102 protein-coding genes and 11 tRNA genes (2 of these 113 only partly in view) are annotated in these 114,180 nt (G+C 66.0%); 86 read left to right on the top strand and 27 right to left on the bottom strand.

The annotated features are described in order from the left end of the window. The 15 genes from A0W70_RS08005 to A0W70_RS07935 all read left to right on the top strand — a co-directional run. A protein-coding gene (locus A0W70_RS08005; protein WP_070988789.1) for an NADH-quinone oxidoreductase subunit J crosses the window boundary here: on the top strand, positions 1-271 show its final stretch. It extends 344 nt beyond the left edge of the window; only the last 271 of its 615 coding nucleotides appear in the window; the start codon falls outside the window, past its left edge; it ends in the stop codon at positions 269-271. A gap of 136 nt (positions 272-407) precedes the next feature. Then, entirely contained in the window at positions 408-713 is a 306-nt protein-coding gene (gene nuoK, locus A0W70_RS08000) for an NADH-quinone oxidoreductase subunit NuoK (protein ID WP_070988787.1), read from the top strand. Positions 714-717: 4 nt separating this feature from the next. Beyond that, positions 718-2,673, top strand: a complete 1,956-nt coding sequence (gene nuoL, locus A0W70_RS07995; protein ID WP_070988785.1) for an NADH-quinone oxidoreductase subunit L — start codon at positions 718-720, stop codon at positions 2,671-2,673. 37 nt (positions 2,674-2,710) lie between these two features. Continuing rightward, positions 2,711-4,216: an NADH-quinone oxidoreductase subunit M gene (locus A0W70_RS07990; protein ID WP_070988783.1), complete on the top strand. Its 1,506-nt coding sequence runs from the start codon at positions 2,711-2,713 to the stop codon at positions 4,214-4,216. A gap of 17 nt (positions 4,217-4,233) precedes the next feature. After that, entirely contained in the window at positions 4,234-5,664 is a 1,431-nt protein-coding gene (gene nuoN, locus A0W70_RS07985) for an NADH-quinone oxidoreductase subunit NuoN (protein ID WP_070988781.1), read from the top strand. Positions 5,665-5,759: 95 nt separating this feature from the next. After that, a tRNA-Met gene (locus A0W70_RS07980) sits at positions 5,760-5,836 on the top strand. 89 nt (positions 5,837-5,925) lie between these two features. Then, entirely contained in the window at positions 5,926-6,387 is a 462-nt protein-coding gene (locus tag A0W70_RS07975) for a ribosome maturation factor RimP (RefSeq protein WP_070988779.1), read from the top strand. A gap of 39 nt (positions 6,388-6,426) precedes the next feature. After that, entirely contained in the window at positions 6,427-7,950 is a 1,524-nt protein-coding gene (gene nusA, locus A0W70_RS07970; protein WP_070988777.1) for a transcription termination factor NusA, read from the top strand. 94 nt (positions 7,951-8,044) lie between these two features. Beyond that, complete coding sequence (infB, locus tag A0W70_RS07965; protein WP_070988775.1) at positions 8,045-10,642, top strand: translation initiation factor IF-2; 2,598 nt, start codon at positions 8,045-8,047, stop codon at positions 10,640-10,642. Between the two features lie 5 nt (positions 10,643-10,647). Beyond that, the gene (gene rbfA, locus A0W70_RS07960) at positions 10,648-11,007 is read left to right on the top strand and encodes a 30S ribosome-binding factor RbfA (RefSeq protein ID WP_070988773.1); all 360 of its coding nucleotides are present in this window, start codon (positions 10,648-10,650) and stop codon (positions 11,005-11,007) included. A 15-nt stretch (positions 11,008-11,022) separates the two neighbouring features. After that, on the top strand, positions 11,023-11,946 hold the full coding sequence (truB, locus tag A0W70_RS07955) for a tRNA pseudouridine(55) synthase TruB (protein WP_070988771.1): 924 nt from the start codon (positions 11,023-11,025) through the stop codon (positions 11,944-11,946). An 87-nt stretch (positions 11,947-12,033) separates the two neighbouring features. Further along, on the top strand, positions 12,034-12,306 hold the full coding sequence (gene rpsO / locus A0W70_RS07950; protein ID WP_070988769.1) for a 30S ribosomal protein S15: 273 nt from the start codon (positions 12,034-12,036) through the stop codon (positions 12,304-12,306). Positions 12,307-12,338: 32 nt separating this feature from the next. Continuing rightward, complete coding sequence (pnp, locus tag A0W70_RS07945) at positions 12,339-14,420, top strand: polyribonucleotide nucleotidyltransferase (protein WP_070988766.1); 2,082 nt, start codon at positions 12,339-12,341, stop codon at positions 14,418-14,420. Positions 14,421-14,647: 227 nt separating this feature from the next. After that, entirely contained in the window at positions 14,648-15,118 is a 471-nt protein-coding gene (gene tadA, locus A0W70_RS07940) for a tRNA adenosine(34) deaminase TadA (protein ID WP_281182037.1), read from the top strand. Further along, entirely contained in the window at positions 15,115-15,804 is a 690-nt protein-coding gene (locus A0W70_RS07935) for an HAD family hydrolase (protein WP_070988764.1), read from the top strand. Before tadA ends, A0W70_RS07935 begins: the two co-directional genes overlap by 4 nt. Positions 15,805-16,054: 250 nt before the next feature. Here A0W70_RS07935 and A0W70_RS07930 read toward each other — a convergent pair whose 3' ends face one another. Next, positions 16,055-16,684, bottom strand: coding sequence for an arylesterase (locus A0W70_RS07930; protein ID WP_070988762.1), 630 nt, complete (start codon positions 16,682-16,684; stop codon positions 16,055-16,057). Here A0W70_RS07930 and A0W70_RS07925 point away from each other — a divergent pair. The 7 genes from A0W70_RS07925 (at position 16,683) to A0W70_RS07895 (ending at position 26,731) form a co-directional block, all read left to right on the top strand. After that, positions 16,683-17,372 carry an ABC transporter ATP-binding protein gene (locus A0W70_RS07925; protein WP_070988760.1) on the top strand — a complete coding sequence of 230 codons (690 nt, stop codon included), beginning with the start codon at positions 16,683-16,685 and terminating at the stop codon, positions 17,370-17,372. The genes A0W70_RS07930 and A0W70_RS07925 overlap by 2 nt on opposite strands. Beyond that, the gene (locus A0W70_RS07920) at positions 17,369-19,861 is read left to right on the top strand and encodes an ABC transporter permease (RefSeq protein WP_070988759.1); all 2,493 of its coding nucleotides are present in this window, start codon (positions 17,369-17,371) and stop codon (positions 19,859-19,861) included. Before A0W70_RS07925 ends, A0W70_RS07920 begins: the two co-directional genes overlap by 4 nt. Before the next feature lie 94 nt (positions 19,862-19,955). After that, complete coding sequence (locus A0W70_RS07915; protein ID WP_070988757.1) at positions 19,956-22,097, top strand: RelA/SpoT family protein; 2,142 nt, start codon at positions 19,956-19,958, stop codon at positions 22,095-22,097. Then, positions 22,094-22,846 carry a VIT1/CCC1 transporter family protein gene (locus A0W70_RS07910; RefSeq protein WP_070988755.1) on the top strand — a complete coding sequence of 251 codons (753 nt, stop codon included), beginning with the start codon at positions 22,094-22,096 and terminating at the stop codon, positions 22,844-22,846. Before A0W70_RS07915 ends, A0W70_RS07910 begins: the two co-directional genes overlap by 4 nt. 50 nt (positions 22,847-22,896) lie before the next feature. Beyond that, positions 22,897-24,009: a chorismate synthase gene (gene aroC, locus A0W70_RS07905; protein WP_070988753.1), complete on the top strand. Its 1,113-nt coding sequence runs from the start codon at positions 22,897-22,899 to the stop codon at positions 24,007-24,009. A 4-nt stretch (positions 24,010-24,013) separates the two neighbouring features. Then, positions 24,014-25,207, top strand: coding sequence for an MFS transporter (locus tag A0W70_RS07900; protein WP_245675832.1), 1,194 nt, complete (start codon positions 24,014-24,016; stop codon positions 25,205-25,207). Positions 25,208-25,354: 147 nt separating this feature from the next. Further along, entirely contained in the window at positions 25,355-26,731 is a 1,377-nt protein-coding gene (locus A0W70_RS07895) for a DUF4139 domain-containing protein (RefSeq protein ID WP_139150792.1), read from the top strand. Between the two features lie 241 nt (positions 26,732-26,972). Here the strand turns inward: A0W70_RS07895 and A0W70_RS07890 are convergent, their stop codons facing one another. Then, positions 26,973-27,731: a UDP-2,3-diacylglucosamine diphosphatase gene (locus tag A0W70_RS07890; protein WP_070988748.1), complete on the bottom strand. Its 759-nt coding sequence runs from the start codon at positions 27,729-27,731 to the stop codon at positions 26,973-26,975. Between the two features lie 262 nt (positions 27,732-27,993). On the opposite strand from A0W70_RS07890, the gene gltX reads away from it, so the two are divergent. The 14 genes from gltX to A0W70_RS07820 all read left to right on the top strand — a co-directional run bounded on the left by gltX (position 27,994) and on the right by A0W70_RS07820 (position 39,265). Continuing rightward, positions 27,994-29,418: a glutamate--tRNA ligase gene (gene gltX, locus A0W70_RS07885; RefSeq protein ID WP_070988745.1), complete on the top strand. Its 1,425-nt coding sequence runs from the start codon at positions 27,994-27,996 to the stop codon at positions 29,416-29,418. A gap of 83 nt (positions 29,419-29,501) precedes the next feature. Then, positions 29,502-29,578, top strand: a tRNA-Pro gene (locus A0W70_RS07880). Positions 29,579-29,626: 48 nt separating this feature from the next. Next, positions 29,627-29,703: transfer RNA gene (locus A0W70_RS07875), tRNA-Arg, on the top strand. Positions 29,704-29,718: 15 nt separating this feature from the next. Continuing rightward, positions 29,719-29,794 (top strand) — tRNA-His (locus tag A0W70_RS07870). 288 nt (positions 29,795-30,082) lie between these two features. After that, positions 30,083-30,158, top strand: a tRNA-Lys gene (locus tag A0W70_RS07865). 90 nt (positions 30,159-30,248) lie between these two features. Then, positions 30,249-30,338 (top strand) — tRNA-Leu (locus A0W70_RS07860). A gap of 88 nt (positions 30,339-30,426) precedes the next feature. Beyond that, on the top strand, positions 30,427-31,731 hold the full coding sequence (gene tig / locus A0W70_RS07855; protein ID WP_070988742.1) for a trigger factor: 1,305 nt from the start codon (positions 30,427-30,429) through the stop codon (positions 31,729-31,731). A 38-nt stretch (positions 31,732-31,769) separates the two neighbouring features. Then, positions 31,770-32,369: an ATP-dependent Clp endopeptidase proteolytic subunit ClpP gene (gene clpP / locus A0W70_RS07850; RefSeq protein ID WP_070988942.1), complete on the top strand. Its 600-nt coding sequence runs from the start codon at positions 31,770-31,772 to the stop codon at positions 32,367-32,369. Between the two features lie 130 nt (positions 32,370-32,499). After that, a complete protein-coding gene (gene clpX, locus A0W70_RS07845; protein WP_070988739.1) occupies positions 32,500-33,807 on the top strand; it encodes an ATP-dependent Clp protease ATP-binding subunit ClpX in 1,308 nt (435 codons plus the stop codon). 286 nt (positions 33,808-34,093) lie between these two features. Next, positions 34,094-36,475, top strand: a complete 2,382-nt coding sequence (lon, locus tag A0W70_RS07840) for an endopeptidase La (protein ID WP_075109852.1) — start codon at positions 34,094-34,096, stop codon at positions 36,473-36,475. Positions 36,476-36,781: 306 nt separating this feature from the next. Continuing rightward, positions 36,782-37,072, top strand: coding sequence for an HU family DNA-binding protein (locus A0W70_RS07835; protein ID WP_281182038.1), 291 nt, complete (start codon positions 36,782-36,784; stop codon positions 37,070-37,072). Positions 37,073-37,088: 16 nt separating this feature from the next. Then, positions 37,089-37,164 (top strand) — tRNA-Val (locus A0W70_RS07830). 6 nt (positions 37,165-37,170) lie between these two features. Continuing rightward, positions 37,171-37,247, top strand: a tRNA-Asp gene (locus A0W70_RS07825). A gap of 95 nt (positions 37,248-37,342) precedes the next feature. After that, on the top strand, positions 37,343-39,265 hold the full coding sequence (locus A0W70_RS07820; protein WP_070988734.1) for a SurA N-terminal domain-containing protein: 1,923 nt from the start codon (positions 37,343-37,345) through the stop codon (positions 39,263-39,265). A gap of 167 nt (positions 39,266-39,432) precedes the next feature. Here the strand turns inward: A0W70_RS07820 and A0W70_RS07815 are convergent, their stop codons facing one another. After that, entirely contained in the window at positions 39,433-40,212 is a 780-nt protein-coding gene (locus A0W70_RS07815; protein WP_070988732.1) for an enoyl-ACP reductase FabI, read from the bottom strand. Positions 40,213-40,353: 141 nt separating this feature from the next. Beyond that, positions 40,354-42,576 carry a CHASE2 domain-containing protein gene (locus tag A0W70_RS07810; protein ID WP_070988729.1) on the bottom strand — a complete coding sequence of 741 codons (2,223 nt, stop codon included), beginning with the start codon at positions 42,574-42,576 and terminating at the stop codon, positions 40,354-40,356. Positions 42,577-42,712: 136 nt separating this feature from the next. On the opposite strand from A0W70_RS07810, the gene pdxJ reads away from it, so the two are divergent. Beyond that, positions 42,713-43,471 (top strand): pyridoxine 5'-phosphate synthase, encoded by a 759-nt coding sequence (gene pdxJ, locus A0W70_RS07805; RefSeq protein ID WP_070988726.1) that lies wholly within the window; start codon positions 42,713-42,715, stop codon positions 43,469-43,471. 43 nt (positions 43,472-43,514) lie between these two features. Here the strand turns inward: pdxJ and A0W70_RS17245 are convergent, their stop codons facing one another. The 5 genes from A0W70_RS17245 to A0W70_RS07785 form a co-directional block, all read right to left on the bottom strand. Next, positions 43,515-43,640 (bottom strand): hypothetical protein, encoded by a 126-nt coding sequence (locus tag A0W70_RS17245; RefSeq protein ID WP_281182036.1) that lies wholly within the window; start codon positions 43,638-43,640, stop codon positions 43,515-43,517. A 6-nt stretch (positions 43,641-43,646) separates the two neighbouring features. Next, positions 43,647-46,406 (bottom strand): response regulator, encoded by a 2,760-nt coding sequence (locus tag A0W70_RS07800; protein ID WP_070988724.1) that lies wholly within the window; start codon positions 46,404-46,406, stop codon positions 43,647-43,649. Between the two features lie 125 nt (positions 46,407-46,531). Beyond that, on the bottom strand, positions 46,532-47,248 hold the full coding sequence (locus tag A0W70_RS07795; protein WP_070988722.1) for an FHA domain-containing protein: 717 nt from the start codon (positions 47,246-47,248) through the stop codon (positions 46,532-46,534). A gap of 75 nt (positions 47,249-47,323) precedes the next feature. Continuing rightward, positions 47,324-48,130 (bottom strand): Stp1/IreP family PP2C-type Ser/Thr phosphatase, encoded by an 807-nt coding sequence (locus tag A0W70_RS07790; protein WP_139150791.1) that lies wholly within the window; start codon positions 48,128-48,130, stop codon positions 47,324-47,326. 35 nt (positions 48,131-48,165) lie between these two features. Further along, positions 48,166-50,742: a CHASE2 domain-containing serine/threonine-protein kinase gene (locus tag A0W70_RS07785; RefSeq protein ID WP_070988720.1), complete on the bottom strand. Its 2,577-nt coding sequence runs from the start codon at positions 50,740-50,742 to the stop codon at positions 48,166-48,168. A gap of 163 nt (positions 50,743-50,905) precedes the next feature. On the opposite strand from A0W70_RS07785, the gene A0W70_RS07780 reads away from it, so the two are divergent. Beyond that, on the top strand, positions 50,906-52,510 hold the full coding sequence (locus tag A0W70_RS07780; RefSeq protein ID WP_070988718.1) for an HD-GYP domain-containing protein: 1,605 nt from the start codon (positions 50,906-50,908) through the stop codon (positions 52,508-52,510). Positions 52,511-52,530: 20 nt separating this feature from the next. Here the strand turns inward: A0W70_RS07780 and A0W70_RS07775 are convergent, their stop codons facing one another. Further along, entirely contained in the window at positions 52,531-53,604 is a 1,074-nt protein-coding gene (locus A0W70_RS07775) for a cyclic nucleotide-binding domain-containing protein (RefSeq protein WP_070988716.1), read from the bottom strand. A gap of 172 nt (positions 53,605-53,776) precedes the next feature. On the opposite strand from A0W70_RS07775, the gene A0W70_RS07770 reads away from it, so the two are divergent. Genes A0W70_RS07770 through dnaQ form a run of 3 tightly spaced genes read left to right on the top strand, consistent with a single transcriptional unit; the run spans position 53,777 to position 55,697 of the window. Further along, positions 53,777-54,532: a methyltransferase domain-containing protein gene (locus tag A0W70_RS07770; protein WP_070988714.1), complete on the top strand. Its 756-nt coding sequence runs from the start codon at positions 53,777-53,779 to the stop codon at positions 54,530-54,532. Then, a complete protein-coding gene (gene rnhA / locus A0W70_RS07765) occupies positions 54,532-54,978 on the top strand; it encodes a ribonuclease HI (protein WP_175443081.1) in 447 nt (148 codons plus the stop codon). The genes A0W70_RS07770 and rnhA overlap by 1 nt, the downstream gene beginning before the upstream one ends. Next, positions 54,978-55,697: a DNA polymerase III subunit epsilon gene (dnaQ, locus tag A0W70_RS07760; protein WP_070988710.1), complete on the top strand. Its 720-nt coding sequence runs from the start codon at positions 54,978-54,980 to the stop codon at positions 55,695-55,697. The genes rnhA and dnaQ overlap by 1 nt, the downstream gene beginning before the upstream one ends. A 20-nt stretch (positions 55,698-55,717) precedes the next feature. Here dnaQ and smpB read toward each other — a convergent pair whose 3' ends face one another. After that, positions 55,718-56,200, bottom strand: a complete 483-nt coding sequence (gene smpB / locus A0W70_RS07755; RefSeq protein WP_070988709.1) for an SsrA-binding protein SmpB — start codon at positions 56,198-56,200, stop codon at positions 55,718-55,720. A gap of 190 nt (positions 56,201-56,390) precedes the next feature. On the opposite strand from smpB, the gene A0W70_RS07750 reads away from it, so the two are divergent. Continuing rightward, positions 56,391-56,828, top strand: a complete 438-nt coding sequence (locus A0W70_RS07750; protein WP_139150790.1) for a type II toxin-antitoxin system RatA family toxin — start codon at positions 56,391-56,393, stop codon at positions 56,826-56,828. A gap of 1 nt (position 56,829) precedes the next feature. Next, positions 56,830-57,099 carry an RnfH family protein gene (locus A0W70_RS07745; RefSeq protein ID WP_070988707.1) on the top strand — a complete coding sequence of 90 codons (270 nt, stop codon included), beginning with the start codon at positions 56,830-56,832 and terminating at the stop codon, positions 57,097-57,099. 17 nt (positions 57,100-57,116) lie between these two features. Here A0W70_RS07745 and A0W70_RS07740 read toward each other — a convergent pair whose 3' ends face one another. Further along, positions 57,117-57,560 (bottom strand): outer membrane protein assembly factor BamE, encoded by a 444-nt coding sequence (locus A0W70_RS07740; protein WP_070988705.1) that lies wholly within the window; start codon positions 57,558-57,560, stop codon positions 57,117-57,119. A gap of 76 nt (positions 57,561-57,636) precedes the next feature. Between A0W70_RS07740 and fur the strand changes: the two genes are divergently transcribed. Continuing rightward, complete coding sequence (gene fur / locus A0W70_RS07735; RefSeq protein WP_070988703.1) at positions 57,637-58,077, top strand: ferric iron uptake transcriptional regulator; 441 nt, start codon at positions 57,637-57,639, stop codon at positions 58,075-58,077. Between the two features lie 32 nt (positions 58,078-58,109). Here the strand turns inward: fur and recN are convergent, their stop codons facing one another. From recN to mutS, 3 genes are all read right to left on the bottom strand, one after another. Further along, positions 58,110-59,774, bottom strand: coding sequence for a DNA repair protein RecN (gene recN, locus A0W70_RS07730; RefSeq protein WP_070988701.1), 1,665 nt, complete (start codon positions 59,772-59,774; stop codon positions 58,110-58,112). 262 nt (positions 59,775-60,036) lie between these two features. Continuing rightward, positions 60,037-60,900 (bottom strand): NAD(+) kinase, encoded by an 864-nt coding sequence (locus A0W70_RS07725; RefSeq protein ID WP_070988700.1) that lies wholly within the window; start codon positions 60,898-60,900, stop codon positions 60,037-60,039. 338 nt (positions 60,901-61,238) lie between these two features. Continuing rightward, positions 61,239-63,866: a DNA mismatch repair protein MutS gene (gene mutS / locus A0W70_RS07720; RefSeq protein ID WP_070988698.1), complete on the bottom strand. Its 2,628-nt coding sequence runs from the start codon at positions 63,864-63,866 to the stop codon at positions 61,239-61,241. A 202-nt stretch (positions 63,867-64,068) separates the two neighbouring features. Between mutS and A0W70_RS07715 the strand changes: the two genes are divergently transcribed. Together A0W70_RS07715 and A0W70_RS07710 are read left to right on the top strand one after the other, a co-directional pair. Next, a complete protein-coding gene (locus A0W70_RS07715; RefSeq protein WP_070988696.1) occupies positions 64,069-64,569 on the top strand; it encodes a CinA family protein in 501 nt (166 codons plus the stop codon). After that, complete coding sequence (locus A0W70_RS07710) at positions 64,566-64,874, top strand: hypothetical protein (RefSeq protein ID WP_070988694.1); 309 nt, start codon at positions 64,566-64,568, stop codon at positions 64,872-64,874. Before A0W70_RS07715 ends, A0W70_RS07710 begins: the two co-directional genes overlap by 4 nt. Before the next feature lie 28 nt (positions 64,875-64,902). Here the strand turns inward: A0W70_RS07710 and A0W70_RS07705 are convergent, their stop codons facing one another. From A0W70_RS07705 to A0W70_RS07685, 5 genes are all read right to left on the bottom strand, one after another. Continuing rightward, the gene (locus tag A0W70_RS07705; protein WP_070988692.1) at positions 64,903-65,883 is read right to left on the bottom strand and encodes a CsiV family protein; all 981 of its coding nucleotides are present in this window, start codon (positions 65,881-65,883) and stop codon (positions 64,903-64,905) included. 11 nt (positions 65,884-65,894) lie between these two features. Then, the gene (gene mfd / locus A0W70_RS07700) at positions 65,895-69,383 is read right to left on the bottom strand and encodes a transcription-repair coupling factor (RefSeq protein ID WP_083330859.1); all 3,489 of its coding nucleotides are present in this window, start codon (positions 69,381-69,383) and stop codon (positions 65,895-65,897) included. Positions 69,384-69,450: 67 nt separating this feature from the next. After that, entirely contained in the window at positions 69,451-70,302 is an 852-nt protein-coding gene (locus A0W70_RS07695; protein WP_070988691.1) for a carbon-nitrogen hydrolase, read from the bottom strand. Positions 70,303-70,319: 17 nt separating this feature from the next. Continuing rightward, entirely contained in the window at positions 70,320-71,375 is a 1,056-nt protein-coding gene (locus A0W70_RS07690) for an agmatine deiminase family protein (protein ID WP_070988689.1), read from the bottom strand. A 13-nt stretch (positions 71,376-71,388) separates the two neighbouring features. After that, the gene (locus tag A0W70_RS07685) at positions 71,389-71,679 is read right to left on the bottom strand and encodes a hypothetical protein (RefSeq protein WP_070988687.1); all 291 of its coding nucleotides are present in this window, start codon (positions 71,677-71,679) and stop codon (positions 71,389-71,391) included. 404 nt (positions 71,680-72,083) lie between these two features. Here A0W70_RS07685 and A0W70_RS07680 point away from each other — a divergent pair, with 404 nt between their 5' ends. Together A0W70_RS07680 and lolD are read left to right on the top strand one after the other, a co-directional pair. Then, entirely contained in the window at positions 72,084-73,334 is a 1,251-nt protein-coding gene (locus tag A0W70_RS07680; RefSeq protein WP_070988684.1) for a lipoprotein-releasing ABC transporter permease subunit, read from the top strand. Next, entirely contained in the window at positions 73,327-74,034 is a 708-nt protein-coding gene (gene lolD, locus A0W70_RS07675; RefSeq protein ID WP_070988682.1) for a lipoprotein-releasing ABC transporter ATP-binding protein LolD, read from the top strand. The genes A0W70_RS07680 and lolD overlap by 8 nt, the downstream gene beginning before the upstream one ends. A gap of 10 nt (positions 74,035-74,044) precedes the next feature. Here the strand turns inward: lolD and A0W70_RS07670 are convergent, their stop codons facing one another. Continuing rightward, entirely contained in the window at positions 74,045-74,659 is a 615-nt protein-coding gene (locus tag A0W70_RS07670) for a DUF2062 domain-containing protein (RefSeq protein WP_245675831.1), read from the bottom strand. Between A0W70_RS07670 and A0W70_RS07665 the strand changes: the two genes are divergently transcribed. From A0W70_RS07665 to A0W70_RS07630, 8 genes are read left to right on the top strand one after another with little or no spacing between them, the layout of a single operon-like run. Continuing rightward, positions 74,658-77,012, top strand: coding sequence for a DNA internalization-related competence protein ComEC/Rec2 (locus tag A0W70_RS07665; RefSeq protein WP_070988680.1), 2,355 nt, complete (start codon positions 74,658-74,660; stop codon positions 77,010-77,012). The genes A0W70_RS07670 and A0W70_RS07665 overlap by 2 nt on opposite strands. A 3-nt stretch (positions 77,013-77,015) precedes the next feature. Beyond that, positions 77,016-77,654, top strand: coding sequence for a MotA/TolQ/ExbB proton channel family protein (locus tag A0W70_RS07660; protein WP_070988678.1), 639 nt, complete (start codon positions 77,016-77,018; stop codon positions 77,652-77,654). Beyond that, positions 77,651-78,073, top strand: coding sequence for an ExbD/TolR family protein (locus tag A0W70_RS07655; RefSeq protein ID WP_070988675.1), 423 nt, complete (start codon positions 77,651-77,653; stop codon positions 78,071-78,073). Before A0W70_RS07660 ends, A0W70_RS07655 begins: the two co-directional genes overlap by 4 nt. An 18-nt stretch (positions 78,074-78,091) precedes the next feature. Next, entirely contained in the window at positions 78,092-79,861 is a 1,770-nt protein-coding gene (gene msbA, locus A0W70_RS07650) for a lipid A export permease/ATP-binding protein MsbA (RefSeq protein WP_070988673.1), read from the top strand. 1 nt (position 79,862) lies between these two features. Beyond that, a complete protein-coding gene (gene lpxK, locus A0W70_RS07645) occupies positions 79,863-80,858 on the top strand; it encodes a tetraacyldisaccharide 4'-kinase (RefSeq protein WP_070988672.1) in 996 nt (331 codons plus the stop codon). 2 nt (positions 80,859-80,860) lie between these two features. Then, the gene (locus A0W70_RS07640; protein WP_070988670.1) at positions 80,861-81,058 is read left to right on the top strand and encodes a Trm112 family protein; all 198 of its coding nucleotides are present in this window, start codon (positions 80,861-80,863) and stop codon (positions 81,056-81,058) included. 10 nt (positions 81,059-81,068) lie between these two features. Next, positions 81,069-81,821 carry a 3-deoxy-manno-octulosonate cytidylyltransferase gene (kdsB, locus tag A0W70_RS07635; RefSeq protein ID WP_070988668.1) on the top strand — a complete coding sequence of 251 codons (753 nt, stop codon included), beginning with the start codon at positions 81,069-81,071 and terminating at the stop codon, positions 81,819-81,821. After that, positions 81,772-82,419: an NUDIX domain-containing protein gene (locus tag A0W70_RS07630; protein ID WP_070988666.1), complete on the top strand. Its 648-nt coding sequence runs from the start codon at positions 81,772-81,774 to the stop codon at positions 82,417-82,419. The genes kdsB and A0W70_RS07630 overlap by 50 nt, the downstream gene beginning before the upstream one ends. Positions 82,420-82,642: 223 nt before the next feature. Here A0W70_RS07630 and A0W70_RS07625 read toward each other — a convergent pair whose 3' ends face one another. Both A0W70_RS07625 and purB read right to left on the bottom strand, forming a co-directional pair. Continuing rightward, on the bottom strand, positions 82,643-83,173 hold the full coding sequence (locus tag A0W70_RS07625; RefSeq protein WP_070988664.1) for a DUF7931 domain-containing protein: 531 nt from the start codon (positions 83,171-83,173) through the stop codon (positions 82,643-82,645). Positions 83,174-83,181: 8 nt separating this feature from the next. Next, positions 83,182-84,552: an adenylosuccinate lyase gene (purB, locus tag A0W70_RS07620; protein ID WP_070988662.1), complete on the bottom strand. Its 1,371-nt coding sequence runs from the start codon at positions 84,550-84,552 to the stop codon at positions 83,182-83,184. Positions 84,553-84,672: 120 nt separating this feature from the next. On the opposite strand from purB, the gene A0W70_RS07615 reads away from it, so the two are divergent. Both A0W70_RS07615 and A0W70_RS07610 read left to right on the top strand, forming a co-directional pair. Then, complete coding sequence (locus A0W70_RS07615) at positions 84,673-86,061, top strand: class II fumarate hydratase (protein WP_070988660.1); 1,389 nt, start codon at positions 84,673-84,675, stop codon at positions 86,059-86,061. A gap of 28 nt (positions 86,062-86,089) precedes the next feature. Continuing rightward, on the top strand, positions 86,090-86,698 hold the full coding sequence (locus tag A0W70_RS07610; RefSeq protein ID WP_075109845.1) for a DUF924 family protein: 609 nt from the start codon (positions 86,090-86,092) through the stop codon (positions 86,696-86,698). A gap of 20 nt (positions 86,699-86,718) precedes the next feature. Here A0W70_RS07610 and rlmM read toward each other — a convergent pair whose 3' ends face one another. Further along, positions 86,719-87,792 (bottom strand): 23S rRNA (cytidine(2498)-2'-O)-methyltransferase RlmM, encoded by a 1,074-nt coding sequence (gene rlmM / locus A0W70_RS07605; protein WP_070988658.1) that lies wholly within the window; start codon positions 87,790-87,792, stop codon positions 86,719-86,721. Positions 87,793-88,153: 361 nt separating this feature from the next. On the opposite strand from rlmM, the gene A0W70_RS07600 reads away from it, so the two are divergent. Both A0W70_RS07600 and thiD read left to right on the top strand, forming a co-directional pair. After that, a complete protein-coding gene (locus tag A0W70_RS07600) occupies positions 88,154-88,480 on the top strand; it encodes a DUF4156 domain-containing protein (protein WP_070988656.1) in 327 nt (108 codons plus the stop codon). Between the two features lie 6 nt (positions 88,481-88,486). Further along, the gene (gene thiD, locus A0W70_RS07595) at positions 88,487-89,356 is read left to right on the top strand and encodes a bifunctional hydroxymethylpyrimidine kinase/phosphomethylpyrimidine kinase (RefSeq protein WP_070988654.1); all 870 of its coding nucleotides are present in this window, start codon (positions 88,487-88,489) and stop codon (positions 89,354-89,356) included. Positions 89,357-89,393: 37 nt separating this feature from the next. On the opposite strand, the gene A0W70_RS07590 is transcribed toward thiD, so the two are convergent. Further along, complete coding sequence (locus A0W70_RS07590) at positions 89,394-89,948, bottom strand: 2'-5' RNA ligase family protein (RefSeq protein WP_070988652.1); 555 nt, start codon at positions 89,946-89,948, stop codon at positions 89,394-89,396. Positions 89,949-90,095: 147 nt separating this feature from the next. Here A0W70_RS07590 and A0W70_RS07585 point away from each other — a divergent pair, with 147 nt between their 5' ends. The 4 genes from A0W70_RS07585 (at position 90,096) to A0W70_RS07570 (ending at position 96,500) form a co-directional block, all read left to right on the top strand. Beyond that, entirely contained in the window at positions 90,096-92,345 is a 2,250-nt protein-coding gene (locus tag A0W70_RS07585) for a glycoside hydrolase family 15 protein (RefSeq protein ID WP_070988650.1), read from the top strand. Then, complete coding sequence (locus tag A0W70_RS07580; protein WP_070988648.1) at positions 92,342-93,619, top strand: glycosyltransferase; 1,278 nt, start codon at positions 92,342-92,344, stop codon at positions 93,617-93,619. The genes A0W70_RS07585 and A0W70_RS07580 overlap by 4 nt, the downstream gene beginning before the upstream one ends. A gap of 311 nt (positions 93,620-93,930) precedes the next feature. Further along, entirely contained in the window at positions 93,931-94,989 is a 1,059-nt protein-coding gene (locus A0W70_RS07575) for an EAL domain-containing protein (RefSeq protein WP_070988646.1), read from the top strand. A 71-nt stretch (positions 94,990-95,060) separates the two neighbouring features. Continuing rightward, complete coding sequence (locus tag A0W70_RS07570) at positions 95,061-96,500, top strand: acyl-CoA dehydrogenase family protein (RefSeq protein ID WP_083330855.1); 1,440 nt, start codon at positions 95,061-95,063, stop codon at positions 96,498-96,500. Positions 96,501-96,504: 4 nt separating this feature from the next. Here A0W70_RS07570 and A0W70_RS07565 read toward each other — a convergent pair whose 3' ends face one another. Next, positions 96,505-97,251 (bottom strand): hypothetical protein, encoded by a 747-nt coding sequence (locus tag A0W70_RS07565; RefSeq protein WP_070988644.1) that lies wholly within the window; start codon positions 97,249-97,251, stop codon positions 96,505-96,507. Positions 97,252-97,321: 70 nt separating this feature from the next. Here A0W70_RS07565 and nrdR point away from each other — a divergent pair, with 70 nt between their 5' ends. The 9 genes from nrdR to A0W70_RS07520 all read left to right on the top strand — a co-directional run bounded on the left by nrdR (position 97,322) and on the right by A0W70_RS07520 (position 104,106). Continuing rightward, entirely contained in the window at positions 97,322-97,837 is a 516-nt protein-coding gene (gene nrdR, locus A0W70_RS07560) for a transcriptional regulator NrdR (RefSeq protein WP_070988642.1), read from the top strand. Continuing rightward, complete coding sequence (gene ribD / locus A0W70_RS07555; protein WP_245675830.1) at positions 97,830-98,966, top strand: bifunctional diaminohydroxyphosphoribosylaminopyrimidine deaminase/5-amino-6-(5-phosphoribosylamino)uracil reductase RibD; 1,137 nt, start codon at positions 97,830-97,832, stop codon at positions 98,964-98,966. The genes nrdR and ribD overlap by 8 nt, the downstream gene beginning before the upstream one ends. Positions 98,967-98,971: 5 nt before the next feature. After that, entirely contained in the window at positions 98,972-99,568 is a 597-nt protein-coding gene (locus A0W70_RS07550; protein ID WP_070988638.1) for an Ntn hydrolase family protein, read from the top strand. A 3-nt stretch (positions 99,569-99,571) separates the two neighbouring features. Then, positions 99,572-100,246 carry a riboflavin synthase gene (locus A0W70_RS07545; RefSeq protein ID WP_070988636.1) on the top strand — a complete coding sequence of 225 codons (675 nt, stop codon included), beginning with the start codon at positions 99,572-99,574 and terminating at the stop codon, positions 100,244-100,246. Positions 100,247-100,374: 128 nt separating this feature from the next. Then, a complete protein-coding gene (gene ribBA / locus A0W70_RS07540; protein ID WP_070988634.1) occupies positions 100,375-101,487 on the top strand; it encodes a bifunctional 3,4-dihydroxy-2-butanone-4-phosphate synthase/GTP cyclohydrolase II in 1,113 nt (370 codons plus the stop codon). A gap of 50 nt (positions 101,488-101,537) precedes the next feature. Further along, positions 101,538-102,008 carry a 6,7-dimethyl-8-ribityllumazine synthase gene (gene ribH, locus A0W70_RS07535; protein WP_070988632.1) on the top strand — a complete coding sequence of 157 codons (471 nt, stop codon included), beginning with the start codon at positions 101,538-101,540 and terminating at the stop codon, positions 102,006-102,008. A 5-nt stretch (positions 102,009-102,013) separates the two neighbouring features. Further along, positions 102,014-102,463 carry a transcription antitermination factor NusB gene (gene nusB / locus A0W70_RS07530; protein ID WP_070988630.1) on the top strand — a complete coding sequence of 150 codons (450 nt, stop codon included), beginning with the start codon at positions 102,014-102,016 and terminating at the stop codon, positions 102,461-102,463. Between the two features lie 29 nt (positions 102,464-102,492). Then, on the top strand, positions 102,493-103,452 hold the full coding sequence (gene thiL / locus A0W70_RS07525) for a thiamine-phosphate kinase (protein WP_070988628.1): 960 nt from the start codon (positions 102,493-102,495) through the stop codon (positions 103,450-103,452). Positions 103,453-103,620: 168 nt separating this feature from the next. Beyond that, on the top strand, positions 103,621-104,106 hold the full coding sequence (locus tag A0W70_RS07520; RefSeq protein ID WP_070988626.1) for a phosphatidylglycerophosphatase A family protein: 486 nt from the start codon (positions 103,621-103,623) through the stop codon (positions 104,104-104,106). 23 nt (positions 104,107-104,129) lie between these two features. On the opposite strand, the gene A0W70_RS07515 is transcribed toward A0W70_RS07520, so the two are convergent. Further along, a complete protein-coding gene (locus tag A0W70_RS07515; RefSeq protein WP_070988624.1) occupies positions 104,130-104,714 on the bottom strand; it encodes a Maf family protein in 585 nt (194 codons plus the stop codon). A 199-nt stretch (positions 104,715-104,913) separates the two neighbouring features. Here A0W70_RS07515 and A0W70_RS07510 point away from each other — a divergent pair, with 199 nt between their 5' ends. From A0W70_RS07510 to A0W70_RS07450, 13 genes are all read left to right on the top strand, one after another. Beyond that, on the top strand, positions 104,914-105,447 hold the full coding sequence (locus A0W70_RS07510; protein ID WP_070988622.1) for a YceD family protein: 534 nt from the start codon (positions 104,914-104,916) through the stop codon (positions 105,445-105,447). Positions 105,448-105,472: 25 nt separating this feature from the next. After that, on the top strand, positions 105,473-105,667 hold the full coding sequence (rpmF, locus tag A0W70_RS07505) for a 50S ribosomal protein L32 (protein WP_070988618.1): 195 nt from the start codon (positions 105,473-105,475) through the stop codon (positions 105,665-105,667). Between the two features lie 45 nt (positions 105,668-105,712). Continuing rightward, on the top strand, positions 105,713-106,747 hold the full coding sequence (gene plsX / locus A0W70_RS07500; RefSeq protein ID WP_070988617.1) for a phosphate acyltransferase PlsX: 1,035 nt from the start codon (positions 105,713-105,715) through the stop codon (positions 106,745-106,747). After that, positions 106,744-107,712 (top strand): beta-ketoacyl-ACP synthase III, encoded by a 969-nt coding sequence (locus A0W70_RS07495; protein WP_070988616.1) that lies wholly within the window; start codon positions 106,744-106,746, stop codon positions 107,710-107,712. The genes plsX and A0W70_RS07495 overlap by 4 nt, the downstream gene beginning before the upstream one ends. 177 nt (positions 107,713-107,889) lie before the next feature. Next, positions 107,890-108,537: a response regulator gene (locus tag A0W70_RS07490; RefSeq protein WP_070988614.1), complete on the top strand. Its 648-nt coding sequence runs from the start codon at positions 107,890-107,892 to the stop codon at positions 108,535-108,537. Continuing rightward, positions 108,534-109,187, top strand: coding sequence for a uracil-DNA glycosylase (locus A0W70_RS07485; RefSeq protein ID WP_070988611.1), 654 nt, complete (start codon positions 108,534-108,536; stop codon positions 109,185-109,187). Before A0W70_RS07490 ends, A0W70_RS07485 begins: the two co-directional genes overlap by 4 nt. A 75-nt stretch (positions 109,188-109,262) precedes the next feature. After that, the gene (gene uvrC / locus A0W70_RS07480; protein ID WP_070988609.1) at positions 109,263-111,119 is read left to right on the top strand and encodes an excinuclease ABC subunit UvrC; all 1,857 of its coding nucleotides are present in this window, start codon (positions 109,263-109,265) and stop codon (positions 111,117-111,119) included. Further along, the gene (pgsA, locus tag A0W70_RS07475; RefSeq protein ID WP_070988607.1) at positions 111,120-111,698 is read left to right on the top strand and encodes a CDP-diacylglycerol--glycerol-3-phosphate 3-phosphatidyltransferase; all 579 of its coding nucleotides are present in this window, start codon (positions 111,120-111,122) and stop codon (positions 111,696-111,698) included. Positions 111,699-111,734: 36 nt separating this feature from the next. Then, positions 111,735-111,809 (top strand) — tRNA-Gly (locus A0W70_RS07470). 104 nt (positions 111,810-111,913) lie between these two features. Beyond that, positions 111,914-111,988 (top strand) — tRNA-Cys (locus A0W70_RS07465). A 45-nt stretch (positions 111,989-112,033) separates the two neighbouring features. Beyond that, positions 112,034-112,120, top strand: a tRNA-Leu gene (locus tag A0W70_RS07460). Between the two features lie 194 nt (positions 112,121-112,314). After that, complete coding sequence (locus A0W70_RS07455) at positions 112,315-113,487, top strand: tyrosine-type recombinase/integrase (RefSeq protein WP_070988605.1); 1,173 nt, start codon at positions 112,315-112,317, stop codon at positions 113,485-113,487. A gap of 513 nt (positions 113,488-114,000) precedes the next feature. Continuing rightward, positions 114,001-114,180, top strand: partial view of a hypothetical protein gene (locus A0W70_RS07450; RefSeq protein WP_070988603.1) — the beginning only. It continues 366 nt past the right edge of the window; the window shows 180 of its 546 coding nt (coding positions 1-180); the start codon lies at positions 114,001-114,003; its stop codon lies off the right edge, out of view.

Below are 114,180 nucleotides of genomic sequence, written 5' to 3'. Positions count from 1 at the left end.
TGGCAGCGACCGCTACGCGGCGCCGCCCGCCGCGCCCGCGGATTACAGCAACACCGAAGCGCTCGGGCGCCTGCTGTATACCGAGTATCTCTACCAGTTCGAAATCGCGGCATTCATATTGCTGGTCGCGATTATCGCCGCGATCACGCTGACCATGCGCAAGCGGCCCGAGACGACGAAATACCAGACGCCGGGTAATCAGGTCCGGGCCGGCAAGGGCGATCGCCTGCGTGTGGTGCAGATGGACAGCGAGCGGCGCGAACGCCCATAACAGCCGCCGTCCCCGCGCATCGGGCCGGGGCATGGCGAGAGCGCGACGGCTCCGGGCGCCCGGGGCCCGTCGCGCCGCATAATCACAATAATCCCCGGACGCGCGGATGCGCGCCACTCGGGAGGGAGCAGGCGAGATGATCCCGCTTTCACATTATCTGATCCTCGGCGCCGTGCTGTTCGGTATCAGCATGGCCGGGATATTCATCAACCGGAAAAACGTCATCATCCTGCTGATGTCGATCGAGTTGATGCTGCTCGCCGTCAACATGAACTTCGTGGCGTTCTCGCATTTCCTCGAGGACCTCTCGGGCCAGATCTTCGTGTTCTTTATCCTGACGGTCGCCGCCGCGGAGGCGGCGATCGGGCTCGCCATTCTGGTGGTGCTGTTCCGCAACCGGGGCACGATCAACGTGGCCGACCTCGACACGATGAAGGGCTGAAGCGATGGAATCCGTCTATCTCGCCATCCCGCTGTTCCCGCTCGCGGGCGCGATCATCGCCGGTCTCTTCGGCCGGCAGATCGGTCGGGTGGGTGCGCATACGGTCACGATCGGGGCCGTGGCCATCTCGTTCGTTCTGTCGGTCATCGCCTTCTGGCATATCGTGTTCGGGGGCGGGGCCGTCTACAACGAGTCGGTCTACACCTGGATGGTGAGCGACGGGATCACCTTCGAGATCGGGTTTCTCATCGATCGCCTGACCGTGCTCATGATGACAACGGTCACGAGCGTCTCGCTGATGGTGCATATCTACACCATCGGCTACATGCACGACGATCCGGGCTACCAGCGCTTTTTCAGCTATATCTCGCTGTTCACTTTCTCGATGCTGATGCTCGTGATGGCGAACAACTTCCTGCAGCTGTTTTTCGGCTGGGAGGCGGTCGGGGTGGTCTCGTACCTCCTGATCGGGTTCTGGTATACGCGGGAATCCGCGATTTTCGCGAACCTCAAGGCGTTCCTCGTCAATCGCGTCGGTGACTTCGGGTTCATCCTCGGGATCGGCGCGATCCTCGCCTGGACGGGGACACTGGATTACGCGGCCGTATTCGCGCAGGCGGGGGATCTCGCCAACGCCCGGATCGAACTCTTCGATGGTGCCCCGTGGTCGGTGGCCACCGTGGCCTGTCTGCTGCTGTTCGTCGGCGCGATGGGCAAATCGGCTCAGGTCCCGCTGCACGTCTGGCTGCCGGACTCGATGGAGGGTCCGACGCCGATCTCCGCGCTGATCCATGCCGCTACCATGGTGACGGCGGGCATCTTCATGCTGGCGCGGATGTCGCCACTGTTCGAGATGTCGGAGACCGCGCTGTCTTTCGTGCTCGTGATCGGTGCGATCACCGCGCTGGCGATGGGCCTGGTCGGAATCGTGCAGCACGATATCAAGCGGGTGGTCGCGTATTCGACGCTTTCCCAGCTCGGCTACATGACCGTGGCGCTGGGTGCGTCGGCCTACTCGGCGGCGATTTTCCACCTGATGACCCACGCCTTCTTCAAGGCGCTGCTGTTCCTCGGTGCCGGCTCGGTGATCATCGCCATGCATCACGAGCAGGACATGCGCCGGATGGGCGGGCTGCGGCGCTACATGCCGGTGACCTACATCACCGCGGTGATCGGGTCGCTCGCCCTGATCGGGTTCCCGGGGTTTTCGGGATTCTTCTCCAAGGACGCGATCATCGAGGGGGTGCATTATTCGACCACCCCCGGGGCGGGTTTCGCGTACTGGTGCGTCCTGATCGGCGTGTTCGTGACCGCGCTGTATACGTTCCGGATGCTGTTCCTGACCTTCCATGGCGAGCCGCGCATGGATGAGCACACGCGTGAGCATCTCCATGAGACGCCGCTCGTCGTAACCGTGCCGCTGGTGCTGCTCGCGATCCCGTCGGTGATCATCGGCGCCTGGACGATCGGGCCGCTGCTGTTCGGCGGCTGGTTCGGTTCGTCGATCCTCGTGCTACCGCAGCACGACGTGATGGCGAAACTCGGGGAGGGTTTCCATGGCTGGTGGGGCTTCATCCTCCATGGTTTCCAGGGGCCGGCCGTGTATCTGGCGCTCGCCGGCGTCGTCGTCGCCTGGTTTGTCTGGATCCGGCGACCCGAGCTGGCCGACCGGGCGGCCGAGCGGCTGCGTCCGGTGCACCGTATGCTCGAGAAGAAATACGGCTTCGACGAGCTGTACCAGGCCGTGTTCGCGGAGGGAGGACGACGCCTTGGCGGTTTCCTGTCGCGGGTCGGCGACCAGCGGGTCATCGACGGCTGGATCGTCAATGGCGCCGCCCGCGTGGTCGGGCAGTGCTCCGGCCTGATGCGCCACCTCCAGAGCGGCTATCTGTATCACTACGCCTTCGCGATGATCCTCGGCGTGCTCGTCGCGCTCAGCTGGGTCGTACTGAGCGCGTGATGCCTGACAAGAATACGACGAACGGGACAACCGCGTGATGTTTGCCGACTGGCCACTGCTGAGCCTCTCCATCTGGCTGCCCATCCTCGGGGGCGTGATCGTACTCATGTCCGGCGAACAGGGTGCGCGTCGGCTCGCGTTGCTGTTCGCGATCGCCACGTTCGGTGTGACGATCCCGCTCTACACCGGGTTCGATACCACCACGCAGGCGATGCAGTTCCGTGAGTTCCTGCCGTGGTTGCCGAGTTTCAATATCAATTATCACCTGGGCATCGACGGGATCTCGCTGCCACTGATCCTGTTGACGAGTTTCGTCACGGTACTGGTCGTGATCGCGGGCTGGGGCTCGATCGAGAAGCGCGTGTCGCAGTATATGGCCTCGTTCCTGATCCTCGAGGGCGTGATGATCGGGGTGTTCGCGGCACTGGACGCGGTCCTGTTCTACGTCTTCTTCGAGGCCCAGTTGATCCCGATGTTCCTGATCATCGGGGCATGGGGCGGGCCGAATCGCGTGTACGCGACCCTGAAGTTCTTCCTGTACACGTTCCTCGGCTCGGTGTTGATGCTGGTGGCGCTGGTCTACCTCTACTACCAGTCGGGCACGTTCGATCTGCAGGAGCTGCATCTGCTGCGGCTGTCGATGCCGGAACAGATCTGGATCTTCGTGGCGCTGTTCCTGGCGTTCGCGGTCAAGATTCCGATGTGGCCCGTGCATACCTGGCTGCCCGATGCGCACGTCGAGGCGCCGACCGGGGGGTCCGTGATCCTGGCCGCCATCATGCTGAAGATGGGGGGGTACGGGTTCCTCCGCCTGAGCCTCCCGATCGCCCCGGATGCGGGGCACGAGCTCGCCGGGGTGATGATCGCCCTGTCGCTGATCGCGGTGGTCTACATCGGTTTCGTGGCGCTGGCGCAGAAGGATCTGAAGAAGCTGATCGCGTATTCCTCGATCTCGCACATGGGCTTCGTCACGCTGGGCACCTTCATCGTATTCCTGCTGGTGGCCGACTCGCCGGAAGCGGCCGGGGCGCGCCTGGGCGTCGAAGGCGCGATCGTGCAGATGGTCTCGCACGGTCTGATATCGGCCGCGCTCTTCCTCTGTGTCGGCGTGCTTTATGACCGCATGCACACGCGGATGATCGCGGACTATGGCGGCGTCGTGAATGCCATGCCGGTGTTCGCGTCCTTCCTGGTCCTGTTCGCCCTCAGCAACGCCGGACTGCCGGGGACTTCAGGGTTCGTCGGGGAGTTCATGGTGATCCTCGCCACGTTCCATGCGAACTTCTGGCTGGCCGCACTGGCGGCACTGACCCTGATTCTCGGTGCGGCTTACACGCTGTGGATGGTCAAGCGGGTGGTGTTCGGGCCGGTCGCTAACGAGAATGTCGGCGCGCTCCGGGATATCGGCCCGCGAGAGTTCGCTGTGCTCGCGCTGCTGGCCGTGACGGTCCTGGCGCTGGGCCTGTGGCCGGCACCGCTGGTCGAGGTCATGCACCCGGCCGTAGACAAGCTTATTGCGCAGGTCGCGCAATCCAAACTCTGAACGGGAACGGCATCGCGATGACAAGTCAGTTTCTGCCGCTGCTACCCGAGATCACGCTGGCCATCGGCGCGTGTGTCGTGCTCGTCGTCGATCTCTTCGTTCCCCCCGAACGCCGGGACACGACATTCGTGTTCGCGCTCGCGGCATTGGTGGCGACGCTCGTCGCCACGGTGGTGGGTCAGCCGGATGGGGTGCGTATCCTCTTCGGCGGGTCGTATATCGCCGATCCGATGAGCCTCCTGCTGAAACTGACCGTGATCGTGCTCACGTTCTTCGTGTTCGTCTATTCGCGGCCGTATCTCGCTGCGCGGGGGCTGTATAACGGCGAGTATTTCGCGCTCGGGCTGTTCGGTCTGCTCGGCATGCTGATCATGATCTCCGGCTACAGCATGCTGACGATCTATCTCGGGCTGGAGCTGCTGTCGCTTTGCCAATACGCCCTGGTTGCATTCAACCGGGACTCGCCGCGGGCGAGCGAGGCGGCGATGAAGTATTTCGTGCTCGGTGCGTTCGCCTCGGGGATGCTGCTGTACGGGATGTCGCTGATCTACGGGCTCACCGGTTCGCTCGAGGTCATCGAGATCCACAACTACCTGATCCGTCATGGCGTCGACCAGATCGGGGCGCTGCTCGGGTTGATCTTCATCATCGTCGGTCTGTCGTTCAAGCTCGGGGCCGTGCCGTTTCACGCGTGGGTTCCGGACGTGTACGAGGGCGCGCCGACGGCCGTGGCACTGTATATCGCCTCCGCGCCGAAAGTGGCGGCGTTCGCGCTGTTCATGCGCATGCTGGCGGAGGGCCTGGGTGTGCTGCAGGCCGACTGGCAGGTCATGCTGGCCGTCCTCGCCGTGCTCTCGCTGGTGCTGGGTAATGTCGTGGCCATCGCCCAGACGAACCTCAAGCGCATGCTGGCGTACTCCACGATCTCCCATGTCGGCTTCATTCTGCTGGGCCTCCTCGCCGGTACGGCCCAGGGTTATTCGGCGGCGATGTTCTACGTGATCTTCTATGCGCTGGTGACCGCCGGGGCGTTTGGCATGATCATCCTCCTGAGCCGCCGGGGCCTCGAGGCCGAGCAGCTCGATGATTTCCGGGGGCTCAATGCGCGCAGCCCGTGGTTCGCCCTGATGATGCTTTTCATTATGTTCTCGATGGCGGGGGTGCCGCCGTTTGCCGGCTTCTACGCGAAGCTGTCGGTGCTCCGGGCGGTCGTCCAGGTCGACGAGATCTGGTTGGCGATCGTAGCCGTCGTCTTCTCGGTCGTCGGGGCGTTCTACTACCTGCGGGTCGTCAAGCTGATGTATTTCGACGAGCCGGAGGAGACCGGGGGCTTCCAGGAGGGGACCGGATTGCGCGCGGCGCTGTCCGTCAATGGCCTGTCCATGCTGGCCCTCGGCCTGTACCCGGCGGCACTCATGTCGTGGTGCCTCGCCGCGGTCTCCTGGTAAGCCGTCGGCAAGGGGCGTGACCCGATTTCGCCGGGCGTGTTTGCGGAAAGGGGTTGCGTTGTCCCCGTTCGATAACTAGAATCCGCTCTTGCGGTTGCGGGGTGGAGCAGTCTGGCAGCTCGTCGGGCTCATAACCCGAAGGTCGCAGGTTCGAATCCTGCCCCCGCTACCAAGATTTCGGGATTCTCAAGAGGCCCCTTTTCAGGGGCCTTTTTATTCCCGGCGGAAAAATTTTCGGCGTGTCTTGAACGGGGTGTCGTAATGCGGCGTGCCTCCAGCGCGATTCTCGGCTGTGTCGAGCCGGTCGTACGTGGCATGGGCTACGAACTCGTCGGCGTGGAATACGGCGGCGGCTCCGGTAACGGCCTCCTGCGCGTGTACATCGATGCCGCGGACGGGATCGATGTCGACGACTGCGCGGCGGTCAGCGAACGGGTCTCGGCCGCGCTCGACGTGGATGAGCCGATCCGGGATGCCTACACGCTGGAGGTGTCCTCGCCGGGGATCAATCGGCCGCTGTTCGAGGCGGCCGATTTCGAACGTTTCTCGGGGCAGCAGGCGTTCGTTCGGATCGCCGCCGGCGCCATCCCCGAGGGTCGCAAGCGCTTCAAGGGCGTGCTCGGTGGCGTCGAGGGGGTGTCGCTCCTGATCGAGGTCGATGACGAAACGTGGCGGTTACCGCTGGACGCCGTCGAAGAGGCGCACCTGGTCGTTGAACTCTGACGCGCCCATTTCGCAATTCGCTGTTTGAGTGGCAAGGGTATGAACAAAGACATCCTGCTGGTGGTCGACACCGTTTCCAACGAGAAGGCGGTCGACAAGGAAGTAATCTTCGAGGCGCTCGAATCGGCGCTGGCATCCGCCACCCGTAAGAAACACGGGGGCGATATCGACGCGCGGGTGGCGATCGACCGGGAGACGGGCGATTACGAGGCGTTCCGGCTCTGGGAGGTCGTCGAGGACGACTATGAGCAGGACGCGCCGACTCGCCAGATCTCGCTCTCTGCGGCCCGTGCCGACGAACCGGAGAAAGAGGTCGGGGAATTCGTCGAAGAGCCGATGGAACCGGTCGAGTTCGGGCGCATCGCCGCGCAGACCGCCAAGCAGGTGATCGTGCAGAAGGTGCGCGAGGCCGAGCGTGAGCGCGTCGCCGAGGCCTATCGCGAGCGCGTGGGCGAGCTCCTGATGGGTATCGTCAAACGGGTCGAGCGCTCGGGGATGTATCTGGACCTCGGCAACAATGCCGAGGCGTTCGTGCCGCGTGAGGAGATGATCCCGCGTGAGGCCGTGCGGCCGGGCGACCGCGTCCGCGGTTTCCTCAAGGACGTACGCAACGAGCCGCGTGGGCCGCAGCTCTTCGTCAGCCGCACCGCGCCGGAACTGCTGATCGAGCTGTTCAAGCTCGAAGTGCCGGAAGTCGGGCAGGGCCTGATCGAGATCAAGGGAGCCGCGCGTGATCCCGGACTGCGGGCCAAGATCGCCGTGTTGTCCAAGGATGCCCGGCTTGATCCCGTCGGCGCCTGCGTGGGTATGCGCGGTTCGCGCGTGCAGACGGTCTCCAACGAGCTGGCCGGCGAGCGGGTGGATATCATCCTCTGGGACGAGAATCCGGCGCAGTTCGTGATCAATGCGATGTCCCCGGCCGATGTGACTTCGATCGTGGTCGACGAAGACAAGAACACGATGGATCTGGTGATCGAGTCGGAGAAGCTCTCCCTGGCGATCGGCCGCAATGGCCAGAATGTCCGCCTCGCGAGCGAGCTGACCGGCTGGACCCTGAATGTCATGGATGAACAGCAGGCGGAGGAGAAAACGGAGCAGGAGTCGCAGACGACGCGGCAGATGTTCCAGGAGCAGCTCACGGTCGACGAGGAAGTCGCGAGCATTCTGGTGCAGGAGGGCTTCACGAGCACCGAGGAAGTGGCCTATGTGCCGGAATCGGAACTCCTCGAGATCGAGGAATTCGACGAGGACATCGTCGCGGAACTGCGCAACCGTGCACGCGACGCGCTGCTGACCCGGGCGATCGCGAGCGAAGAGGCGCTGGGCGATCAAGAGCCGAGCGCGGAACTGCTGGGCATGGAGGGCATGGATCCCACGATTGCGTGGAAGCTCGCAGCGCAGGGCATTACGACCCTGGACGATCTCGCGGAACAGGCCGTGGACGATCTCCTCGAGATCGAGGGGATCGAACAGGACTGGGCCGCGCGCATGATCATGAAGGCACGCGAACCCTGGTTTGCCGAAGAGCAGACCGAAGAGGCCACCACCGGGCAACCGGGGTGAGCCGCCTGCCGGCGTATGGCCGGCGGAAGTGACGGGGCGCCCGCATCGGCGGGGCCGATCGGGTGACATCCCGGTGGTATGAAGGGGTAAATGCATGGCAGAGGTGACCGTCAAGCAATTGGCAGGTGTGGTCGGCACGCCGGTCGAGCGTCTGCTCGAGCAGCTGGGCGAAGCGGGCGTCGGCAAATCAAGTGCCGAGGACACGGTCAATGACGAAGAGAAAATGAAGCTGCTTGAGTACCTGCGCCAGTCGCATGGTCGCGTGGGTACGGCAGGCTCTTCGGAGGAGAGCGATTCGAGCCGGATCACCCTCCGTCGCAAGCGCACCAGCGAGCTCAAGGTCGGTGGCGCGGGCGGTCGCAAGGCGGTCAACGTGGAAGTCCGCGGCAAGCGCACGTACGTCAAGCGCAGCGTGGCAACGGGGGCCGACCAGGAGCGCCGCGAACAGGCCGAGGCCGAGCGCCAGCGCAAGGAAGAGGAGCTTCGCGAGCAGGAGGAGAAACGGCTCGCGGCGGAAGAGGCGAAGCGCGCCGAGGAAGAACGCCAGCGCCAGGAGCGTGAAGAGGCGCAGCGACGCGCGCAGGAAGAGGAAGAGCGCCAGAAGCGCGAAGCCGAAGAGCAGGCACGGCGCGAGGCCGAAGAGAAAGAGCGGCAGGAGCGCGAGCGCACCGCCGCCGCGGCTCAGCCCGAGCCGGCTCCGGCCGCGCCTGCGCCCGAGAGCGCCGGCAAGTCCGAACGCGGGCGTGACGATCGCCGGCGCGGCGGCAAGCGCCGCGGTGCCCGCGGCGACGACGACCGCGCGAAGGGGCCCGATGAGCTGCATGTCGCCAAGGGCAAGTCGGGCAAGCGGCGTGACAAGAAACAGAAGACCTCCCGCGCGGCGCCGGTGCATACCGGGTCGAAACATGGTTTCGAGAAACCAACCGCGCCGGTCAAGCGTGAGGTGTCCGTCCCGGAAACGATTACCGTCGGCGATCTGGCCAACCAGATGGCCGTCAAGGCGCCGCAACTGATCAAGGCGTTGATGGGCATGGGCGTCATGGCGACCATCAACCAGACGCTCGATCAGGAAACCGCTTTGTTGCTGGTCGAGGAGATGGGGCATACCCCGATCCCGCAGTCCGACAGCGACGTCGAGGAGGCCCTGACCCAGGACGTGGTTCCGGAGCAGACCGCGGAGCCGGTTACGCGGCCGCCGGTGATTACGGTCATGGGCCACGTCGACCACGGCAAGACCTCGTTGCTCGACTATATCCGCCGCACCAAGGTGACCGCGGGCGAGGCCGGTGGCATCACGCAGCATATTGGCGCCTATCACGTCGAGACGCCGAACGGCACCGTAACGTTCCTCGACACGCCCGGGCACGCCGCGTTCACGGCGATGCGTGCCCGCGGGGCCCAGGCGACCGATATCGTGGTCCTGGTGGTCGCGGCCGACGACGGTGTGAAACCGCAGACGATCGAGGCCATTCAGCACGCGCGGGCCGCCGAGGTACCGCTGGTCGTGGCCGTTAACAAGATCGACAAGGAAGGGGCCGATCTGGATCGCGTCCGCAACGAGCTGTCACAGCATGAGGTGATCTCGGAGGAGTGGGGTGGAGATACGATCTTCGCCAACGTCTCGGCGCTCAAGGGTGAGGGGATCGACGGTCTGATCGATTCGATCCTGCTGCAGGCCGAAGTGCTCGAACTGAAGGCGCCGCCGGAAGGACCGGCGCGCGGCGTGGTGGTCGAGGCGACGGTCGAGAAGGGCCGCGGCCCGGTCGCGACGGTTCTCGTCCAGAGCGGCCGCCTGCACCGTGGCGACATCGTGCTGTGTGGCAGCGAGTACGGCCGTGTCCGCGCGATGTTCGACGAAGCCGGCAAGAAAATCGATTCGGCCGGTCCATCGATGCCGGCGGTGCTCCTGGGGCTGTCGAACGCACCCGGGGCGGGCGACGATATGGCGGTCGTGGCCGATGAGCGCAAGGCGCGCGAACTGGCCGAGTTCCGGCGCGAACGCTCGCGCGACCAGCGCCTGGCCCAGCGCCAGGCGACCTCGGCGGAGGATATCTTCTCCCAGATCAGGGAAGACGAGACCAAGGTCATCAACTGCGTGGTCAAGGCGGACGTGCAGGGCAGTTACGAGGCGCTGCGCGACTCGCTGGAGAAGCTGTCCGGCGACGAGGTCAAGGTCAAGGTGATCGGCGGTGGTGTCGGCGGGATCAACGAGTCCGACGTCAATCTGGCCATTGCCTCGAATGCCGTTCTGGTCGGCTTCAACACCCGGACCGATTCGGCGGCCCGGAAGCTGGTCGATGAACACGATATCGAGGTGCGCTATCACAGCGTGATCTACGACGTGATCGATGTCGTCAAGTCACAGATCAGCGGCATGCTGGAACCGGAGATCCGCGAACAGATCATCGGCCTCGCGGAAGTGAAGGACGTATTCAAGTCACCGAAGTTCGGCCAGATTGCCGGCTGCCTGGTGGTCGATGGCGTGGTCCGCAAGAGCGCCCCGATCCGTGTCCTGCGCGACAATGTCGTGATCTACGAAGGCGAGCTCGAGTCCCTGCGACGGTTCAAGGATGACGTCAGCGAGGTCCGCATGGGTACCGAGTGTGGTATCGGCGTGCGCAACTACACCGACGTGCGTGCCGGCGACCAGATCGAGGTCTTCGAGCGGACCGAGGTCGCCCGGACGGTCTGACGCCGATGCCACGTGATTATCCGCGCCGGTACCGTGTCGCTGACCAGATCCAGCGCGAGCTCGGTGGCCTGATCAGGACGGTCAAGGATCCGCGCATGGTCGGGATGGTGACGGTATCGAGCGTGGACGTAAGCCCCGACCTCGGGCATGCGAAGGTGTTCGTGACCGTGCTGGAAACGGACGAACCGGAAACGACCGTCGCGGCGCTCAACCGGGCTTCCGGTTTTCTTCGCGGCCGGCTCGGCGGGCGGCTTGAATTGCGCTCGGTCCCACGCCTCGTCTTCCAGTACGACGCGACCCTGGACCGGGTTGATCGCGTTGAGCGGCTGTTGCGCGAGGAGCGCGACAGGCGTGACGACGACTGACCCGGGGTCCAGGCGTTGGGGCGACGCAATAAGCGCGGGCGCGCGGTACATGGCATCCTGCTGCTGGATAAGCCCGGTGGTATGTCCTCCAATCGGGCACTGCAGCGCGTCAAGCGACTGTTCGACGCGTCGCGGGCGGGCCACACCGGGAGCCTGGATCCCCTCGCGACCGGCCTGCTCCCGATCTGCCTGGGCGAAGCGACGAAAGTGTCGGCCTTCCTGCTGGAGGCGGACAAGCGGTACCGGTTCACGGCCCGGTTCGGGGAAACCACTGACAGCGGCGACGCCGACGGTGAATTGCTTGCGACCAGTCCGGTAGAGGCGGTCGACAGCGATCGTATCGAGACCGCGCTGGAAGGGCTGCGGGGGGAAATCCTGCAGTTGCCCCCCATGCACTCGGCGCTCAAGCACGCGGGTCGGCCCCTGTATGAATATGCGCGCAGGGGGATCGACATCGAGCGCAGCCCGCGCGCGACCGTGATTCACCGTCTTGATCTGCTGGCCTTTGACGGTCGTGATGCACAGTTCGAGGTCCACTGCGCGAAGGGCACGTACGTGCGCACGCTGGCGGAAGACCTCGGGGCGGCGCTCGGCTGCGGCGCGCACGTGACCGCGCTGCGGCGCACCGGCGCGGGCCCGTTCGCCGACGATGCACTGATCACCCTGGAAGAACTCGAGTCGGAAGCTGCGGGTGAACCAGGGGGCGCGCAGCAACTCGATCGGCATCTGCTGCCGATCGACAGCGCATTGCAGGCCTGGCCGCGGGTGGATCTCGGGCCGGATCTGGCGGGTTTTATCCGGCAGGGGCAGGCGGTTCAGGTGCCGCGGGCCCCGACCGCGGGTCTGGTGCGGCTGTATGGCCGCGATGACGGGTTTCTGGGCATGGGGCGTATCGCCAGCGATGGCCGGGTGGCGCCCAAGCGCCTGATGAACCTGTGAAATTAAGCGTATTCCCTGTCTTGTGCGGCCCCCCGCGGCTGTTACAATAGGGGTTTGTCTGGAGTTGGTTTGAGGAGCAACTGAGCGATGTCCTGTCTGAGTGCCGAAGAGAAGGCCAAGATCGTCGAGAAACACGGGCGTGAGGAAGGCGACACCGGGTCGCCCGAGGTGCAGGTAGCCCTGCTGTCCGCGCGCATTTCCCATCTGACCGAGCATTTCGGTACCCACAAGCACGATCACCATTCGCGCCGCGGGTTGCTGAAGATGGTCAGCCAGCGCCGCAAGATGCTGGACTATCTCAAACGCAATGATCGCCAGCGTTATCAGGATCTGATTCAGCAACTTGGTCTGCGTCGCTGATCCCGCCTTCGATCCGGAGAACAACATTGTCAGTGCATCGTAAAGAGTTTCAGTACGGCGACCAGACGGTACGCCTCGAGACCGGCAAGGTAGCGCGGCAGGCGTCCGGTGCGGTCTGGGTGAACATGTCGGATACGGTGGTGCTCGTGACCGCCGTGGGCCGGCGTGAGGCGGATCCGGGTAAACCGTTCTTTCCTCTGACCATCAACTACCAGGAACGGACGTATGCCGCCGGCAAAGTGCCTGGCGGCTTCTTCAAGCGCGAAGGCCGTCCGACCGAAAAGGAAACGCTCACCTCCCGCCTCATCGATCGCCCGATCCGCCCGCTGTTCCCCAAAGGATTCACCAACGAGGTCCAGGTCATTGCGACGGTCATGTCGATGAACCCGGAGGTCGATCCGGACATCCCGGCGATGATCGGTGCCTCGGCCGCGCTGGCGCTGTCGGGTATGCCCTTCGCGGGCCCGATCGGCGGTGCGCGCGTGGGCTACCGCGACGGCGAGTACATGCTCAACCCGTCGCGCAGCGCGCTGGCCGAGTCGGATCTCGATCTGGTCGTCGCCGGCACCGACAACGCCGTGCTGATGGTCGAGTCCGAAGCGCAGATGCTGTCCGAGGAGACCATGCTCGGGGCCGTGACCTACGGCCATGAGCAGATGCAGGTAGCGATCAACGCCATCAACGAACTGGTTGCCGAGGCCGGAGCGCCCAAGTGGGACTGGCAGGCGAAGGAACGGGATCCCGCTCTCGACCGAGCCGTCGCCGATGCCTGCGAAAACGCGCTGGGCGAGGCCTATGGGGTTTCCGACAAGCTGGAACGCCAGGAACGCGTGGGCGAACTGCGCAATTCCGTGGTCGAGCAGCTGTCCGGTGCCGAAGACGCCCAGTGGTCGGCCGACGAGGTGAAAGAGGCCTTCGGCGCGCTCGAGAAGAAGCTGGTGCGTGGCCGGATCATCGAGGGCCAGCCACGGATCGACGGGCGCGACAACCGCAGCATCCGACCGATCGAGGTCGAGACGAGCTGCCTGCCGCGTACCCATGGCTCATCGATCTTCACGCGCGGCGAGACCCAGGCGGTCGTGGTGGCGACGCTGGGCACGGGTCGGGATGCGCAGTTCGTGGATGCCCTTGAGGGCGAATACCGCGAACCGTTCATGCTCCACTACAACTTCCCGCCGTACTGCGTCGGCGAGACCGGTTTCATGGCCGGCCCGAAGCGTCGTGAGATCGGTCACGGCAAACTCGCGAAGCGCGGGATCTCCGGCGTCATGCCGAGCGATGATGATTTCCCGTACACCATTCGCGTGGTCTCGGAGATCACGGAATCGAACGGCTCCAGTTCGATGGCCAGCGTCTGTGGCACGAGCCTTGCGCTGATGGACGCCGGTGTACCGATCAAGGCCCCGGTCGCGGGTATCGCGATGGGCCTGATCAAGGAGGACGACGGGTTCGCCGTGCTGTCCGACATCCTGGGCGACGAGGACCATCTCGGCGACATGGATTTCAAGGTCGCGGGCACCGAGCAGGGCGTCACGGCGCTGCAGATGGACATCAAGATCGACGGGATCACCCGTGAGATCATGGAACAGGCGCTGGCGCAGGCGCGCGAGGGCCGGCTGCATATCCTCGGCATCATGAATCAGGAGATCGGTGCCGCGCGTGCCGAACTCTCCGAGTATGCGCCGCGTTTCATCACGGTGAAGATCGATCCGGAAAAGATCGCTTCGGTGATCGGCAAGGGTGGCTCCGTCATCCGGTCCATGACTGAAGAGACCGGTGCGACGATCGATATCGGCGACGATGGTCTGATCAAGATCGCGTCCGCCGACAAGGCGGCGGCCGAAGAGGCCAAGCGGCGGATCGAGCAGTTGACCGCGGATGTCGAGGTCGGGAGCGTATACGAAGGCCGTGTCGCCAAGATCATGGACTTCGGTGCCTTCGTGAACATCCTGCCTGGCAAGGACGGACTCGTTCATATCTCCCAGATTTCGGACGAACGCGTGCAGAGCGTGACCGACAAGCTCGCCGAAGGTGATACCGTCCGGGTGAAGGTGCTGGAAGTGGACAAGCAGGGACGGATCCGGTTGTCGATGAAAGCGGTCGACGCCGCCTGACGCGGAATGGATCCGCGGAAGGAGAAAAGGGGCCCCTCGGGCCCCTTTTTTTATGCCCGGGGGTCGACGGTTGACGGGGTATCCCGAATCGACTCGGCTTGCCCGTACGAACGATTGCCGGGTTCGGGCCTGGGTGACCGCTTGAGGTTGCGCGGCGCTGCCCCGATATTGACAGACACGGGGCCCAATGCCCGCTGGTGGAACGACGACAGGATGGAGAGACCGCCGTGGATGAGTCGGTGGACCGGGACTGGATGGAAATAGCGCTCGCGGAGGCCCGCCGCGCGGGTGCCAACGGTGAGGTGCCGGTGGGCGCGGTTCTTGTCCGCGATGGCGAAATCCTTGGCCGTGGATGCAATGGTCCGGTTGCGGCGCACGACCCGACGGCCCACGCGGAGATCATGGCCCTGCGCGAGGCCGCGGCCGCGGTCGGCAATTACCGCCTGCCGGGTACGACCCTGTACGTCACGCTCGAGCCGTGCCCGATGTGCATCGGCGCGATCGTGCACGCACGGGTCGCTCGGCTCGTGTTCGGGGCGACGGATCCGAAAACGGGGGCGGCCGGGTCGGTCTTCAATCTCGCCGCCGCGCCGGCCCATAATCACCGCGTGCGGGTAGACGGCGGTGTGCTCGGAGACGCCTGTGGCGACGAACTGCGATCGTTTTTCCGCGCGCGGCGTCGGACCGTAACGCAATGAAGAGCGTGCCGCGGGCGATCTCGTTCGATCTCGACGATACGCTGTGGGCGTGTGACGACGTGATCGGGCGCGCGGAGGAGGCGGTGTATGACTGGCTGCGGAAGCACTGTCCGCGCATCACGGCCGAGTACGATCTGGAGGCCATGCGCGAGGTGCGGATGGAGACGGCGGCGGTGCGACCCGATCTGCAGGCGGACCTGACCCGCCTTCGGCACGAAACGCTGGTATGGCATACGCGCAGGGCCGGTTACGATGCCGGCCTCGCCGACGCGGCGGTCGAGGTCTTCCTCGATGAGCGCCATCGGGTCGAGTTGTACCCGGACGTCTATCCGGTACTGGAACGCCTGGCGGGCCGGTTCCGCCTGATCGCCCTGACGAACGGCAACGCCGATGTGCATCGGGCGGGTATTGGCGACTGGTTCGAGGTGGCGCTGTCGGCCGCGGATGTGGGCGCACCGAAACCGGATCCGGCCATGTTCGAGCGGGCTTGCGGGGAGCTGGGCATCCGGCCGGGAGAACTGCTGCATGTCGGTGATGACCCGTTGCGCGATGTCCATGCAGCGCGCCGCTTCGGCGCACGCGCATTCTGGATCAACCGTGAGGGGCGGGAGTGGCCGGCGGACCTGCGCCGGGCCCACCACGAGGACGAGACGCTCAGTCGGCTGCCGGATCTGTTCGCGGAATGAGCCGCGAGAATATGGGGCCTGGTCCGGAGCCCCTCGGCCGTAGGCCGGCTTCTGCCGTCAGGCAACACCCGGCATGCCGTTGTTCGAGGCCGAATCGAGGTCAGCCGGCTGGCTCCTGCCGCGTCGCCTTCGGCGCCTCGCAGCGATACCTTAGGTCGCAAGCCGGCCTGCGCGGGTCTCATGCCGGCGTTGAACGACAGGAATGGGGGAGGATCATCAAAAGCCGGTGCAGGGATACTTTTACCGTTCCTCAGGTTGCTCCGCTGGTCGCCTTCAGCAGTGGCAGCAGGGTGGGCCAGACGTTGTCGAGGATGACTTCATGCCCATCCGCGTTCGGATGAATGCCGTCGTCCTGCATGAACTCACGGCGTTCGCCGACGCCGTCCAGCACACGGGGAACGAGAGCGACTCCGGTATCCTCGGCGAGTGCCTCGTAGACACCGATGAACCGGTCGATATACGCACGGCCGTAATTGGGCGGCAGGCGTATCCCGAGGAGCAGGACACGTGCGCCGGCACCGCGGGCCGCCTCGATCATCGCCCGCAGGTTGGCTCGCATGGCCTCCAGCGGTTGCCCGCGCAGGCCATCGTTGCCACCGAGTTCGATCACCACGATCGCAGGCTCGTGGCGATCGAGGGCATCGGGGAGGCGCGCGCGACCGCCACTGGTCGTATCGCCGGTGATGCTCGCGTTGACCACACGGTGCGGGTAATCCTTCGCGTCGAGGCGCGAGCTGAGGCGACCGACCCAGCCGTCGTCCACGGCGACGCCGTAACCGGCACTGATACTGTCGCCGACCACCAGGATGGTCGGCCGATCCTCTTTCGCGCTCAGCGGCAGCGACGACAGCAGCAGAACAAGCACAAGGACCAGACGCATGGGCAATGACTCCGGAAAGATTCTGCAAGCGAGTAACCTGACGCGGCGTGTGGGCGGCCCCGACGCCGGCCTGACCATTCTGGACGGAATCGCGCTTGAAGTCCCGCGAGGGGAGGCCGTGGCGGTGCTCGGCCCCTCGGGTTCCGGAAAATCGACCCTGCTGGGGCTGTTGGCGGGCCTCGACGCGCCGAGCGAGGGCGATGTGGCGCTGTTCGGTCAGTCGCTTTCGGCGCTCGACGAAGATGGCCGGGCGGCGCTGCGCGCCGGACGCGTCGGGTTCGTGTTCCAGTCATTCCAGCTCGTGCCGGGACTGAGCGCGCTGGAGAACGTGATGCTGCCACTCGAACTCGCCGATCGGTCCGATGTTGCCGAGACGGCGCGGGCCGCGCTGGAGCAGGTCGGGCTCGGGGCGCGGCTGCGTCACCGCCCGAATGAGCTGTCGGGCGGCGAACAGCAGCGGGTGGCCCTGGCGCGCGCGTTCGCTCCCGATCCGCAGCTGCTGTTCGCGGATGAACCGACCGGGAACCTGGATGGGCGCACCGGGGCGGCCGTGATCGACCGGTTGTTCGAACTGCGCGCCGAACGCGGCACGACCCTCGTGCTCGTGACCCATGACGAAGCCGTGGCACAGCGCTGCGACCGGCGCCTGCGCATGGAAGACGGTCATCTGATGGAGGCCGTGGCGTGAAGGCCATCGGTTTCGCGCTCCGCGCGCTTCCGCGGGATCTGCGCAGCCGCGAAATGCGGGTCCTCGCGATGGCCCTGGCGGTCGCCGTCGGTGCACTCACCGCGGTCGGTTTTTTCACCGACCGGGTCGACCAGGCGATGGGCCAGCGTGCGACCACGTTGATCGGCGCCGATCTGGTACTGGAGTCCGACGATCCGATCCCGGAGACCTGGCGCGAGCGCGCGCGAGCCGAAGGACTGAATACCAGTGGGTTCGTGACCTTTCCGACGGTGGTCGTAACGGACGCGGGCAGCGAACTGACATCGGTCAAGGCGGTCGGACCGGGTTACCCGTTGCGCGGCGAAGTGCTGCTCTCTGACCGGGCGTATGGCGAAGAACGTCCGGCCGAGGGGGTACCCGAGCCGGGGACGGTCTGGCTCGATCCACGCCTTTTCGCCCGCCTGGGTGTGGCGGTCGGTGATCGCATCCAGGTCGGCGAACGCGAGTTGCGGGTCGCCGCCTCGATCGCGCAGGAACCCGATCGCTCGGGCTCGCTGTTCCAGCTTGCGCCGCGGTTGATGTTCAACCGCGCGGATCTGGACTCGACCGGCCTGATCTCGGAGGCGAGTCGCTTCGATGCCCATCTGCTGGTCGCGGGGGCGCCGGAAGCGCTTGGGCGTTTCCGCGCCTGGATCGACGCGAATGCTCCGCCGGGCGTCGAGGTACAGGGCGTGGAGAACGCGCGTCCCGAGATGCGTGCCGCACTGGAGCGGGCGCGCGCATTCCTCGGCCTTGCCGCGATCATGGCGGTGGTCCTCGCCGGCGCGGCAGTGGCCGTGGCCGCGCATTCCCTCGCCGGCCGCGAGGCGGATGCCAGTGCTCTGCTGCGCTGTTTCGGCGCCCGCCAGCGGCTCGTGCTCACCACGCTGCTCCTGCGTCTCGGTGTGGTCGGGCTGGCGGCGAGCGCGGTCGGGATCGGCGTCGGATGGCTGGCCCAGAATGGCCTCGTGTCCCTGGTCGGGGCGTGGTTCGGGGATTCCCTGCCGCCGCCCTCGCTGCGCCCGGTGGGTGTTGGCCTGGCGGCGGGTCTGATCACGCTGGTCGGTTTCGGTCTGGTGCCCGTGCTCCGTATCCGCCGCGTACCGGTCATGCGGGTCCTGCAGCGCTCGGCGACGACCCCGGAACCGTCCGTGCTCGCCGCCCTGGGCCTCGCGATCGCGGCGCTGGCCGTGCTCGTGTTTTATCAGGCGGGCGACCCGGCGCTCGCGCGCTGGATTCTGCTGGGGACACTCGGGATGCTGCTGGTGCTCGGACTGGCCGCCGCCGGTCTGGTGCGGCTGGTCGGGCGTCTGCGGGGACGGGCGGTCAGCGGCTGGCGCTTCGGTCTCGCCAACCTGGCGCGGCGGCCGCGGACCAGTACGGTCCAGATGGTCGGATTCGGCCTGGGTCTGCTGGCCCTGTTGCTGCTGGCCGTGGTCCGTGTCGATGTCCTCGAGGCCTGGCGTAATGACGTGCCGCCCGATGCCCCGAACCAGTTCATGGTCAACGTGCAGCCGGATGATGTCGATGCCGTGAAGAACCGTCTGCGCGATGCCGGAATCGAACCGGCCGGCTTTTATCCGATGATCCGCGGTCGGTTACGGGCCATCAACGATAATCCGGTGGAGCCGGAGTCCTTCGCGGAAGGTCGTGCACGGCGCCTGGTGGAGCGCGAATTCAATCTCTCCTGGGCCGAACGTCATCGGCCGGAGAACGAGATCGTCGCCGGGGAGTGGTGGTCGAACCCCGGCGCGCGCGAACGCCCGGCGCTGTCGGTCGAGGAGGGTATCGCGGATGTGCTGGGCGTCGAGACCGGTGACCGGCTGACGTTCAATGTCGCCGGCCAGGAGGTGACCGGAGAGGTGACCAACCTGCGCCGGGTGCAGTGGGACAGCTTCAAGGTGAACTTCTTCGTGCTCACGACGCCCGGCATGCTGGACGGGGCACCGGCGACCTGGATTACGAGTTATTACGCCCCACCCGAGAGCCGGGGCGCGGTCGATGCCCTGGTACGCGAGTTCCCCGGGGTCACGGTGCTGAACGTCGAACAGATCCTGGAGCAGGTCCGTTCGATCATCCGTCAGGGTACGCGCGCGGTGGAGTATGTCTTTGTATTCACCGTGCTCGCAGGCATTGTGGTGCTGGTGGCCGCGGTACAGGCCAGCCGCGACGAACGTCGGGTCGAGATCGCGTTGCTGCGCACCCTCGGTGCGAGTCGACGTCGGGTGCGCAGCATACTCGGCGCCGAGTTCGTCGCGCTGGGGGCGCTGGCCGGATTGATCGCGTCGAGCGGTGCGGCCTTGACCGGCTGGGCGGTCACGGACCGCGTGCTCAATCTGCCCTACCATTTCAATCCGTGGCTGTTCCTGCTCGGGGTCGGTGGCGGCGGAATCGGGATTGCCCTCGCGGGGCTGATCGCGACGCGGTCCCTGCTGACCGAGCGGCCACTGGCGGTGCTGCGGCGGGAGTGAGCGGGGTTGCCGTTGCGCGCGACTCGGGCCGGGCGTAGGCTCGCGCACCGATCGAACTGCCCGTATGGCCCACGGGGCCCGGATTCGAGTCACGATGAACGATGCAGTCCAACCAGGCGGGACGCCGGTCGTGGGGGTGACGGCCTTCGCGGCGCGTCATCCGGAGGCGGCGGACCGAATCGAGCGTGCGGGGGCGGCGATGGCCGCCAACCCCCCAGCGGGCCGCTGGCCGACCGGCCTCGAGGTCGCGGAGCTGCTGGAAGAACTCGGCGTCGATTCCGATACGCTCGTCGCCGCACTGCTCAGCCCGCCCGAGGTGGCGACCACCGCGCCGGATGATGGCCTGGAAACGGAGTACGGTGCGACGGTCGCGCGCCTGGCGCGCAATGCACGCTGGCTGAACGCCTTCCGCGAGTTCACGCCCACCACCGGCGAGCGGGAACCTGCAGAGCGCCTGCGGCGCATGATCCTGGCGCTCGCCGAGGACGTGCGCGCGGTCCTGATCCGGCTGGCGTATCGCACCTGCCGTTTGCGCAACCTGGGTGGTGAGGGGCGCGAGGAACGTCGCCGCGTCGCCCGTGAGACCCTGGAACTCTACGCGCCACTGGCCAATCGCCTCGGCGTCTCTCGCCTGAAATGGGAGATGGAGGACCTCGCATTCCGCTATCTCGATCCGGAGGCCTACAAGCGTATCGCGAACGGCCTGGCGGAACGGCGGGCGGATCGTGAGCGGTTCATCGAGACCTTCATGGAACAGCTTCGCGTCGCGCTCGAGGAAGATGGGCTGCGGGACTTCACGGTCAAGGGGCGCCCCAAGCACATCTACAGCATCTGGCGGAAGATGGAGCGCAAGCACGTCGATCTCGATGAGCTGTTCGACGTGCACGCCGTACGGGTGTTCGTGGATCGGGTCCAGGACTGTTACACCGCGCTCGGCACCGTCCATGGACGCTGGGCCCATATCCCGAAGGAATTCGACGATTACATCGCCAATCCGAAGGAAAACGGGTACCAGTCACTGCACACGGCGGTCATCGGCCCGGATGGAAAACCGGTCGAGGTGCAGATCCGCACATGGGCCATGGATGCACATGCCGAGCGCGGAGTGGCGGCCCACTGGCTGTACAAGGAAGGCAGTACCGAGGACGAGCGCCTGCAGCAGAGCGTGAATGCGTTGCGGTCGTTGCTCGAGGCGGGCGGTGGCGACGATGCGTTCGGAGAGACCTTCGGGCGCGAACTGTTCGCCGACCGCGTATTCGTGTTTACCCCGAAGGGCGAGGTGATCGACCTGCCGCAGGGCGCCACGGCCCTGGACTTCGCCTTCAGCGTGCACACGCAGATCGGCTACCGCTGCCGCGGTGCGCGCGTCAATGGCCGGATCGTGCCGCTGACGTACCAGCTGCGCAACGGCGATCACGTCGAGGTCCTGACCACGCGTGAGGCACGCCCGAGCCGGGACTGGCTCAATCAGGATCTCGGGTATCTGCGTACGAGCCGTGCCCGGGCCAAGGTGCGGGCGTGGTTCAATCAAAGAGATCACGCCCAGCATGTCGAGGACGGGCGGGCGCTGCTGGAGCGCGAACTCAAGCGCCTGCATGCCCGGGACCTGTCGCAGGATCGACTGGCGCGGGAACTGGGCTACGATCGCTGCAACGATCTGCTGGCGGCTCTCGGGCGCAATGAGGTGAGTTCGTCACGGGTCGCCGGTGCCGTGCAGACGCTGATGCGGCCGCGCACGGAGGACGAAACTGCGATCACGCATCGCCCCGCGCGTACGGCCAACGAATCCGAAGCGCTGCGCGTCAGCGGCATGGGCGATCTCATGACGCGCACCGCGAACTGCTGCAAGCCGGTCCCGGGCGACGAGGTGATCGGTTACATCACCCGCGGTCGAGGGGTTACCGTTCATCGACGCGATTGCCACAACATCCTCCGCATCGAAGGTGAGGAGCGCGACCGGCTGATCGAGGTGGAGTGGGGGGCCGCGGAGCCACAGGGTCGCTGGAGCGTCGATATCGTCGTCGACGCGTTTGATCGTCCCGGCCTGCTGCGGGATGCTACCCGTGTGCTGGCGGAGGATGACGTCAATGTCACCCGCGCGGAGATGCACATGAAGCGCCCGCCCGCCGCACGGATCGAACTGACCGTGCAGATCCGCGATATGGCCCAGCTGGACCGGGCACTTCAGCGTCTGCAGCAACTGCCCAACGTCTTCGACGCGGTGCGTAACGGATGAGCGATCACGCCGCCACGAACGAGCAGCATCGCCCCGATGTGATCCGGCGTCGCCTGGCCGGGGGCAGTCGTCATGATTACCTGGCCGATGCCGTGCTCGGTGCGATCGATGGCTGCGTGACGACCTTCGCCGTCGTCGCGGGGGCGACCGGCGGGGCACTGTCACCGCTGGTCGTGATCATACTCGGCTTTGCCAACCTGCTCGCCGACGGCTTCTCCATGGCGGTGAGCAACTATCACGGGACCCGCAGCGAACGCGATCGGGTCGAACAGACGCGGCGTACCGAAGAGCGTCATATCGAGCAGGTCCCCGAAGGCGAACGCGAGGAGATCCGCCAGATCTTCGCCGCGAAGGGATTCGAGGGCGATGTGCTCGAACGCATCGTCGAGACCATTACCGGCAATCGGCGGCTCTGGGTGAATACGATGCTCACCGAGGAGCATGGGCTGCAGCTCGAAGGCGCCGATCCGGTGCGGGCCGGCGCCGTTACGTTCGCGGCGTTTGTCGGGGTCGGTCTGGTACCGCTGTTGCCGTACCTCGTCCCGGGCATCGCGGATGGTGCCGCGTTTGCGGCCAGTGGCGTGATGGCGGCCGTCGCCTTCTGGGGCATCGGCTGGGTGAAAGGGCAGCGACTGGAACTGCCGCGCCTGCGCTCCGCATGGCAGACACTCTGGACCGGGGCCGCAGCCGCAGGGCTGGCCTATGGTGCGGGCTGGGCACTCCAGACGCTGTTCGGCGCTGGACACTGAGGCGATGGAGTAGAGTCAGGCGCCCGCGTTTCGAGTACAATCCCGCCCCTATGTCCGGCAATACCTTCGGCAAACTGTTCACGGTCACGAGCTTTGGCGAGAGTCACGGCGCGGCCCTCGGCTGCGTGGTCGACGGCTGTCCGCCCGGGCTCGAACTCGACGAGGCGGACCTGCAGTATCAGCTCGACCGGCGGCGCCCGGGCCAGAGCAAATACACCACCCAGCGGCGCGAGCCTGATCAGGTCCGGATCCTTTCCGGCGTCTTCGAAGGCCGTACGACCGGAACGCCGATCGGTCTGTTGATCGAGAACGTCGATCAGAAGTCCAAGGACTACAGCGAGATCGCGCGGACGTTCCGTCCTGGGCATGCCGATTACACCTATCAACAGAAATACGGCTTCCGCGATTACCGCGGTGGCGGCCGTTCTTCGGCGCGCGAAACGGCACTGCGCGTGGCGGCCGGGGCCATCGCCAGGAAATGGCTCGATCAGCGCTTCGGTATTCGGATCCAGGGGCATCTCAGTCAGCTCGGCGAGATCGAGCTCGATCGCTCCCGCTTCGAATGGGATGCGGTCGATGCCAACCCGTTTTTCTGGCCGAACCCGGATCAGATCGAAGACCTCGAGGCCTTCATGCATCGGCTGCGCAAGTCCGGCGATTCGGCCGGCGCGCGCGTCGAGGTGATGGCCTCCGGGCTGCCGCCGGGGTGGGGCGAGCCCGTGTTCGATCGCATCGACGCGGACATCGCGAAGGCCCTGATGAGCATCAACGCGGTCAAGGGCGTCGAACTCGGCGCCGGGTTCGCGGCGGTCGCGCAGAAAGGCACCGCGCACCGCGACGAGATCACGCCGGATGGCTTCCTCTCGAACCATGCCGGCGGCGTGCTGGGCGGCATCTCCACCGGGCAGGATATCCGCGCCTCGCTGGCCCTGAAGCCGACTTCCAGCATCCATTTGAGCGGACGCAGCGTGGACGTCGATGGCGAGGCCGTCGATGTGCGCACCAAGGGGCGTCACGATCCCTGTGTCGGGATCCGCGCGACGCCGATCGCCGAGGCCATGCTTGCGCTCGTACTGATCGACCACGCCCTGCGCCACCGCGCCCAGAACGCCGACGTCGAGTCGGTCACCCCGATCATCCCGGCCGGCCACTCCGGGTCCTGATCCGGTGACGCCGGTCACGGCGCCCGGCGGCGCGATAGTGCCGTACTGGCGACTGTCCGCCTTCTACCTGTTCTTCTTCGCGGCCCTGGGCGCGCTCCTGCCGTACTGGGGCGTCTACCTGCGCGACCTCGGGTACAGCCCGGGCGAGATCGGTTCGCTCATGGCGATCATCGCGGCGACCAAGATCGTGGCCCCGAATATCTGGGGCTGGGTGGCGGATCGGCGTGGCGAGCGTCTGCCCATCGTACGGCTGGGGTCGGGCCTGGCGTTCGTGCTGTTCCTCGGCGTGTTCTTCGCCCAGGGGTTCTGGTGGCTCGCCGCGACGATGGCGCTGTTTTCCTTCTTCTGGAACGCGGCGCTGCCGCAGTTCGAGGCCAACACGTTCAACTGGCTGGGCGCCGAGCGCGAGCGTTACAGCCGGATCCGGCTGTGGGGATCGGTCGGGTTTATCGCCACGGCCGCCAGCATCGGCCCACTGCTCGACCGTTTCGGGGAGACGACGCTTCCGTGGTTCGTCGCGGCGGTGTTCTTCGGGCTGTGGATCGCGAGCCTCGCCGCGCCGCCGGCGCCCGGCGGGCGCACGGCGCATGGCGACCATGGCTCCATCGGCGAGGTCCTGCGGCGGCCGCATGTATGGTCGCTGCTGCTGGTCTGTTTTCTGATGCAGGCCAGTCACGGGCCGTATTACGCGTTTTTCAGCATCCATCTCCAGGATTACGGTTACAGCGGTTTCTCGATCGGTGGCCTGTGGGCGCTCGGCGTGATCGCCGAGATCGGCGTGTTTCTGGCGATGCACCGACTGCTGCCGCGTCACGGTACGCTGACACTGCTGCTCGCGAGCCTCGGTCTGACGGCGCTGCGCTGGCTGCTCGTGGCGGGCTTTGTCGATCGGCCCTCGGTACTGATCGCCGCCCAGACGCTGCATGCGGCCAGCTTCGGCCTGTACCACGCGGTCGCGATCTCGCTGGTCGACCGGTTCTTCACCGGTCCGCATCAGGGCCGGGGCCAGGCGTTCTATTCGAGTCTGAGTTTCGGGGCGGGCCAGGCGGTCGGGACGTTCGTCGCGGGGCTGATGTGGACTGTGGCCGGCGGGACGATCACCTTCGCCGGCGCGGCGGCGGTGGCGGCAGCCGCCTTCGTCGTCGCCGGTTTTGGGCTTCGCGGCGTCCCCGACCGGGAGTCCGCCCGCAAGACCTGAGCGGTGGCTGCCGTCCGAAAGGTACCTTCGCCGATTGCCGCCCTTCGGCGGGACCCAGTACTGTATGCGGTCAGGTAGTCGGTGTGCACTGCTCGTGCCGCGCGGGATCATGCCGACCTGAACTACCCCTGATCGGGAGAGAGAGCCGTGCCTGTACGATCGCTGCGCTGGTACCTGCCGCTATTGTTCTTGCCGCTTGCCGCGAGTGCGGCAGAGCCCGTCCCTGCACCCGCGGAGCGGGAACTCGATTTGACCGTGTATCGACCGGGGGTCGCGCTCGTGCGCGATCGGCGGCCGATTGATCTGGAGGCGGGAAACCATCGTCTCGTTTGGCCAAACGTCGCCGATACCCTCCAGTGGGACAGCGTGCGCCTTGCCGGCGAAGCGCCGGAACTGCGCGCATACCGCCGGAGCGGGGAACGCCTGACGCTGCAGCGACTGGTCGAGGGTTATGTGGGCCGCGAGGTCCGCTTCACCGCGGCCAATGGCGATAACGGTGGCGTCGGTGAGATCGTTTCAGCGGATCCGCTACTGGTCCGCACGGACGCCGGTGTAAGGCCGCTCACGCCGGAGCGGCTGGTATTTCCCGGCGGCGTGCCCGATGCCCTCATGAGTTCGCCCGGGCTCGCGCTCGATATCGCCACCGATCGCCGCTGGCGACAACCGTTGCGCCTCGATTATCTCGCCGAGGGCTTTGCCTGGTCACTGGACTACGTCGCTAGGCTGTCGGCCGATGGCTCCCGGCTGCGGCTGGAGGCGCGGGCGTCGATTGCGAACGCCAGCGGCATGGCGGTGCGCGATGCCCGGGTGGAGTTGATCGCCGGAGAACCCGCGATCCCGCGCGGCGATCGCGGCAACGGGGCCGAAATGATGCAGGCGCGAAGCATGAGTGACGCGGCGGCGCCGCCCGAGGCGGCCGGTGATTATTATCACCTGGCACTGCCGCGTCCCGTGACACTGGAAGCGGGTGAACGTACGTCGGTGGCGGTGTTCGACCGCCCCTCGATCCCGGTCGAGCGTCAGTACGTACTCCGTTCGGACGCGCGGATCACGGGTACGAAAGGACCCGCCCCCGGTTGGCGCAGCGTTCCCCTGACGACCACGCTGGCGTGGACGGTCGGTGACCGGCCGCAGCCCGCCGGCACGCTGCGGGTGTATGAGCCGCGCCCCGGCGACGAGGGGGTACGCCTGGTCGGTGGCGATCGCCTTGGCGACCGGGCCGCCGGTGAACAGGTGGAGGTCGCGCTCGGCCGCCCATTCGATATCGTCGCGGAGCGGCGGCGCACGGATTGGCAACGCGGCCCGGATGAGCGGACCGAAACCGTCACCCGTGAGATTCGTGTCCGCAATGCGGGGCAGCGCGAGGCATCGATCCGGATCGAGGAATCGATCCCGGGCGAATGGGAGATGCTCGAGGCGAGCGACGAATGGGAGCGCGCTTCGGCGGACCTGGCGGTGTGGCGATTCGAGATCGAGGGCGGCGGCGAACGGCTGTTGCGTTATCGGGTCCGAATCAAGCGCTGACAGGTCCGCATCCGATGGAGCCGATCCGGGCTGCGTACGGGAATTCGAACCTGCACCTCCATGGAAACATTTCCGCGAGCCTGTAGGCCGGCCTTTCCCGGCGCCCCCGCTATCGGCATATGCACTACCCGCAACCGCCGGGGAATGCCGGCATTGCGCGGTCGAATGCCCCCGGCCGGTATCGAAATCCATGGACCGCACAAGGCCGGCCTACGCACCATGAGCCCTGGCAAGCCGGGTTTCAGTCAGACAGGTCGACGGCCTCGATTTCGCCCTCCCGCGCGCGCAGCATCGATCCGGCCGTGAACCAGTCGGCCAGCACCCAGCGCTCGACCGTCGTGCCGTCAACCCTCCATTGGTCGCGAGTCGGTCGATGGGTGTGGCCGTGGATCACGCGCTCGACCGACTGCTCGCGGCAGACCGCACGCAGGGCTTCGGCATTGACGTCCATCTCGACGGAACTTTTGCCGGACATCGCATCGCCGCTGTCGTCGCGCAGACCCGCCGCGATCTGGCGTCGTTCGGCCAGGGGACGGGCAAGGAAATCCCGTTGCCAATCCGGGCTGCGGACCTGGCGCCGGAACGTCTGGTAGGCGGTGTCATCGGTACACAGCGTATCGCCATGACAGAGCAGGGTACGGCGATCGCCAAGCGTGATCACCTCGATGTCGTCCAGCCGCACCATGCCGGTGCGCGCGAGCAGCCGGTCGCCGACGAGAAAATCACGGTTTCCGGGCATGAAGTGGACCGCCACGCCGTGTGCGGAGAGCCTGCCGATCGCATCGATGACCCGGTCCCAGACCGGGTCGTCGTCATCGTCACCGATCCACACCTCGAACAGATCGCCCAGGATGTAGACGGCCCTCGCCGTGCGTGCAGGCCCCTCGCAGAAGGCGCGGAACGCGTCGATCATCAGTGGGCGGGCCGGATCGAGGTGGAGATCCGCGATGAACAATACGGTCGCGGCATCCGACCACTGTGCCCCGGGTGCGTCGGCCATGGTTCGGGTCCTTTCGTCGAGTCCGGATCATACTGTGTGGCGGTGGCTGTCAGCTACCGGCTGGACATGGAGGGCCGGATCGTGGATGAGCGTGGGGTCGATGGCAGGCGGCAGGCGGCAGGCGGCAGGCGGCAGGCGAAGGGCGAAGGGCGAAGGGCGAAGGGCGAAGGGCGAAGGGCGAAGGGCGAAGGGCGACCGAAAGCTGCGTCAATCGGATGTCGGATGACGAATCGGCGGTCACGCTCTGCTACCATCGCGCGCCATGTCCGATGACCCGATCCGAACACGTTTCGCGCCGAGCCCGACCGGGGCACTCCACCTGGGCAACGTCCGCACGGCGTTGTTCAACTGGCTGTATGCGCGCGGTCACGGTGGCCGGTTTATTCTGCGCAGCGAGGACACCGACGCCGAGCGCAGCGCGGACGCCTCGCTTACCGCGCTGACCGATGCCCTCGGGTGGCTTGGACTGACGGTAGACGAAGGCCCGGAGGAGGGCGGTCCGCATGGGCCGTACCGGCAGTCGGAGCGTTCCCGCCTGTATGACGACGCACTCGCCCGCCTGCAGGACAGTGGGCACGCCTATCGCTGCTACTGCACGCGGGAAGAACTCGCGGAGGCGCGACGGCGTCAGCTCGCGGCGGGCCGACCGCCGCGCTATCCGGGCACCTGCCGGGATCTGAGCGCGGAAGAGCGTGCCGAGCGCGAGGCCGCCGGGCGCGTACCGACGATCCGCTTCCGGGTCCCGGATGAGGGTTCCATCACGTTCAGTGATCTGGTGCTGGGCTCCCAGACGGCCCGCCTGCGCGAAATCGGTGATTTCATCATCGCGCGTTCGGACGGCTCCCCGGCTTTTTTCCTCGCCAACGCCGTCGACGATGCCGAGATGGCGGTCACGCACGTTTTGCGTGGCGAGGACCATCTCACCAACACCCCGCGTCAGCTGCTGCTGCTGAACGCGTTGGGCTACGGGCAGCAACCGCGCTATGGCCACTTTGGCCTCATCCTGGACATGGATGGCCGCCCGTTGTCGAAGCGCCGGGGCGGCGCGATGCTCGATGAACTGCGCGCGCGCGGCTATCGCCCGGAAGCGCTGATCAACCATCTCGTGCGGATCGGATTTGCGCCGCCCGCCGACGGCATCATGGACCTCGATGCGCTGGCGGCGGCCTTCGACCCGGCGCGGGTTGCCCATGGTGGCGCCCGCCACGATGGAGCCGCTCTGGACGGCTGGCAGCGCCAGGCCCTGGATCGCCTGGATGCGGATGCGCTCTGGGAATGGATGGCTGCCGGTGCGCCGGAGGACGCGGTCGCACTGCCGGTTGATGGCCCCGTGTTCGCGGCGGCGGTCCGCCCGAACATCCTGTTCCCGGAGGATGGCTGGGCCTGGGCGCGGCGCCTGTTCGACCCCGAGGCGGAGCCCGACAGCGACGCGCGCGCCGAGATCGCGGCCGCGGGCCCGGGACTGTTCCGCGCCGCCCTGGCCGTGCAGGATCCTGCGCCGACGGAGGACTTCGGTGCCTGGGCGAAAGCCACGGGGAGGGCGGCCGGCGCCAAGGGCCGTGGGCTGTACCGGCCGCTGCGCGCCGCGCTCACCAACGCGGTGGAAGGGCCGGAACTGGGCGCGGTGGTCCCGTTGATGCCGCCAGAGCTGGTGGCCGCACGCCTGCGGGCCTGCGCCGCCGATTGACCGATCGGCGATTGACGCTCCCCGGGGCTTCCCCTAAACTTCCGCGCCTGCGCCCGAACGCGATCACTGATACGTTTCGGCGTCGGGGCATAGCGCAGTCTGGTAGCGCATCGGCTTTGGGAGCCGAGGGTCGGGGGTTCAAATCCCTCTGCCCCGACCACATGACGGTCACCCGCGCAAACGGACGGCGGGTGCGCCCGAGCGTTCCGCGCCCGTAGCTCATGTGGATAGAGCATCGGCCTTCTAAGCCGAGGGTAGCAGGTTCGAGTCCTGCCGGGCGCGCCAGTTCAGCAAGCGATGGTGACCGTAGCTCAGTAGGTAGAGCCCCGGATTGTGATTCCGGTTGTCGTGGGTTCGAGTCCCATCGGTCACCCCAGTTTCAGTACGCCCATACGGGGCCGCGTCGCGCGTGAGCGTGGCGGTGCCGGGCAGGACGCCCGATCACCGACGAAACCGCGGGCCAGGAGGCCCGCCGCGCATCAGCGCGGAGCGAATGCGGGACCGCGTCCCGCGTGAGCGTGGAGGTGCCGGGCAGGACGCCCCGGTCACCGACGAGACCGCGGGCCAGGAGGCCCGCCGCGCATCAGCGCGGAGCGAATGCGGGACCGCGTCCCGCGTGAGCGTGGAGGTGCCGGGCAGGACGCCCGGTCACCGACGAAAATACGGGCCGTTAGCTCAATTGGTAGAGCAGTTGACTCTTAATCAATTGGTTGGAGGTTCGAGTCCTCCACGGCCCACCATCCATCGCGGGGATCCACGTGATCCGCGCGGGTGCCGATCCGCATCCAGGAGCAGGTGCGGTACAATATGGTGGTCGCCACGGCGACCGCGCGAAAGTGGCGGAACCGGTAGACGCGCTGGGTTTAGGTCCCAGTGGGGGCCAACCCCCCGTGAGAGTTCGAGTCTCTCCTTTCGCACCATGACAAGGAGCCCGCGGCTCATGTTGCCGGCGGGCTTTGCTGTTTGAGCGGCCGGTGTCCCGGCCGGATCAGTCCGGAGTAATCCCGAATGCAGGTGTCGGTCGAACGTCAGGAAGGCCTGGAGCGCACGCTCAAGGTCGAAATCCCGAGTGATCGGATTGAAGGCGCCGTTGAAGAGCGGCTCAACCGGCTGCAGAAGCAGGTGCGGCTGGACGGGTTCCGCCCCGGCAAGGTGCCGATGCGCGTGGTCCGTACCCGCTATGGGGGGCAGGTGCGTCAGGAAGTGGTCGGCGAGCTCATTCAGTCGACGCTCCAGGAGGCGGTCACGCAGGTCGAGATGCAGCCGGCCGGTTCCCCCCGGATCGACTCGGCCGATGAGCAGCCCGACGAGGGCGGGATGGCCTACACGGCCACGTTCGAGGTCTACCCGGAGATCGAGCTCGGGGAGATCTCGGATCTCGCGGTCGAGAAGCCGGTGGCGGAGGTCACGGAGGCCGACGTCGACGGCATGATCGAGACGCTGCAGAAGCAGCGCCAGGAGTTCGAGGAGGTCGACCGGCCCGCCGAGCAGGGTGATCGGGTCGTGATCGATTTCGTCGGCCGGATCGACGGCGAGGCGTTCGAGGGCGGCTCCGGCGAGGATACGCCGGTCGATCTCGGCGCCGGGCGCATGATCGATGGCTTCGAGGACCAGCTCGAGGGAATCCGCCCGAGCGAAGAACGCGAACTCGAGGTCAAGTTCCCGGAAGAATACGGTTCCAGCGAACTCGCCGGGCGCGATGCGACGTTCTCCGTGACCTGCAAGTCGGTCCAGGCCGGACGGCTGCCGGAAGTGGACGAAGAGTTCGCCCGCCAGTTCGGGATCGAGAGCGGCTCGGTCGATGAGCTGCGCGACGGACTGCGGCGGAACATGGAGCGCGAGCTGAAACAGGCGCTCGAGGCCCAGGTGAAGCGTCAGGTGATGGACGCGCTGGTTCAGCGTCATCCGATCGACGTGCCCGATGCGCTGGTGAGCGAGGAGATCGGTCGCCTGCGCGAGCAGATGAAGCAGCGCCTGGGCGGTCAGATGGGCGATGAGCAGCTGCCCGACGATCTGTTCCGGGAAGAGGCGCTGCGCCGGGTCCGGCTTGGGCTCCTGCTCTCGGAGCTGGTCCAGAACAACGGTATCCAGGCGGACGACGAAGCCGTGCGCGAGAAGGTCGAGGAGATGGCCTCCGCCTACGATGACCCGCAGCAGGTTGTGCAGCATTACTATGAAAATCAGCAGATGCTGCAGGGCGTCCAGGCCATGGTGGTCGAGGACCGCGTGGTCGACTGGATTCTCGAACGGGCGAACGTTACCGAGAAGCAGACGAACTTCGACGAAGTCATGCAGCAACAGAATGGCCAGTAGGCTTTAGGAGCAATCCGTTGAGCGATAACGAGTACGCGATGAATCTGGTGCCGATGGTTGTCGAGCAGACGCCACGGGGCGAGCGCTCGTACGACATCTTTTCGCGCCTGTTGAAGGAACGGGTCGTGTTCCTGGTCGGCCCGGTCGAGGACCAGGTCGCGAACCTCGTGGTCGCGCAGCTGCTGTATCTGGAATCGGAGAATCCGGACAAGGATATCTCGCTGTATATCAACTCGCCCGGTGGCGCGGTCACGGCGGGGCTGTCGATTTACGACACGATCCAGTTCATCAAGCCGCACGTGAATACCCTGTGCGTGGGCCAGGCCGCGAGTATGGGGGCGCTCCTGCTCGCTGCCGGGACCGCCGGGAAACGGCATATCCTGCCGCACTCCCGGGTGATGATTCACCAGCCGCTCGGGGGTTACCAGGGCCAGGCGACGGATATCGATATCCACGCCCGCGAGATCCTCAATACCCGGGATCGGCTGAACGGGATCCTCGCGCACCATACCGGCCAGCCGCTGGAAAAGGTCCGCGAGGATACCGAGCGGGATTACTTCATGAGTGCCGACGCGGCCGTGGAATACGGCCTCGTCGATCGGGTCGTGGCCAACCGCGACCAGGAAGGCGGGGCCTGATCGGGCCCCGTCCAAACCCTCTTCACACGGGCCGCAACGGCGTCTGGAGCCCTCTGCCGAGCTTGCAAAACCCCCCTGAAATCGGCATTGTGAATCCGTCTCCACGCGAGCCCGCGGGGCGCGATTTCCCATGACCGACCAGCACGACGACAAGCAGGAATCCGGCAAGCTGCTGTATTGCTCTTTCTGCGGCAAAAGCCAGCACGAAGTGCGCAAACTGATCGCCGGACCCTCGGTGTTCATCTGCGACGAGTGCGTCGATCTCTGCAACGACATCATCCGCGAGGAGATGCAGGACGCCAATCGCGCGTCCACGACGCGGCTGCCCAGGCCCACCGAGATCAACACGACCCTTGATGAATACGTCATCGGTCAGGGACGGGCGAAGAAAATCCTGTCGGTAGCGGTGTACAACCACTACAAGCGACTGGAATTCCGCCAGACCCGGGATGAGATCGAGCTCGCCAAGAGCAATATCCTGATGATCGGCCCAACCGGGTCGGGGAAGACGCTGCTGGCCGAGACCCTGGCGCGGATGCTGAACGTCCCGTTCACGATCGCCGATGCGACGACGCTCACCGAGGCCGGTTACGTGGGCGAGGATGTCGAGAACATCATCCAGAAGCTCCTGCAGAAGTGCGACTACGACGTCGAGAAGGCGCAGAACGGCATCGTCTATATCGATGAGATCGACAAGATCTCGCGCAAGTCGGACAACCCCTCGATCACGCGTGACGTATCCGGGGAGGGCGTGCAGCAGGCGCTGCTGAAGCTCATGGAGGGCACGGTAGCCTCCGTGCCGCCGCAGGGCGGGCGCAAGCACCCGCAGCAGGAGTTCCTGCAGGTCGATACCTCGAACATGCTGTTCATCGTCGGGGGCGCGTTCGCGGGCCTGGAGAAGGTCATCCGGGACCGCTCCGAACAGGGCGGGGTCGGCTTCTCGGCCGAGGTAAAAACACGCGACGAGCGGGCCAATGTGGGTGAGGTTCTGCAGGGCGTCGAACCCGAAGACCTGATTTCCTATGGCCTGATCCCAGAATTCGTGGGCCGGCTCCCGGTTGTCGCGACACTCGAGGAACTCGACGCGGACGCGCTGGTCCGGATTCTGACGGAGCCGAAGAACGCGATCATCAAACAGTACGCCAAGCTCTTCGAGATGGAGGGCTGCGAACTCGAGATGCGCGAATCCGCCCTGTACGCCGTGGCCCAACGGGCCATGGAGCGCAATACGGGCGCGCGGGGCCTGCGCACCATTATCGAGGGGGTGCTGCTGGACACGATGTACGACCTCCCGTCACTCGAGAACGTCAGCCGCGTGGTGATCGATGAGGCGGTGGTGCGGGGCGAAGCGAGCCCGTACCTCGTCTTCGAGGGGCATGAGGAGGAACCCGCCCGGCTCGAGGATACGCCCTACAAGCGGGCCGCGTCGGACGAGTGATCCGGTTTTTTCCCGCCGCGCTGCGTACGCCCCGACGACCCGGTTGCCGTCGGCACGCGCGCGGCGGCCGGTCCAGTGTCCCTCTCACAGGCCCGCGCGCCCCTTGAAAGCGCCAGCCCATTCCCCCAAGTAGCACCGAGGGACGCCCGCGGCGTCCAATCCAGTTTTCCAGAATTTTCAGGAGTTCCCGGTGGAACACGACGAACAGAATACGCCGAATACCGTCCCCGAGACGGGCCACAGTGTGGCGGTCCTGCCGTTGCGCGATGTGGTGGTCTATCCGCACATGGTGATCCCGCTGTTCGTGGGCCGGGAGAAATCCATCCGGGCCCTCGATGCGGCCATGAGCGGGTCCCGGGAGATCATGCTGGTGGCCCAGCGCAGCGCGGACGTGGACGAACCCGGAATCGCGGATCTCTACGACATCGGCACGCGCGCCACCATCCTCCAGTTGCTGAAGCTGCCGGACGGGACCATCAAGGTGCTTGTCGAGGGCGGCCAGCGTGCGCGCCTGACGCAGATCACGCCGACTGACGAAGAGTTCTTCACCGCGGTCCCGGAGACGCTGGAAGAGACGGCGCCCGGAGAGGACCGTGAGGAACAGGTCCTCCTGCGTTCGGTGATGAACGTTTTCGAGCAGTACGTGAAACTCAACAAGAAGGTGCCGGAAGAGGTCCTCAATTCACTCTCCGGAATCGAGGATGCATCGCGGCTCGCGGATACCATCGCGGCGCACATGTCGCTCAAGCTCGAGGAGAAACAGAATCTTCTCGAGATGCCGGATGTGCACGAGCGCCTTGAACGTCTGATGGCGCTCATCGAGGGTGAGATCGATCTGCTCCAGATCGAGAAACGGCTTCGTGGGCGCGTCAAGCAGCAGATGGAGAAGAGCCAGCGCGAGTACTACCTCAACGAGCAGATGAAGGCCATCCAGAAGGAGATGGGTGAGCTCGACGAGGCGGGCAACGAGGCCGAAGAACTCGCGGAGAAAATCCGCAAGGCCAAAATGCCGAAGGAGGCGCGGGAAAAGACCGAGACGGAACTCGGCAAGCTGCGCATGATGTCACCGATGTCGGCCGAAGCGTCCGTCGTGCGGAACTACATCGAGACGATGGTCGCCGTTCCGTGGAACAAGCGTTCCCGGGTCAAGCATGATCTGCAGCGTGCCGGAGAGATTCTCGAGGAAGATCACTACGGACTTGAGAAAGTCAAGGAACGCATCCTCGAATACCTCGCCGTCCAGCAGCGCGTGAAACGTCTCAAGGGGCCGATTCTGTGCCTGGTCGGGCCGCCCGGTGTTGGCAAGACGTCGATCGGGCAGTCGATCGCCCGTGCGACGAATCGCAAATTCGGGCGTATGTCGCTGGGCGGGATTCGTGACGAGGCGGAGATCCGTGGCCATCGCCGCACGTATATCGGCTCGATGCCCGGCAAGATCATTCAGACCCTGAGTCGCGTCGAGAAGAAAAACCCGCTGTTCCTGCTGGATGAAATCGACAAGATGTCGATGGACTTCCGCGGTGATCCGGCGTCCGCTCTGCTTGAAGTGCTCGATCCGGAACAGAACAACAAGTTCCAGGATCATTACCTCGAGGTGGATTTCGACCTCTCGGAGGTGATGTTCGTTGCAACGTCGAACACGCTGAACATCCCGCCGGCGCTGCTGGATCGCCTCGAAGTCATTCGGATCCCGGGTTACACCGAGGACGAAAAGGTGGCGATCGCCCAACGGTACCTCGTGCCGAAGCAGATGAAGAACAACGGTCTGCGTGAAGGTGAGCTCGATCTCTCCGAGGATGCGGTCCGTGAAATCGTGCGGGTGTATACCCGCGAAGCGGGCGTTCGCAACCTGGAACGCGAGATCGCGAAGGTCTGCCGCAAGGTGGTCAAGGAAGTCCAGAAGGGTGACCGTGAGGGCACGGTGTCAGTGGGGCCGGATGATCTCGAAACCTACCTCGGTGTCCGCCGGTATCGTTACGGTCTTGCGGAAGAGCAGGATCAGATCGGCCAGGTCACGGGCCTCGCCTGGACCGAGGTCGGTGGAGAGCTGCTCAATGTAGAAGCGGCCGTGATGCCGTACGGCAAGGGCCGTCTGAGCCATACCGGCCATCTCGGTGAAGTCATGCAGGAGTCGGTGCAGGCCGCACTGACTGTCGTGCGCAGCCGTGCACCCACGCTTGGGCTGCGACCCGGTTTCCATGAAAAACGGGATATCCATATCCACGTGCCCGAGGGCGCGACGCCGAAGGATGGGCCGAGTGCGGGCGTGGCAATGTGCACGGCCCTGGTATCGACACTCACGGGCATTCCCGTGCGGGCGGATGTCGGTATGACGGGCGAGATAACGCTTCGCGGTGAAGTGCTGCCGATCGGCGGTCTGAAAGAGAAACTGCTGGCCGCTCACAGAGGTGGTCTGAAGACGGTGATCATCCCGCAGGAGAACCGCAAGGATCTCAGCGAGATTCCGGAAAATATCCGCGCTGGCCTCGACATACGACCGGTTCGCTGGATCGATGAGGCGCTGGAACTCGCACTGCAGAAGATGCCCGTTCCATTGACCGAAGAGGAAATCGCCGAGGCCGAAAAGGAAGCCGCGCGGATGCCGGCGGTGAGCCCCCGCGAGGACGGTGATGAGCCGGATACGTCCGGTCCCCTGCGGCACCATTGATTGAGGTTTGCCCGGCCCCGATGGTCACGTATACTCGTCGACCGGCGGGGCCCGGTAAGCGTGTTGATGGGCCATCGGCACGTTTGACACCCCGGATTGGCGCTTGCTATAAACTTCGCGGTCCGGACAGGCAGCCTGCCCCGCGCAAGTGGCCCCAAGACCGATACTTCCGGATCGGACAGGCAGAACAACTTGCTACCCACACTGGCGCCGATACGGGGCGCGATGGTAGAGGCTTTCGAGTATGCGGCGCCGGGGTAAAGACGCCCGTATGGAGCCCGGTCGCGGTGCTTGCTATCAGAACAACTGCAGAGGGATGAATCGATGAACAAGTCTGAATTCGTTGAGGCCGTCGCTGAGAACGCTGATATCCCGAAATCGACGGCGCAGAAGGCGGTCGATGCGATGGTTGACGTGATCGGCGGCACGCTCAAGCAGGGCGACCAGGTATCACTGGTCGGTTTCGGTACATTCCTGACGCGCAAGCGTGAGGCCCGTCAGGGCCGCAACCCGCGCACCGGTGAAACGATCAATATCGCGGCATCGCGCGTGCCGAGCTTCAAGGCTGGCAAAGCGCTTAAAGATACCGTAAACTAGCGCGCTTCAGCGCGCCGGGTGCTTAGCTCAGCTGGGAGAGCGTCGCCCTTACAAGGCGAATGTCGGGGGTTCAAATCCCTCAGCACCCACCAGGTTCCGGAGCGGTAGCTCAGTCGGTTAGAGTACCGGCCTGTCACGCCGGGGGTCGCGGGTTCGAGTCCCGTCCGCTCCGCCATTTTCAGGAAGCTGTTTCGGGGCGCCATCGGGCGCCCCGAAATTTTCTGGTCCGCTTCACACATACCTCATCCCGGCCTCGATCGAACTTCGCCCATGCTCCAGTCGTTCAAGGATCGTATCCGCGGTTCCCGGTGGCTCGGTTACACCATCGTTGGAATCATCTCCGTACCTTTCGCCCTCTGGGGTATCCAGGCCTATATGGGCGGTGGCGCCCAGACCGCTGCCGTAACGGTGAACGGTGAAGAGATCCCGAGCCGCCAGGTCGAGCGTCTGGTCGCGCAGCAGCGCCAGACATTGAGCGAACGGTTCGGTGGCAGCCTTCCGGAAGCCTTTTCCGATCAGATGCTGCGCGAGCGTGTTCTCGAGCAACTGATTTCCCGTGAACTGCTGGAACAGACCGCCGCCGATGCGAATCTGCAGCTCGGCGAACAAGCACTTGCGGAGCGCATCCGCGGGCAATCCATGTTCCAGCGGGATGGTGGTTTTGACCGCGATCTCTACCGCCAGATCCTGGGACAATCGGGATTGACTCCGAGCCAGTACGAGACGCGCGTTCGCGACAGTGCGCGGGTTGAGCAACTCCGGCAGGCTATCGTCGGCTCGTCGTTCGTGCTCGAGCCCGAGGCGCGTCGGCTCGCCCGCCTGGCCGGCCAGGAACGCCGGGTGGTGTCTCTGCGCTACGGGCGGGATGCCGCCAGTGCGGCGGTCGAGGTCGAAGAGGAGGCCGTCGAGACGTATTACCAGGAGAACCGGGAACGATTCCGGACGCCGGAGCAGGTTCGCGTCGCATGGGTGGAACTGGATATCGAGGCGCTCAAGGAACAGGTCGAGGTGTCGGAGGAGGATCTCCGCCGCGAATACGAATCGGCGGGCCAACGATATCGCAGTGCCTCGGAACGCGAAGCGGCTCATATCCTGATCGAGGTGCCCGAAGACGCCACCGAGGACACCGAGCAGCAGGCCCTGGACGAAATCCGTTCCCTGCGGGAACGCCTTGAGGACGGTGCGGATTTTGCAGAGCTCGCCCGGGAATACTCGGACGACAGCGGCTCGGCGCGCCAAGGTGGCGATCTTGGGGCCGTCAAACGCGGGATGATGGTCGAGCCCTTCGAAGAGGCGCTGTTCGCGCTCTCGGGGGAAGGCAGCGTCAGCGAGCCCGTGCGCACGACCTATGGTTATCATCTGATCAAGTTGCTGGATGTCCGCGAGCGGGAACAGGAACCGTTCGAGGAGGTGAAGGACGAGATCCGCGATGACCTGCGGACACGCCGTGCACAGGATCGTTTCTACGAGCGTGTCGACGTCCTTCAGAATACGGCCTATGAGAACCCGGACAGCCTGGAGGTGGTCGCCGAAGCGACGGGGGTTCCCGTTCAGCGCAGCGAGTGGATCTCGCGTGATTCTGGTGAAGGCATCGGTTCGAACGAAGCGGTTCGCGAGGCGGCGTTCAGCCCCACTGTGCTGGATGAGCGCCGCAACAGCGATGTGATCGAACTGGGTGAGCGCCGCATCGCCGTGATCCGCGTGACCGACCACCGGGAGCCGCAGCCCAGACCGCTGGATGAGGTCCGTGCGCAAGTGCGGGAACGGGTTGAGTCCGAACGGATTGAGACCCGGATGCGCGAGTGGTCGCAGTCGGTGATCGAGCGCCTCAATAACGGTGCGAGCTTCGAGGAGATCGCTGCGGAGGGTGACGGCGTGGACCTGGTTGAGCATGGCTGGGTCCGTCGCGGTGCGAGTGACGTAAGCCGTAATCTGCTCGAAACCGCTTTTGGGCTGGCGCCGCCGGGGTCGGACGCGTCTTACGCGGATCTCACGCTGAGCGGTGGCACGCGGGCCGTGGTCGCCGTGCGGGAAATCCGCTACCCCGAGGTGGTGGAGGACACGCTTGCACAGACCAACCAGCGGCGGGCGCGCATACAGTCCGAGGCGGAGTTCCGGGCGTGGATGGAGGCGTTACGCGCCGAGGCCGATATCACCCGGCGCGATGGCGGCGGGTCAGGCTCCGGAGGCTGACCCGGCTGGATGAAGCCGGGCGGGCCGGGGGACCGCCGGCGCGGTACCGAATGGTGCCAGCCTCCCCCTTTCCCTTCCCGTTTATAAGGCCTGTGTAAGGCCCGCGAGGCCGCTGTGGCCGTCTATGCAAAAGGTCCGGCGGAGCCGGCCGTCATTGCGGAACGGCTTCAGACGTCGACTGCAACGGTGAAGTTCGCGCCCGCGTCCACGTAGACGATTTCGCCGGTAATCCCCGACGCGAGATCGGAGCACAGGAATGCGGCCGTGTTGCCGACTTCCTCGGTCGTGACGTTCTTGCGCAGCGGCGACATCTTTTCGGCCTGATCGAGCAGTTTGCGGAAATCCCCGATCCCCGACGCCGCGAGCGTACGGATGGCCCCGGCCGAGACGGCGTTGACCCGAACGCCCGACGGGCCCATGGCGTAGGCCATATAGCGAACGTTCGCCTCCAGGCTCGCCTTCGCGACACCCATCACGTTGTAGTTCGGCATCGCGCGTTCGGCGCCAAGGTAGGTCAGGGTCAGAATCGCGCTCTGGTCGGTGAGCAACGGACGGAGCGCCTTGCCCATGGCGGCGAGGCTGTAGGAACTGATGTCGTGCGCCTGGCTGAAGCCTTCGCGCGTGAGATTCTCGAGGTAATCGCCATCGAGATGGTCCCGCGGTGCGTGCGCGACCGCATGCACGATAATATCGAGACCATCCCAGCGCGACTGGATGGCGTCCGGGAGCGCGTCGATCTGCGCGTCATCGGCCACGTCGAGGGGCATCAGAAAGTCGCTGTCGAGCTGTCCGGCAAGATCGCGGACGCGGGATTCCAGCCGTTCATTCTGATACGTAAAGGCCAGTTCGGCGCCCTGTGCATGCATCGCCTCGGCGATGCCCCATGCGATCGAGCGCTTGCTCGCAACACCCGTGATCAGTGCGCGCTTGCCGTTGAGAAAGCCCATTTGTCCTTCCGTCATTGATAGAGAGGGGCGAATAATAGTCCAGCGATGCCCATTACGACAAACGGCGCCTCGCCTCTCCCCAGCGATGCCCGTGATCCGCCCTGTGTGGTCGCCAGGGGGTTGCCCGGTGCGTGCCGCCCGCTATTTGGTCTGATGGGTGAACACGCCATCCCAGTCATCCGGCGGCGGATGGTTACGGAAGTGCATGATCCGGTCGAGATACATGGCGTATACGGTGTCATCAGGATATTCACGGGACAGCGAGAATATCTCGCGTTCGGCGTCATCCCAGTCACGCTGGCGATACTTCTCCAGGGCGGCGTGGTAGCGCTTGATGGCCTTGCGCGTTTCCCGTTCCACTTCGTCGATCGGGCCGATCGGTTCATAGATCGCGACCGGGCGGTCCTTGCCCTTGACCCGAACGACGTCCAGTTCGCGGAATTCGAATTCCGGTACGGCGTGGCGGGTCGTTTCGCTGACGATCATGTCGACACCGTACGTCCGCGTGAGCCCCTCCAGGCGTGAGCCCAGGTTCACTGCATCGCCCAGTGCGGTGTAGGCCATGCGGAACTCGGAGCCCATGTTGCCGACGTTCATTACGCCGCTGTTGAGGCCGATTCCCACCTCGAGCGCGGGCCAGCCTTCGCGCTCGAACTGCGGCTGCAGATCCTTCATCGTCTGCTGCATTTCCCATGCGGCGTACAGGGCATGCCGCGCGTGATCCGGATCCGCGAGCGGTGCGCCCCAGAACGCCATGATTGCATCACCCATGTACTTGTCGATGGTACCCCGATGCTGATGGATGACCCGTGTCATTGGTGTCAGGAAGGCATTCATCAGGCGAGTCAGCTCCGAGGGTTCGAGATTCTCGGAGATACCCGTGAATCCGCGCACGTCGGAGAACAGGACCGTCATCTCCCGGCTTTCGCCGGCGAGTGAAACCTCTTCCGGCGCCTTGTCCATCTCTTCGACCAGTTCAGGGGGTATGTACTGGCCGAACAGTTTCGCGAGCTGGCGTTTGCCGCGCGTTTCAACGAAAAAGCCCCAGGCTACATGGAAAATGAACAGCAGCGCCACCAGGACCAGAGGGGACGCAAGCGGCAGGACCAGGTTGGCGCCGTTCCAGGCCATGACGTTGGTCGCCAGGAGCAGGGCGGTGATACCCGTGATCGCCGCTGAAAGCCAGAGTGGAGGCAGCAGCGGCAGCAGCGCGGTCAGGCCGATCCCCACAAGGGCCAGGATAATGAATTCATAGCCGAGCAGGTAGGCCGGCCGCCGCTTGATGCGTTCATCGAGGATGCCGGAGACGATATTCGCGTGGACCTCGACTCCGGGATAGACGTTCTGGACGGGCGTGGAGCGCAGATCGAGCAGGCCCGCCGCGGTCGCGCCGACGAGAACGATGCGATCCTCGAGCACGGCGGGGTCGGCGGTACCGTTCAGGATATCCGCGGCCGAGACATAGGGGAAACTGTGTTGTGGCCCCCGGTAGGGCACGAGCACCGCACCCTGTTCGTCGACCGGGATTTCACGGGAACCCATGCGTACCGACTCTACCGCCTGATAACCGTTGCCCTCGCGTGCCACTTCGAGTTCGACCTCGGGCCAGTCGAGGGCGGCGCGCGCGGTTTCAAAGGCCAGAAGGCCGTACAGATCGCCCTCGTACGCCTGGATCAGAGGTACGCGGCGAAAGACGCCGTCACGGCCGACGAGGGGATTGTCAAAGAATCCGCCGCTCGCGGCCGCTTCCTGCAGGACCGGCAGGTTGGCCCCGTAACCCTGGGGCGTGAGGATCGGCAGCTGTTCGAGTCCATCGGCCCCGGAGGCATCGAGCGCCGGGGGCAGCATGCCGACGGATTCGTCGGACTCCGGGTCGACACTGTTGCGGAAGAAGAACCCGAGCACGGTATTCCGGTCCTGCAGGGCGCGCGCGAACGTGCGGTCGCGATCAAGCTTCGGTGCCAGTCGACGATAGGCCTCAAGAAAGTCCGGGTTGTCGGACAAGGATCCGTCGGCGAGCCGCTGAAGGATCTGGAGACCGGAACTCTCATCGCGTTCGGCGAACACGACATCAAAGCCCACGGTGTCCGCGTTGTAGTGGTCGTATAGCCGGTCGACCATCCGCGCCAGAACGTCGCGTGACCATGGCCAGCGGCCGACTTCGTTGAGGCTGGCTTCGTCGATCGCTACGATGACCACGCGCTCATCGACCGTGCCCGGCAGCGTAAGCTGAAGCCGCGCGTCATAGGCCATGTTTTCGAGTTGTTCGAGAAAACCCAGTCGCAATACCCCGGTCGCGTGCAGCAGGAAGGGCACGATCAGAAGCAGGCTGATGCCGATCCGGATGTAGCGTTGAGTGGACACGTCAGGTGGGTTTCATCTGGTCTCTGGACTGGATGCACTGCAGGGAATGGCGCCGACCATAGCAGAAGCGACCGATCACCACTACTGTGTGGCCGGGGCACGGGCTTGCTGGTAGTGTCCGCAGACCGGATCGGGTATGGAATCAGGGGAGACTCGCGTGGGCAATGGCACGATCAGACTTGGCGTGAATATCGATCATATCGCGACCGTTCGACAGGCCCGCGGGACGCGGTATCCGGATCCTCTGTTCGCGGCGTTTCAGGCGGCCGAGGCGGGTGCGGACGGGATTACCATGCATCTGCGTGAAGACCGTCGGCATATCCAGGACCGCGATGTATACCGGGTGCGCGAACATGTCGACTGCCGTCTTAACCTGGAGATGGCGGCCACGGATGAGATGGTCTCGATCGCCGAAGACCTGCAACCGCACGACTGTTGCATCGTGCCGGAGCGGCGCGAGGAGTTGACCACCGAGGGCGGACTCGACGTGAGCGCGGCCGGGTCACGGCTGGGTGAGATATGCCCGCGTCTCGCAGCGGCCGGCATCCAGGTTTCACTCTTCATCGATCCGGATCCGGCGCAGATCGATGCCGCGGCTGAAGTGGGCGCGCATGCGGTCGAGATTCATACGGGCCGTTATGCGGATGCCGCCGGCGATGCGGCGCGTCGACACGAGCTGGAGAGTCTCGCGCGGGCGGTACAGTATGGTGTCGATGCCGGTCTGTACGTGCATGCGGGACATGGCCTCCATTACGGTAACGTGGAAGCGGTCGCGGCGCTGCCCGGCGTGCGTGAACTCAATATCGGCCACGCGATCGTAGCCCGTGCGCTCAGCGTCGGTCTCCCCGACGCGGTCGGCGCGATGAAGACCCTCATGCGCCACGCACGGCCATAAGCGCATTCAGCCGCGCGCGCGGCGCGCAGCGGGGCGGGTGTTGTCACAGCGTGTCGTGCAGTCCCCGTGAGACCGGGAATACGCGCCACTGAACGCGCTTCTCGGGGATCAGCGGTGACCTCCCACGGATGCCCGGATCGGTGACTGCAGGCCCTCGATCGTCCGCCATACGGGCTCAGGGATTGCTCGAATGGGGCTCCGTGGCACCGTTCTCGCCCATCTTCTGCAGCACGTCGATCGTATCGCAGACGGTATTCACGGCCTGTGTGGGGTCATCCCCATTACGTACACGGTCCTCGAGATTGGCGATGTCGTGACGCAGCCGCGGCACCCCGCAGTATGCGGCTGCGCCTTTGAGTCGATGGGCAGCGGTGAGCAGGGCCTGTGGGTCGCCCCGGTCCAGGGCCGAGCGCAGTGCCGCGCGACTCGACGGGAGATGCTGGCAGAGCATCGTGAACAACTCATCGGCGACGCCGCTGCGCCCACCGGCCCGGGTCCGGGCATCTTCCGGATCGTAATACGGTGGCGGGGTCGCCGCGCGTGCACCGTCTTTCTCGTCAAATTCCGTCGCACCGCTTTCGTGCTCCCCTGCGTGGCACCACTGCGAAAGACGTTCCAGAAGCGTCGCGCGGCTGACCGGCTTGACCAGTACATCGTTCATGCCGGCGGCCATCGCCGCGTGCGCCTGATCGGCGAATGCGTCCGCCGTGATCGCGAGGATCGGCGTGTGAGCATTGAGTTCGCCGGGCGTCCGCAACATTGCGCTCGTCTCGATGCCGTCGCGCTCCGGCAGATGAATGTCCATGAGGATCGCGTCGAACCGCGTCAGCCGGGCATGATAGAGGGCTTCGTCGCTGCCGGTCGCGGCCACCGTTTCCCAGCCCGTGCCCTCGAGGAATGATTCGAGGAGCTTCAGGTTGACCGGCTGATCGTCGACCACCAGGACCTTCGCGGGCGGACTGCCGTTGGACCCCAGGCCTGCGTGGTCCGACCATGGGGGACGGGCCCCCTCGTGGCCGGGTTGGTCCAGGGCGCGTTCGAGCGCATCCCGCAGGACCCGCGGGTCGGGCGTTTTCTGCACAACATGTCCGAATCCCTCGTCGAGCAGCCGCCGATGGATCTCGGGGTCTTCCGCGTAGATATACGCGAATACGGGGATGTCGCTGCTCGGGATGGATGCGGGTAAGGTCATTTTCCCGTCGTGTATGTCCCTGGCCGGAATGTGGACGAGGGTCGCGTCCAGGGCAGCCATGTCCGGCCAGTCGGAAGTCGGACGGTCGGTCGCAACCGGATCGGCGTCGATGCCGGCCATGGCCAGGATGTCGACGTGTGTGGCGATGAAATCCGGATCGCCATCGATGACCAGCGCGACCCGCCGCCGCGGTCCACGCTCGTTGCGGCCCAATGCGGTATGTGCCTGCTCCAGCTCGAGCGTAAACCAGAATTCCGAGCCGGCACCGGGTTCACTGCGGAATTCGATCAGACCGTCCATCAGGAACACGATTTCACTCGCGATATGGAGACCGAGGCCGGTTCCCGTGGCACGTGGACGCTGTTCACCGCACACGTCTTCCCCCTGCGCAAACGCCTGGAAAAGGCGGGCCTGCGCCTCATGCGGGATGCCGCGTCCGGTATCGCGGAAGGAGAACGTCAGCGCGACGCCACCGTCCGCACGTGACACCGCATGGGCACCGATCTGGACAAGCCCCTGATCCGTGAATTTCACAGCGTTGCTGGCCAGATTGATCAGGACCTGATTGAGGCGGACGGCATCGACCCGTACCGCCGAGTGCCGGCGCGGGGCGGGTTTTACGACGAATTCAACGCCTTTGGCGAAAGCCTGAGGGGCGAGCAGGTTGAATGTCTCGAACAGGAGTTCGTTGACATCCGTGTCCGCGTATTCCAGTTCCATGTGCCCCGACTCGATCTTCGACAGATCGAGTATGCCGTTGAGCAGGCTGAGCAGGCTCTGGGCGGAACTCTGGATCGTCACCAGGTAATCGGCATACACCGGATCGAGGTCAGCGCGACCGAGCAGTTCCGTGAACCCGAGAATGGAATTCATCGGCGTACGGATTTCGTGACTGATGTTCGCGAGGAAGCGTGACTTGAATTCACTTGCGGCTTCGGCTTCCCGCCGCGCCGACTCGAGCTCGGCGTTGCGCTCCTCGAGTTTCGCCAGTGTGGCCTGTAACTCGGAGGTGGCCTCCTCAATGCGTTCATTGAGCGAGCGTTTCGTGCCCTCGATACCTACGGTAAGTTCCCGCACGCCACGTTCGAGCTGCCCGAGCTCACCGCCCGACGCGACACGCGGCCGATAGTCGTAGTCACCCTCACGTATCCTCTCGATACCGCGTACGAGTTCGTGGACCGGATCGGTCACGCTGCGGCCGATCCGTACGGCTACGAGGGCCGTGATACCGAGTGCAATCACCGCCAGGGCAAGCCCCTCGAGCAACGGCCCGATCTGTTCCTGTCGGGCTTGGGCGAGGTCGACCGTAATATCGACGGAGCCAAGCGGGGCGTCGGAATTCCCAGCGATGCCTGGCGGGGATGAGGCGGACGATGGACTGCCGATGGGGTGGGTGATACGTACGGCGTCGTCGCCGGTATTCGCTTCGACGGTTTCATCGGGCGGCGCATGCAGGAGGACGTTGCCGCCTTGATCCCGGATGGTGATCCCCGCGATCGACGTGCGTCCGGTGATGAGCGAATTCGTCAGCCCCTCGAGGAGCGCACCGTCGTCCGCCGCCATAACGACATGCGCGGCAACCGGTCCGATCTTGGCCGCGACCGCGCGCGCGTGCTCCAGTGCGTGGCGCTCCGCGACCTGAATCTGCTGATACGCATTGTAGACGGAGAGTACGACTGCCAGCAGCGCGGCGGGCAGCAGCGCGATCAGGAGGACGCGGCGCTGGATACTCCAGTTCTTCATGATTGCGCCGTCCGCGGATCAGGTTCGCTGCGCTCGAAGATGTGACTCGGGCTCTGACATGGCCGGAAACGCCGTGCGTGCGCCGCGCGCACCAGGCTACGGGTTTCTCGGCCAGGCTCCCGGGTTCAGGAGACGAGGAACTCCATCTTGACCCCGGCGACTTCGATCACGGATTCGTTTTCGAGGCGAATGGCTTCGCTGCCCACCTGCTGTCCATCGACGGTTGGATGTCCACCGTCCTTCGCTTCGATTTCGATCAGGAAGTAGCCCTGGGCGCGCCGCGTGATCGCGGCAACCTGTACGCCCGGCTTGCCGAGTGTCGTCAGGGCTTTCTTGAGTTCGAGTTCTCGGCCCGCATTGGCGCCGCTGATGACGCGGACGTGGGCCCGGCCCGCCGCCTCTTCGACGGATCGGTCGGATTCGGCGGCGATCTGCTGTCCAAGCGCCTCTACCGATCGATCGACCGATGCGCTGCCCGTGTTTTCCGGCATGCCCTTGGTGTCCGGACGGATCACCATCGTGCGCTCGAAATCGTTTTCGCCACCCCGGGACGCCGCCTCGTTGGAGTAGGTCAACAGGTGTTTGCCGATCATGATCGCGTCGCCATCCTGGAGCGCATGCTTGCGGATCTGCGACCCGTTGACGTACGTACCGTTCGTGCTGTTCTGATCCTCGAGGAATGAATCATTGAGGATCGTCAGAATCCGGGCGTGGTGGCCACTGACGGCCAGATTGTCGATCTGGATGTCATTGTCCGCCTTGCGACCGATCGTCATCTGTTCCTTGTCGAGTTCATACTCGGCAACGACCTGATCATTGAACGAGAGCGTCAGCTTGGCCATGGTGTATGCGTCCGGGGGCGACTGTTTAGCGGTGTGACTGGGGGGCGCGTTTCTTCTCGGGGCATGGCGCGTTCCTCACTGGAACCAGTCGACAAAACGCCGGAACCAGCTGCGGCGACCTGGAAACGGCTGCAGAACGCGTGCAAGTACGACCGATACGTTGTCCTGGCCGCCATTTCCATTTGCTTCCTCGATAAGACCGTCAGCGGCAGCTTCGAGATTATCACCAAACTTATCAAGGGTTAAGCGAATGGTCTCGTCGTCAACCATGTCGTTGAGGCCATCGGAGCAGAGCAGGTAGAGGTCGCCGGGGAGCGCGATTTCCTCCTGCAGATCCGCATTGACCGATTCCTCGATCCCGAGGGCCCGCGTGACGATGTTGCGGTTGAGTGATGCGCGGGCCTCTTCCGGCGTGTAGAAGCCGCGATCAATCAGTTCCTGCATCAGCGTGTGGTCGCGTGTCAGCTGTTCGAGCCTGCCGTTACGCAACCGGTAGGCACGGGAATCGCCGACGTGGGCGAGAGTCAGCCGGTCGTCGTAGAAGAGAGCAACGACCAGCGTCGTCCCCATGCCTTCGTACTGCGGCTGCGTGCGCGCGGTCTCGTAGACGATCGTGTTCGCTTCGTTGACCACGTCGCGGGCGAGCAGGCTTTCCGGGGCGTAGGCCTCGTCGTCGGGCGATTCGGTGCCAACCGCCGGCAGGCGGTTCGCCAGTTCGCGCGTCACCGTTTCCACGGCGAGCGCGCTCGCAATCTCGCCGCCTTTGTGCCCGCCCATGCCGTCCGCCAGCACCGCGATGCCTCGGGGTGGATCGGCAGCGACACGATCCTCGTTGTGCGGACGCTTGCGCCCGGTATCGCTGCGCTCGGCAAACGCGAGCATCGGGCTGAGATCCACACGCCGGCCAGGCATGCCGATCAACCCTTGTCGATCCGCTCGGCGCAGGCGCGGAGTTCGGCCGCCATCGACCGGCCATCCGCATAACGCGTGTCAGGGTCCTTCTCCATTGCGCGGTCAACGATCTCACCGACACAATCCGGGAGCTGGTCGTCGATATCGTGTATCGGGGTGTGCGGTTCGTTCGCGATCCGGTACATCAGGGTGGCCATGCTGTCTGCCGTGAACGGGAGTTTCCCGGTCACCATCTGATACAGCATCACGCCCAGCGAAAAGAGGTCCGAGCGTCCGTCCACCTTGTTGCCAGCAAGCTGTTCGGGAGACATGTACGACGGCGTACCGAGAACCATGCCGGTCTTGGTCCGGCTGGAGTCGGTGATACGGGCAATTCCGAAGTCGGTGATTTTCAGCGTCTGGCTGTCGGGGTCGTACATGATGTTGCCCGGCTTCACGTCACGGTGCACGACATTGTGGTCATGCGCATAGGCGAGCGCCTCTGCGCAGTCGGCGACCATTTCCAGCACGCGGCGCAGGGGCAGGAGGTTGCCCGCCTTGATCCACGGCGTGAGATCCTTGCCCTTGAGGTATTCCATCGATATGTAGGCGAGGTCGTGCTCTTCGCCGGCATCGTAGATCGTAACGATGTTGGGGTGATTCAGGCGGCCCGCCGTTTCCGCTTCGCGGAAGAAACGTTCCTTAACGTCCTCGAGCTCATCCGCTTCGAATTCCTGCGACAGCGCGAGTGTCTTGATGGCGACGACGCGATTGATCTTCGGGTCCCGCCCCTGATAGACGGTGCCCATCGCGCCCTTGCCGATCTCTTTCTCGACGTCGTAGCGGCCCAGTTTCGGATTCTCGATGTCATCGCCGCCGAGCACCATCGTGCCGTCGCCGCCACCACCACCGCCACCGAGGACAACGGTCTCTTCCATCTTCTTCGCACGCTTGCGACGGGTCGCGATATCGCGGAAGTCCCCGTCATGCTTCGCCATGTAGTCGTAGACGTTGCTCGCCTTGTTGAACTGGCGTTTGCGCTCGTAGTCCAGTGCCAGGTTGTAGAGCACCTCCATCATCGAGTCGTCGAGCGGGCACTTGCGGTACTTCTCGAACGCGGTATCGAGCTGTCCCTGACTCTGGAACGAGAGTCCGAGCATGCGGTTGCTCTCGGCGGACTCGGCGTCGGAGCGGAGCTTGCCCCGCTCGGTGGCCAGGAAACGCTTGGTCATCATCAGCGTGTAGCCGACCACGAGCAGAGCGGCCGGTGTCGCAAGCGGGATCCACATCTGCTGGGTGACCAACAGTCCATACCCGGTGCCCGCCGCGCCGCCGACGAGAATGATGCCGATCACGGCGGCGGTGCCGCCGCGCAGCCTGGGGACCAGAACAATGAGATAGAGGGCGATCAGCGCGAATGCCCCCATCCGGGCCCAGTGGGCCCAATCCGGGCGGAGGAAGAAATCCTGTTCAAGGATGCTCGAGACGGCATGTGCCAGCGTGATGACGGGGGCGGTCGTGGCGCTGATCGGGGTCACCTGAGCATCGCCCACGCCGGTGGCGGTGGCGCCGACCAGTACGATGCGATTCTCGTACTTCTCTGCCGGTATACGCCCGGACAGGACATCGTAGAAGGAGTCGACCGGGAAGGCCGATTGCGTGCCGGCGCCTTCCTCGTCGTCATAGAAGAACATGTTCATCTGCAGGGCCGAGTCCGTGGCGATATCCAGCCCACCGAGCTGCACGCCGCGGCCGGGGCGGATCGTGATGTCTTCCGCGTTCAGGTTCAGCCCGCGGGCCGCCACCATCAGCGACAGTGACGGGTAATAGTCGTCGAAATAATCGATCACCAGCGGCTGCGAACGGACCCCGCCGTCGATGTCGGGGTTGAAGTTCAGGTGGCCGATCGCATCCGCGGCGGGGCCGACCGGTTCGATCGGGGACAGTGCCCGCTGGGCCGGCAGGCCGAGATAACGGGGCAACGGGCCCGCGGCCGCCGCGACATTGGTGATCGTGTTGGCGCGTACGTACTCCGGCAGCGGATTGTCGGGTTTGCCCACCGGCGATCCGAGACGGAAGGGCATGCCGAGGACGACGTTGTCGGCGGCCTCCATCGCCTGGGCGAGCTTCTGGTCGGTATCGAGGTCCGTGGCGGCGCTCGCCAGGCGTTCGTGCAGTCCGTCCAGCCGCTCACGCGCCTGCTGGGAGACATCCGGATCTTCGATGATCGCCGGGAGTTGCCCGATCGAGCGCTGATCATAATACTCGAGCAGCTCGCGGATCCGGGTCAGTCCAGGGTCGATCTGGGGCTCGAGGAAGAAGACGGTGTATCCGATCGCATCCGCGCCACCCTCGGCCAGCTTGCCGATCATCCGGCCATGCAGGTCGCGCGACCAGGGCCAGCGTCCCAGGTTGGCGATACTTTCGTCGTCGATCGCGATGACCGCGATGCGATCGCTGGGTTCCGCGTCCGCGCCGGTGACGCCCCAGTCGTAGAGGCTGCGTTCCAGACTCTGGAGAAGTGCGGTCCCGGATGCGGCGACGAACACGAGACTCACCACTACACCGACGAACCAGTCGGATTTCAGGAAACCGGCCTTCATCCGTGCCTCCCCCAAGGCCATAATTCGGTCGATCATACTACAAGAGCGTTGCGGCGGAAGAACCCGGCGTGACCCCGTTCACACGGGGGGGCGGGGTGGCGTGTGGTATCTTGCTGCCGCGAGCACGTAATCGCCGTGCAGTCGTGCGACCCGGGAGCATTCTGTGCGGGACCTCCTACACCGAATCGAGCGTCTGAATGAGATCGGGGTAGCCCTGTCGGGCGAGCCGGACCATACACGCCTCCTCGAGACCATTGTCGAGCGCGCGCGGGAACTCACCGCCGCGGATGGCGGCACGCTGTATCTTGTCCATGACGACCGTACGGTCACGTTCGAGATCGTGCGCACGGGGTCGCTAGGGATCGCGCTCGGCGGCAATACCGGCGAACCGATTCCGTTTCCGGCGCTTGAGCTCGAGGTCGACGGCGAGCCCAACGAGAGCATGGTCGTGACGCACGCGGTACTGCGCCGCGAAACCATCAGCATCCCGGACGCGTATGACGCACGCGGTTTCGATTTCAGCGGAACCCGGGCCTTCGACCGGCGCATGGGCTATCGCACGCAGTCGCTCCTGACGGTGCCGATGTGTGACCATGAAAACAGCGTGATCGGCGTCCTGCAGTTGATCAACGCGATGGACGGGGAGCGCGTCGTCCCGTTCGAGCCCGCCGATCAGCGACTGGTCGAATCGCTTGCCTCGCAGGCGGCGATTGCCTTGTCGAACAAACGCCTGCTGGATCAGCAGCGCGCACTGTTCGAGGCCTTCGTGCGCCTCATCGCGCAGGCGATCGATGAAAAGTCCCCCTACATCGGCGCGCATTGTCGGCGTGTTCCCGAGTTGACCATGATGCTCGCCGATGCCGCCGCCGAAACGCCCGAAGGGCCGCTGGGCGATTTCTCGATGACGGGGAACGATCGCTACGCGCTCTGGCTCGCCGGCTGGCTCCATGATTGCGGCAAGATCACGACCCCCGAGCATGTGATGGACAAGTCGACGCGGCTCGAAACCGTACACGACCGGATCGAGACCGTCGCGGCGCGCTGCGCCGCCCTGCGGCAGGAAATACGGGCGACCGCCGCGGGCCCGATCGCGGCGGCCGAGGCGCGCGACGACCACTCGAACGCGCGTGCATTGGCGGCCGAGCGCGACCGTGAACTCGCGGAACTGGCCGCGGATCTGGCATTCCTGCGCGCAGTGAACGAAGGCGGCGAACGGATCAGCGACGCGGATCGCGCCCGGGTCCGGCGCATCGCCGCGCGCCAGTGGACCGATGCCGACGGCGCCTCAAGACCCCTGTTGAACGATGATGAAACCAATAACCTTCTGATCGAGCGCGGCACGCTGAATGCCGAAGAACGGCGGATCATCGAGCACCACGTCGTCGCGACCATCAACATGCTGGAAGCGTTGCCGTTTCCGAATCACCTGCGCAACGTGACCGAATATGCAGCCGGCCATCACGAACGCGTCGACGGGCGGGGCTACCCGAACGGATTGACGCGGGATGAGATGTCGGTCCCGGCAAGGGCGATGGCGATCGCGGATGTATTCGAGGCCTTGAGTGCGGCGGACCGCCCGTATAAGCCGGGGAAGCCGCTGTCGGAATGCCTGCGGATCATGCGCACCATGCGCGACGATGGCCATGTCGATCCGGATCTGTTCGAGGTGTTTATCCGCGAGGGCGTGTACTGGCGGTATGCCCGCGAATATCTGAATCCGGAGCAACTGGACGAGGTGGACGCGCACGCGTTGCTGCGCGCGCAGTGACTTTCAGCGGGCCGGGACGGCTACTGCGCGGAGGTTTCCGTCGCAATGGCCTCGGGCGGAACACCCGCAAGTCCGTTGTTCAGGACCCGCACGTCGAATCCCCGTTCGCTCAGGATAAACGCGGCAGCGGAACTTCGCCGTCCGGTATCGCAGTACAGGACCCAGGTGCGCGCCGGATCGAGCTTCTGCGCCTTCATCCGCAGTACGAACAGGGGCACATTTGTCGCGGACTGGATGTGGCCGTTCTCGAATTCGGCCGGCAGACGGACGTCGATCCAGCCCGCCCCGTGTGCGACCACATCGGAGGCGGATTCGAAATCGAGGCGTTCGATCAACGGCTCCGTCAACAGCGAATTGAAATCTTCCTTGGACATACGCATGAGCGTGCCCGATGTCAGCATCGTGACGGTCGCGTTGCGCTCCTTGTCAGAGATCAGTGCTTCTTCACCGAAGCTGTCACCCTGGCCGAGTTCCGCGAGGCGTATACCGTCCGGTTTCGCCTTCGTCGCCCGGGTGACCAGGCAGCGTCCCTCGCGGATGATATAGAAGTAATCGCCGGACTCGCCCTGACGGATCACGACGTCACCGGCGTTGTAGCCGACTGGTTCCATGCGCATGAAGATCGCCTGGATGTTGGCTGGAGGAATGCGGCGAAAACATTCCGTCTGCAGCAGCCGCGTCATCCAGTCGCCGTCGTCTTCCTCCCCGGCATCCGCGAGTTCCTCGACCCGGTAGCTCCCCGTCTGATCCCAGGTGAGCATCAGATCCAGCAGATCCCGGTCGACCGCCAGTGCCACGGTATCCGTGCTGGCGCGCGCGGCGCGAGCCTTGGGCCCGATCACATCAAGGGCATTGCGCGTCGGTTCGGAACCGCCCTCGACGGTCTGTTCGATGCCGTTTTCGCCATGGAGTTCGACCGTGCCCTTGACGAGAAACAGCTGGGCATCGCTGCGCTCGCCATCGCGGAACAGGTAACGGCCGGCCGCAACCGACACGTACCGCGCTTTCCGGCTGAGTTCCTTGAGATTGTCCGGACTCAGTGAGCTCAGTGGCGAGAAGCGCGCCAGGTCCTGTGTGTTGACGTTATCGGCCATGGCTTGAGTAACAGGTCCAGTCGGTGGGTAGGCGGGGCCGAAAGTACCGGCTGGTCGTGGCGAAAGCAACCGGCGTCCTGGAGCGTTCTGACCGTTGGCCGCGATGCCCACCGGCGCCTCGAAGATCAGTATAATCCCGGTATCGGCCGGGGCGGAGGTGCAAACGGTTCCAATGAACCTTGACAGAAAGGCCGCTCCCATCGGCTGGGACGACGCGCAGACGGCGCTGCGGGCATGGTATGCGACCGCACCGGGCGCCGAACTGCATGGGCGCATCGCGGGTCGCATCGAAACGCTGTTGCGCGACCGCTATGCGCTGCACTGTCTGCAGATCGGCGGGACCCGTTACGGGGTCGATCTGCTGGCCGGACGCGCGCTGATCCACCGGATTCACGTTACCGGCGACGGCGCCGGCAGCATGCGGGCGCATCCGGCGGCACTGCCGCTGGCGACCGGATCGATCGATTTCGTCCTGCTGTGTCACGCGCTCGAGTTCAGCGCCGACCCGCACGCGATCCTGCGCGAGGTGGATCGGGTGCTGACCCTCGATGGGCTCGTGCTTTGCGTCGGCTTCAATCCGTGGAGCCTGCTGGGGCTGCGGGGTCTGTGGGGGCGGAGCGTGCCCTGGTGCGGTCATTTCTATGGTCCCGGGCGCATCGGTGACTGGTTCGCGCTGCTCGGCTGGCGTGTACAGCGCCGCGAGACGTTCGCTCTCTGCCCGCCCGTCCACAGCGAGCGCGTCCGTCGGCGGTTGATGACGCTGGAGCGGATCCAGCGCTGGCTGCCCGTGCAGGGTGGTATTCATGTACTGCTCGGTCGCAAGCATTCGATTCCTTTTACGCCCGTGCCGGCCCGGCGCCTGCGCGCGGAGCGTCGACCCGTGGTCGGCGGCGTCGTCCGCCCGACGCGGTACACGGAGATGCATTGATGAATTCGCCGGTCGTAATCCACACCGATGGCGCCTGCCGCGGCAACCCGGGTCCGGGGGGCTGGGGCGCCATTCTCGAGCACCAGAGCCGCGAACGGGAGCTGTACGGCTACGAGCCCGAGACCACGAACAACCGCATGGAACTGATGGCGATCATCCAGGCGCTGGAAGCCCTGAAACGTCCATGCAGGGTTCGGGCCATCACGGACTCCCAGTACGTGATGAAGGGCGTGACGGAGTGGATGGCGGGCTGGAAGAAGCGGGGCTGGCGAACCGCGGCGCGCAAGCCGGTGGCCAACCGTGACCTCTGGGAACGTCTCGACGCCGCCATGCAGCGACATGAAATCGAGTGGGAATGGGTACGGGGTCATACCGGTCACGCGGGCAATGAACGTGCCGATCAGCTGGCCAACCGTGGCATCGACGAGGCCGGAGGCAAGCGCTGATGCGACAGGTCGTACTGGATACGGAAACCACCGGACTCGAACCGCAGCAGGGGCATCGGATCATCGAAATCGGTTGTGTCGAGCTGTTCGATCGGCGCCACACCGGCAACCGCTTCCACCACTACATCAATCCGGAGCGTGAGATCGAGGAGGGGGCCGTCGAGGTCCATGGGATCTCGAATGAGTATCTGGCGGATAAACCGCTCTACGCCGATATCGCCGAGTCCCTGCTGGCGTTCCTGCGCGATGCCGAGCTGATCATTCACAACGCCCCGTTCGATGTGGCCTTCCTGAACGCCGAATTCGAGCGGCTCGGCGCGGAGTGGGGCCGCATCGAGGATCACTGCCCGCGCGTGGTGGACACCCTGGTGATGGCCCGCGAGCGCCATCCCGGCCAGCGCAACGGTCTGGATGCGCTGTGCAAGCGTTACGAGATCGACAACTCGGGCCGCGAGCTCCACGGCGCCCTGCTGGACGCCGAACTGCTGGCCGACGTCTATCGGGTCATGACGGGCGGACAGACGGCCCTGCACCTCGATGCGGGCAGCAATGGTGAATCGGGGCTCGGCGTACGGCACGGGCGCGCTCGCCGGCGCGGCGAGATACCGGTCGTGCGGGCCGATGCCGAGGAGCGCGCGGCGCACGAGGCGCGCGTCGCCGACATCGTGGCGGCCAGTGGCGGCTGCCTGTGGAGCGAAGAGGAGGGCGGCGACGCCTGAACGGGCGTCACGGGCAGCGGTCAGACCGCGTGGCGCATCAGGCGCTGGCGCTGGCGTTCCCAGTCCTTTTCTTTCTCGTCTTCGCGTTTGTCGTGCTTGCGTTTGCCCTTGGCGAGCCCGATTTCCAGCTTCGCCCGGCCCCGTTTCCAGTACAGCTGCAGCGGCACCAGCGTGTAGCCCCGGCGCTCGGTAGCACCGACCAGGCGGTCGATCTCGTGGCGGTGCAGCAGCAGTCGGCGCGTACGAGTCGGATCGGCGACCACGTGCGTGGACGCGGAGGGCAGGGGCGGGATGTGGGCCCCGAGCAGCCAGCACTCGCCACGCTTGAGGACGACATACGCCTCGGCGATCTGGGCGCGACCGGCGCGCAGACTCCGGACCTCCCAGCCCTGGAGCTCCAGACCCGCCTCGAGCCGATCCTCAATGGAAAAATCGTGACGGGCGCGACGATTGACCGCGATCACGTTGCCGGTGGGCGCCTTGTTTTTCTTCGCTTTGGCCATCGCGCCATTGTACTGACCCGGATGCCGGTAAAGCCACACTCAACGGTCCGCTGCGGGGCGCAGGTCTGTACGGGATATACATCGATGGCGCCAGGGGAACGGCGATACTTGAGTCGGACGAGCGGTTTGGCGACAATTCGCGCCACCCGGCTGCAGCCTGTCCCGCCGGCCCATTCAAAGCCCCGGACCCATTGTGCCCCGAATCCAGCGCTCCGCAACGGTGCCGCATTCGCCCGAACAGATGTTTGATCTGGTGAATGACGTCGAGTCGTATCCGCGTTTCCTTCCCTGGTGCCGGAGCGCCCGGGTACTGTCGAGCAGCGAACGCGAGGTCCGGGCGCGCCTCGAAATGGCCAAGGGCGCGCTGCACCGTTCGTTTACCACCCGCAACGAGCTGGAGCGCGGTCGCCGGATTCGGGTCCGGCTGGAAGACGGTCCGTTCAGTCGGCTCGAAGGGGACTGGCATTTCGATCCCGATGAGCAGGGCGGCTGCCGGGTCTCCCTCGACATGGAATACCAGTTCGCCGGACGCGTGCTCAGTGCCGTGATCGGCCCGGTCTTCAATCAGATCGCGCAGACAATGGTCGACTCCTTCGTCCGCCGGGCCGACTCCCTGTACGGGCGCTGAGATGCGCGTGGAGGTCGCGTATGCCCGACCGGACCGCCAGCGGCTGGTGCGGGTCGAGCTGGCCGCCGGCGCGACCGCGCGGGACGCTGTACGCGCATCGCGGCTGGAGGAGGAATTCCCCGAAATCGATATCGAGCAGGCCCCGCTGGGGGTCTTTGGACGCGCCTGTAGCGGGGAAACCGTGCTGCGTGCGGGCGACCGCGTGGAGATCTACCGGCCTTTGCAGATCGACCCGAAAGAGGCGCGCCGTAAACGCGCCAGCGGACGGTAAGGTACGCCCGGGGCGGTTCAGGTGCCGGGATAGTCCTGGCCCGGCCCGCCGCCATCGGGGTCGACCGCGGGTCCGTGCGTGTCCACGTCCGGAAGCGGTTGGACATCGCCCTCCGGCACCGGCTCATCCGGCGCCTGGTAGCGATTCTGGATGCTGGCGACCCGATCCCGCTCATCGAAGTACAGCGTCAACCGCTGTGGGTTTTCCACGTCACGGCCCGCCTTCGCTCGGTAGTACACATAATCCCAGCGATCCCGGCGGAACGGGGTGCCGAGGACCGGGTCGCCGAGAAGCTCGCGGACCCGGGCGCGCGTCAGGCCCTTCTCTACGGCGGCGATGTCTTCCCTGGACAGCAGGTTGCCCTGCTGGATCTCGACCCGTTCGGCATCCGGGACGAGGGCGGCGCAGCCGCCCAGGATAACGGCGGCGAGAGCGGGGAAGCAGAATCGGATCAATGGCATCGTCAGGACCGGTCGGATAAGGTAGAATGAGTCTAAATCATAGCGCGTCCGCAGACTACGCGATGGGGCGGATCCAGTGGAAAACGAGCAGCTCAAAAAGGCCGGCCTCAAGGTCACCCTGCCCAGGGTCAAGGTACTCGAGATCCTCGAGCAGGTGCAGGAAGCCGGAGATGCCCACCACCTGACCGCCGAGGACGTCTATCGGCGCCTGATCGAATCGGGCTCCGAGATCGGCCTGGCGACAGTGTACCGCGTGCTCTCCCAGTTCGAGACCGCGGGGCTCGTACAGCGGCATCATTTCGAGGGCGGGCAGGCCCGGTTCGAACTTGCACGCGGCCGACATCATGATCATATCGTCTGTGTCCAGTGTGGCAAGGTCGAGGAATTCGTGGACGACGTGATCGAGCGGCGCCAGAAGAATATCGCGCGTCAGCGCGAATTCGACCTGCAGAAACACAGCCTCGTCCTGTACGCGAACTGCCTGAGCTGCGACCACGAGGACGGCGAGGACCGCTGAGACGGTTCGCCGGGCGTAGCCTGAGCCGCTGCTCAGGCGTTCGCCAGCAGCTCCCGCGCGTGGGCGCGGCTCTGATCCGTGACCCGGCGTCCTCCCAGCATCCGTGCGATCTCCTCGATCCGTTCCTCGGCCGCAAGCGCCTGCAGGCGGGCCCGTGTCTCGTCGGCCTCGGCCGATTTCGACACCTGCAAATGGTGGTGGGCGCTCGCCGCGACCTGTGCGAGATGGGTCACGCACAGCACCTGGCGCTGCGCCCCCAACCCGCGTAGCCGGTCGCCGACCACGGCCGCGACGCCGCCACCGATACCGGCATCGACTTCATCGAAGATCTGCGTGGGGATGCCGGCGTGACCGGAATCGATCATCTGGATCGCGAGACTGATCCGCGAGAGCTCGCCGCCCGAGGCGACGCGTTTCAGAGGCGCAAGGGGCTGGCCGGGGTTCGCCGTCACCCGGAATTCGACTTCATCGAACCCGTTGGGGCCGGGCCGTGCGTCATCGCGGGCGCTGATGGCACAGTCGAACGCGCCGCCGGCCATGCCGAGTTCCTGCATCGCCGCCGTCACCTGCTCCGCCAGCGCCTGTCCCGCCCGTTCACGCGCCGCGTGCAATGCCTGGGCGCGTTCACGCCAGCTCGCTTCCAGCGTCTCGACTTCCCGTTCGACCTCGGCCGCACGCTCATCGGCGTGCTCGAGTTCATCCAGTTCGGCCCGCAGACGCTCCGTCAATTCGGGTAATTCGGTCGGTTCGACGCGGTGCTTGCGCGCCAGTTCATGGATCGCGGAGAGCCTTTGCTCGACCTCCGCCAGCCGGTCGGGATCGAGCTCCGCATCGGCGGCGTACCCGCGCAGAGCGGTCGCGGCCTCGTCGCACTGGATCAGGGCGTTGGCGATCATTTCCACCGCTGAACCCAGGCGTTCGTCGTGCTCGGACAGGGATTCGATGGCGTCGTTTGCCCCGGCGAGCAGCCCATGGGCGGAACGATCGTCGTCATAGAGCAGCGTCAGGGCCTGCTGGCAGCCTTCGATCAGTTGCCCGGCATTGGCCAGACGGCGCTGTTCGGCATCGGTGTGCTCGATGTCCTCCTTGGAGAGGCCGAGCTGGTCGAGTTCCTCGACCTGGTAGCGGAGCAGTTCCAGGCGTTCGGCGCGGTCTTCGCCGCTGCTGCCGAGGCGCTCGAGCCGCGCCCGGGCATCGCGCCATTCGCGCCAGGTCTCTTCCACGGCCGCCAGCGATTCGTCACAGCGACCGAAACCGTCCAGCAGCACCCGCTGTGCATCGCGGCGCAGCAGCGACTGGTGCTCGTGCTGGCCATGGATATCGACCAGCTGTTCGCCGAGTTCGCGCAGGAGCGTGAGCGGTGACTTGCGACCATTGATATAACCACGCGAGCGGCCATCGGCGCCGATCACCCGCCGCAGGCTGCAGTCGCCGTCGGCATCGAGGTCGTTCTCCGCGAGCCAGTCGGCCACGGCGGCATGGTCCGCGATATCAAACTCGGCATCGATCTCCGCCCGCTCGGCGCCAGGGCGGACGGCCTGGCTGTCCGCCCGGTCGCCCAACACGAGCCCGAGCGCATCGAGCAGGATCGACTTGCCGGCACCGGTCTCGCCGGTCAACGCGGTCATGCCGGAGCCCAGCTCGAGCTCCAGTTCGTCGATGATCGCGAAATCGCGGATGTGGATGTGTTTGAGCATACGGCTCGACTATTTTCTGTGCATTTGACTTTGGATGTGCATTTTTTTCTCTCGCCAAGACGCGGAGCGCGCCAAGAAAAGACGAATAAAGCCGGGAAGCAGGATATCTCCGATAACCGAGGTATTACCTCAAATTAATCATAGACTTATGGCGTTTTCCGGATAAAAAACCTGAATCCTATGCATCGATCTTGACGACCTCGCTTTTCTTGGCGCGCTTGGCGTCTTGGCGAGAGAACAATCCCACACATCAGGATTCCCCTTATCCCCAGTGGAGCTTCTCGCGCAGGATCGAGAAATAGTCGTAATCGGCCGGGTGGAGCAGCCGGATCTTGCGGTCCTTGCGGCGTACGCGCACCCGGTCGCCGGCGGCCACGTCGATACTGTTCTGGCCATCGCTGACGACCTGTCCCGTTTCGGCGATGTTCTCACGGATCCGGATCTCGATGTCGCTGCCCGAGTCGACCACGATCGGCCGGCTCGAGAGCGTGTGCGGGCAGATCGGCAGGACCAGCATGGCCTCGAGCGAGGGATGCAGGATCGGACCGCCACCCGAGAGCGCATAGGCGGTCGAACCGGTGGGGGTCGATACCACCATGCCATCGGCGCGCTGCATGTTGACGAAATTGCCGTCGATCCAGGTCTCGAACTCGATCATGCGCACCACGTTCTTGATCCGCAGCACGACATCGTTGAGCGCGACCGCGGTCTGGATGACCGCATCGCCGCGGATGATCTCGGTTTCGACGAGGAAACGCCGTTCCTCGGTGTACTGACCGCTGAGGATCTCCTCCAGCCGGTCGGTCATCGTGTCGGGGGAGACATCGACCAGGAAGCCGAGCCGTCCGAGGTTCACGCCGACGATGGGGACGCCGGAGTCGGCGAGCGAGCGAGCGGCCGTCAACAGGGTGCCGTCGCCGCCGACCACGATGGCCAGGTCGCAGTGCTCGGCGATCTCCCGGCGCGGCACGGTCTCATCGATCTCGAGGAACTCGTCCGTGGAGCGGTCGAGGCTGACCTCCAGGCCACGGTCCAGCAGAAAGCGATGGATCACGCGCAGGGTGGCGCGTACCTGACCGTCGTCGTCGGTCTTGGCGATCAGGCCAATGGACTGGAAGCGATACATCCGCGGGAAGGTAGCACGCGCTCGCGGGCGCGTCACCGTGGCCGGTCGTCCTACGGTACCGAAGGGGGAAACTGAGCTGCATCGCCCGATGACGTCTGGCGTAAAGCGGTTCTCGCCAAGGCGCCAAGACCGCCAAGGGACGCGAAGAAATCCAACACGGGCAATCCGCGAGCCGAACGGGCTGAGGATCGTATCCACCCGGTATCGGCGACCGATGAAGTCCCGGTTCGGGCAAGAACTCACACTGAAATTATCTTCACGATCTTCTTCGCGTCCCTTGGCGCCCTTCGCGCCTTGGCGAGAACCCCAATTGCACAGAACAGGGAAAGACCCCGGCGTTATGCTTCCTGATCCCCGTCAGCGAGCGAGCGCAGTCGGTATAGCGCCTGCAGCGCCTCTCGCGGCGTGGTTGCGTCGGGGTCGAGTTCCTCCAGCGCCTCGCGGAGCGGATCGGGCGCGGGCGTGGACGCCTGTGGCTCCGCTACGGCCCTCGGCGACGGTGAGGGCGCGTCGAAGAGGCCCAGCTGCGGCTGTGCAGCAGTGGGTTCGGTAGCGCGCCGCTCCAGTTCGCCAAGGCGCTCCCGGGCCTGGCCGATTACGCCGCGCGGTACGCCGGCCAGCTGGGCGACCTGGAGGCCGTAGCTCTGGCTTGCCGGCCCGTCCTTGACGCGGTGCAGGAAGACGATGCGCTCGCCGTGCTCGACCGCCTCAAGATGGACGTTGACGATCCCGGGATGGCGGTCCGGCAGTACGGTCAGTTCGAAGTAATGGGTCGCGAACAGGGTGAAGGCGCCGATCCGGTTGGCCAGATCCTCGGCGACCGCCCAGGCGAGGGCCAGGCCGTCGAACGTCGAGGTCCCCCGGCCGATCTCGTCGACGAGCACCAGCGAGCGCTCGGTCGCGTTGTGGAGGATGTTGGCGGTCTCGGTCATCTCGACCATGAAGGTCGAGCGGCCGCTGGCGAGGTCATCGGCGGCGCCGATGCGGGTAAAGATCCGGTCGAGCGGGCCGATCCGCGCCATTCCTGCCGGGACGAAGCTCCCGGCGCAGGCGAGCAGGGCGATCAGCGCGGTCTGGCGCATGTAAGTGGACTTGCCGCCCATATTCGGACCGGTGATCAGCAGCATGCGCCGGTCGGCGTCGAAGGTCGTGTCGTTGGCCGTGAAGGGCTCGTCGATGGTCGCCTCGACAACCGGGTGGCGGCCGGCCTCGATCGTGAGTCCGGGTTCGTCGTCCATGACCGGGCGCACCCAGTCGAGCGTGGCGGCGCGCTCCGCGAGCGTCGTCAGTACGTCCAGCTCCGCGAGCACCGCGGCCATCGCGCGCAGCGGCTCCAGGCGTTCCAGCAGCTGGTCGAGGACGCCGTCGTACAGGGCCTTCTCGCGCGCCAGCGCACGTTCGCGCGAGGACAGCACCCGCTCCTCGAAACCCTTGAGTTCGGGCGTGATGTAGCGCTCGACCTGCTTGAGCGTCTGCCGGCGGGCGTATTCGGCCGGGAGGTTATCCGCGTGCGTGCGGCCGACCTCGATGTAGTAACCATGGACCCGGTTATAGGCGACCTTGAGCGTGGAAATCCCCGTGCGTTCGCGCTCGCGGACCTCCAGGTCGCGCAGGAAACTGTCGGCGTTCTCGGCCAGCCCGCGCAGTTCATCGAATTCGTCGTCGTAACCGGCCGCGATGACGCCACCGTCGCGCAGCAGCACCGGCGGTTCAGCCACGATGGCGCGTTCCAGCAGATCATGGGTGGCATCGTGGCCTTCCAGGTCCGTGCTGAGCGCATCGAAACGGTCGCTGCGCACGTCGCGGACCGCCGGTGCCAGTTCGGGCAGACACGAGAGTGCGGTGCGCAGCGCGGAGAGATCGCGCGGACGGGCCGAGCGCAGCGCGATCCGCGCGAGGATCCGCTCGATGTCGCCGATCCCGGCCAGGCGTTCGCGCAGCGGCGCGGTTGCCGCGGCCTCGATTACCGCCTCGATGGCGCCGTGGCGCGCGCCGACCACCGCGCGGTCGCGCAGCGGCCGGTTGAGCCAGCGTCGCAGCAGGCGGCTGCCCATGGCCGTGACCGCGGTGTCGACCACGGCCGCGAGGGTCCGGTCACTGCGCCCGTCGATGCCGCGTTCGATCTCCAGATTGCGGCGGCTGGCGGCATCAAGGACCACCGCCTCGTCGCGGTTCTCGGTGCGCAGACCACGCAGGTGCGGCAGGGCCGTGCGCTGCGTTTCGCGGACGTATTCGAGCGCGCAGCCGGCGGCGCCGATCGCCAGCGGCAGGTGGGCGCAACCGAAACCATCCAGATCGCGGACGCCGAACTGGCGGGTCAGGGCCTCGGTGGCGGCGGCCGGATCGAAGTGCCACGGGGGCCGCCGGCGCGCGCCGGTACGTTCCAGCAGGCGCGTCGCAATCGGGGCCTCTTCATTCACCAGCAGTTCGGCCGGTGCCAGGCGCCCGAGCTCGGCGTCAAGCGCTTCCTCGCCTTCGAACTCGCAGACACTGAAATCACCAGCGCTCAGGTTGATGCTGGCGACCGCGAAGCGCTGGCCGTGCTGTTCAACGCTCACCAGCAGATTGTCACCCCGTTCGGGCAGCAGCGCGTCGTCGGTCAGCGTGCCGGGGGTGACGATACGGGTGACGCGCCGCTCGACCGGGCCCTTGCTGGTGGCCGGATCGCCGATCTGCTCGCATATGGCGACGGATTCCCCCTGGCGAACAAGCCGCGCCAGGTAATTCTCGACGGCATGAACCGGCACGCCGGCCATGGGGATATCCTCGCCGGCGGACTGCCCGCGCTTCGTGAGCGTGATGTCGAGCAGGCGGGCGGACCGCCGCGCGTCATCGTAGAACAGCTCGTAGAAATCCCCCATGCGATAGAAGACGAGGGTTTCGGGGTGCTCCGCCTTGATGGCCAGGTACTGGCGCATCATCGGCGTATGCTGCGGCGATCGGGTAGCGGTGCTGGTCTCGGTCATCCGGCGGAGTCTAAAGGAACGCCGCCGGTCATCGCATCCGCTTTCCGTATTTTCGGCACGGCCGAAGAGCAGGGTCGGTCGACTTGGGCGTGGCTGGCCCGGCCGCGGACCGTGATGCCTTGCCGGCCAGGCGGTTACGGCTGCAGTATCGTGGCCATACCGCCGTTTCGGCGACGGCCTGCAGCACAGAGGACGAAGGACCATGAACGAATCGGAAAGCCTTGATGCGCTCGCCGGGCGCCTCGGTGCCGCACTGGTGGCGCGTGGCTGGCGTGTGGCGAGCGCGGAATCCTGCACCGGCGGAGGGATCGCGGAAGTCATTACCCGCGTGGCGGGCAGTTCCGCGTGGTTCGAGCAGGGCTTCGTGACCTACAGCAACACCGCCAAACACACGCAGCTCGGTGTACCGACGGAGACGCTCGAGACCTGGGGCGCGGTCAGTTCGGCCACCGTGGAGGCCATGGTCACGGGCGCACTGACACGCGGCACGGCCGACGCCGCGGTGGCGGTCAGCGGCGTCGCCGGTCCGGATGGCGGAACACCCAGCCGCCCGGTCGGGACGGTGTGGCTCGCATGGGCGCGCCGCGGCTACCCGCCCGCGGCGCGGTGTATCCATTTCCCCGGCGGACGCGCGGAGGTCCGGGAAGGGGCTGTCAGGGCCGCGATCGAGGGACTGATCGCCGAGGCGGAAGCGACACCGTGAGCGCGTGGCGCCGGGCGCGGTGGCCGGTTTTGCTCGCGCTTGTGCCGATGCTCGCCGCAGGGATCCTGCAGCCATTGAGCGCCGAAACGGATGGAGCGTCGGCAGACAAGGTCCCGACGGATGCCCGGATCGAACGCCTGCGCGAGGCGATCGAGCGCGAGCGGGAAGCACTGGAACGCGAACGGGAAACCCGTCGATCGATGGAAGAGGAACTCGGGCGGACGCGTGACGAACTCGACCGCACCCGCGAGGAACTCGAGGAACTTCGCCGCGAGACGGATCCGGATCCGGATGCCGGAGACTGAGCGCCCCGCCCAGGGCATCAGGTCCCGATCAGTTGCTGCCGGAACCGTTGCCCGAATCCGCCTCTTCCTCGTACGGCGTGACCAGCACGAGGATGCCGAGCAGCGGATGATCCAGGTAATGCAGCTCGCCGCTGCGCATCCGACGACTCTGGCTGAACGGGAACGACAGCATGGCCTCATCGTCCGGGCCGCGCGCGACCCTGGGACTGGGGGCCAGCAGCTCGGTGGCCGCAGGCACGGTATCTCCGCCGTTGTCGAGTGCTCCACCGGCGCCTGTTTCGTCGTCCGTGCTGGCGTCGTCGGGCGTGTTGCCCGCGAGAGGCTCGCGCCTACCCCGCGCCATCACGGTCTCCTCCCAGTCCACCGCCCGCGTGTAGTACAGGTCGGCGTGGAGGTGGAGATAGCGACTGACGACCAGTTCGATCGTGCCGTCCAATGGATGGACGGACACGCGCTGCGTTCCCTGGGCGTGCGGTGATCCCGTGAGCATCAGCCCCGGGTCGCCGTCCAGGGTCTCGTCCCCCATGCCGGACTCGCCCGAGACGGCGCCTTCGCCCTCTTCGAGTTTCTCGTCCATGGATTCGTTGTCGGCGGCCGGCACGGGACGTTCGATCAACTCGCGGGGGGCCTCGATCGCGATCGGATCGCCGGAGCGCACGCGAATGGGGATGGACTTGCCCGGCTCGAGGGCGGGCTGACGCCAGTGCAGGTGGCGCAGGACGCGATAACCGGATGAGGATTCGAGCCGGTTCAGGGTGGATCGGAGGCGCCCGTCCTTCGTGGACAGGCGCTTGAAGTCGTCCGGCAGGGCGTCACCCGTATCGCCCTCGAATGTACCGGCACGCTCGAAGTCGGGCACGGCGACGACGGGCCGCCAGCGTTCCTCGGTGACGTCGCGGTCGCTGTTCTGCTGGATTACCAGGATTTCGACATCGTAGCGGGTCTCGGCCAGCGCCGGGGTCGCCAGCAGTGGCAGCAGGCAGAGCAGGGCGGTGCGGTATGCGCGCATCGAAGTATCCGTTACTCGGTCGTGTTCGTGTCGGCGGCCCCGCGCAGGCGACCGAGGAGATCGGTCACGAATTCGACGCGGGTCTCCTCGTCGGACAGATCGGTCGCGAAGCGTAGCCCATTCGCGCCATCGAAGCGATAGACGTCGGGACGCGACTGGACGATCCCCACAAGGGCGCCGGTATCGAGCGCGGGGTTTTCGCGGAACGTGAATCGACCGCCCTCCGGGCCGGCGTCGAGGCGGGCGATCCCGAGCTGGTCGCACGCCAGTCGCACCGCGGTCACGCGGAACAGATTGCGTGCGGGTTCGGGCAGTTTCCCGAAACGGTCGACGATCTCGACCCGCAGTTCCTCGATCTCCTCGTCATTCTTTGCACCCGCGATCCGTTTGTACAGGATCAGGCGCTCGTGCACATCCGGGACGTAGTCCGCCGGTAACAGCGCCGCCAGGTGCAGATCCACGTCGGCGACCGTATGCGGCGAGGCATCCAGGTCCGGCGTCTCGCCGGAGCGCAGCGCCTCGACGGCCCGGTCGAGGAGTTCGCTGTAGAGCGAGAAGCCGACCTCCTGGATCTGTCCGCTCTGGCCCTCGCCCAGGAGCTCACCGGCGCCGCGGATCTCGAGATCATGCGAGGCCAGCGTGAAGCCGACCCCGAGGTCTTCCAGCGCCTCCACGGCCTGGAGCCGTTTCTCGGCGTCGCCGGTCATCTCGCTCTTCGGCGGCGCGAGCAGATAGGCGTAGGCGCGGTGGTGCGAGCGCCCGACCCGGCCGCGCAGCTGGTGGAGCTGGGCCATGCCCATGCGGTCGGCGCGGTTGATGACGATGGTGTTGGCGGTCGGTACGTCGATGCCGGACTCGACGATGGTCGTGCACACCAGGATATTGAAGCGCTGGTGGTAGAAATCGAGCATGACCTCTTCGAGTTCCTGCTCGCGCATCTGGCCGTGAGCGACCCGCACCGTTGCCCCGGGCAGCAGATCGGCGACCAGCCGGCCGATCCGGTCGATGGAACGGACCTCGTTGTGGATGAAGTACACCTGGCCGCCGCGCCCGAGTTCCCGCTCGCAGGCCTCGCGCACGAGCGTGTCATCCCACTCGTTCACGAGGGTCTTGATGGCGTGGCGATGCGCCGGCGGTGTCGCGATGATGGACAGATCGCGCAGGCCCGCCAGGCTCATGTTGAGCGTCCGCGGGATCGGCGTCGCCGTGAGCGTGAGCAGGTCGACCTCGGCCCGCAGACGCTTGAGGCGCTCCTTGTCACGCACGCCGAAACGGTGCTCTTCGTCCACGATCACCAGGCCGAGACGGCCGAAATCGACGTCCTTCTGCAGCAGCCGGTGGGTGCCGATCAGGATGTCGACCTTCCCGGCCTTCGCATCCGCGAGGATCTGTTTCTGTTCGTTGGCGGAGCGAAGCCGCGACAGGGCCTCGATGCGCACCGGCCAGTCGGCGAACCGATCGCGGAAGTTCTGCTCGTGCTGCTGGGCCAGCAGCGTGGTAGGGACCAGGATCGCGACCTGCTGGTTGTCATCGATCGCCGCGAACGCGGCGCGCATGGCGACCTCGGTCTTGCCGAAGCCGACATCGCCGCAGACGACCCGGTCCATGGGCCGCGCCGCCCGCAGATCCTCCAGCACGGCGTCGATGGCCTGCTGCTGGTCGGGTGTCTCTTCGAACGGGAACGCCGCCGCGAAACGCGCGTAATCGTCGGTGTCCACCGAGAAGGCGTGGCCTTTGCGCGCGGCCCGGCGGGCCTGGACGTCGAGTAGCTCCGCGGCCGCGTCGTAGGCCTTCTGGGCGGCCTTGCGCCGCACCTTCTGCCACTGCTCGCCGCCGAGCCGATGGTGGGGCGCGTTCTCCGGGTCCGCCCCGGTGTAACGGCTGATGAGATGGAGCGCCGATACCGGGACGTAGAGCTTGTCGTTACCCGCGTATTCGAGCGTCAGGAATTCCTGCGTGACCGGCCCGACGGAGAGGGTGGTCAGGCCCTGGTAGCGGCCCACGCCGTGGTCGATGTGCACGACCGGCGAGCCGATGTCGAGTTCCGCCAGGTTGGAGACCACGGTGTCGGCATCGCGCGTCTGGCGCTGGCGCCGGCGTGTCTGGCGGGCCCGCTCGCCGAGCAGTTGCTGCTCGGTGATGATGCTCGGGCCGTCGCCGTCCATGACCAGGCCGGCCGACAGCGGCGCGACCCCGATCGCGTACGGCGCGTCGTCGGCGAGAAAGCCCTTCCAGCCCTCGACCTGGCTGCAGCGCAGCCCGTGATGCCACAGCGTTTCGAACAGCGATTCGCGCCGGCCGGCGGACTCGGCGGTGAACAGCACCCGCCCTCGATGATCCGCCAGGAAGCGGTCGAGTTCGGCCAGCGGGTTCTCCGCGCGGGCCTGCATGGGCAGACGCGGCGGCAGGCTCACCGGCAGATTCCAGCTCGCCTCGCCGGTCTGTTCCCAGGCGTGGATGTTGACCCGCGGCATGCCCTCCAAACGCCCCAGCAGGCTATCCGAATCGAGCCAGAGATGGTCCGGGGGCAGGAGCGGGCGTTCCAGGTCGTGCCGGCGGTCTTCATAGCGGTGCTCGATCTGCTCGCGGAACTGCCGGGCGGCGTCCGCGCAGCCGTCCATGAGGAACGGTCGCGTATGTTCCGGGAGATAGTCGAAGAGGGTGGCCAGCCGATCGAAGAACAACGGCAGATAGTACTCGATCCCGGCGGGGGCGACGCCGTTGCTGACGTCGCGGTAGACGGGGCTGTTGCGGGAGCCGGAATCGAAGGTCTCGCGGAAGGCGCGGCGGAACTGCTCGATGCCGCCCTCGGTCAGCGGAAACTCGCGGGCCGGCAGCATATGCACGCTGTCGATGTGATCGGCGCTGATCTGGGTCTCGGGATCGAACGTGCGGATGGTGTCGATCTCGTCGTCGAAGAAATCGACGCGCAGCGGCCGTTCGCGCCCCATCGGGAACAGATCCACCAGGGCGCCGCGGACGGCATACTCACCGTGTTCACGGACCTGACTCACATGGCGGTAACCGCCGCGCGCGAGCCGCTCGCGCAGGCCCTCGATCCCGGGGCGGTCGCCGCGTTCGAGATCAAGGACGTGGCCCGCGAGATACTCGGGCGGGACGACGCGCTGCAGCAGGGTCGAAACCGGCACCACGAGTACGCCGGCCCGCGCGCGCGGCAGCCAGTCGAGCGTGCGCAGGCGCTGCGAGATGATGTCCTGGTGCGGTGAGAACAGGTCGTAGGGGAGTGTTTCCCAGTCGGGGAAATGGAATACCGGCAGATCATCCCCGGCGAAGAAGCCGATATCCGCTTCCAGGGCGGCGGCATCGTGGACGGTGGCGGCCACGGCGAGCACGAGATCGCCATGGCGGCGGGCCGCCTCGGTCACGGCGAGCGCGGCGGCACTGCCGTAGGCCTGCCCCCAGTCACGCGCACCGCGCGGCGGATTTGGCAGGATCCGGTTTCGAGTCGCTGGCTGAGCGGGGGCTTCTACGGCGGTCACGGTTCTCGTGTCGGTTTCGGGCAGGAGCGGGATTTTCCCACAGTTTCGCTTGCCGGTGGCGAACGGATCAGTCGCGGAATCGGAGTGACAGGCCGTCGTAGGCGTCGATCCGCCGATCGCGCAGGAAGGGCCACAGGCGGCGCACCTGCTCGGGGCGGCCAGGCTCCGGTGCCGCGCTGAGGACGGTCGCCGCGTCGCCCGCGCGAGCCAGCATCTCCCCCTGGGGCCCGCAAATGAAGCTGTTGCCCCAGAAATGGTTGCCGTCCTCGATGCCGACACGGTTGCAGGCGGCCAGCGGCAGGCCATTCGCGATCGCGTGACCGCGCTGTACCGTGATCCAGGCATCCAGCTGGCGGGCCTGCTCGGCGTCGTCGTCGGCCGGATCGAACCCGATCGCGGTCGGGTAGAGCAGGATCTCCGCCCCGGCCAGCGCCATCAGCCGCGCCGCCTCGGGGAACCACTGATCCCAGCACACCAAGAGGCCAAGGCGGCCTACGCTGGTGTCGATCGGTTCAAAACCAGTATCGCCGGGGGTGAAGTAGAACTTCTCGGAATAGCCCGGATCGTCCGGGATATGGGCCTTGCGGTAGCGCCCGGCGAATCGGCCGTCGCGGTCCAGCACGACGGCGGTGTTGTGATAGATGCCCGCGGCCCGGCGCTCGAATATCGAACCGACGACGACGACCCCGTACTCGGCCGCCCAGGTGGCCAGCCGATCGGTCGTCGGGCCCGGTACCGGTTCCGCGCGGTCAAAAGCCCGGATCTCCTCCCGCACGCAGAAATACGGCCCGTTGTGCAGCTCCTGCAGCATGACCAGGTTGGCGCCGCCGCCGGCGGCCTCGGCAATGCCGTCACGCACACGGCCAAGGTTTGTTTCGGGGTCTTCGCTGCAGGCGTGCTGGACGAGCGCGATTTTCACTGCGGTATCCCGGTGTGTCAGCTGAGTGCGAGGTCTTCGAAGATGCCCGCGGGCAGTTGCATGGTAAGACAGTGCACGGCGCCGCCCTGTTCGACGAAGGTGCGTGCCGGTACCGGAACCACCGTGCGTTCGGGGAAGGCCGCGTGCAGCCGCTCGATGGCGGTCGCGTCGGCCGGGTCGGCGTATGCCGGGACCAGCACGGCGCCGTTGACCAGCAGGAAATTGGTGTAGCTTGCCGCCAGTGGCGTGCCATCCGCCGCCGTAATGGGGGCCGGTTCCGGCAACGGGATCAGTCGGTAAGGTGATCCGTCGACACTGCGCAGCGCTGGCAGCTGTTGTTCAAGGGCGGCGTGTGTCGTGGCAGCGGCCGCGGGTTCGGCGGCGCCGGCCGCGGTATAGGCGATCGTCGCCGGATCGCAGAACCGGGCGAGGGTGTCGATGTGGCCATCGGTGTGGTCGCCCGGCAGGGCGGGCACGTCGATCCAGAGCGTACGCTCGATCCCGAAATGCTGCCGGAAACGCGCCTCGGCAGCGGCCGCGTCCAGGTCCGGATTGCGGTCGGGATCCACGACCGTCGGGAGATTCACCAGCAGGCTGCCCGCGCCGTCGGAGTCGAGCGCGCCGCCCTCGAGCGTGATCGGCGCGCGTTCGTAACCCAGGGTTGCGAAACCCGGAGCGTCAATCAGTGTGCGGCCGAATTCACGGTCCTTCGCATGGTCGTATTTGCCGCCCCAGCCGTTGAACCGGCAATGCACCAGCAGGGGCAGCTCGCCGTCCGCGACCGGGATCGGGGCGATATCGCGTGCCCAGGTGTCGTCGGTGTCGGCGATTACGGTGGCCACGGCCGCCCGGTTGCAGCCGACGCCTACGAGGCGATCCAGCGCGTTCCGCCGTACGCCGGCATCACGGCAGACGACGACCAGCGACTCGAAGCGGGTGATCGCGAGCGCCAATGCAGCCATCGCGGCCTCGGCGCGATCGAGCGAGCCCGCCCAGTCGGTGCGGTCATGCGGCCATATCAGCATGACGGCGCCCTGGGGCGCCCACTCGGCGGGCAGACTGCGTCGGCTCATGCGTGGCGGGTATTCAGCGACTGCGATTCTTGACGGCGTGGAGCACGCGATTGTGCTCGAAGTACACCGTGAAACGGTCATAAACCCAGCGCGTGATCGGGGGTTCGCCGACCGGGCCGATACGGCGGTCCGGCTCGCCAAGGCGCGCGCGGACGCCCTTCATGGAGGTTCCGCGATCGGGCATCCCGGGCACCCGGACGACCACCTCGGCCGGGTCGATATCGCCGGGCTTCGCATCCGCCGATTGGGCGGAGACGTACATCGGCAACAGCAGCAACAGGCAGATCGCCAAGCGTCCAGTCATGATGAATCGAACCCGATCAGGTCAACGTGGTTCGATCCTAGCACCGCGAACCGCGCATGTCCCGCGACCGCAGGTTGAGGGGGTGCGGAATTCCAATGCTTCGGGTGGGGATGTGCCCGTTATGGGTTCTCGCAAAGGCGCAGAGGACGCAAAGATCCGCCAAGAATGATTTGTAGACAGACTTCTCAAAACCTCGCCGCGCGTACCGAGTCACCTGGCATGGTGTCGACGTGCTGTTCGAACCAATCGAACTCTTGGCGGATCTTTGCGTCCTTTGCGCCTTTGCGAGAACCCAAATGCAGGGCATGCCCAACCCCGAAAACGCGATGACTCGCACCACACGCGCCAACGAGCGGGCCAGGAAGGCAGACACGGCCGCTGCCCCTGTGGTTTAATCCCGCGCCATGTTTCGCCCACTCCCCCTCTGGCTCGGCCTGCGCTATACGGCGGCAAAACGCCGTAATCATTTCATCTCGTTCATCTCTTTGACGTCGATCATCGGGATCCTGATCGGTGTGACCGCGCTGATCACCGTGCTGTCGGTCATGAACGGTTTCGAGAAGGAACTGCGTGAACGCATCCTCGGCGTCGCCTCGCACGCGACGGTCACGGCGTTCAACGATCCGTTGACGGACTGGCAGTCGGTCGTCGATCAGGTCAGCGGACACGAAGAAGTGATCGGTACCGCGCCGTACATCGAAGGCCAGGTCATGCTGGTGCGCGGCTCGCAGGTAACCGGCTCGATGATCCGCGGCGTCCTCCCCGAGCGCGAACCCGAGGTATCCGACGTCGCGGCCAACATGCGCAGTGGTGAACTGGTCGATCTGCAGGCCGGCGAGTACGGGATCGTCCTCGGCAGCAAGCTGGCCAGTTATCTGGGCGCACGCCGGGGCGATCGCGTCACGCTGGTGACCCCCGAGGCCAATGTGACCCCGGCGGGCGTGCTGCCGCGCCTCAAACGATTCACCGTGACCGGTATCTTCGAGATCGGCATGTACGATTACGATCGCTCGACTGCTTTCGTGCATATCGATGACGCGCGCAAACTGATGCGGATCGAGGGCGAGGGCGTAACCGGCGTGCGCCTGCGGCTGGAGGACATGTTCCGGGCACCGTCGGTGAACGAGGCGCTCTCCGCCAGTCTCGACCGTGATCTCTGGGTCCGTGACTGGACCCAGCGGCATTCGAACTTCTTCCGGGCCGTGCAGACCGAAAAGACGGTCATGTTCGTGATCCTCACGCTGATCGTGGCGGTCGCGGCCTTCAATATCGTCTCCACGCTGGTCATGACGGTGCAGGACAAGCAGGCCGATATCGCCATCCTGCGCACCCTCGGGATTACACCGGCCGGCGTGATGGGCATATTCCTCGTGCAGGGCTGCGTGATCGGTATCGTGGGCACGGTTCTCGGTGTCGCCGGCGGCGTGAGCCTGTCGCTCAACATCGGCGAACTGATGCCGGCGCTGGAGGGGCTGTTCGGGGTCGATCTGCTGCCCGCCGACGTGTACTACATCAGCGATCTGCCATCGGACATGCAGGTGGACGACGTGATCAGCATTACGCTGCTGTCGTTCGGCCTGAGTATCCTGGCGACGCTGTATCCCGCGTTCCGGGCCTCACGCACGCAGCCGGCGGAGGCCTTGCGCTATGAGTGATACCGCGACCAGTCCTGCCGCAACGCCGGCGATCCGTTGTGAAGCCCTGACGAAGCGCTACCGCCAGGGCGATCTGGATGTCGACGTGCTCAGGGGTATCGATGTGGCGATCGCGCCGCATGAGCAGGTCGCCATTGTCGGGGTCTCGGGCTCCGGCAAGAGCACACTGCTGCACCTCCTCGGCGGGCTCGACGAGCCGACCTCGGGGCGCGTCTCGGTTATCGGCCGGGATATGTCGAAACTGGGCCCGGCCGCACGGGGCCGCCTGCGCAATCACGCGCTCGGTTTCGTATACCAGTTCCATCACCTGTTGCCGGAACTGACCTGCCTGGAGAACGTGGCCCTGCCACTGACGATCGGCGGGCAGGCCACGCGCGTCGCGTCAAAAGAGGCGGAGCGGCTGCTGGAGCGGGTAGGGCTGGAACACCGGCTGCGCCACAAGCCCGGCGAGATGTCGGGCGGCGAGCGTCAGCGCGCGGCGGTCGCACGGGCGCTGGTGACACGGCCGGCCTGCGTGCTCGCGGATGAACCGACGGGCAACCTGGATGAGCGCACGGCGGCTCGCGTCTGGGATCTGATCGCCGAACTCAACCGGGAATCGGGCACCAGTTTCCTGGTCGCGACCCACGATCACGGCCTCGCGGCGCGCATGGATCGTGTGCTCACCCTCACCGACGGCCGTGTCGACCCGGCGGACTGAGCGCGGCCTCTCAGCCGTTGCGTGATGCCGCGCGGTGGCGGCGGCGCAGCAGCAGCGTCCGGATGACGTGGAAACGCCAGAAAAGACGGGTCACCACGTATCCGAATGCGGCGCTCGCGATCCCGAGCAGCAGGCAACCCAGCCCCAGTGGTTGCCAGATCATCCCGATCTCGGCGGTGAGCCACGCGAATGTCGGCTCGAACTGGATGGGCACGTACGGCTCATCAAGAAGCCAGCGCCCGAGACGCCAGGCGAACCAGTACATCGGCCCCATCGTCAGCGGATTGCTCACCCAGACAGCGATCACCGACAGCGGCAGGTTTACGCGAAGCAGCAGCGCCAGCAGCGCGGCGACGACCATCTGTACCGGCAGTGGAACCCATGCGATCAGCAGCCCGACCGCGACCGCGCCGGACGCGGAACGGCGGTTGAGGTGCCAGACATCGGGGTCGTGCAGGCGCCCGCCGAGGGCATAACGAAGGGACGCGTAGGCCCGCAGGTCCCTGGGCGTGGGCAGGTAACGGCGAATCAGTTTCTTCGGCATCGTCACTGCCGGTTTGTGGGTGGACCAGGCGGCGTCTGCGGGCGCATTATCCACGAATCGCAGGGATGCGGGAAATGTCATGGTCCGGTTCGCGGCCGGGATGCTGCTCGGTGTACTGCCTATCGCGTGGATGGCCACGCTGCCGTCGTGGTGGTGGGCGCCGTTGTGCGGGGTCGGCGGTGCGGCTCTGCTCGCGGCGCGGCGCTGGCTGCCGGTGGCCGGCGCACTGCTCGGTCTCGCTGTGGCTCTGGGCGCGGCCCAGGCACGATTGGCCCATGGGCTCGCCCCGGCGCTCGAGGGGCGGGACATCACGCTCACCGGTACGGTCGTGGGTATCCCCGAAGACGGGGGCCGCCGCACCCGATTTCGTCTGGCGGTCGACGCGGCCCAGCGCGACGGCCAATCGGTCATCGTTCCGGCGGTCGTCCGGCTCAACTGGTACGGGACCGAGCGTCCCCAGATCGAGCCCGGGATGCGCTGGCGTCTCGGGGCCCGGCTGGAGCGTGCGCGCGGTTTCGCCAACCCCGGGACGTTCGATTACGCCCTCTGGCTCTTCCGCGAAGGGATCGGCGCGACCGGTTATGTGCGCGACCCGGAAACCGCCCGCCGGCTCGCGGACGCGGCGGGACCTTCGCTCGCTGCCGGCCGCGAGCGGCTGCGCGAGCACCTGCAGCCCCTGATGCCCACCGGAACGGGCGCCGGTATCCTCATGGCGCTTGCGCTGGGTCATCGCAGCGGGATCGCGCCGGCCGACTGGGACATCCTGCGGGCAACCGGCACCACCCATCTGGTCGCGATCTCGGGTCTGCATATCGGGATCGTCGCACTGATCGGGTTCCAGTGCGGGCGCGTGGTCTGGAGACTCGCTGGTCCCTTGCGCCGACTCGGACCGCGCCCGATCGCCCAGGCCTGGATCGGCCTGGCGGCGGCCGCCGCCTATGCAGCACTTGCCGGATTCGCCCTGCCAACGGTGCGCGCCCTGCTCATGCTGGCGGTCGCGCTGGCGACCATCGTCCTGCGCCGGCGGGCGCGCCCGCTGGAGGGCCTCGCCACCGCCGCCGTGGCGGTGCTCCTGTTCGATCCGCTGGCCCCGCTCGGGGCCTCGTTCTGGCTCTCTTTCGGGGCGGTCGCGGCGATCCTGTATCTGGCGGCGGGGCGCGTGGCGCCCATCGGCAGGGCACAACGGTGGATCGCTCTCCAGCTCGGGATCACCGTCGCGTTGACGCCGCTGCTGCTGGGGTTTTTCGGCCAGGCCTCGCTGGTGGCACCGATCGCGAATCTGGTCGCGATCCCCTGGATCAGTCTGGTCGTCGTGCCGCTCACGCTGGCCGGGACTGCACTCGCAACGATCTGGCCGGATTGCGGGCAACTGCTGTTCGCGGCGGCCGACATGGCCCTGATGCCCTTGTGGCGGTTCCTGCAGGCTTGCGCGGATTGGCCGCTGGCGGAGTGGCACGGCGCGCGTCCGACACCGCCGATTCTGCTGCTCGCGCTCGCGGGCGTGACACTGGTGATCGCCCCGCGGGGCGTGCCGGCGCGGGGCGCGGGCGTGTTGGCGTTGTTGCCGCTGTTGCTCTGGCATCCGGCGCGGCCGGAATATGGCGGTGTGCGCCTGCACCTGCTGGATGTCGGCCAGGGACTGGCGGCGGTGATCCGGACCAGAGACCACACGCTTGTCTACGACACCGGGGCCCGATTCTCGAACCGCTTCGACGCCGGTTCGGCGGTGGTCGTACCGTTCCTGCGTGCACGGGGCGTGCACCGGATCGACGCATTGGTCCTGTCCCATCTGGACAATGACCATGCGGGTGGGCGTGACGCGGTGCTCAGGGATATGGCGCCGGCGACCGTCTGGACGAGCGCACCTCACCGGCTGGAGACCCAATCACGGCTGTGCGCGCGGCGCTGGAACTGGACCTGGGACGGTGTTGCCTTCCGTTTCCTGCACCCGGACCCCGACGACGCCCTGACCGGCAACGACGCATCGTGTGTGCTGCGGATCGACGCCCCGGGTGGTTCGCTGTTGTTGCCGGGCGATATCGAGAGCACCGCCGAGTGGCGGCTGCTCGCGCGCGGGACGGAACTCGACGCCGATGTCGTGGTGGCCCCGCACCACGGCAGTCTGACCTCGTCGACGCCCGCCTTCGTGCGCGCCGTGGACCCCGATCACGTGCTGTACGCGGTCGGTTACCGGAATCGCTGGGACTTCCCGCGGCCGGAGGTGGTGGACCGCTGGTCGCCGGCATCCGGTCTCGGTACCGATTGCGCCGGTGCGATCCATGTCTCCATCACGCCGGAGGCGGGCGTGAGTAAGCCGCGGGGCTGGCGTCAGGCGAGGCCGCGATTCTGGCGCTCCGGGTGCGCCCGTGTCGGCAAATCCGGTACCATGCGCGCGGTCGAGCCGGGGGGTTCCACGGCCCAATCAGGAGGGTAGACGGTGTTCGAACTCGTACAGGCGGGCGGCTGGCTCATGGCGCCGATCATTCTGTGTTCCGTGGTCGCGCTTGCGATCATCGTCGAGCGCGCCTGGTCGCTGCGCCAGCGGCGAGTGGTGCCGGCGGGCCTGGTGGCCCGCGTCTGGCGTCAGGCGTCGAAAGGACCCGTCACCGAGGAACAGATCCGGACCGTGCGCGATCACTCCCCGTTGGGCAGGATTCTCGCCGTCGGATTGCTCAACCGGGATCGCGACCGCCAGATCATGAAGGAGGCGATCGAGGAGGTCGGTCGCGCCGTGTCCCACGAGCTTGAGCGGTTCCTGACCGCCCTGGGCACGATCGCGGCGATCACGCCCCTGCTCGGACTGCTCGGCACGGTGATCGGCATGATCAGCGTGTTCACTACCATCACGAACCTCGGGGTCGGCAATCCGGCCGAGCTCGCGGGCGGGATCTCGCAGGCATTGATCACGACCGCCGCGGGCCTGTCAGTCGCCATCCCCAGCCTGATTTTCTATCGGCATTTCCGCGGCAAGGTGGACGCGCTGACCGTGGAGATGGAGCAGGAAGCGATCAAACTGGTCGAAGTCCTGCATGGCGACCGCACCCTCAGCCAATCGCGGGGGAGCGAGCAGGCGTGAACTTCCGCACCCGCCAGCGCGAAGAACTGGAACTCAACATCACGCCGCTGATCGACATTGTCTTCCTGCTGCTCATCTTCTTTATGGTCTCGACCACCTTCCAGAAGCAGTCGGAACTCGAGATCCAGTTGCCCAAAGCGCAGCAGGAGGCCACCAGCGAACCGCCGGATCCGCTCGAGATCGTGATCAGCGCGGATGGGCAATATGCGATCGGCGGGCGCAAACTCTCCGACAACAGCCTGGGGACGCTGATCGATGCGCTCGGCAGCGCAGCGGGGGATAATCGGGACCGGCCGCTGATCGTGCGGGCCGACGCGCGTACGCCCCATCAGGCCGTGGTACGAGCCATGGACGCGGCATCGAAACTCGGCCTCGATCGCCTCTCCATTGCCACCGCGCGCGATACCGGCGCGGACTGACGCCACCAGGAGTCGGATATGGCCCGAACGGCCGAATACCCATCCGCATTGCACACCTATCGTCGACTGCTGGTCTACGTGCGCGAGCACTGGGCGCCGTTCGCGCTCGCGCTGGTGGGTTTGATCGGATATGGCGGCACCGATGCCGCATTCGCGGCCCTCATGAAACCGATGCTCGACAGCGGTTTCGTCGACAAGAATGCGGACAATATACGGCTTGTCGCGATCGGCGTTATCGGGGTCTTCGCGCTGCGCGGATTGAGCGGGTTCATGTCCAACTACCTCATGGAATGGGTCGGTTGGCGGATCATCACCCGGATGCGCCAGCAGATGTTCACGAAGATCCTGGAGATGCCCACGAGCGTATTCGACACCACGCCATCCGGGGAATTGATCTCCAAACTGACGTTCAACGTGCAGCGGGTGGCCCAGGCGGCCACCAACGCCGTGACGATCGTGGTGCGCGACACGTTCACGGTGCTGTTCCTTCTGGGCTGGATGGCATATCTGAATTTCTGGATGACGGTCGGCGCACTGGTGGTCACACCGGTCCTCGGGCTGGTGTTCCGGTACATCACGCAGCGCTTCCGCAAGATGAGTCGCCGTATCCAGAACCAGATGGGCGACGTCACCCACGTGATCGAGGAGGCGGTCGAGGCCAACCGCGTCATCAAGATCTTCGGTGGGCGCGAGTACGAGGTCGACCAGTTCAGCCGCATGAACGAGCGCATGCGGCGTTTCCAGATGAAGATGGCGTATACGAAGGCGGCGAGCGTTCCGTTGATCCAGTTTCTGCTCGCGCTCGTGCTGGCCGCCGTGGTCTATGCCGCGAGTATGCCCTCGGTCGTGCAGGCCAACAGCGTCGGCTCGTTCGTGTCGTTCTTTACCGCGCTGATGATGGTGTTCCCGCCGATGAAGCGACTGACCAACGTCAATGCCCAGATCCAGAAGGGCATCGCGGCGGGCGAGAGCGTGTTCGAGCTGCTCGACCGCGACGGCGAGCGGGACACGGGCACGCAGACGATCGTCCGGGCGCGCGGCGATGTCCGTTACGAGGACGTCAATTTCGCGTACCACCCCGAGAAAGGCTCGGTGCTCGCCGACGTCAATCTCGATATACGCGCCGGTGAGACGGTGGCCCTTGTCGGGCGTTCCGGCAGCGGCAAGACCACGCTGGCGAACCTGTTGCCGCGCCTGTACGAGGTCGGCAGCGGCCGGATCCTGCTCGACGGCATCGATACGCGGGATCTCACCCTCGACAGCCTGCGCGCGCAGATCGCCTATGTCGGGCAGACCGTGACGCTGTTCAACGACACGATCGCCAACAACATCGCCTATGGGCGCCTCGGCGGGGCGACGCGTGAACAGATCGAGGAGGCGGCGCGCGATGCCCATGCGGCCGATTTCATCGAGAAGCTGCCGGAGGGCTACGACACTCAGGTCGGAGAAGACGGGATCATGCTCTCGGGCGGGCAACGCCAGCGCCTGGCGATCGCCCGGGCACTGCTCAAGGATGCCCCGGTCCTGATCCTCGATGAGGCGACCTCGGCGCTGGATACCGAGTCCGAGCGCGCGGTCCAGGCGGGTCTCGAACGCCTGGTTCACAATCGCACCACGCTGGTGATCGCGCATCGGCTCTCGACCATCGAGGGCGCCGACCGGATCGTCGTCATGGACGGTGGACAAGTCCGTGAGCAGGGCTCGCATGCCGAGCTGCTGGAACGCGACGGGGCCTACGCCAATCTCTACCGCATGCAGTTCGGTAACGCGGCGGTGGACGGCCAGTGAGGTGAACGGATTCAACCGCTGGCTGGTACGGCGCTGGCGTGAGCCGACGCTGCTCAGCAGAATGCTTCTGTGGCCACCGGCCGCACTGTTCAGTGTCCTTGCGGCATTGCGCCGACAGGCATACCGCCGTGGCTGGTTCCACGTCCACCGTCTGCCGGTGCCCGTCATCGTGGTCGGTAATCTGACGGTCGGCGGCAGCGGCAAGACGCCGCTCGTGATCCACCTCGTGACCGCGCTGCAGGCGGCCGGCTGGTCACCGGGGGTCGTGAGTCGCGGGTATGGCGGGGCGGGGGGCGATGTCCGGCGCGTCGATTCGGAAACCGGGCCCGAGGTCGTGGGGGATGAACCGGTACTGATCCACTGGATCTGCGCCTGTCCGGTCGCTGTGGGTGCGGACCGGCCGGGGGCCGCGCGCGAACTGGTGGCGGACTGTGACGTCATCGTCGCCGACGATGGCCTCCAGCACTACGCGCTGGGGCGCGATATCGAGGTCGCCGTCGTCGATGGCCGTGAAGGCCTGGGCAACGGCTGGCCGTTGCCCGCGGGACCGTTGCGCGAACGGGCCGCTCGCCTCGAGTCGGTGGACTTCGTCGCGGTCCGCGACGGTGAGCGTGCGGGGGCGTGGCCGATTGACGTCCACGCGGACACCGTTCACCGGGTGGACGGCAGCGGGGAACCGGAGCCGCTTGCGGCATGGCGCGATACGTATGTCCATGCCGTGGCGGGTATCGGCGTGCCCGAGCGTTTCTTCAGCCAGCTCGAACGGGCCGGCGTCCTGATCGAGCGCCATGCCTTCGCGGATCACCATGCGTACCGGCCGGAGGATTTCGACTTCGGCGATGAGCGACCGGTACTGATGACCCAGAAAGATGCGGTAAAGTGTCGCCTGTTCTCCGACACGCGTCTGCGGTACGTGGCCGCGCGCGTCGATGACCGCAACCGCCTGGCGGCCGCGATCGTGGATCGCCTGGACGCGCTGCCGGCAACCGAGAGGTAGTGATGGATCGCCGTCTGCTGGATATCCTCGTCTGTCCGCTGTGCAAGGCACCGCTGGTGTACCGCCGCAAGGAGCAGGAGTTCGTCTGCACCGGCGATCGGCTCGCCTTCCCGATTCGTGACGGGATCCCCGTCATGCTCGAGGACGAGGCCCGGAGCGTCTCGCTGGAAGAGGCGGAAGCACTGCGCAAGAGTCGATGAGTACGCATCGATGAGCACCGCGTTCCGCGTCGCCATCCCCGCGCGCTACGCCTCGACCCGGTTTCCCGGCAAGCCGCTCACTCCGATTGCCGGGCGCACGATGCTGGAACATGTCTGGCGTCGGGCCTGCGAAGCGGGTGCCGAAGAGGTGGTCGTGGCGACCGACGATGACCGGATCGCGGCGGCGGCCGAGGGCTTCGGTGCCACGGTGTGCATGACCCGTTCCGACCACGCGTCCGGAACCGATCGCCTCGCCGAAGTCGCCCAGGCGCACGGCTGGTCCGAGGAGGCCATCGTGGTCAACCTGCAGGGCGATGAGCCCCTGATGCCGCCAGTCGTGTTGCGCCAGGTGGCCGAAGATCTCGCCGCGTTCCCGGATGCCGCGCTGTCGACGCTGTCCGTTCCGCTCGTGGGTGCAGACGAACGCCACGAGCCGAACGTCGTGAAGGTGGTGACCGACCGTTTCGGTTATGCCCTGTATTTCAGTCGCGCGCCGATCCCGTACCCACGCAACCCCGAAGGTGGGGACGCGCACCGCCATCTCGGAATCTATGCGTATCGCGCAGGGTTCCTGCGGCAGTTCAGCGGGCTTGATCCGGCGCCGATCGAGCAGGCCGAACAGCTGGAGCAGCTGCGCGCCCTGTGGCACGGTCACCGCATCCATGTGACCGAGGCCGCCGCCATCCCCGCCGCGGGCGTGGACGCACCGGGCGATGTCGCCCGGGTCGAGGCGGCCCTGCAGGAAGCGAATCCCGATGCGTGACTGGGAACTGACCGACCGCGAGATACTCTACGAAGGTTTCTTCCGGCTCGCGCGCTACCACCTGCGTCACGAGCGTTTCGATGGCGCATGGAGCCCGGTGCTGCAGCGTGAGATCTTCGAGCGCGGCCACGCTGCGGCGGTCCTGCCGTATGACCCGGACACGGACCGCATTGCCCTGATCGAGCAGTTCCGACCCGGCGCGCTCGAAGCGGCGTCGGGGCCATGGCTGCTGGAGTTCGTGGCCGGCATCATCGAGGCAGGGGAAACACCGGAGGATGTCGTCCGGCGCGAGGCTGTCGAGGAAGCCGACTGCACGATCGGCCGACTCGAGTGGATCTGCCGCTACCACGTGAGTCCGGGCGGCAGTACCGAGACGACGGCGCTGTTCATTGGCCAGGCGTCGCTGGACGGCGTCGGCGGCGTCCACGGCAACGCCGATGAACACGAGGACATCCAGGTCCATATCGTGGATGCCACCGAGGCGATCGCGATGGCCGACGACGGCCGGATCTCCAATGCCATGGGACTGATTGGTCTGAACTGGTTCGCCCGCCATCACGAACGTCTGCGATCGGAGTGGCGGGCGCGGCCCGACTGATCGGGGTCACTTCGCTGCCCGCGTGGCCGATTCGGGGGCTCAAAACCGGTATCACGCAGAGCCGCAGAGAAACGCGGGTCAAGGAGACTGATCGTCAATTATGTCAGGATCCTGAAGATCCGGCGAAAGCGGTGTGGTTGCCGGTTTTATCATCCTGATCTTTTCTTTGCGCACTCTGCGGCTCTGCGTGAACCCGACTTTTTGATCCCGACCGGCTGACCGATCACAGGCGCAGACGCCGAAACTCCGGATCCGGTTCGCTGTTCTCCCACACATCGTCGAACCACTTGCGCAGTTCCCGGGCCCGGGGACCGGCATGGAAATCGACGCTGCCTTCATAAAGGTCCGCGTCGGAACGCCAGAGTACACCCTGTTCGTCCGCGATCTGGAAGGCGAAGCGCTCGTCTTGCCAGTCGGCACCTACGCGCCGCACGCCGATATGACTCGGCAAATGCTGGATCAGGCCGATCAGGCGATGTCCGTCCCGGATGGCGCGGCTGGGGTCCTGGACCAGGATACGCACGAATGTCCGGCGCCCGGCCCGGGCGAGTGCACTCACGGCCGAGTAAAAGGCCTCATCCGAGTACAGCCGCGGATCAAAGTCGTGGGTGAAAATGCGCAGTGAGCGCCGCGCCTGCGTGGCCAGCGCCAGCGCGGCATCGGCCGCATCGTCGGCCCCCTCCAGTCGCTGCTCGCCGGCGGTCTCGCCCAGCCGGAAGGCGTTGCTGTCGGTGAAACGGGCGCGTTCGTTCATGACGGTATTCAGTCAGTGCCGCGCGCGAGCACGGCCGCGAGTCCGAGATAGGTCTCCGGCGACAGCGAGCGCAGCCGCGCCCGGGCATCCTCCGGGACGTCGATCTCCTCGATCAGTTCGCGGAACGTATCGCGGTCGACCGGTTTTCCACGCGTGAGTGTTTTCAGGGTGTCATAGGGATTCTCGATCCCGTAGCGGCGCATGACCGTCTGGATCGGCTCGGCGAGCACGGCCCAGTTGGCGGCGAGATCTTCCGCGATCCGCTCCGGTGCGGCATCGAGTTTCGCCAGTCCCTTGTCGAGCGCGCGCCAGGCGATCAGTGAATGACCGACACCGACACCGAGGTTACGCAGGACCGTCGAATCGGTCAGGTCACGCTGCCAGCGGGATACCGGCAGCTTCGCGGCCAGGTGATCGAACAGGGCGTTGGCAACGCCGATGTTGCCTTCGGCGTTCTCGAAGTCGATCGGATTGACCTTGTGCGGCATGGTTGACGAGCCGACCTCGCCGGCGACCGTGCGCTGGCGGAAATAGCCGATCGAGATATAGCCCCAGATGTCCCGCGCAAGATCCAGCAGGATGGTATTGAAGCGCGCGATGGCGTCGAACAGTTCGGCGATGCAGTCGTGGGGTTCGATCTGCGTGGTCATGGGATTGAAGCACAGGCCCAGATCCTCGACGAAGCGCCGGGCGATCCCGGGCCAGTCGCCTTCCGGTACGGCGACCACGTGCGCATTGTAGTTGCCGGTCGCGCCGTTCATCTTGCCGAGCAGCTCCACACCCGCGATCGAGTGGCGCTGGCGGCGCAGGCGCGCGACGACGTTGCCGAACTCCTTGCCCAGGGTCGTCGGCGTGGCCGCCTGGCCGTGCGTGCGCGCGAGCATTGGCTGTTCGGCATGGGCTTCGGCGAGCCCGGTGAGGACGTCGATGAGCCGGTCGCACCAGGGCAGCACGACGGTCTCGCGGGCATGGACAAGCGCGAGGCCCCAGGCGAGATTGTTGATGTCTTCGGAAGTACACGCGAAGTGGAGGAACTCGCGCAGCCCGCCCAGTTCGGCGTGCTCGGCGAAGCGCTCGCGGAGGTAGTACTCGACCGCCTTCACGTCGTGATTGGTGGTCGCCTCATAGGCTTTGACGCGTTCGGCGGCCGGCGTATCGAAATCCCGCACGAGCCCGTCGAGGAATCCCCGGGCGTCATCCGAAAGCGCCGGCAGCTCCGGCAGGGCGGGATCCGCGGCCAGCGCCTCGAACCAGCGTACCTCGACCTCGACACGGAAACGGATGAGGCCGTATTCACTGAAGATCGGACGCAGCTCCGAAACCTTGTCGGCATAACGGCCATCGACGGGGGCGATCGCCGTCAGGGCGCTCGGTTCCATGCGGTCTCTCCGTATTCCAAAAGCGGGCGATTATACACCCGGCAAAGGGTGTGGTTGTATCGCAGAGGGGGTCGGGTCATCATGTTGCGTCCGATCCCCGATCAAGGAGAAGCGCCCGCGATGAGCGCCAGCGGATTCCGTACCGAACGCGACAGCATGGGGGAGCTCAAGGTCCCCGCCGATGCCCTTTATGGCGCGCAGACCCAGCGCGCCGTGGACAATTTCCCGATCAGCGGCATTACGATGCCGTTTCCCGTGATCCGTGCGATCGGCCTGATCAAACGGGCGTGCGCCCAGGTGAACACCGAGTTCGGGTTGCTCGACCCGGATATCGCGGCATCGATCCGCGAGGCGGCGGACCGGGTGTGCGGCGGACAGATGGCCGGGCAATTCCCGATCGATGTCTTTCAGACGGGATCGGGTACCAGTTCCAACATGAACGTGAACGAGGTGCTGGCGCATGTGGCCACCGATATCGGCGGGCAGACGGTGCACCCCAATGATCACGTCAACATGGGACAGAGTTCCAATGACGTGTTCCCGACCGCGATTCACGTCTCCGCCTGTCTCGAAATCCATGAGCGTCTGCTGCCGGCAATGGAGCACCTGGCCGAGACGATCGAGCGCCGGGCCGAGGAACTGAACGGTTACGTCAAGACCGGCCGCACGCACCTGATGGACGCCATGCCGGTGACGATCGGGCAGGAACTGTCGGGCTGGGCCGCGCAGGTACGTCACGGTGCCGACCGGATCCGGGCGGCGCTGCCGCGTCTGGAGACCCTTACCCAGGGCGGCACGGCGGTCGGCACCGGCATCAACGCGCCCGAGGGCTTCGGACCGCGCGTCGCCGCCGAGCTGCGTTCGATCACGGGCGTGCCGTTCACGAGTATGGACAGCTACTTCGAGGGTCAGAGCAGCCAGGACGCCGCCGTCGAGATGAGCGGCCAGCTCAAGACCTACGCGACCAGCCTGATGAAGATCGCCAACGACCTGCGCTGGATGAACAGCGGACCGCTCGCCGGACTCGGCGAGATCGCGCTGGTCCCGCTGCAGCCGGGCTCCAGCATCATGCCGGGCAAGGTCAATCCGGTCATTCCGGAGTCGGTGGCGATGGTCGGGGCCCAGGTGACCGGCAACGACGCGACCATCACGGTGGCGGGTCAGTCCGGCAACTTCCAGCTCAACGTCATGCTGCCGGTGATCGCCTACAACCTGCAGCAGAGCATCGAACTGCTGACCAACGCGAGCGCCGTGCTGGCCGACAAGGCGATCGCCGGGTTCACCGTCAACGACGACAAACTGCGCGAGGCGCTGGATCGCAACCCGATCCTCGTCACCGCGCTCAATTCCGTGATCGGTTACGAACAGGGCGCGGCGATCGCCAAGAAGGCGTATGCGGATGGCCGTCCGCTGATCGAGGTCGCCCGGGAGATGACCGAGCTCTCCGAAGAAGAGCTGAAGTCACTGCTGGATCCGGCGCGGCTGACGGGGGGAGGGCTCGTCAAGTGAGCGCCGTTCGGCCCGTCGCGGTAGGCTCATGAGCCGGGCGGAAGGTATCCACGAATTCTGGTTCGGGGCCCTGGATGCCGCGGGGCGCCCGGAGCCTGATCGGCCCGGGCGCTGGTTCAGTCCCGACGAGGGCTTTGACGCCGAGGTGCGCGGGCGCTTCGAGGCCGACCTGCGCAACGCCGCCGGTGGGCGTCTCGGGCGCTGGGAGCGCACGCCGCGCGGTGCCCTCGCGCTGATCCTGCTGTTCGACCAGTTCCCCCGCAACATGTACCGCGGCACCGCGCGGGCCTTTCTGTTCGACGAGAGCGCCCGGGCGGTGCTCGACCGATCCCTGCCACCAGAGCGGCTCGACGCCCTCTGGCCGATCGAGCGGGTCTTCGCCTGGATGCCGCTGGAGCATGCCGAGGACCGGGATTGCCAGGCCCGTTCGGTCGAACTGTTCAGCGGACTGGTCGAAGCGGTCGATGCGTCCGAGCGTGATCGGTATGAAGAGTTCCTGCGGCATGCGCAACAGCACCGGGAGGTGATCGAGCGATTCGGGCGGTTTCCGCATCGCAACGCCGTCCTCGGGCGCGAGAGCACGCCGGAAGAACGCGAGTGGCTCGCCGGCGGGGCGCAGCGCTGGGGGCAGGCGTAGACGCTTGCCGTCATGGGCGGTCACCGTGTCAGTGGTGAACGCGTCGCAAAGAGTGTGACCTCTTCCCGGTCGTGGTAGAGCTGGTTCGCCAGCAGGCGCCCGTCGCCGGGCAGTGCGGCGGCGATCGTATCGACCTGACTGGAAACCGTCTGCCAGCGTTGTTTCATCGGCAGTTTGAGATTGACGATGGCGTGCCGGCAGTCGCCGCGGGACAACCATTCGGCCAGCAGTCGTGCGATCCGATGCGGCCGCTCGACCATGTCGCACACGAGCCAATCCACCGGACGCCGGGGCCGATACTGAAACCCGTCTTCGGCGCGATGGTCGACACCGGGATCCTCTATCAGGCTCTGCGCGAGGGGGCCGTTGTCGACGGCGCTGACCGTTACCCCGTAATGCCGCAGCAGCCACGTCCAGCCGCCGGGGGCCGCCCCGAGATCGACCGCGGTCCGTCCCGGACGCAGCCAGGTTGCGCGCTCGTTATCGCTCAGGAACCGGGCGATGGCCTCGTCCAGTTTGAGCACGGACCGGCTGGGTGCCTGACGGTGGGCCCGCAATCGGGGGATTCCGAGTGGCCAGGGCGCGGAATTGGCGGCGTCCGAAAGTCCGAGCAGGGCGGTACTGCCGTCCAGCAGCGCGCAATGCAGAACGGGTCCGCCGCGATCGGGCTGGAATCCCGGTCCGCGTGCGATCGCGGTCTCGAACGGACGGGCGAGGACGCGCGCGAGCCGGGCCAAAGGGCGACCGGCATCGGTGTCCGGGTATTCCATCCGGATCGCGCTTACCGGTTGCGGTATCACCGCCGCCGCGCGGGCCAGTGGCGCAATCCGGTCGTCGGGCGGCAAATCACGGCAGATCGCGAAACGCGCAAACCATTGGCGTATGAACACCAGTTCCCGGAAGGCCATGGTCCGCGCAAGTGTCGGCAGTTGTTCGGCAGGCGTGGGGTGGAACTCGACCAGGCCATCTCCAGTCCGACACCAGCCGGCGACGCCGGCGACCGCTGCGCGTTCGATCAGCTCGGCCGCACAATCCGACTCCATGCCCGCGCGGGTCCACGCACATACCGCGTCACTGGAGTCGATCGGCCACATCGACGGGACTTTGGCACAGGCACCTTGTCGATGCCATACGCGTGCGGCATGCGATCGGGTACGATACACGACGATCGGTCGGGGGATTCCGCATGACGACACCGGTTACGGCCATCTGTGCTGCGCTGGGCTCGACCAGGTGGTGGTTCCGGGGGTGCGCGTGGTCCGGTGCCGGCAATCACGAGACTGTACGCGCAACCGCACGATCCGTTGCGCATCGGTATCATGGGGCCTTCGACTGGCGCGCCGGTGTACGGATCGTCCGCCGCGGGCACACGGCTACCGCGGGTGATTGCTGCACGATCGATCCCGGTCCGCCGCAGTCTCCGGATGTCATCCAATCGAATTCAAAGGAGTTCTCATGACCGCATCAAAACGGAACGCAATTCTCGCCGTCGCCATGACCGCCGTGGTTGGCGGCTGCAGTTTCGTCACCGTCGACCCCGGCGCGAAGGACGTGCTTGTGCTCGAGGCCGCGCGCACGAAGGACTGTGATCGACTGGGGCAAACCCGCGTGTCGGTGGCCACGAAGATCGGGTTCATTAAACGTGGCAAGCCCGCGATCAGCGACAACCTCGAGGTCCTTGCGCGCAACAGCGCCGCGGAAATGGGTGGCGACACGATCACCCCGGAGACCGAGGTGAGCAATGGCAAGCAGACCTTCGGCATCTTCGACTGTGTGAAGTAATCCGGAATGGCGCCCGAGCGTATTCCGAACGCGCTGTCGATCGCCGGCTCGGATCCGTCCGGCGGCGCTGGTGTCCAGGCCGATCTGAAGGCGTTCTCGGCGTTGGGGGCGTACGGCATGTGTGCCCTGACGGCGCTGACGGCGCAGAACACCACCGGGGTTCGCGGCGTATCGGGCGTGGATCCCGCATTCCTGCGCGACCAGATCGACGCCGTCTTCGACGATGTCCGGGTCGATGCGGTCAAGATCGGCATGGTGGGCAGCGCCGCATCGGTACAGGTAGTGGCGGAGTGCCTGGAGCGTCACCGTCCCGGGGTCGTGATCGTGGATCCCGTCATGGTCGCCAAGAGCGGCGATCGCCTGATCGATGATGCGGCGGTTGCCGCCCTGCGGGATCGGTTACTGCCGCTGGCCAGTCTCGTCACCCCGAATCTGCCGGAAACCGCGGTCCTGCTCGGCGAGGAGGACGTACCGGCGACGGTCGAGGCGATGGAGGCGGCCGGTATGCGGCTGCTTGGAATCGGTGCGCGCGCGGCGCTGGTGAAGGGCGGGCACCTGGCCGGCGATGCGGTGACCGACATGCTCTGCGAGCCGACAGGCGCGCGGGCGTACGGATCCGAGCGCGTTCCTACCAGAAACACGCACGGCACCGGCTGCACGCTTTCGTCCGCGATCGCGGCGCTGGCACCCGCTTCGGCCACCATGGCGGATGCCGTCGATGCAGGTCGGCGCTATCTGGTGATGACGCTCAGGGCGGCCGACCGGCTGTCGGTCGGCCACGGACATGGTCCCGTGCATCATTTCGCGGACTTGTGGGCGAATGATCCAGCGCAACGCTGGCTGGGCGCTGAGCGACCGCTACAATCGACCGATTGACCATTCAGTGCCTGTCCGTTGCGCCTGAGCGGTCCGTTCACGGTGTGGGACATGAGCACACCTCGCGGAAGCGTCGGCGGTCGCCAGGTTCCGCACGGGTGTAGAGGGCGATCCTCTCGAAGGTGGCCGGGGCGTGGGCAGCGGGTCGGTCGATCCATGCCGCCAGTGCCCGCTGCCAGGCGGCGTCGGTCCGTCGGGGCGGTCGTCCGAGCGTGACGTGCGGGCGTACCGGCCGCTGTTCCGGGGCGAGTCCCGCCGCTGTCCGCAGCTCGTTGCGCCACTCCGCGATGAAGCCGGTGAGTGCGCTGTCATCCGTATCGGGGTCGAGATCCAGCCCCAGCGCCGACGGCCGGCGCGGCGAACCGAACAGCGCACGCGGCCCGATGGTCGCTGATAGCGGCAGCGCCTCGCGGATGTCGAGCGCTCGCCAGGCCTCGCGGGCGCACCGTTCGCCGACCGCGCCGAGGAAAGTGACGGTCACGTGAAGGTCCGCCGGCTCGAATGCACGCGTTCCCGCCGGCAGCCCCTGCAGTTCTTCCCGGGGCAGGGATTCAGGCGGGAATGGCAACGCGATGAACCAGTTTGCCTCCATGAGTGTGCTTCTCCACTGTGTGCCTGACCGGCTGCCCCTACTGTACGCTCACGGGGCGACTCGCCCGAACACGGGGAGAGCGTCACGCGGAGATGCCCGGGCTGGACCCGGCACATACCGTCGCGACCGGATGCTGCGGAGGTGGATATGGCATGGCGCTGGCTGCCATGGCGAGCGATCGTGCGCCGGGCGGCGCGCGCGTACGGCGTCATCGATCCGCTCCGAGTCATGGCTCGCCTGCGCCGGTTCTCGCAGCCATCGGAGGTCGCGGAACCACTGGAGCTGCTGCGTGCCGGACTGGTCTTCCACGCCCGCGGCCTGGTCAACACCAAGGCGATCCAGCACAACCTGGACTGGGTATGGCCGTACTGGGTCGTGCGTCAGTTCGATCCCGGCGATGCCTCGTTCATCCCGCGGGCCTTCTCGTTCTCACACGTCAATCTGACGCATCGCAACTGGACGGCGGTGGGCCTGCCGGACTGCCCGCACTATCCGATCGTCGACCCGCGCGGTCTATGGACACCACTGCACGATGGCTGGTCGATCGACTGCTGGATCCTGGCCGCCGACGGCAACCACCTGCTGCCGGGGCAGTGCGGTGAAGCGCAGCAGGTGCAGGATACGGACTCGGGACTCGCCGTCGACACGACGGTGAGCGATGGACCGCGACAGCTCAGGCTGCATGCAAGCGTCGAGCGGATCGATGGCCGTGCGTGGGCGCTGCTCGATATCACGGCCCGGGGTTCCTCCGGGGATCGTCTCGCGATCGCGGTGCGCCCCTACAATCCGGAGGGGATCCAGTTCATCGACGACCTGCACCGAGCCCCTGGCGGGGACGGCTTTCGGATCAACGACACAAGCGACATCGAACTGGATCCGGCGCCCACGGACCTGCGGTTCCGCAGCTACCGCCAGGGGGATGTGTTCCACGCGCTCGATGGTGACGTCACGGCGACCGGGGACGGCCTGCACTGCCCGGTCGGCATGGCGACCGGCGCCGCCCTGTATCCCATGCCGGATGGAGAGCGCCGTTTACGCGCCCGGGTCGCGCTCGACGATGCGCCCCTGCCGCACGGCCAGCGATGCAGTTGGGCCGAGGCCCATGCGGATGCGGCCACGGTCGAGATCCCGGACGCCGGCCTCCAGCGCCTGTTCGAGGCCGCCCGCACCAGTCTGGTCCTGCATTCGGTGGACGAGATCGTGCCGGGCCCCTACACCTATCGTCGCTTCTGGTTCCGTGATGCGTGTCTGATTCTCCACGCACTGCTGGCTGGCGGCTACATCGAACGCGCCCGCAGGGCGCTGGCGGGCTTCCCGGAGCGCCAGCGTGCCACCGGATATTTCCAGTCCCAGGAGGGCGAGTGGGACTCCAACGGGCAGGTCCTCTGGGCCTACGGCCGATTCCAGGCAATGACCGGAGAGTCACTGCCGGCGTCCTGGCTTGACGCGATTGAGCGCGGTTGCCGCTGGATCCGGCGCAAGCGCCTGCGGTTCGACGCCGGCGCCGGTATCGGCGGCCTGCTGCCCGCCGGCTTCAGCGCGGAACACCTGGGGCCAAACGACTATTATTACTGGGACGACTGGTGGGCGCTGGCGGGATTACAGGAGGCCGCTCGCGTGTTGTCGGACGCGGGACGGGAACATGCCGCCGGGCGCGCCCGACAGGAGGCGGAGTCGCTGCGGCAGGCAATCCACCGGAGTATCGAGCGGATTCCGCATGAGCGCAGCGGTGGCGGCATGCCCGCGGCACCCGAACGGCGCATGGATGCCGGCGCGATCGGCTCGCTGGTGGCGGATTATCCATTGCGCCTGCTGCCGCCGGCAGACCCATGGACCGTGGCGACGATCGATTATCTCGAGCGCGATTCCTTCTTCGACGGCGGTTTCTTCCAGAACATGATCCACTCGGGCATCAACGCCTACCTGACCCTGGACATCGCCCAGAGCCTGCTGCGTGCCGGACAGCCGGAGCGCGCGTGGCCCATGATCCGCAGGGTCGCCGAGCTGGCGTCCAGCACCGGTCACTGGCCCGAGGCCATCCATCCCCGAACGGGCGGTGGCTGCATGGGCGACGGCCAGCACGTCTGGGCGGCCGCCGAGTGGTTCATGATCATCCGCAGTCTGTTTGTCCGCGAGGAGGGCGAGAGCCTCGTGATCGGCAGTGGCCTGCCGCCCGAGTGGCTGCAAAGCGGTCAACGCCTGCGCTTTGGTCCGACCTGGACCGGCTGGGGGCGTGTGGATGTCGAGGTCGAGACCGCCGGTTCGAATCCACGGGTGCGCGTGTACGGGCGCTGGCATCACCGCGCACCCCATACGATCGCCTGTCTCCCGGGATGGATGGATACCCCGTTATCAGCGGACGGCACGGCGGTGGAGCTCTTGCCGGAAGCGCAATGAAAATCTGCATGCTGACCAATACCTATCGCCCGCACGTCGGCGGAGTGGCCGGTTCGGTGTCGACGCTGGTGGAGGAATGCCGCGGCGCGGGGCATGAGGTCCGCGTGGTTGCGCCCGGGTTCCCGGGGGACGAGCACGAAACGGAGCAGGGCATACTGCGCGTACCGGCATGGCAGCGTTTCAATGGCAGTGATTTCTCGGTGCCGGTCCCACTGCCGCACTTCCTCGCCTCGGAACTCGCTGATTTCCGGCCCGATATCGTCCACAGCCACCATCCGTTCCTGCTGGGCGACGCGGCGCTGCGATGGAGTTATGCCCACGACGTGCCGTTGATCTTCACCCATCACACGCTCTACGAGAACTACACCCATTACGTCCCGCTCGATTCGCCGGCCCTCAAGCGATTCGTGATCCACCTCGCCACGGCTTATGCGAATTGCTGTGACGCGGTCATCGCGCCGTCCCGGGGCATCGCCCATCTGTTGCGATCGCGCGGCGTGGCGTCGCGGATCGAGGTGATTCCCACCGGGATCGATACGCGGGCGTTCGCCGACGCCGACGGCCCCGCGTTCCGCCGCGAGCGGGGGATACCCGGGGATGCCATGGTCCTGGGCCACGTCGGCCGCCTGGCACGGGAGAAGAATCTCGACTTCCTCGGTGAAAGCGTCGCTCACTGGCTCCGTAACGGCGAAAACCGCTGGTTCCTGCTGGTCGGCGATGGCGCGCGGAGCCAGGCACTGCGTCAGCTGTTCGACCGGGCGGGCGTAAGCCAGCGGGTGCTGATGACCGGCAAGCTGACCGGATCGACGCTGTGTGACGCCTACGCGGCAATGGACGCGTTCGCCTTCGCGTCGCTGACCGAGACCCAGGGCATGGTGGTCGCCGAGGCGATGGCCGCGGGCCTGCCCGTAATCGCTCTCGACGGGCCCGGGGTCGGGGATGTGGTCGTCGACGGAGAGAATGGCCGGCTTCTTGCTAAAGCGAGCAGTGTGGCGGATTTCGCCGCGAGCCTCGAACAGGGGATGGATGAATCCGTGCTCACCGACTGGGGTCCGGCCGCCCGGGAGACCGCGAAGGCCTTTGACCGCAGTACCTGCGCGCGCTCGGTCATGGAGCTGTACGCGGAACTGGGCGGCAGGCGCGTGCGGACCGGCCATGACTGGAGCTGGTGGGATCGTCTGCAGGGGCGAATCGAGGCGGAGTGGGAACTGATTTCCGCACGGGCGGATTCGGCCAGCGGCAGCTTTCGCGAGCGTGATCACAAAAACCGCTGACACGCCGAACACGTGCGGCACCCGCCTGGAACTCTGTGCATAGTGGTGTCTGGTGGGATTTACGTGTACGATTATTTAGTTAACGTGAAATATGGAATGTAATTGTAAATTACTGTTTATAAAGCGTTCTAGTTATGGTTAATGCTCGCGTTTCCTTAGTGGGCGCGCAAAGCCCTGCTGAATGGTTGATCGAGTGGGAGACGCCCGGGCGGTGCTTTACGGGCACGCGTTCGAGGGCATGGAAACCATGAGCCACCCGCGTTTATCCTGCGCACGGGATATCTCGCGCCAACCGGAGCAAGTGGATCGCAATGCAGCATTCCTGCGCATGTCAGAGCAGTCGCCGGAGTATCGGGCTCGTATTCGGACGGCTCGTGGACGAGAACCCGGAACTGGGAAACGCGATCGAGCGCTTCGGCTGGGAATGGGATGACGAGCTGGGCACGGCCGTCGCCGATGTCGGCCCCGGCACACGCTTCGACGGTGTTTCCGGGATTTTCGATCTGGTCGCCGGGCTCGTCGGCGAGCGCGGCGCGCGCGAAATCCGGGCGACCTGGCTGGAAGATACCGCATTGCGCGAGCAGACCGGGCGTCTGCTGCGTGCGGAACCCATGACCGAATTCGTCCCACGCCAGGACAGTCCGCTGGCCGGGTTGCTCGAGGCCCGTGCGCTGGAAACATGGTTCCAGCCCGTGGTCGACGGCCGCTCTGAAACCGTTGTGGGGCACGAGTGTCTGGTACGGGCCCACCATCCGGACGACGGACGTCTGATTTCCCCGGGGGAACTGATCGGCTGGGCCCGGGATGAGAACCTGCTGTTCATGTTCGACCGCGTCTGCCGGGAGATCCATATCGCCCGGGCCGCGGCGAGCGGGGTCGGCGACGACCACCTGTTCCTGATCAATTTCCTGCCGAGCGTGATCTATGAGCCGGAGTTCTGTCTCCGGACCACCGTGGGCGCGATCGAGGGAACCGGATTGCGCCCGGAGCAGATCGTCTTCGAGGTGGTCGAGACCGAGGCCATCGAGGACCACGATCACCTCCGAGACATCCTGTGCTATTACCGAAAACATGGTTTTCAGGCGGCGCTGGATGACCTCGGAGCCGGCTATTCCGGACTCTCGCTGATGGCGGATCTGGATCCGGACCTGATCAAGATCGATCGCGGTGTGGTCTCCCGTGCCGATCAGTCGGAAGGGCATGCCGAGGTCTGCCGTGCAATCATCGGGCTTGCCCGCTCCCGGGGACGCCGTGTGCTTGCCGAGGGGGTCGAGACGGCCTCTCAGCGCGATTTCATGCGGACGCTGGGCGTTGACATGATGCAGGGGTATTTCTTCGGTCGGCCGGCCGCGGAACCTGCGGCCGGATAGAGACCGGTCACCGCGGGATCGGATTGCCCTGAACCGGCAGCGACACCGCGGTCGCGGGTGGAGGTGCAGCCATGACGGTCGTGGATACGCTGGACTCACCGGCCGACCATGCAGTCGACGGCTGTGCGGGCGACGGCGAGCGCGAGCGTCTACAGCGCTACGCGCAGTGGTGGCACGCACACGGCGAAGCGATCTCCCGGGATGTGGATCGCGTCGGTGGGGCCCGTCTGCAGTTGCATGACCGGATCGGTCGCCGGATCGATCGGGTGTGCTGGTCTGCGGGCTATCGCGACATGCTGCTGCGCGGCTATGCCGAGGGCACGGTCGCGGCCACGCACGAGACCGGGTCGCTGTTGCCCGGCTATCGTGTCGGTTATGTCACGAGTTTCTTCGATCCCGGGCTCTACTGTCCCCACACGGTGTCGCTGGCGACGCTGGTCGCGCTCGAGAAGTATGGCGGCCCGGGCACTTCCGACTGGATCGGGCGTCTGACCCGACGCGACGGTTCCGTGTGGCAGGGCGCCACCTGGATGACCGAGGCCGCTGGCGGTTCCGATCTCGGTGCGGGCGTCGAGACCCGCGCCGATCCGGCCGGCGACGGCTGGCGCCTGACCGGAGAAAAGCATTTCGCGAGCAACGCCGACGCCGAACTCGCGCTGGTGGCGGCGCGCCCTGCAGATGCGCCGACCGGGGTACACGGCCTCGCGCTGTTCGCGGTCCCGCGCCTCGCCGCGGACCAGTCGCTCAATTTCCGGATCCGGCGCCTGAAAGACAAGATCGCGACCCGTTCCGTGGCGACCGGCGAGATCGGTCTCGAAGGCAGTGAAGCCCGTCCAGTCGGAGACCCGGGGCAGGGCATCTACCTCATCATGGAGGTGCTGAACGTCTCGCGGGTGGCGAACAGCATCGCCAGTGCCGCGTTGCTGCAGCGCGCACTGGCGGAGACCCTGGCGTTCGCGCGCGAGCGGATCGTCTTCGGCCAGCCGCTGATCGAACAGCCGCTGTTCCGGCGGCAATTCGAGGACCGGTGCCGGCGCTTCCGTGAGGCATCCGCGCTGGCCTGGGCCGCGGCCGGCGAACTCGACGCCGTCTGGCAGGAGACGCCGCCCTACAGTCAGCGTTATCACCGGTTCCGGCTGCTCGCCCACCTCGCCAAGTACTGGACGGCGGAGCAGGCGGTCGCGGCCGGGCGCTGGGCGATCGAGGCCCATGGCGGCAACGGGCTGATCGTCGATTACGGGATCGAACGGCTCCTGCGTGAGGCGCTGGTGCTGTCGGTCTGGGAAGGCACGCCCCATCGGCAGATGCTCGATGGCCTTGCCGTGATGGCCCGGGAAGGCGTGCACGAAGACCTGATCCGGTGGCTTGGCGACCCGGCCGGCGCCGACCGACAACGGGCCGACATCGACGCGCTGCTGGCACGTCCGCGGGCGGAGCGGGAGGCGGAGGTCGAGCCCGTGTTCCGCGGCTTCGCCGAATGGACCGCCAGCGCCCTGGCGGCGGCACGGTGAACGCTCAGTAACGCCGCTCGAACACGAGCTGCAACCCGCGGGCCGCGCCCGTATCCGCGCGTAGATGCACGCGGCCGCCATTGCCGGTCAGCAGACCGATGCCGACGAATCCCCCCGTGACCCGGTCCTCGCGGAAGCCGACCGTCGAGCGTGTAGCGCCGGTCACGCGCTCATCGCCGTCGAGCCACTGGGCCCGCAGACCGGCCCGGAGTTCGACGCGATTCCCCAGCGTGATCGCCGCCGCCGGCCGCAGGGTAGCGCTCCACCAGTCGAGATCGACCGTTTCCGTGCCGCTGCTGTCATCGGCCTCGGCGTAACCGACCCGTCCGCCGAGCTCCAGGCTCAGCCGCCGGGTGACAGCCCATCGCCCCAGGGCGTCGAGGCCGACAAAGTACCCGGCCGGGTCGAGACCCGCCGTCGTCGAACGTCCGCTCTGGCTGATCCCCTGACGACCGATGGACACGCCCAGGCGCACACCCGGCACCGGAGACTCGAACAGGGTGACGCCGATACGGCCGACCTCCAGCCGGTCGCCGGCGCTGCCATCGTCGTAGCGCACGTCGAGATCCGTGCGTTCGACGTGCAGGTTGATGCCGAGACCCGGTTGCGGGTCGCCGCCCACGGTACCGCCTATGCGCCCGCGTACCGACACGTCGGCCGCTGCCAGCGTGCTGAAGGCCAGCAGGCAAAACCCGATGCAGCCCAGGCGCCAGGGCGCCCGGCCGGAGCAGCCACCAGATATAGCGTTCATCCGTGCAGAATAGGCGCTTCGACGCGTATACTTCAACGCGCTTCAGTCGCTCCGGAACCCGACGCCATCCATGCAGTGTCCCTTCTGTCACCACGCCGAGACCCGCGTGATCGATTCGCGCCTCGCGAACGAGGGCGAGCAGGTTCGCCGGCGCCGTGAATGCGCGGCCTGCGGCGAACGTTTCACGACGTATGAGAGCGCCGTCGATCTGGCCCTGCCGCGGATCGTGAAGCGGGATGGCTCGCGCGAGACGTTCTCGGTGGACAAGCTCCGGGCCGGCGTGATGCGGGCCCTGGAGAAACGCCCGGTCGAAACCGTGGCGATCGACGCGGCCGTGGACCGCATCCGACGGCGCCTGCGGGCCAATGGCGAGCGCGAGATCGATTCCCGCCGCCTCGGCGACTGGGTGATGGAGGAACTGCGGCGCCTGGACCAGGTCGCGTATATCCGCTTCGCCTCGGTATACCGGGAATTCGAGGACGTGGCCGCCTTCCGTCAGGAGATCGAACGCCTGGAGCGTGAACCGGACCCGCGGGATGACACGCGCCCGCAGCTTGGCCTGCCGGGACTCGGAGAGGATGGCTGAGTCCATGGCCAGCGGCACCGACACCGCCTGGATGGCCCGGGCGCTGCGGCTCGCGCAGCGCGGTCTCTACACGACCGACCCGAATCCGCGCGTCGGCTGCGTGGTCGTGCGTGACGGCCGGGTGGTCGGTGAGGGCTTTCATGCGCGCGTCGGTGAGCCGCATGCGGAAGTGGCCGCGCTCGGGATGGCGGGTGAGGCCGCGGCCGGTGCGACCGTCTATGTCACGCTCGAGCCCTGTTGCCACCACGGGCGCACACCGCCCTGCACGGATGCATTGATCGATGCGGGTGTGGCGCGCGTCGTCTATGCCCTGCGGGATCCGAATCCCCGGGTATCCGGTGCCGGCGCGGGCCACCTCGCGGAGGCCGGGATCGCGGTCGAGCGACTCGATGCGTCCGCCCCGGATGCACGAGCGCTCAATATCGGGTTCGTGAAGCGGATGGCGACCGGGCGGCCGTGGATACGGATCAAGATGGCGATGAGCCTCGACGGCCGCACGGCGCTGGCCTCCGGCGAGAGTCGCTGGATCACCGGCGCGGACGCCCGCACGGACGTGCACCGCTGGCGCGCACGGGCCTCCTGTATTCTGACCGGCCGCGGCACGGTCGCCGCAGACGATCCCGCGCTGACGGTCCGCCTGCCGGAAGACGAGGCACCTTCCGCCATGCGTTCGCCCTGGGTCGCGATCGTGGACTCCGGCCTTACGGTTCCGCCGACGGCACGTCTGTTCGATCTGCATGAGCGGGTGGTGATTTTTACGCGCTCCGCGGAAACCGCCTCGGCGGCGGCCCTGCAGGCCCGCGGCGCCGAGATCGTGCCGCTGCCGGGCGACCGCGACGATCACGGCGTCGACCCGGCGGCGCTGTTCGCGGAACTGGGTCGGCGCGAGGTCAACGAGGTCCACGTCGAGGCCGGTCCGACGCTTTGCGGTCGCCTGCTGGAGACCAGCTATGTCGATGAACTCATCGTCTACATGGCGCCCCAGGTGCTTGGCGACAGCGCGCGCGGGCTGTTCGCCATAACCCCGCTGGCGTCGATGGCCGAGCGCACGCGGCTGCACCTGCGCGAGGTCCGCCACGTCGGCGGCGATCTGCGTATCCATGCATTGCCGCTGATCGATCGGGAGTAAGCACCATGTCCACCGTTGTCGCCGTTCGCCTCGGCTCCACGGCCTGTATCGCCGCGGACTCACTGACCACGTTCGGTGAGCAGAAACAGACCGCCCGCTACGACCGCTTCAGTGACAAGCTGCAGACGGTCGAGGACGGCGCCATGGCGATTGTGGGCAGCGCCGCGCATTCGCTCGTGCTCGACAGTGTGCTGCGCGAACGGCGCGTGCGGTTTGATTTACGTGACCGCCTGTCGATATTTGAATCCTTTCGGCGTCTGCATTCGGAATTAAAGGAACACTATTTCCTGAATCCCAAAGAAGACAACGGCGACGAGACCGATCCCTACGAATCCTCGCGGATCGACGCGCTCATCGCGGGCCCGGACGGCATCTTTGGTGTCTACGCCCTGCGCGAGATCTACGAGTACGCCCGTTTCTGGGCGATCGGCTCCGGCGCCGAGTATGCCCTGGGCGCGATGCATGCCTGTTATGGCGGCGCGGAATCGGCCGAGGCAGTGGCCGAAGCGGGGGTCGCCGCCGGCGCAGAGTTCGATGCGGGCAGCGGTCTGCCACTGACCCGCCGCAGTTTCAGGCTGCGCAATCCCGTTGTGGAGGAGTAGAGCATGTTTACCGGACTGGTCGAGGCCGTAGGCCACATCGCGCGGGTCGATTCGCACGGGCGCGACCGGCGCCTGCGCATCGAGCCCGGCGCGGAGCTGATGCGCGACCTGCAGCCCGGCGACAGCATCGCCGTCGCGGGGACCTGTCTGACCGCCGTTGACCCGGACGCGACCGGCTTCCATGCCGATGTATCCGCCGAGACACTGGCGCACACGAGCCTTGGCGGGCGGGGCGTGGGCGACCGGGTGAATCTGGAACGCGCATTGCTGCCCACCACGCGGCTCGGCGGTCACTTGGTCTCCGGTCATGTCGACGGGCTCGGCGAGATCGTCGGCCGCGAGGCGGACGGGCAGTCGTGGCGCCTGCTGATCCGGGTACCGGACACGCTCGCGCGCTACGTCGCACCGAAAGGGTCCATCTGCGTCGACGGCATCAGCCTGACGGTCAATGAGGTGGACGGGGCCGTATTCGGCGTCAATATCGTCCCGCACACGATGGCGATGACGACGCTCGCCGACTGCGCGCCGGGCGATCCGGTCAATATCGAGGTCGACCTGATCGCCCGCTACCTGGAGAGGCTGCTGACGGGCGGCGATGCGCCGGCCGCCGGTATCACGCGCGAAACGCTCGCGCGGACCGGATTCGCGGATGACGCGACCGACCCGAAAGCGCACTGAGGTCAGGGCGATTCGCCTACTGGCAACAACACCGCCCGCGGTGTAACCTGCCGCGCTCGCGCGACCGGCGCGGGCCGGTCCCGCAGTCAGCGCCATCGCCGTTGGCGGCCCGATCCGACGAGGGGAACATGCAGCTCGACCCGATCGAAGAGATCATTGAAGACATCCGCCGCGGGCGGATGGTCATCATCATGGACGACGAGGATCGCGAGAACGAGGGCGATCTCGTCATGGCCGCCGAGGCGGTCGGGCCGCAGGACATCAATTTCATGTCGATGCACGGGCGCGGTCTGATCTGCCTGACCCTCACGCGCGAGCGCTGTCAGCAATTGCGCCTGCCTCTGATGGTCAGCGACAACCAGGCGGCACACCGGACGAATTTCACGGTCTCGATCGAGGCCGCGGAGGGTGTGACGACCGGCATCTCGGCCGCGGATCGGGCGCGTACCGTCCAGGCCGCGGTCGCCGAGGAAGCGCGCCCCGAGGATCTCGTACAGCCCGGCCACATCTTCCCGCTCATGGCGCAGACCGGCGGTGTCATTACCCGGGCGGGTCACACCGAGGCCGGCTGTGACCTGGCGCGACTGGCAGGCCGCCACCCCGCGGCCGTCATCGTCGAGATCCTCAACGACGACGGCACCATGGCCCGGCGCCCGGACCTGGAGAAATTCGCGCAGCAGCACGGCATCAAGATCGGGACCATCGAGGACCTCATCCGCTACCGCATGCAGCATGAGAAGACGCTCGAGTGCGTAGCCGAAACGGAGTTCCCGACCCAATTCGGCGAGTTCCGGCTCTACGCCTATCAGGACACGATCGAGAACGGCCTCCATCTGGCGCTGGTCAAAGGGCATATCTCACCCGATCGACCGGTCAATGTGCGCGTGCATGTCGAGAACCTGCTCTGCGATACGCTTGGCGCGAAGCATGGCTGTGGCTGGCCCCTGCACGACGCCATGCAGCGCGTGGCCGATATGGAGGATGACGGCGTCGTCGTGATCCTGCGCAAGCCCGAAAACGCGCGCGACCTCGTGCAGCGTATCCATCAATATCAGATGTCGGGCGGGCAGCCTGAGCAGGAGCGCCAGCGCGAGGCCCCCGAAGACCTGCGCACCTATGGCATCGGCGCACAGATCCTGTCGGATCTCGGCGTGCGCCGTATGCATCTGATGAGCGCACCCAAGATTTTCCACGGCATCGCGGGCTTCGGTCTCGAGATCGAGGATTACATCACACACTAAGTAATCAGTGTAAAATACTGTTTCTCCATACGATTACGGGAATCCGCCGAATGACCGACCTCCGAACGATTGAAGGTGAACTGCAGCCGGGGCATGCGCGGATCGCGCTGGCCGTGACCCGGTTCAACGGGTTCATCACGGAGTCCCTGCTCAACGGCGCGGTCGATACGCTGCGCCGCAGCGGGATCGATGATGACGCCATGACCGTGGTTCGCGTGCCCGGTTGTTACGAATTGCCGCTCGTCGTCGATCGCCTCGCGGGCAGTGGCAGTTACGACGCGGTGGTCGCGCTCGGCTGCGTCATCCGCGGCAGTACCGCGCATTTCGATTACGTCGCCGGCGAGTGCAGCCGCGGTATCGGCCAGGCCATGCAGCGTCATGGCATCCCGGTCGCATTCGGCGTATTGACCACGGATACCATCGAGCAGGCGCTGGAGCGCGCCGGCACCAAGGCGGGCAACAAGGGGGCCGACGCCGCGGGCAGTGCGCTCGAGATGATCAGCCTGATGCGGCAACTCTGAATACGATGAGCGGATCCCGACAGCGCGCCAGCAGCGGACGGCGCCGCGCCCGCCGATTCCTCGTCCAGGCCCTGTATCAGTGGCAGGTGTCCGGCGACGATCCCGACGACGTACTGATTCAGTTCGTCGACGGCCGTAACCTCGGCAACGCCGATGTCGAATACTTCCGCGACCTGATGCGGGCCATTCCCGCCGACGTGGACGCGCTGGACGCGCAGATCGCGCCACTGCTCGAACGCTCGGTGGCGATGGTCGATCCGGTCGAGCGGGGCATTCTCCGCCTGGCCTGTTACGAGTTGCGCGATCGCCTCGAAGTACCGAGCCGGGTCGTGATCGACGAATCCGTGGAGCTGGCCAAGGCCTTCGGCGCCGAGCAGGGGCACCGCTTCGTCAACGGCGTGGTCGATCGCCTGGCCCGGCGCCTGCGGCCGCGCGAGTTCGGGCGAACCAGCTGACCCACGCGGTCGAATGGGGCGGAACCGTCATGGCCGACGAATTCGATCTGATCCGCCGCTACTTCGCCGGGCTCACGCCCGCTGGCGACGACGTGCTCCGGGGACCCGGGGACGACTGCGCGCTGCTGCGCCCGCCCGCGCACAGCGATCTCGCCGTATCGATCGACACGCTGGTCGAAGACGTCCATTTCCCGGCCGCGACCGCGGCCGGCGATATCGGCTGGAAGGCCCTGGCCTGTGGGCTGAGCGATCTCGCGGCGGCGGGGGCACGACCCGCCTGGTGCCTGTTGTCGCTTACCTGTCCGGGCGTCGACGAGTCATGGCTGGCCGCTTTCGCCGACGGGTTCGGCGCGCTGGCCAAGCGTGAAGGGATATCACTTGCCGGCGGCGATATGAGCCGGGGCGGTCTGAGCATCACCGTCCAGGTCGCCGGTTACGTCGAATCCGGCACGGGGCTGACACGGGCGGGGGCCCACCGCGGCGAAGGGGTATTCGTTTCCGGTTGGCCTGGCCGCGCGGCGGCTGGGCTCGCGCGGCGTCTCGCGTCGACGGACGAGCCTGGCGATCCCCTGGTCACGGCGCTGAACCGGCCGGAGCCGCGGACCCGACTCGGCCCGCAGCTGGCCGCCGCCGGCGTAAGCGCCTGTATCGATGTCTCGGACGGGCTTGCCGCCGATCTCGGTCATATCCTGGCCGCCAGCGGCGTGGGCGCGGAACTCGACGCCGGCGCGCTGCCGGTCGCGCCGGAACTCGCCGCCGCCGGTTCTCCGGATCAGGTGCGTGCGTGGCTGCTTGGCGGCGGCGACGATTATGAGCTGTGCTTCACGGGACCGGATGACCTCGATGTCGATCGCCTGACGGCGATGGGGGGCGTGCCGGTAACCCGGATCGGACGGACCTCCGCCGCCGAAGGTCTTGCACTGGTCGAGCTGGATGGGGGCCGTTCATCGCTGGCCGAGATAGCGGGCTATCGACATTTCGGATCCTGATCCGTCAATGATAAAAAATCGAAATTGAATCGCAAAAACAGGTTCTTACCAATACAAGTTAAGAATAGACCTGAATGATTATTCGCCCCGAGCGGCCGCCGTGATGGTCGCCCGCGAGTCGGCCGACCGCGCCGCCGGGGACAACCAGAACGCGACCCGGGAGTCACCATGTCGAACCCGAGTGCGGCCAGGCCGACCCATCTCCGCGACCCCCTGCTGTTGCTGGCGCTTGGATTCGGATCCGGCCTTGCACGGCGCGGGCCCGGGACCGCCGGTACGGTCGTCGGTGTGGGGCTCTATCTGCTGATCGCGCCGTTGCCGGTCGCGGCTGTGGTCGCGCTCACCGTGGTCGTCGCGGTGGCCGGTATCCCGTTGTGCGGCTATGCGGCGCGACGGCTGCGCGTGCACGACGATCCGGCAATCGTCTGGGATGAGATCGCGGGTTATCTCGTCACCATGCTCCTGCTGCCGGGCGGATGGCCGTGGGTCATCGCCGGTTTCGTCCTGTTCCGGCTTTTCGATATCGCCAAGCCATGGCCGATCGGCTGGCTGGATCGCCGGGTGAGTGGCGGTACGGGGATCATGGTCGACGATATCCTCGCCGGCGCCTTCGCCTGTCTGGTGCTCCATCTGGTCCGCCTGGCGATCGCCTGACCCGCCCGGTGGGTGTATACGGGTCAGGGCAGGGGCCAGCCGAAATCGCTTAACAGGCTGCGCAGCTGAATCAGGGGTAGACCGATCAAAGCGGTGGGATCGTCGCCGTGCATCCGTCGAAACAATACGATCCCGTAGCCCTCGGATCGGATGCTGCCGGCGCAGTCCCAAGGCGCCTCCGCGGTCAGATACCGCTCGATCTCGTCGTCGCCGAGATCGCGGAAATCCACCGTGTAGTCCACACGCACGCAGGCCTCGCGCCCGCTGGAACTGTCGATCAGGGCCAGCCCGGTGTGAAAAACCACACTGGCGCCACTGCTCGCGCGAAGCTGCTCGAAGGCGGTCTCGTGGTTGCCGGGCTTGGTCAGGATCCGATCGCCGAGCGCTGCAACCTGATCGGACCCGATCACGATGGCATCACGCTCATGGTCGGCTACGCTGGCCGCCTTGTCGCGCGCGAGCCGGGTCACCAGGTCGGCGGGTCCCTCGCCGGGCCGCGCCGTCTCGTCACAGTCGGGACGGACGGTCTCGAATGGCACCCGCAGCCGCTCCAGCAATTCACGGCGATAGGGGGACGTGGAGGCAAGGAGCAGTCGCTGCGCGGTCATGGCGAATCCGATTACCGGAAGGGCGTGTGGTCGGGTCCCGGTAGCGGCGGCACCGGAGCGCCGGAGCCTAACGGAGGCCGGCCCGCGCGGCAATATTCAGTCCATCCAACTGACAACACCCTGCGCAACGGATCATCCCGGGTATCCGAGCCGGTTCGCTTTGACACGCGCGGCCTGGCACCGTAGCATCCACCGGCTTATGTCCGAGCGTTTGCCCGTTCATGTCGACCCGCTGATACTGGCCGATCGCGGCCGTGCGCTGTCGGGCACCGTGCCCGTATCGGCCTGCAAGCGTCTGGTCCACTGGCTCGATTCCGGCGAGGGCGAATTCGCGGCCGAGCTGCAATTCGGGCGCGACGAGAATCAGCGTCGGGTGCTGACCGGCCGTGTCCGCGGCCGTGTCATGCTGACCTGTCAGCGCTGCCTCGGTGCATACGCGCTGGACCTCGATCTGCCGATCGGGGTCGTGCTCGTCGACAGCGAGGCCGAAGCGGAGACACTCCCGGAGGAGGTCGACGCCCTGGTGGTCGGCAACGGGGCGACGATGCACACGGTCGACATGATCGAGGACGACCTGATCCTCGCGCTGCCCCTGATCGCGAAATGCCCGGATGCCTCCGATTGCGCACCGGCGGTCGAGGTCTTCGACAGTGAGCGGATGAGTGGGCAGGATGCGGGTACCCAGCGTCCGTTCGCGGATCTCGACGATCCCGGCGACGCTGACAACAGTTGATAGTGATTGATGGAGATCGATTCCCATGGCGGTACAGAAAGGGCGTAAGACCCCGTCGAAACGCGGTATGCGGCGGGCACATGACAGTCTCGGCGGGCCGACGCTCTCCACTGAGCCGACGACCGGCGAGCAGCACCGGCGCCACCACGTCTCGGCCGAGGGCTATTACCGCGGCCGGCAGGTCGTGGAAAGCCGTGACGACGACGAAGACGAAGACTAAAAGGCCGCTCGGCCCCGCTCACCGGGGCCGCCAGTCCGTCCCGCGATGAATGAACCCACGCGCATGACCATTGCGCTCGACGCCATGGGCGGCGATCACGGGCCGCCCGTGGTCGTGCCGGCCGCATTGAGCGCGCTTTCGCGTCACCCGAACCTCGAACTCGTGCTGGTCGGGGACGAGGCGGTGCTGCGTGCTGAACTGCCGGGCAGCGGAGACAGCCGCATGGAGCGGCTCCATATCCGGCATGCGTCGCAGACCGTCGGCATGGATGAGCCGCCGGCGCAGGCACTGCGTCTGAAGAAAGACTCGTCGATGCGGGTGGCGCTGGACCTCGTGCGTTCGGATCAGGCCAAGGCCTGCGTCAGCGCCGGGAACACCGGCGCGCTGATGGCGACGGCCCGCTATGTCCTCAAGACGCTGCCGGGGATCGATCGGCCCGCGATCATCACCGCGATCCCGGCGCTGCAGGGCCATACGCACATGCTCGATATCGGCGCCAACGTGGACTGCACGGCGGAACACCTCGCCCAGTTCGCGACGATGGGGGCCATCGTTGCTTCGGCCGTCGACAACATCGACAATCCCCGTATCGGGTTGCTGAACGTCGGCGCCGAGCAGATCAAGGGCAACGACCAGGTCAAGCAGGCGGCACGTCTGCTTGCGGCCGGCGACCTGAACTACATCGGCTATGTCGAGGGTGACCAGATCTACGGTGACCGGGCCGACGTGGTCGTCTGCGATGGCTTCGTCGGCAACGTATCGCTGAAGACGAGCGAAGGGGTCGCGCGGATGATCAGCCATTACCTGCGCGAGGAGTTTCGGCGTACGCTGCTGAACAAGCTGATCGGCCTGATCGCGCTGCCGGTCCTGAACACGCTGCGCCGCCGGATCGATCCGCGCCGCTACAATGGGGCCAGCCTGCTCGGTCTGCAGGGCATCGCCATCAAGAGCCATGGCGGTGCGGATGCGGTATCGTTCGGCAACGCCATCGACATCGCCGTGCTGGAGGTGCGCAAGGACGTGCCCAATCGCATCGATCGTCATATCGAAGAACATCTGCCTCAGGGAAACCCTGCGTGACATTTGCGCGGATCACGGGAACCGGCAGCGACCTGCCGGAGAAGGTGCTGACCAACGCCGATCTCGAGGCGATGGTCGACACCAATGACCAATGGATCCGCGAACGCACGGGTATCCGGCAACGCCACATCGTCGCACCCGACGAGGCCACGGCCGACCTCGCCGAGCGGGCAGCGCGGCGGGCACTGGAGGCGGCCGATCGGCGGGTCGGGGACATCGACCTCATCATCGTCGCCACCACCACGCCGGATCGCGTCTTTCCCTCCACCGCCTGCCTGCTGCAGCAGCGCCTCGGGATTCACGGCTGCGCGGCGTTCGACCTGCAGGCCGTGTGCACCGGGTTCGTGTACGCGCTCGGCGTGGCCGACAAGTTCATCCGCTGCGGCAGCGCACGTTGCGCGCTCGTGATCGGTGCCGAGACGATGTCGCGCATCATTGACTGGACCGACCGCTCCACCTGCGTACTGTTCGGCGATGGCGCCGGTGCGGTCGTGCTCGAGGCATCCGACGAGCCGGGGGTTCATTCCTCCCACCTGCATGCCGACGGCCATTATTCTCATCTGCTGCACGTACCGAAGGGCGTCGCGACGGCACCGGGCGAGGTCGCGGCGGCGCGCACGTTCGTGGAGATGAAGGGCAACGAGGTGTTCCGCGTCGCCACCAACACGCTCGGCCGCATTGTCGACGAAACACTCGCTGCCAATGGCCTGAACAAGAGCGATATCGACTGGCTGGTGCCACATCAGGCAAACATCCGTATCATTGAGGCGACCGCGCGCAAGCTGAAAATGTCGCTCGACCACGTCATCATCACGGTCGACCGCCACGGCAATACCTCGGCCGCCTCGGTGCCCCTGGCACTCGATCAAGGCGTACGCGATGGCCGGATCAAGCGCGGCGACATGCTTCTGCTGGAAGCATTCGGGGGCGGATTCACCTGGGGGTCCGCACTCGTCACGTACTGACCCGTGCACTGATAACACCACCTTCTGCGGGTCTGTTCCGGGCCAGCTGCAGAGCAAGCGCTCGCCGGCCATGCCGTGTCGAGACGCACGCCGCGCTGCAGACATGCCTTACCAGGGCGCTGACGAGGCTCCGCCAGGAGGCGGGTCAGTACTGAATCCAGCGGGCGGGGCGGATGCATGAAGTCGAGGGTCCTCATTGCCGACGATCACGAACTGGTCCGCACGGGGATCCGTCGTCTGCTTGAAGATCTCGGGTGCGAGATCGTCGGCGAGGCCGCCACCGGCGAAGAGACGGTGGATCGCGTGCGCGAACTGCATCCCGACATCGCACTCATCGATATCCAGATGCCGGGTATCGGCGGGCTCGAGGCGAGCCAGCGGGTGCGGCGTTTCGAGCCGGATTGCCGCGTCATCATCCTCACCGCGCACAGTGAGGGGCCGTTGCCGCGGGCACTGCTGGAAACGGGCGTGGCCGGCTTCCTGACCAAGGGCTGCGCGTTCGAGGAGATGCAGGAGGCGATCACCCGCGTCGCGGCCGGCGAACGCTACGTCAGCCAGGATGTGGCGCAACGCCTCGCGCTGGATGCCGTCGCCGGCGGTGAGAGCAATCCCTTCGACCGTCTCACCGGGCGCGAACTGCAGGTCGCGCTGATGCTGGTCTCCGGAGAGACGAACCGCGATATCTCTGGCGCGCTGCGGCTCAGTCCGAAAACCGTCACGACCTATCGCCAGCGGATCCTCGCGAAACTCGAGGTCCGCACGCTGGCGGATCTGCTGCGGCTTGCTATCCAGTACAACCTGACCGCCCCCGATCAGACCGCATGAACCACCGCGACGACCGCGACCGCACGGGCATCGCTTTTGACCCGGGATGCCGGGCCTGTCCCCGTCTGGCGGCCCACCTCGACGCCGTTCGCGCGCGGCATCCCGATTACCATTGTGCGCCGGTGCCCGCATTCGGGGATCCCGACGCCCGGCTGCTGATCGTGGGTCTGGCGCCCGGCGAGCACGGCGCCAACGCCACGGGGCGCCCGTTTACCGGAGACTACGCCGGTCAGCTGCTCTACTCGACGCTGTACGCGTTCGGGTTCGCCAACGCGCCGGTGTCCAGCACCGCGGACGATGACCTGCGACTGACGGACTGCCGCATCACGAATGCCGTAAAATGCCTCCCGCCCGGCAACAAACCGACCGGTGCCGAAGTCCGCGAATGCAACGGCTTCCTGCAGGCCGAGATCGCGATGCAGCCGCCGTCGGTACTGCTCGCGCTCGGCCGGGTCGCCCACGATGCCACGCTGCGGGCCCTCGGCCTGCGCCAGCGCGATCACGTCTTCGGCCATGCGGCCGTGCATCGGCCCGAGGGCCTGCCGGTCCTGATCGACTCCTATCATTGCAGCCGCTACAACACGCAGACCCGACGCCTCACAGAGTCGATGTTCCACGACGTGTTCCGCACCGCGCGGGCGCATCTCTGAGACCGTGAAAGTATTCTGCGGCAGCGCGGTCGCAGCGCCATTGAAATCGGATGCGCCGCCCCCAGGATCGGAACGATGACGGGTGAACAGGACAATACCGCCGGATTCGACGCGAAGGCGTTCCTGCGCACGGTGACCACGCGGCCCGGCGTCTACCGCATGCTCGACGAGCGGGGCACCGTGATCTACGTGGGCAAGGCCGCCAACCTGCGCAACCGCCTTGCCAGCTATTTCCGGGGCGATCCGGGGTCGACCAAGACGCGGATCATGGTCTCGCACATCGCCGACGTGCAGGTCACGGTGACCCACACCGAGGCAGAGGCCCTGCTGCTCGAACATACGCTGATCAAGGAGCACCGCCCGCGCTACAACGTCCTGCTGCGCGACGACAAGAGTTACCCGTACATCTACCTGTCGACCCAGGACCACTATCCGCGTCTGGCCTTTCATCGCGGCAGCACGCGCGGACCCGGCAAGTATTTCGGTCCGTATCCATCGCCGACGGCCGTGCGCAGCACGCTGTACCTGATGCAGAAGGTGTTCCGCGTACGCCAGTGCACCGATTCGTATTTCAGCAACCGTTCGCGCCCCTGCCTCCAGTACCAGATCGGGCGCTGCACGGCGCCCTGCGTGGGCTACATCTCCGAGGAGGAGTACGCCCGCGACGTCGAGCACGCGCGCCTGTTCCTCGAAGGACGCGAGACCCAGGTGCTGGATTCGCTGGTCCAGCGTATGGAGGAGGCGTCGGCGCAACTGGATTTCGAGACGGCGGCACAATACCGGGACCGGATCCAGGCGATCCGGCGTGTGCGCGAGCGTCAGCACGTCAGCGGGGAGGGCGGTGACCTCGACGTGGTCGCGTGCCGCACACAGGCCGCCCAGAGCTGTGTGACGGTCTTTTTCGTGCGCAACGGGCACAACCTCGGGAACAAGACGTTCTTTCCGCGCACGCCCGACGACGCCGCCGAGGAGGACGTTCTCTACGCGTTCCTCACCCAGTTCTACCTGGAGCATGACGTGCCGTCGGAGATCCTGCTGTCGCACGCGGTCGACGACGCCGATGTGCTCGCCGAGGTACTGCGTGAGCGCGCGGGGCACCGGGTCACGCTGTCCTCGCGTCTGCGCGGCGAGCGCCGCCGCTGGATGGATCTGGCCCGCTCCAACGCCGCCGATGCCCTCGGCAGCCGACTCGCCTCGCGCGCGGGCATGGCCGCCCGGCTGGATTCGCTCTCCTCTGTGCTCGGACTGGATACGCCGCCGGGCCGGATGGAATGCTTCGATATCAGCCACACCCGGGGAGAGGCCACGGTCGCATCGTGCGTGGTTTTCGGTCCTGAAGGGGCATTGCGGCGGGAGTACCGCCGCTTCAATATCGAGGGTATCGAGCCCGGCGATGACTACGCCGCCATGCGCCAGGCCGTCCAGCGGCGTTACTCGCGTCTGCAGCGCGAGGATCGGCCGCTGCCGGATGTCGTGTTCATCGACGGTGGCAAAGGCCAGCTCGGCCAGGCGCGGGAGGTGCTGGACGAACTCGGTATCGGGGCGGAGGAGCTGCTGCCGGTAGGCATCGCCAAGGGACCGGAGCGCAAGCCGGGCATGGAAACCCTGTACATCGGCGATACCCTGAACGAGCGCCACCTGGCGGAAGACACGCCGGGGCTGCACCTGATCCAGCAGATCCGGGACGAGGCCCACCGCTTCGCCATCAGCGGCCATCGCGGGGCACGCGCCAAGAGCCGCAACCGCTCGGTCCTCGAGGACATCCCCGGGCTGGGCCCCAAGCGTCGGGCACAGCTGCTGAAACACTTCGGCGGCCTGCAGGGGGTACGCAAAGCGGGTGTCGAGGATCTCGCGGCCGTACCCGGTATCAGTACGAAACTCGCCCGCATCATTTATGATGCGACCCATGGCTCGGGCTCTGGAGCTCCCTGAATGCAACTGACGCTGCCAACCGTCCTCACGCTCGGACGTCTGGTCCTGGTACCCGTCCTCGTACTGCTGTTCTATCTGCCGTTCGAGTGGGCGGGGCCGGCGGCCGCGGTGGTATTCGCCCTGGGGGGATTGACCGATTGGCTGGACGGTTATCTGGCGCGGCGCCTGAATCAGTCGTCTTCGTTCGGGGCGTTCCTCGACCCGGTCGCCGACAAGGTCATGGTGGCCATCGTCCTGGTGATGCTCGTCCAGGCGAACCCGTATATCTGGATGGCGCTGCCGGCCATGGTGATCATCGGCCGCGAGATCGTGATCTCGGCGTTGCGCGAGTGGATGGCGGAAATCGGCCAGCGCGCGCAGGTCGCCGTCAGCTCCCTGGGCAAGATCAAGACCGTGGCCCAGATCGCGGCGCTCCTGCTGATGCTGTATCATGACCCGATAGGGGCGCTGCCGACGTTCCTCGTGGGGGTCGCGCTGCTGTACCTGGCCGCGGTGCTGACGCTCTATTCGATGGTCGTTTATCTGCGGGCGGGCTGGTCCGCGGCCAATCGGGCCGAAGAAGAGGCGGCATCCCCTTGACAGCGACGCGGCACTGAATAGAATGGCGCTCGCCATGCGGGAATAGCTCAGTGGTAGAGCACAACCTTGCCAAGGTTGGGGTCGCGAGTTCGAATCTCGTTTCCCGCTCCAGATTTCCGAAAAACCTCGGCAGTCCCGGGGTTTTTTTGTTTCCGGCACACGGGAAGGTGCCGGGGTAGCAGGGGGCCGGGAAGCCCCGCTACAGTATGAGCCCCGGCCAGGTGGCAGAGTGGTTATGCGACGGCCTGCAAAGCCGTTCTACGTCGGTTCGATTCCGGCCCTGGCCTCCACCAATCTCTCCCGATCCCAGCAGCGTGACACGGCTCTACGGACCCGCCCGGATGGCGGAATGGGTAGACGCAAGGGACTTAAAATCCCTCGGCCGCAAGGCCGTGCCGGTTCAAGTCCGGCTCCGGGCACCATTCCAAAAGCGGGAAAATCAATAAGTTACGCGTACACTGTGTGATGCGGGGATAAGGCGGTGCCGCCGTCCCTTCGGTCGCCGAATACGCTCTAATACGTTGAATTCCGTGCGGATACGCGGGCCGGTGCCCCCTCAATGCCCCCTCGTGGGCGCGCGAATAAATACCTCCGAAATCAACCAACGGAGGTATACATGCAATCCACGAACAACAAATCCGCCAATCCATTTTCGCGCCAGGCCAAGGCGGACCTTGAGCCGAACCACGAGATTTCCCAAAACGGGCTAATTTGGCGCAAGCTGGCCGACGGCAGCGACGGAGTCTGGCGCTACGACATCCGGGTGTCTGGCCGCCGCCGCAAAGGCACATTGGGGCGTGAGCACCGCGACGGGATGACTTTGTCCCAAGCGCGACGCATGCTCGAGGAGGTCCGCGCGCAAGCGGTTCTAACGGCGCCAGCAGGTCGGCGTGGGGGAACTCCTAACGCCCCCCCGATGTTCGAAGAAGCCAGTCGCGGCTTTCTGGAGTGGAGTCGGGTTACCCACGCGGACTACAAACATAACGCCGAGCGCATGAAGGCGCGGCTCCTGCCTCGATTCGGCGGTCACCGTCTCGACCATATTACTGTCGGCGATGTAGAAGCGTACCGGACTGATTTGCTGGCCGAGGGACTCTCGAAATCAACGGTCACACGGATAACGAGTCTTTTGTCGTGCGTGTTCCAGCACGCGCGCCAATACGATGGAACGATCGAGAATCCAGCAAGAGGTGTACGCGCGTTTCGCCCAGAACCGAAGGAAGCAAGGATTTTCACTGAGGAAGAGTCCCGCTCCCTTTGGAAAGGCTGCAAATCGGCTTCGGAGCGAGCATTGGTCGGTTTAGGCTCGTACGCGGGGCTGCGCGCAAGTGAGGTTCTCGGATTGCAGTGGCGCCACATCGACTTCGACGCTTCCATAATTCAAATCGCCCAGACCGCACAGCGGGGAACTGTCCATAGCACCACCAAAAGCGGGCGCCAACGTAGAGTGGCAATGTGCGACGCCCTCCGGCAGCTGTTACTGCAACTATCCGCAGTCTCGAATGCGAGCGGTCAGGGAGACTTTCTGTTTCCCGGTCGAAATCCGGAGCGCCCCATGTACCAACTGCAGGAAACCTTTAAGCGCATCAAGAAAGCTGGAGGCGTTCCGGACGCTCCCAGTTTTCACGGACTACGCCATACATTTGCGACGCGCGCGCTCGACGGCGGACTCCCTGCATACCAGCTGCAAAATCAGCTTGGACACAGCACGATCCAGATGACGATGCAGTATGTCCACTATAGGGCTGAGGATGTCGCACAAGTCAAGGCAGTCTTGGACCGCCTATGAACATCACTACGTACCAATGATCGCCACCGGCAACAGGGTATCGTTCCCTTGATACCCTGTTGCCGTGGCAACCTCCCCATCAGTGCCAAGTTGGTTCAGAAAAGGGCGGAACCTTGGTCTCGCTCATCTTCCACGGAAGGCACCTACCGTGATCGTCGATGCAATCATCGAATCCTGCCATGCAGCCCCATACCGTGCAGTGGCGGTAGGGGTGGGCACGCGTCGTTCCGCTTACTCCATCCATGAAAAGAGAAACTATCATTGAATTCGCACTCCTCTGAGCGGGTCTGTACAAATAACCAGTGCATCGGGAGAATTGAGGCCTGAAGCGGGAAAATAGGGCCGTGCGCTGTCTCCCCCCTTCGAGGTAGCCTTCCAGTTAGCCATGGGGCGCCTGATTTGGGAAGCGGAGGCGAAGTCTCGGGGCGGGTAATAAATTCACGATTGACGGCGATGTGCCATGTTCAATGACGGCCGCTCGCCGAAGATTAACGCCTGGTGGGCGACTTACGAATGCTCGATTTTATAACCATCATCGTGACGAGTTCCGTGGTCGCGTCGATCGTCGGCCCTGTTGTCAACGAAGTATTGATGGTACGGCGAAACTGGCCGTCGGAGCGTTTGGCCGCGTTGAACGCTGCGGTAGGGCTGGAGGGTTACGCTTTGCATTGCGCAGACAAGGTAGCGGATCAC

Source organism: Halofilum ochraceum (assembly GCF_001614315.2).
Classification (GTDB): Bacteria; Pseudomonadota; Gammaproteobacteria; order XJ16; family Halofilaceae; genus Halofilum; species Halofilum ochraceum.
This window is presented reverse-complemented; position numbering and strand designations above follow the sequence as displayed.

What these genes read in the sequence shown, in the direction of transcription:
- nusB (WP_070988630.1), top strand. Translation starts at nt 102,014, where the DNA reads ATGAGCGGATCCCGACAGCGCGCCAGCAGCGGACGGCGCCGCGCCCGC.
- A0W70_RS07775 (WP_070988716.1), bottom strand. Translation starts at nt 53,604, where the DNA reads ATGGCCGATAACGTCAACACACAGGACCTGGCGCGCTTCTCGCCACTG.
- A0W70_RS07625 (WP_070988664.1), bottom strand. Translation starts at nt 83,173, where the DNA reads ATGAACGAACGCGCCCGTTTCACCGACAGCAACGCCTTCCGGCTGGGC.
- A0W70_RS07740 (WP_070988705.1), bottom strand. Translation starts at nt 57,560, where the DNA reads ATGCCATTGATCCGATTCTGCTTCCCCGCTCTCGCCGCCGTTATCCTG.
- A0W70_RS07610 (WP_075109845.1), top strand. Translation starts at nt 86,090, where the DNA reads ATGAGCCGGGCGGAAGGTATCCACGAATTCTGGTTCGGGGCCCTGGAT.
- tig (WP_070988742.1), top strand. Translation starts at nt 30,427, where the DNA reads ATGCAGGTGTCGGTCGAACGTCAGGAAGGCCTGGAGCGCACGCTCAAG.
- A0W70_RS07935 (WP_070988764.1), top strand. Translation starts at nt 15,115, where the DNA reads ATGAAGAGCGTGCCGCGGGCGATCTCGTTCGATCTCGACGATACGCTG.
- clpX (WP_070988739.1), top strand. Translation starts at nt 32,500, where the DNA reads ATGACCGACCAGCACGACGACAAGCAGGAATCCGGCAAGCTGCTGTAT.
- uvrC (WP_070988609.1), top strand. Translation starts at nt 109,263, where the DNA reads ATGACGGGTGAACAGGACAATACCGCCGGATTCGACGCGAAGGCGTTC.
- ribH (WP_070988632.1), top strand. Translation starts at nt 101,538, where the DNA reads ATGACCGACCTCCGAACGATTGAAGGTGAACTGCAGCCGGGGCATGCG.
- purB (WP_070988662.1), bottom strand. Translation starts at nt 84,552, where the DNA reads ATGGAACCGAGCGCCCTGACGGCGATCGCCCCCGTCGATGGCCGTTAT.
- nusA (WP_070988777.1), top strand. Translation starts at nt 6,427, where the DNA reads ATGAACAAAGACATCCTGCTGGTGGTCGACACCGTTTCCAACGAGAAG.
- pdxJ (WP_070988726.1), top strand. Translation starts at nt 42,713, where the DNA reads ATGGAATCAGGGGAGACTCGCGTGGGCAATGGCACGATCAGACTTGGC.
- plsX (WP_070988617.1), top strand. Translation starts at nt 105,713, where the DNA reads ATGAATGAACCCACGCGCATGACCATTGCGCTCGACGCCATGGGCGGC.
- thiD (WP_070988654.1), top strand. Translation starts at nt 88,487, where the DNA reads ATGGCGCCCGAGCGTATTCCGAACGCGCTGTCGATCGCCGGCTCGGAT.
- A0W70_RS07640 (WP_070988670.1), top strand. Translation starts at nt 80,861, where the DNA reads ATGGATCGCCGTCTGCTGGATATCCTCGTCTGTCCGCTGTGCAAGGCA.
- A0W70_RS07800 (WP_070988724.1), bottom strand. Translation starts at nt 46,406, where the DNA reads ATGAAGAACTGGAGTATCCAGCGCCGCGTCCTCCTGATCGCGCTGCTG.
- A0W70_RS07990 (WP_070988783.1), top strand. Translation starts at nt 2,711, where the DNA reads ATGTTTGCCGACTGGCCACTGCTGAGCCTCTCCATCTGGCTGCCCATC.
- A0W70_RS07575 (WP_070988646.1), top strand. Translation starts at nt 93,931, where the DNA reads ATGCAGCATTCCTGCGCATGTCAGAGCAGTCGCCGGAGTATCGGGCTC.
- ribBA (WP_070988634.1), top strand. Translation starts at nt 100,375, where the DNA reads ATGCAGCTCGACCCGATCGAAGAGATCATTGAAGACATCCGCCGCGGG.
- A0W70_RS07515 (WP_070988624.1), bottom strand. Translation starts at nt 104,714, where the DNA reads ATGACCGCGCAGCGACTGCTCCTTGCCTCCACGTCCCCCTATCGCCGT.
- A0W70_RS07705 (WP_070988692.1), bottom strand. Translation starts at nt 65,883, where the DNA reads ATGCGCGCATACCGCACCGCCCTGCTCTGCCTGCTGCCACTGCTGGCG.
- A0W70_RS07975 (WP_070988779.1), top strand. Translation starts at nt 5,926, where the DNA reads ATGCGGCGTGCCTCCAGCGCGATTCTCGGCTGTGTCGAGCCGGTCGTA.
- A0W70_RS07665 (WP_070988680.1), top strand. Translation starts at nt 74,658, where the DNA reads ATGGTCCGGTTCGCGGCCGGGATGCTGCTCGGTGTACTGCCTATCGCG.
- rpmF (WP_070988618.1), top strand. Translation starts at nt 105,473, where the DNA reads ATGGCGGTACAGAAAGGGCGTAAGACCCCGTCGAAACGCGGTATGCGG.
- lolD (WP_070988682.1), top strand. Translation starts at nt 73,327, where the DNA reads ATGAGTGATACCGCGACCAGTCCTGCCGCAACGCCGGCGATCCGTTGT.
- A0W70_RS07770 (WP_070988714.1), top strand. Translation starts at nt 53,777, where the DNA reads ATGAACCTTGACAGAAAGGCCGCTCCCATCGGCTGGGACGACGCGCAG.
- A0W70_RS07455 (WP_070988605.1), top strand. Translation starts at nt 112,315, where the DNA reads ATGCAATCCACGAACAACAAATCCGCCAATCCATTTTCGCGCCAGGCC.
- clpP (WP_070988942.1), top strand. Translation starts at nt 31,770, where the DNA reads ATGAATCTGGTGCCGATGGTTGTCGAGCAGACGCCACGGGGCGAGCGC.
- A0W70_RS07785 (WP_070988720.1), bottom strand. Translation starts at nt 50,742, where the DNA reads ATGAAGGCCGGTTTCCTGAAATCCGACTGGTTCGTCGGTGTAGTGGTG.
- A0W70_RS07725 (WP_070988700.1), bottom strand. Translation starts at nt 60,900, where the DNA reads ATGTATCGCTTCCAGTCCATTGGCCTGATCGCCAAGACCGACGACGAC.
- A0W70_RS07485 (WP_070988611.1), top strand. Translation starts at nt 108,534, where the DNA reads ATGAACCACCGCGACGACCGCGACCGCACGGGCATCGCTTTTGACCCG.
- A0W70_RS07820 (WP_070988734.1), top strand. Translation starts at nt 37,343, where the DNA reads ATGCTCCAGTCGTTCAAGGATCGTATCCGCGGTTCCCGGTGGCTCGGT.
- ribD (WP_245675830.1), top strand. Translation starts at nt 97,830, where the DNA reads ATGGCTGAGTCCATGGCCAGCGGCACCGACACCGCCTGGATGGCCCGG.
- A0W70_RS07585 (WP_070988650.1), top strand. Translation starts at nt 90,096, where the DNA reads ATGGCATGGCGCTGGCTGCCATGGCGAGCGATCGTGCGCCGGGCGGCG.
- A0W70_RS07915 (WP_070988757.1), top strand. Translation starts at nt 19,956, where the DNA reads ATGAACGATGCAGTCCAACCAGGCGGGACGCCGGTCGTGGGGGTGACG.
- infB (WP_070988775.1), top strand. Translation starts at nt 8,045, where the DNA reads ATGGCAGAGGTGACCGTCAAGCAATTGGCAGGTGTGGTCGGCACGCCG.
- A0W70_RS07520 (WP_070988626.1), top strand. Translation starts at nt 103,621, where the DNA reads ATGTCGAACCCGAGTGCGGCCAGGCCGACCCATCTCCGCGACCCCCTG.
- A0W70_RS07925 (WP_070988760.1), top strand. Translation starts at nt 16,683, where the DNA reads ATGGGCAATGACTCCGGAAAGATTCTGCAAGCGAGTAACCTGACGCGG.
- A0W70_RS07795 (WP_070988722.1), bottom strand. Translation starts at nt 47,248, where the DNA reads ATGGCCAAGCTGACGCTCTCGTTCAATGATCAGGTCGTTGCCGAGTAT.
- mutS (WP_070988698.1), bottom strand. Translation starts at nt 63,866, where the DNA reads ATGACCGAGACCAGCACCGCTACCCGATCGCCGCAGCATACGCCGATG.
- A0W70_RS07670 (WP_245675831.1), bottom strand. Translation starts at nt 74,659, where the DNA reads ATGACATTTCCCGCATCCCTGCGATTCGTGGATAATGCGCCCGCAGAC.
- A0W70_RS07715 (WP_070988696.1), top strand. Translation starts at nt 64,069, where the DNA reads ATGAACGAATCGGAAAGCCTTGATGCGCTCGCCGGGCGCCTCGGTGCC.
- A0W70_RS17245 (WP_281182036.1), bottom strand. Translation starts at nt 43,640, where the DNA reads ATGGCGGACGATCGAGGGCCTGCAGTCACCGATCCGGGCATCCGTGGG.
- nuoL (WP_070988785.1), top strand. Translation starts at nt 718, where the DNA reads ATGGAATCCGTCTATCTCGCCATCCCGCTGTTCCCGCTCGCGGGCGCG.
- A0W70_RS07600 (WP_070988656.1), top strand. Translation starts at nt 88,154, where the DNA reads ATGACCGCATCAAAACGGAACGCAATTCTCGCCGTCGCCATGACCGCC.
- A0W70_RS07510 (WP_070988622.1), top strand. Translation starts at nt 104,914, where the DNA reads ATGTCCGAGCGTTTGCCCGTTCATGTCGACCCGCTGATACTGGCCGAT.
- A0W70_RS07545 (WP_070988636.1), top strand. Translation starts at nt 99,572, where the DNA reads ATGTTTACCGGACTGGTCGAGGCCGTAGGCCACATCGCGCGGGTCGAT.
- A0W70_RS07630 (WP_070988666.1), top strand. Translation starts at nt 81,772, where the DNA reads ATGTCGCCCGGGTCGAGGCGGCCCTGCAGGAAGCGAATCCCGATGCGT.
- A0W70_RS07890 (WP_070988748.1), bottom strand. Translation starts at nt 27,731, where the DNA reads ATGGCCGACGCACCCGGGGCACAGTGGTCGGATGCCGCGACCGTATTG.
- rnhA (WP_175443081.1), top strand. Translation starts at nt 54,532, where the DNA reads ATGAATTCGCCGGTCGTAATCCACACCGATGGCGCCTGCCGCGGCAAC.
- rbfA (WP_070988773.1), top strand. Translation starts at nt 10,648, where the DNA reads ATGCCACGTGATTATCCGCGCCGGTACCGTGTCGCTGACCAGATCCAG.
- aroC (WP_070988753.1), top strand. Translation starts at nt 22,897, where the DNA reads ATGTCCGGCAATACCTTCGGCAAACTGTTCACGGTCACGAGCTTTGGC.
- A0W70_RS07930 (WP_070988762.1), bottom strand. Translation starts at nt 16,684, where the DNA reads ATGCGTCTGGTCCTTGTGCTTGTTCTGCTGCTGTCGTCGCTGCCGCTG.
- A0W70_RS07615 (WP_070988660.1), top strand. Translation starts at nt 84,673, where the DNA reads ATGAGCGCCAGCGGATTCCGTACCGAACGCGACAGCATGGGGGAGCTC.
- lon (WP_075109852.1), top strand. Translation starts at nt 34,094, where the DNA reads ATGGTGATCCCGCTGTTCGTGGGCCGGGAGAAATCCATCCGGGCCCTC.
- A0W70_RS07910 (WP_070988755.1), top strand. Translation starts at nt 22,094, where the DNA reads ATGAGCGATCACGCCGCCACGAACGAGCAGCATCGCCCCGATGTGATC.
- nuoN (WP_070988781.1), top strand. Translation starts at nt 4,234, where the DNA reads ATGACAAGTCAGTTTCTGCCGCTGCTACCCGAGATCACGCTGGCCATC.
- A0W70_RS07745 (WP_070988707.1), top strand. Translation starts at nt 56,830, where the DNA reads ATGCGCGTGGAGGTCGCGTATGCCCGACCGGACCGCCAGCGGCTGGTG.
- nuoK (WP_070988787.1), top strand. Translation starts at nt 408, where the DNA reads ATGATCCCGCTTTCACATTATCTGATCCTCGGCGCCGTGCTGTTCGGT.
- dnaQ (WP_070988710.1), top strand. Translation starts at nt 54,978, where the DNA reads ATGCGACAGGTCGTACTGGATACGGAAACCACCGGACTCGAACCGCAG.
- A0W70_RS07685 (WP_070988687.1), bottom strand. Translation starts at nt 71,679, where the DNA reads ATGACTGGACGCTTGGCGATCTGCCTGTTGCTGCTGTTGCCGATGTAC.
- A0W70_RS07680 (WP_070988684.1), top strand. Translation starts at nt 72,084, where the DNA reads ATGTTTCGCCCACTCCCCCTCTGGCTCGGCCTGCGCTATACGGCGGCA.
- A0W70_RS07590 (WP_070988652.1), bottom strand. Translation starts at nt 89,948, where the DNA reads ATGGAGGCAAACTGGTTCATCGCGTTGCCATTCCCGCCTGAATCCCTG.
- gltX (WP_070988745.1), top strand. Translation starts at nt 27,994, where the DNA reads ATGTCCGATGACCCGATCCGAACACGTTTCGCGCCGAGCCCGACCGGG.
- smpB (WP_070988709.1), bottom strand. Translation starts at nt 56,200, where the DNA reads ATGGCCAAAGCGAAGAAAAACAAGGCGCCCACCGGCAACGTGATCGCG.
- recN (WP_070988701.1), bottom strand. Translation starts at nt 59,774, where the DNA reads ATGCTCAAACACATCCACATCCGCGATTTCGCGATCATCGACGAACTG.
- A0W70_RS07790 (WP_139150791.1), bottom strand. Translation starts at nt 48,130, where the DNA reads ATGCTCGCGTTTGCCGAGCGCAGCGATACCGGGCGCAAGCGTCCGCAC.
- A0W70_RS07550 (WP_070988638.1), top strand. Translation starts at nt 98,972, where the DNA reads ATGTCCACCGTTGTCGCCGTTCGCCTCGGCTCCACGGCCTGTATCGCC.
- A0W70_RS07580 (WP_070988648.1), top strand. Translation starts at nt 92,342, where the DNA reads ATGAAAATCTGCATGCTGACCAATACCTATCGCCCGCACGTCGGCGGA.
- A0W70_RS07570 (WP_083330855.1), top strand. Translation starts at nt 95,061, where the DNA reads ATGACGGTCGTGGATACGCTGGACTCACCGGCCGACCATGCAGTCGAC.
- A0W70_RS07690 (WP_070988689.1), bottom strand. Translation starts at nt 71,375, where the DNA reads ATGAGCCGACGCAGTCTGCCCGCCGAGTGGGCGCCCCAGGGCGCCGTC.
- A0W70_RS07490 (WP_070988614.1), top strand. Translation starts at nt 107,890, where the DNA reads ATGAAGTCGAGGGTCCTCATTGCCGACGATCACGAACTGGTCCGCACG.
- rlmM (WP_070988658.1), bottom strand. Translation starts at nt 87,792, where the DNA reads ATGTGGCCGATCGACTCCAGTGACGCGGTATGTGCGTGGACCCGCGCG.
- rpsO (WP_070988769.1), top strand. Translation starts at nt 12,034, where the DNA reads ATGTCCTGTCTGAGTGCCGAAGAGAAGGCCAAGATCGTCGAGAAACAC.
- pgsA (WP_070988607.1), top strand. Translation starts at nt 111,120, where the DNA reads ATGCAACTGACGCTGCCAACCGTCCTCACGCTCGGACGTCTGGTCCTG.
- nrdR (WP_070988642.1), top strand. Translation starts at nt 97,322, where the DNA reads ATGCAGTGTCCCTTCTGTCACCACGCCGAGACCCGCGTGATCGATTCG.
- msbA (WP_070988673.1), top strand. Translation starts at nt 78,092, where the DNA reads ATGGCCCGAACGGCCGAATACCCATCCGCATTGCACACCTATCGTCGA.
- A0W70_RS07815 (WP_070988732.1), bottom strand. Translation starts at nt 40,212, where the DNA reads ATGGGCTTTCTCAACGGCAAGCGCGCACTGATCACGGGTGTTGCGAGC.
- thiL (WP_070988628.1), top strand. Translation starts at nt 102,493, where the DNA reads ATGGCCGACGAATTCGATCTGATCCGCCGCTACTTCGCCGGGCTCACG.
- kdsB (WP_070988668.1), top strand. Translation starts at nt 81,069, where the DNA reads ATGAGCACCGCGTTCCGCGTCGCCATCCCCGCGCGCTACGCCTCGACC.
- A0W70_RS07565 (WP_070988644.1), bottom strand. Translation starts at nt 97,251, where the DNA reads ATGAACGCTATATCTGGTGGCTGCTCCGGCCGGGCGCCCTGGCGCCTG.